The 115343-nt window shown below is 47.2% G+C and carries 96 protein-coding genes, 4 tRNA genes and 1 pseudogene (2 of these 101 running past the window's edge); 43 read left to right on the top strand and 58 right to left on the bottom strand.

The genetic code is table 11. From position 1 onward, the window contains the following. Together JXR92_RS10880 and JXR92_RS10875 are read right to left on the bottom strand one after the other, a co-directional pair. Positions 1-1797 carry the 5' portion of a TonB-dependent receptor gene (locus tag JXR92_RS10880; RefSeq protein WP_138345517.1) on the bottom strand. It extends 420 nt beyond the left edge of the window, so only the first 1797 of its 2217 coding nucleotides appear in the window; it begins with the start codon at positions 1795-1797; the stop codon falls past the left edge of the window. 83 nt (positions 1798-1880) lie between these two features. Next, entirely contained in the window at positions 1881-2279 is a 399-nt protein-coding gene (locus JXR92_RS10875) for a hypothetical protein (RefSeq protein WP_117951907.1), read from the bottom strand. 138 nt (positions 2280-2417) lie between these two features. Here JXR92_RS10875 and JXR92_RS10870 point away from each other — a divergent pair, with 138 nt between their 5' ends. The 9 genes from JXR92_RS10870 (at position 2418) to JXR92_RS10830 (ending at position 12825) form a co-directional block, all read left to right on the top strand. Next, on the top strand, positions 2418-3284 hold the full coding sequence (locus tag JXR92_RS10870; RefSeq protein ID WP_117600571.1) for a DUF3298 and DUF4163 domain-containing protein: 867 nt from the start codon (positions 2418-2420) through the stop codon (positions 3282-3284). Between the two features lie 37 nt (positions 3285-3321). Beyond that, on the top strand, positions 3322-3942 hold the full coding sequence (gene rsmG / locus JXR92_RS10865) for a 16S rRNA (guanine(527)-N(7))-methyltransferase RsmG (RefSeq protein WP_117600572.1): 621 nt from the start codon (positions 3322-3324) through the stop codon (positions 3940-3942). 35 nt (positions 3943-3977) lie between these two features. Continuing rightward, on the top strand, positions 3978-4616 hold the full coding sequence (locus JXR92_RS10860; protein ID WP_117600573.1) for an MBL fold metallo-hydrolase: 639 nt from the start codon (positions 3978-3980) through the stop codon (positions 4614-4616). A gap of 31 nt (positions 4617-4647) precedes the next feature. Then, positions 4648-7497 carry an aminomethyl-transferring glycine dehydrogenase gene (gene gcvP / locus JXR92_RS10855; protein ID WP_117951904.1) on the top strand — a complete coding sequence of 950 codons (2850 nt, stop codon included), beginning with the start codon at positions 4648-4650 and terminating at the stop codon, positions 7495-7497. Continuing rightward, the gene (trhA, locus tag JXR92_RS10850) at positions 7497-8159 is read left to right on the top strand and encodes a PAQR family membrane homeostasis protein TrhA (RefSeq protein ID WP_226791145.1); all 663 of its coding nucleotides are present in this window, start codon (positions 7497-7499) and stop codon (positions 8157-8159) included. Before gcvP ends, trhA begins: the two co-directional genes overlap by 1 nt. Before the next feature lie 117 nt (positions 8160-8276). After that, complete coding sequence (locus tag JXR92_RS10845) at positions 8277-9101, top strand: ATP-binding cassette domain-containing protein (protein ID WP_117951901.1); 825 nt, start codon at positions 8277-8279, stop codon at positions 9099-9101. Next, positions 9098-9892: a hypothetical protein gene (locus JXR92_RS10840; protein ID WP_117951898.1), complete on the top strand. Its 795-nt coding sequence runs from the start codon at positions 9098-9100 to the stop codon at positions 9890-9892. The genes JXR92_RS10845 and JXR92_RS10840 overlap by 4 nt, the downstream gene beginning before the upstream one ends. 3 nt (positions 9893-9895) lie before the next feature. Beyond that, the gene (locus JXR92_RS10835) at positions 9896-10264 is read left to right on the top strand and encodes a GntR family transcriptional regulator (RefSeq protein ID WP_009036896.1); all 369 of its coding nucleotides are present in this window, start codon (positions 9896-9898) and stop codon (positions 10262-10264) included. Between the two features lie 230 nt (positions 10265-10494). Continuing rightward, the gene (locus tag JXR92_RS10830; RefSeq protein WP_117951895.1) at positions 10495-12825 is read left to right on the top strand and encodes a TonB-dependent receptor; all 2331 of its coding nucleotides are present in this window, start codon (positions 10495-10497) and stop codon (positions 12823-12825) included. 111 nt (positions 12826-12936) lie between these two features. Here the strand turns inward: JXR92_RS10830 and JXR92_RS10825 are convergent, their stop codons facing one another. The 3 genes from JXR92_RS10825 to JXR92_RS10815 form a co-directional block, all read right to left on the bottom strand. Then, positions 12937-13500 carry a nitroreductase family protein gene (locus JXR92_RS10825; RefSeq protein ID WP_117951893.1) on the bottom strand — a complete coding sequence of 188 codons (564 nt, stop codon included), beginning with the start codon at positions 13498-13500 and terminating at the stop codon, positions 12937-12939. Between the two features lie 60 nt (positions 13501-13560). After that, a complete protein-coding gene (locus JXR92_RS10820; RefSeq protein ID WP_138345518.1) occupies positions 13561-14685 on the bottom strand; it encodes an HpaII family restriction endonuclease in 1125 nt (374 codons plus the stop codon). Positions 14686-14842: 157 nt separating this feature from the next. Continuing rightward, positions 14843-15439 (bottom strand): IMPACT family protein, encoded by a 597-nt coding sequence (locus JXR92_RS10815; protein ID WP_098032059.1) that lies wholly within the window; start codon positions 15437-15439, stop codon positions 14843-14845. 130 nt (positions 15440-15569) lie between these two features. Between JXR92_RS10815 and JXR92_RS10810 the strand changes: the two genes are divergently transcribed. After that, on the top strand, positions 15570-16721 hold the full coding sequence (locus tag JXR92_RS10810; RefSeq protein WP_138345520.1) for a glycerate kinase family protein: 1152 nt from the start codon (positions 15570-15572) through the stop codon (positions 16719-16721). On the opposite strand, the gene JXR92_RS10805 is transcribed toward JXR92_RS10810, so the two are convergent. The 12 genes from JXR92_RS10805 to ettA all read right to left on the bottom strand — a co-directional run bounded on the left by JXR92_RS10805 (position 16718) and on the right by ettA (position 33262). Further along, the gene (locus JXR92_RS10805; protein ID WP_117600579.1) at positions 16718-18058 is read right to left on the bottom strand and encodes an MATE family efflux transporter; all 1341 of its coding nucleotides are present in this window, start codon (positions 18056-18058) and stop codon (positions 16718-16720) included. The two genes, JXR92_RS10810 and JXR92_RS10805, sit on opposite strands and share 4 nt — an antisense overlap. Before the next feature lie 109 nt (positions 18059-18167). Further along, a complete protein-coding gene (locus JXR92_RS10800) occupies positions 18168-18350 on the bottom strand; it encodes a hypothetical protein (protein WP_005828120.1) in 183 nt (60 codons plus the stop codon). Between the two features lie 64 nt (positions 18351-18414). Next, positions 18415-18816: an FKBP-type peptidyl-prolyl cis-trans isomerase gene (locus JXR92_RS10795; protein ID WP_008663162.1), complete on the bottom strand. Its 402-nt coding sequence runs from the start codon at positions 18814-18816 to the stop codon at positions 18415-18417. Positions 18817-18834: 18 nt separating this feature from the next. After that, entirely contained in the window at positions 18835-19410 is a 576-nt protein-coding gene (locus JXR92_RS10790; protein ID WP_061412868.1) for a flavodoxin family protein, read from the bottom strand. A gap of 134 nt (positions 19411-19544) precedes the next feature. Continuing rightward, on the bottom strand, positions 19545-20792 hold the full coding sequence (locus tag JXR92_RS10785) for a DUF1015 domain-containing protein (RefSeq protein ID WP_117600580.1): 1248 nt from the start codon (positions 20790-20792) through the stop codon (positions 19545-19547). Between the two features lie 47 nt (positions 20793-20839). Further along, complete coding sequence (locus JXR92_RS10780; protein WP_117600581.1) at positions 20840-21763, bottom strand: NAD(P)-dependent oxidoreductase; 924 nt, start codon at positions 21761-21763, stop codon at positions 20840-20842. A gap of 110 nt (positions 21764-21873) precedes the next feature. Then, on the bottom strand, positions 21874-22941 hold the full coding sequence (serC, locus tag JXR92_RS10775; RefSeq protein ID WP_005828105.1) for a 3-phosphoserine/phosphohydroxythreonine transaminase: 1068 nt from the start codon (positions 22939-22941) through the stop codon (positions 21874-21876). 274 nt (positions 22942-23215) lie between these two features. Beyond that, entirely contained in the window at positions 23216-24553 is a 1338-nt protein-coding gene (locus JXR92_RS10770) for a DEAD/DEAH box helicase (protein ID WP_138345523.1), read from the bottom strand. A 147-nt stretch (positions 24554-24700) separates the two neighbouring features. Next, entirely contained in the window at positions 24701-25990 is a 1290-nt protein-coding gene (locus tag JXR92_RS10765) for a DNA/RNA non-specific endonuclease (protein WP_005828102.1), read from the bottom strand. Between the two features lie 97 nt (positions 25991-26087). Continuing rightward, positions 26088-28580 (bottom strand): choice-of-anchor J domain-containing protein, encoded by a 2493-nt coding sequence (locus JXR92_RS10760; protein ID WP_226791141.1) that lies wholly within the window; start codon positions 28578-28580, stop codon positions 26088-26090. A gap of 12 nt (positions 28581-28592) precedes the next feature. Beyond that, positions 28593-31340 (bottom strand): TonB-dependent receptor, encoded by a 2748-nt coding sequence (locus JXR92_RS10755; protein WP_005828100.1) that lies wholly within the window; start codon positions 31338-31340, stop codon positions 28593-28595. A 224-nt stretch (positions 31341-31564) separates the two neighbouring features. Then, positions 31565-33262 (bottom strand): energy-dependent translational throttle protein EttA, encoded by a 1698-nt coding sequence (gene ettA, locus JXR92_RS10750; protein WP_005828098.1) that lies wholly within the window; start codon positions 33260-33262, stop codon positions 31565-31567. Between the two features lie 139 nt (positions 33263-33401). Here ettA and JXR92_RS10745 point away from each other — a divergent pair. After that, positions 33402-33474, top strand: a tRNA-Lys gene (locus JXR92_RS10745). A 324-nt stretch (positions 33475-33798) separates the two neighbouring features. Here JXR92_RS10745 and JXR92_RS10740 read toward each other — a convergent pair. The 5 genes and pseudogenes from JXR92_RS10740 to JXR92_RS10720 all read right to left on the bottom strand — a co-directional run. Next, on the bottom strand, positions 33799-36003 hold the full coding sequence (locus tag JXR92_RS10740) for an alpha-galactosidase (RefSeq protein WP_138345525.1): 2205 nt from the start codon (positions 36001-36003) through the stop codon (positions 33799-33801). A gap of 100 nt (positions 36004-36103) precedes the next feature. Beyond that, on the bottom strand, positions 36104-36865 hold the full coding sequence (locus JXR92_RS10735; RefSeq protein WP_117600585.1) for an SDR family oxidoreductase: 762 nt from the start codon (positions 36863-36865) through the stop codon (positions 36104-36106). A 383-nt stretch (positions 36866-37248) separates the two neighbouring features. Continuing rightward, positions 37249-38379 (bottom strand): DUF4852 domain-containing protein, encoded by a 1131-nt coding sequence (locus tag JXR92_RS10730; RefSeq protein WP_226791139.1) that lies wholly within the window; start codon positions 38377-38379, stop codon positions 37249-37251. 99 nt (positions 38380-38478) lie between these two features. Next, entirely contained in the window at positions 38479-39369 is an 891-nt protein-coding gene (locus JXR92_RS10725; protein WP_117600587.1) for a DUF4377 domain-containing protein, read from the bottom strand. 274 nt (positions 39370-39643) lie between these two features. Next, positions 39644-39796: pseudogene (locus JXR92_RS10720) on the bottom strand (MobV family relaxase); the annotation flags it as partial. 343 nt (positions 39797-40139) lie between these two features. Here JXR92_RS10720 and JXR92_RS10715 point away from each other — a divergent pair. The 7 genes from JXR92_RS10715 (at position 40140) to mtgA (ending at position 47522) form a co-directional block, all read left to right on the top strand. Then, positions 40140-41525, top strand: coding sequence for an ABC transporter ATP-binding protein (locus JXR92_RS10715; protein ID WP_117600589.1), 1386 nt, complete (start codon positions 40140-40142; stop codon positions 41523-41525). A gap of 115 nt (positions 41526-41640) precedes the next feature. Next, the gene (locus JXR92_RS10710; protein ID WP_117964504.1) at positions 41641-42414 is read left to right on the top strand and encodes an ABC transporter permease; all 774 of its coding nucleotides are present in this window, start codon (positions 41641-41643) and stop codon (positions 42412-42414) included. Next, positions 42411-43202, top strand: coding sequence for an ABC transporter permease (locus JXR92_RS10705; protein WP_005828082.1), 792 nt, complete (start codon positions 42411-42413; stop codon positions 43200-43202). Before JXR92_RS10710 ends, JXR92_RS10705 begins: the two co-directional genes overlap by 4 nt. Before the next feature lie 44 nt (positions 43203-43246). Further along, complete coding sequence (locus tag JXR92_RS10700) at positions 43247-44584, top strand: ABC transporter substrate-binding protein (RefSeq protein ID WP_171030431.1); 1338 nt, start codon at positions 43247-43249, stop codon at positions 44582-44584. A gap of 32 nt (positions 44585-44616) precedes the next feature. Beyond that, the gene (locus JXR92_RS10695; RefSeq protein WP_117600593.1) at positions 44617-45945 is read left to right on the top strand and encodes an MATE family efflux transporter; all 1329 of its coding nucleotides are present in this window, start codon (positions 44617-44619) and stop codon (positions 45943-45945) included. Between the two features lie 100 nt (positions 45946-46045). Then, positions 46046-46720: an OmpA family protein gene (locus JXR92_RS10690; protein WP_117600594.1), complete on the top strand. Its 675-nt coding sequence runs from the start codon at positions 46046-46048 to the stop codon at positions 46718-46720. A 97-nt stretch (positions 46721-46817) separates the two neighbouring features. Then, on the top strand, positions 46818-47522 hold the full coding sequence (gene mtgA / locus JXR92_RS10685) for a monofunctional biosynthetic peptidoglycan transglycosylase (RefSeq protein ID WP_117600595.1): 705 nt from the start codon (positions 46818-46820) through the stop codon (positions 47520-47522). Positions 47523-47688: 166 nt separating this feature from the next. On the opposite strand, the gene JXR92_RS10680 is transcribed toward mtgA, so the two are convergent. The 3 genes from JXR92_RS10680 to JXR92_RS10670 form a co-directional block, all read right to left on the bottom strand. Continuing rightward, complete coding sequence (locus tag JXR92_RS10680; protein ID WP_117600596.1) at positions 47689-48837, bottom strand: cytochrome d ubiquinol oxidase subunit II; 1149 nt, start codon at positions 48835-48837, stop codon at positions 47689-47691. A gap of 32 nt (positions 48838-48869) precedes the next feature. After that, positions 48870-50432, bottom strand: a complete 1563-nt coding sequence (locus JXR92_RS10675; RefSeq protein WP_035449218.1) for a cytochrome ubiquinol oxidase subunit I — start codon at positions 50430-50432, stop codon at positions 48870-48872. 132 nt (positions 50433-50564) lie between these two features. Beyond that, complete coding sequence (locus JXR92_RS10670) at positions 50565-50786, bottom strand: DUF4492 domain-containing protein (RefSeq protein ID WP_117600597.1); 222 nt, start codon at positions 50784-50786, stop codon at positions 50565-50567. A 210-nt stretch (positions 50787-50996) separates the two neighbouring features. On the opposite strand from JXR92_RS10670, the gene JXR92_RS10665 reads away from it, so the two are divergent. From JXR92_RS10665 to JXR92_RS10640, 6 genes are all read left to right on the top strand, one after another. Further along, on the top strand, positions 50997-52397 hold the full coding sequence (locus tag JXR92_RS10665) for a TolC family protein (RefSeq protein WP_057088295.1): 1401 nt from the start codon (positions 50997-50999) through the stop codon (positions 52395-52397). A 14-nt stretch (positions 52398-52411) separates the two neighbouring features. Further along, a complete protein-coding gene (locus JXR92_RS10660) occupies positions 52412-53641 on the top strand; it encodes an efflux RND transporter periplasmic adaptor subunit (RefSeq protein WP_138345531.1) in 1230 nt (409 codons plus the stop codon). Between the two features lie 15 nt (positions 53642-53656). Next, on the top strand, positions 53657-54403 hold the full coding sequence (locus tag JXR92_RS10655) for an ABC transporter ATP-binding protein (RefSeq protein WP_005828066.1): 747 nt from the start codon (positions 53657-53659) through the stop codon (positions 54401-54403). Positions 54404-54456: 53 nt separating this feature from the next. Beyond that, positions 54457-55677: an ABC transporter permease gene (locus JXR92_RS10650; protein WP_138345533.1), complete on the top strand. Its 1221-nt coding sequence runs from the start codon at positions 54457-54459 to the stop codon at positions 55675-55677. Between the two features lie 268 nt (positions 55678-55945). Continuing rightward, positions 55946-57013, top strand: a complete 1068-nt coding sequence (locus JXR92_RS10645) for a sensor histidine kinase (RefSeq protein WP_138345535.1) — start codon at positions 55946-55948, stop codon at positions 57011-57013. Then, a complete protein-coding gene (locus tag JXR92_RS10640) occupies positions 57010-57711 on the top strand; it encodes a LytR/AlgR family response regulator transcription factor (protein ID WP_117600602.1) in 702 nt (233 codons plus the stop codon). Before JXR92_RS10645 ends, JXR92_RS10640 begins: the two co-directional genes overlap by 4 nt. A gap of 732 nt (positions 57712-58443) precedes the next feature. Here JXR92_RS10640 and JXR92_RS10635 read toward each other — a convergent pair. The 6 genes from JXR92_RS10635 to JXR92_RS10610 all read right to left on the bottom strand — a co-directional run bounded on the left by JXR92_RS10635 (position 58444) and on the right by JXR92_RS10610 (position 65096). Next, positions 58444-58686 carry a DUF6965 family protein gene (locus tag JXR92_RS10635; protein WP_117600657.1) on the bottom strand — a complete coding sequence of 81 codons (243 nt, stop codon included), beginning with the start codon at positions 58684-58686 and terminating at the stop codon, positions 58444-58446. A 19-nt stretch (positions 58687-58705) separates the two neighbouring features. Beyond that, positions 58706-58888: a hypothetical protein gene (locus tag JXR92_RS10630; protein ID WP_117600658.1), complete on the bottom strand. Its 183-nt coding sequence runs from the start codon at positions 58886-58888 to the stop codon at positions 58706-58708. A gap of 1181 nt (positions 58889-60069) precedes the next feature. Further along, a complete protein-coding gene (locus JXR92_RS10625) occupies positions 60070-60351 on the bottom strand; it encodes a hypothetical protein (protein ID WP_117966556.1) in 282 nt (93 codons plus the stop codon). 634 nt (positions 60352-60985) lie between these two features. After that, positions 60986-61312 (bottom strand): hypothetical protein, encoded by a 327-nt coding sequence (locus tag JXR92_RS10620; RefSeq protein WP_117600670.1) that lies wholly within the window; start codon positions 61310-61312, stop codon positions 60986-60988. Positions 61313-61977: 665 nt separating this feature from the next. After that, on the bottom strand, positions 61978-62115 hold the full coding sequence (locus tag JXR92_RS10615) for a hypothetical protein (protein ID WP_158562861.1): 138 nt from the start codon (positions 62113-62115) through the stop codon (positions 61978-61980). A 23-nt stretch (positions 62116-62138) separates the two neighbouring features. Continuing rightward, positions 62139-65096 carry an AsmA family protein gene (locus JXR92_RS10610; protein WP_117601497.1) on the bottom strand — a complete coding sequence of 986 codons (2958 nt, stop codon included), beginning with the start codon at positions 65094-65096 and terminating at the stop codon, positions 62139-62141. 1053 nt (positions 65097-66149) lie between these two features. On the opposite strand from JXR92_RS10610, the gene JXR92_RS10605 reads away from it, so the two are divergent. Then, entirely contained in the window at positions 66150-66401 is a 252-nt protein-coding gene (locus JXR92_RS10605) for a YtxH domain-containing protein (protein ID WP_117601500.1), read from the top strand. Next, positions 66398-66925 (top strand): hypothetical protein, encoded by a 528-nt coding sequence (locus JXR92_RS10600; protein ID WP_117601496.1) that lies wholly within the window; start codon positions 66398-66400, stop codon positions 66923-66925. Before JXR92_RS10605 ends, JXR92_RS10600 begins: the two co-directional genes overlap by 4 nt. A 107-nt stretch (positions 66926-67032) precedes the next feature. Here JXR92_RS10600 and JXR92_RS10595 read toward each other — a convergent pair whose 3' ends face one another. The 3 genes from JXR92_RS10595 to JXR92_RS10585 form a co-directional block, all read right to left on the bottom strand. After that, complete coding sequence (locus JXR92_RS10595; protein WP_117589281.1) at positions 67033-67548, bottom strand: porin family protein; 516 nt, start codon at positions 67546-67548, stop codon at positions 67033-67035. Between the two features lie 110 nt (positions 67549-67658). Beyond that, entirely contained in the window at positions 67659-68297 is a 639-nt protein-coding gene (locus tag JXR92_RS10590) for a porin family protein (protein ID WP_117601499.1), read from the bottom strand. Between the two features lie 313 nt (positions 68298-68610). After that, entirely contained in the window at positions 68611-69459 is an 849-nt protein-coding gene (locus tag JXR92_RS10585; RefSeq protein WP_117601494.1) for a mechanosensitive ion channel family protein, read from the bottom strand. A 437-nt stretch (positions 69460-69896) separates the two neighbouring features. Between JXR92_RS10585 and JXR92_RS10580 the strand changes: the two genes are divergently transcribed. The 3 genes from JXR92_RS10580 to JXR92_RS10570 all read left to right on the top strand — a co-directional run bounded on the left by JXR92_RS10580 (position 69897) and on the right by JXR92_RS10570 (position 72583). Further along, positions 69897-70583 (top strand): energy transducer TonB, encoded by a 687-nt coding sequence (locus JXR92_RS10580; RefSeq protein WP_138346234.1) that lies wholly within the window; start codon positions 69897-69899, stop codon positions 70581-70583. A gap of 212 nt (positions 70584-70795) precedes the next feature. Next, on the top strand, positions 70796-71440 hold the full coding sequence (gene pdxH / locus JXR92_RS10575) for a pyridoxamine 5'-phosphate oxidase (protein ID WP_117601492.1): 645 nt from the start codon (positions 70796-70798) through the stop codon (positions 71438-71440). 99 nt (positions 71441-71539) lie between these two features. Further along, positions 71540-72583, top strand: coding sequence for a DUF2776 family protein (locus JXR92_RS10570; RefSeq protein ID WP_138346233.1), 1044 nt, complete (start codon positions 71540-71542; stop codon positions 72581-72583). On the opposite strand, the gene pgl is transcribed toward JXR92_RS10570, so the two are convergent. Genes pgl through gnd form a run of 3 tightly spaced genes read right to left on the bottom strand, consistent with a single transcriptional unit; the run spans position 72576 to position 76277 of the window. After that, positions 72576-73292: a 6-phosphogluconolactonase gene (pgl, locus tag JXR92_RS10565; RefSeq protein WP_117966574.1), complete on the bottom strand. Its 717-nt coding sequence runs from the start codon at positions 73290-73292 to the stop codon at positions 72576-72578. The two genes, JXR92_RS10570 and pgl, sit on opposite strands and share 8 nt — an antisense overlap. Beyond that, a complete protein-coding gene (zwf, locus tag JXR92_RS10560; protein ID WP_138346235.1) occupies positions 73289-74785 on the bottom strand; it encodes a glucose-6-phosphate dehydrogenase in 1497 nt (498 codons plus the stop codon). Before zwf ends, pgl begins: the two co-directional genes overlap by 4 nt. Positions 74786-74801: 16 nt before the next feature. After that, the gene (gene gnd, locus JXR92_RS10555) at positions 74802-76277 is read right to left on the bottom strand and encodes a decarboxylating NADP(+)-dependent phosphogluconate dehydrogenase (RefSeq protein ID WP_138346232.1); all 1476 of its coding nucleotides are present in this window, start codon (positions 76275-76277) and stop codon (positions 74802-74804) included. Between the two features lie 128 nt (positions 76278-76405). Between gnd and JXR92_RS10550 the strand changes: the two genes are divergently transcribed. The 6 genes from JXR92_RS10550 (at position 76406) to JXR92_RS10525 (ending at position 85323) form a co-directional block, all read left to right on the top strand. Beyond that, the gene (locus JXR92_RS10550) at positions 76406-77566 is read left to right on the top strand and encodes a dicarboxylate/amino acid:cation symporter (protein WP_131226048.1); all 1161 of its coding nucleotides are present in this window, start codon (positions 76406-76408) and stop codon (positions 77564-77566) included. A gap of 74 nt (positions 77567-77640) precedes the next feature. Further along, entirely contained in the window at positions 77641-78717 is a 1077-nt protein-coding gene (gene gmd, locus JXR92_RS10545; protein WP_005828049.1) for a GDP-mannose 4,6-dehydratase, read from the top strand. A 26-nt stretch (positions 78718-78743) separates the two neighbouring features. Beyond that, on the top strand, positions 78744-79820 hold the full coding sequence (locus tag JXR92_RS10540; RefSeq protein WP_138346231.1) for a GDP-L-fucose synthase family protein: 1077 nt from the start codon (positions 78744-78746) through the stop codon (positions 79818-79820). 20 nt (positions 79821-79840) lie between these two features. Beyond that, entirely contained in the window at positions 79841-82255 is a 2415-nt protein-coding gene (locus JXR92_RS10535) for a TonB-dependent receptor (protein ID WP_138346230.1), read from the top strand. Between the two features lie 101 nt (positions 82256-82356). Then, a complete protein-coding gene (locus tag JXR92_RS10530; RefSeq protein ID WP_119961684.1) occupies positions 82357-84015 on the top strand; it encodes a long-chain fatty acid--CoA ligase in 1659 nt (552 codons plus the stop codon). A gap of 21 nt (positions 84016-84036) precedes the next feature. Continuing rightward, positions 84037-85323 (top strand): LA_2272 family surface repeat-containing protein, encoded by a 1287-nt coding sequence (locus JXR92_RS10525; protein ID WP_138346229.1) that lies wholly within the window; start codon positions 84037-84039, stop codon positions 85321-85323. A gap of 1 nt (position 85324) precedes the next feature. Here the strand turns inward: JXR92_RS10525 and JXR92_RS10520 are convergent, their stop codons facing one another. From JXR92_RS10520 to JXR92_RS10485, 9 genes are all read right to left on the bottom strand, one after another. After that, on the bottom strand, positions 85325-87313 hold the full coding sequence (locus JXR92_RS10520; RefSeq protein ID WP_206897461.1) for a fructose-1,6-bisphosphatase: 1989 nt from the start codon (positions 87311-87313) through the stop codon (positions 85325-85327). A gap of 55 nt (positions 87314-87368) precedes the next feature. Further along, on the bottom strand, positions 87369-89039 hold the full coding sequence (locus JXR92_RS10515) for a putative transporter (RefSeq protein WP_117966592.1): 1671 nt from the start codon (positions 89037-89039) through the stop codon (positions 87369-87371). A gap of 93 nt (positions 89040-89132) precedes the next feature. Beyond that, the gene (locus tag JXR92_RS10510) at positions 89133-90146 is read right to left on the bottom strand and encodes an inorganic phosphate transporter (RefSeq protein WP_117601485.1); all 1014 of its coding nucleotides are present in this window, start codon (positions 90144-90146) and stop codon (positions 89133-89135) included. Positions 90147-90158: 12 nt separating this feature from the next. After that, positions 90159-90806, bottom strand: coding sequence for a DUF47 domain-containing protein (locus JXR92_RS10505; protein WP_119961682.1), 648 nt, complete (start codon positions 90804-90806; stop codon positions 90159-90161). 42 nt (positions 90807-90848) lie between these two features. Continuing rightward, positions 90849-90977 (bottom strand): hypothetical protein, encoded by a 129-nt coding sequence (locus tag JXR92_RS17460; RefSeq protein ID WP_255425209.1) that lies wholly within the window; start codon positions 90975-90977, stop codon positions 90849-90851. Positions 90978-91112: 135 nt separating this feature from the next. Beyond that, complete coding sequence (locus JXR92_RS10500) at positions 91113-91526, bottom strand: hypothetical protein (RefSeq protein ID WP_131226036.1); 414 nt, start codon at positions 91524-91526, stop codon at positions 91113-91115. A 99-nt stretch (positions 91527-91625) separates the two neighbouring features. After that, positions 91626-91697, bottom strand: a tRNA-Glu gene (locus tag JXR92_RS10495). Between the two features lie 15 nt (positions 91698-91712). Beyond that, positions 91713-91785: transfer RNA gene (locus tag JXR92_RS10490), tRNA-Lys, on the bottom strand. Between the two features lie 3 nt (positions 91786-91788). Continuing rightward, positions 91789-91878 (bottom strand) — tRNA-Ser (locus JXR92_RS10485). Between the two features lie 227 nt (positions 91879-92105). Between JXR92_RS10485 and JXR92_RS10480 the strand changes: the two genes are divergently transcribed. The 4 genes from JXR92_RS10480 (at position 92106) to JXR92_RS10465 (ending at position 94950) form a co-directional block, all read left to right on the top strand. Then, on the top strand, positions 92106-93455 hold the full coding sequence (locus tag JXR92_RS10480) for an MATE family efflux transporter (protein ID WP_131226035.1): 1350 nt from the start codon (positions 92106-92108) through the stop codon (positions 93453-93455). A gap of 87 nt (positions 93456-93542) precedes the next feature. Further along, positions 93543-94127 carry a Crp/Fnr family transcriptional regulator gene (locus JXR92_RS10475; protein WP_117966598.1) on the top strand — a complete coding sequence of 195 codons (585 nt, stop codon included), beginning with the start codon at positions 93543-93545 and terminating at the stop codon, positions 94125-94127. A gap of 144 nt (positions 94128-94271) precedes the next feature. Next, positions 94272-94505, top strand: coding sequence for a phage integrase SAM-like domain-containing protein (locus JXR92_RS10470; protein ID WP_117601480.1), 234 nt, complete (start codon positions 94272-94274; stop codon positions 94503-94505). A gap of 22 nt (positions 94506-94527) precedes the next feature. Beyond that, positions 94528-94950, top strand: a complete 423-nt coding sequence (locus JXR92_RS10465) for a BT0820 family HAD-type phosphatase (protein ID WP_117601479.1) — start codon at positions 94528-94530, stop codon at positions 94948-94950. A gap of 187 nt (positions 94951-95137) precedes the next feature. On the opposite strand, the gene JXR92_RS10460 is transcribed toward JXR92_RS10465, so the two are convergent. The 6 genes from JXR92_RS10460 to JXR92_RS10435 form a co-directional block, all read right to left on the bottom strand. Beyond that, positions 95138-95899 carry a creatininase family protein gene (locus JXR92_RS10460; protein ID WP_117966601.1) on the bottom strand — a complete coding sequence of 254 codons (762 nt, stop codon included), beginning with the start codon at positions 95897-95899 and terminating at the stop codon, positions 95138-95140. A 62-nt stretch (positions 95900-95961) separates the two neighbouring features. Next, entirely contained in the window at positions 95962-96840 is an 879-nt protein-coding gene (locus tag JXR92_RS10455; protein WP_005827957.1) for a helix-turn-helix domain-containing protein, read from the bottom strand. Positions 96841-96914: 74 nt separating this feature from the next. Then, complete coding sequence (locus tag JXR92_RS10450; protein WP_138346227.1) at positions 96915-99239, bottom strand: TonB-dependent receptor; 2325 nt, start codon at positions 99237-99239, stop codon at positions 96915-96917. Between the two features lie 151 nt (positions 99240-99390). Beyond that, positions 99391-99729, bottom strand: coding sequence for a hypothetical protein (locus JXR92_RS10445; protein WP_034525598.1), 339 nt, complete (start codon positions 99727-99729; stop codon positions 99391-99393). 45 nt (positions 99730-99774) lie between these two features. After that, a complete protein-coding gene (locus JXR92_RS10440; RefSeq protein WP_138346217.1) occupies positions 99775-101520 on the bottom strand; it encodes a bifunctional metallophosphatase/5'-nucleotidase in 1746 nt (581 codons plus the stop codon). Positions 101521-101546: 26 nt separating this feature from the next. Beyond that, the gene (locus tag JXR92_RS10435; protein WP_117601476.1) at positions 101547-103457 is read right to left on the bottom strand and encodes a sensor histidine kinase; all 1911 of its coding nucleotides are present in this window, start codon (positions 103455-103457) and stop codon (positions 101547-101549) included. A 121-nt stretch (positions 103458-103578) separates the two neighbouring features. Between JXR92_RS10435 and JXR92_RS10430 the strand changes: the two genes are divergently transcribed. Further along, positions 103579-105714 (top strand): Tex family protein, encoded by a 2136-nt coding sequence (locus tag JXR92_RS10430; protein ID WP_117966607.1) that lies wholly within the window; start codon positions 103579-103581, stop codon positions 105712-105714. A gap of 39 nt (positions 105715-105753) precedes the next feature. Here the strand turns inward: JXR92_RS10430 and JXR92_RS10425 are convergent, their stop codons facing one another. Then, positions 105754-106650, bottom strand: coding sequence for a CPBP family intramembrane glutamic endopeptidase (locus tag JXR92_RS10425; protein WP_138346215.1), 897 nt, complete (start codon positions 106648-106650; stop codon positions 105754-105756). A 113-nt stretch (positions 106651-106763) separates the two neighbouring features. Here JXR92_RS10425 and JXR92_RS10420 point away from each other — a divergent pair, with 113 nt between their 5' ends. Further along, positions 106764-107816: a leucine-rich repeat domain-containing protein gene (locus tag JXR92_RS10420; protein WP_117601473.1), complete on the top strand. Its 1053-nt coding sequence runs from the start codon at positions 106764-106766 to the stop codon at positions 107814-107816. A 280-nt stretch (positions 107817-108096) separates the two neighbouring features. On the opposite strand, the gene JXR92_RS10415 is transcribed toward JXR92_RS10420, so the two are convergent. Beyond that, positions 108097-109716 (bottom strand): ABC-F family ATP-binding cassette domain-containing protein, encoded by a 1620-nt coding sequence (locus tag JXR92_RS10415; RefSeq protein ID WP_005827934.1) that lies wholly within the window; start codon positions 109714-109716, stop codon positions 108097-108099. Positions 109717-109937: 221 nt separating this feature from the next. Here JXR92_RS10415 and JXR92_RS10410 point away from each other — a divergent pair, with 221 nt between their 5' ends. Together JXR92_RS10410 and dnaJ are read left to right on the top strand one after the other, a co-directional pair. Beyond that, positions 109938-110570 (top strand): nucleotide exchange factor GrpE, encoded by a 633-nt coding sequence (locus JXR92_RS10410; protein ID WP_117601472.1) that lies wholly within the window; start codon positions 109938-109940, stop codon positions 110568-110570. Between the two features lie 11 nt (positions 110571-110581). Next, complete coding sequence (gene dnaJ / locus JXR92_RS10405; RefSeq protein ID WP_117966609.1) at positions 110582-111754, top strand: molecular chaperone DnaJ; 1173 nt, start codon at positions 110582-110584, stop codon at positions 111752-111754. 74 nt (positions 111755-111828) lie between these two features. On the opposite strand, the gene JXR92_RS10400 is transcribed toward dnaJ, so the two are convergent. The 4 genes in view from JXR92_RS10400 to JXR92_RS10385 are tightly spaced (at most 8 nt apart) and all read right to left on the bottom strand, a layout consistent with a single transcriptional unit that may run on beyond the window. Continuing rightward, positions 111829-112287, bottom strand: coding sequence for a WbuC family cupin fold metalloprotein (locus JXR92_RS10400; protein ID WP_034523374.1), 459 nt, complete (start codon positions 112285-112287; stop codon positions 111829-111831). Then, positions 112287-112634 (bottom strand): UpxY family transcription antiterminator, encoded by a 348-nt coding sequence (locus JXR92_RS10395; RefSeq protein ID WP_005836079.1) that lies wholly within the window; start codon positions 112632-112634, stop codon positions 112287-112289. The genes JXR92_RS10400 and JXR92_RS10395 overlap by 1 nt, the downstream gene beginning before the upstream one ends. Further along, positions 112613-113719, bottom strand: coding sequence for a Wzz/FepE/Etk N-terminal domain-containing protein (locus JXR92_RS10390; RefSeq protein ID WP_005836078.1), 1107 nt, complete (start codon positions 113717-113719; stop codon positions 112613-112615). The genes JXR92_RS10395 and JXR92_RS10390 overlap by 22 nt, the downstream gene beginning before the upstream one ends. Before the next feature lie 8 nt (positions 113720-113727). Next, a protein-coding gene (locus JXR92_RS10385) for an SLBB domain-containing protein (RefSeq protein WP_138346213.1) crosses the window boundary here: on the bottom strand, positions 113728-115343 show its 3' portion. 853 nt of this gene lie beyond the right edge of the window; only the last 1616 of its 2469 coding nucleotides appear in the window; its start codon lies off the right edge, out of view — the gene reads right to left on this strand; it ends in the stop codon at positions 113728-113730.

Here is a 115343-nt window from a genome sequence, read left to right as displayed (position 1 = left end):
GTAAGCCGCGGTAAAGGTGAAACCCGGGAAGAACGGATAGCTTGCCTCCACCTGCACTACCTGCGAATAGGAACGGCCGTGAAGGTTGTAAAACAGAACGGCATGTGGGTCCGTATCCATGTCTACCACCACCTGCTTGCTGAAATCCGTGTAATAGTATTCCGCATTCAGGTTCAAGGTTTTGCCGAACAAGGGAATATAGGCGGAAGTGCTTGCGCCATAGTTCCAGGCCTCATCCTGGTCAAGACGTTTGGCGATGTCTATCCGGCGGCTACTTGCCAGCAGGTAGTTATTCTCGGCCAGCACATGGTTCGTGCGGTATCCTTTTCCTGCCGAAAGACGGAAATGTACATACTCGTTGGGATTGTACTTCACATGGAAACGCGGGGTGACGAAATAGCCGTACTCGCTGCTATGGTCGCCGCGGATGCCACCCATCAGCACCAGTTTATCGTCCCAGTTGTAGGTGTACTGCACGTAGGCGCCGGGGACGGCTTCTTTGGTGAATTTCTTCGTCAAAGGCTGTGCGGCGTCATTGTCCAGGCGGTAGTGCTGGTCATAGGAGTCATAGTTGAAGCTCAGTCCGGCAGAAAGGCTTTGACGCTTGGTCAGTTCCGTCTCGAACAACAAGGAGGCATAAGCATTGTGCTGGTCTACGTCGTAGATTTTCCGTCCGTACAAGGCATCCTGCTTATGCAGGGAGCCGGAGAGGATCAATGCCAGGTTAGTGTTCTTCTCCTTGTTGAATATATAGGCGTTCTTGGTGAAAGCTTCGTAGCGGTCGGTGCCTATACTTATCTTATAAGGGTCTGTCAGAGGCATTTTGCCATGACCGACTTGTCCGCTGTTGCGGTCTTCCGTAAGCACTTTGATGCCTGCTTGGAAAACGTAGCGGTCGCCCATGTATGCCCAGCGGTTCCAGAGGTTGTACTGCTCCACGCGGGGGATGTCGGCAAAGCCGTCGTCGTTGCTGTCGTGAGCTTTGGTCTCATTCTCGTAATGTGCCAGCAAAGAGGTGCTCCAGCGTTTGGAGAGTTTCACCGTGGCATCGGCATTGGCTTCATAACGGTTGGTGCTGCTGGCAAAAAGGTTGGCCGAAAACCAGTCCGCTTCGGGCAACTGGGGTTTCTTGAATTCCACATTGATTTGTCCCGTGATGGCCTCATAGCCGTTCTTCACGGACGAACTGCCCTTGCTCACCTGAATGCTCTGCATCCACGGCCCAGGGACATAGCCCAAGCCGTAGGGGGCAGCAGAGCCGCGGTAGTTGGGGACATTCTCCGTCATCATCTGCACATACGTACCGGACAAGCCCAGAAGCTTGATTTGCTTGGCACCGGTGGCGGCGTCAGAGTAAGTGACGTCCACCGAAGGATTGGTCACAAAACTTTCTCCCAGGTTACAGCAGGCGGCACGGCTCAGCTCGGCGCTGCTTATCATATCTTCGTTCATCACACTGTTGCGCAACTTCATGGTGCCCAACTTACGGCTGACCACATTCACCTCGCTCAGTTCCACCCCTTCGCGCAAGACAATGTCGAGCGTCTCATTGCGGTTACTGACGTGTATCGTATCATTCTCAAAACCGATAAAGCTGACTACAAGCATATGCTTGTCATTGGGTTTGGACAAGGAGAAGGTACCGTCTGCCGAAGTGGTGGTTCCTTGAGTGGTTCCCTGCCAGAAGAGGTTGGCACCCGCAATCGGGTCGCCCAAATTATCCTTTACCATTCCCTTTACCTGCGCCTGCAAGGGGATGAAAGAGAACAGAAGGATGGCTATCAAACTATATTTCATTTCTGTTTTATACTTAAAGAAGTGATTAAAAAACAAACAATTCCCTCCGGACAATTCATGTCATTGCCCCGTATAAAACAACACTAAATGAGAAACGTGGAATAGAGCGCCAGATAATGACGCGAGCCGACGACATATGGCGGTGCCCCGAAATGCACTTCCGGAGTACAGGCCACTTGCGGCAAGGAGTAATCAAACAACGGCAGTTGCTCACAAAACAGTGTAAGGGATGGCACGAACGAAGCAGACTCGTGTGCATGTTTCACGAAATCCACCTTGTAGTAGACGGCTGTACAACCGGTATCCTTGCACGTTTTTTGTGAACCACGATGTGCATGATGGCATTTGGAACAGCCGGAGGTGCAACAACTTTGTGTCGTCTCGCATCCGGCACAGCAATACTGAACTACAGAAATCCCCACTCCGCTTATAATGATAAGAGAGGAAAAGAGTACAGCCAGTATGTAACGGAGTTCCTTCATAAGCGCTGCAAAGATAGAAAGTTTTAACCGTTTGCCGGAATTAATTTTTCCTTTTTTATGCCTGCAGTTCGTTAATAAGTTCTATATTTGTCGATAAAGTTTTTTGATTGATATGTTGATTTATAAACGAAACTCAATATGAAAAAGCAAACTGTCAGCCTACTTGTCCTTCTGCTTGCGGCAAGCGGCTTTTTCTTTTCCTGCGGTAACACCGTGAACAAAAACGCATACGCGTTGGAGTTCGACAGTATACAAGTAAACGAAACCGTACATCTCTTCGGAGACACAGCCAAGCCGGCCTGCAACCTCATCCTCAACGTTGCCTACGCCAGCCAGTCATCCGACGTAAGGCTGAAAGACAGTCTGAACACCTTCTTCCTATCTGCCTGCTTCGGCGACAAGTACATGGCGATGACACCCGAAGAAGCTGTCAAGAAATATACGGAGAAATATGTCGGCGACTACCGCAATGACCTGGAGCCGATGTACAAGAAAGACGAGGAGGACAAACAGGACGAGCAGAGCATAGGAGCCTGGTATTCCTATTATAAAGGAATCGAAAGCCATGTGCAGTTGTGCAATACCTTAATACTGACCTACCGTATAGATTACAACGAATATACCGGCGGCGCACACGGCATCTATATGTCCACCTTCCTCAACCTCGACCTAAAGACCCTAAGCCCCATCCACCTAGGCGACCTCTTTGAAGGCGACTATAAGGAAGCGCTGACCGACTTGCTTTGGAAACAGCTGATGGCAGACAACAACGTCAGCACCCGCCAAGAGCTGGAGGACATGGGCTACGCCACCACCGGTGACCTGGAGCCTATCGAGAATTTCTATCTGGACCCAACGGGAATCACCTTCTATTATAATGTATATGAAATTGCCCCATACGTAATGGGAGCAACCAAAATCACGTTGTCTTATGAGGACATAACCCATCTGATGAACAGCGAATTCGTCACCTTGAGCAATACGATAAAAGCAGGCGACCAATAGGAACCGTAATCAATTGTCTATCAACATAAAATTCACAATGGATTTAATACTCAAATATTTCCCGGACCTGACGGAAGAACAGAAACGGCAGTTTGCCGCCCTCTACGACCTCTACATGGACTGGAATTCTAAGATTAATGTCATTTCACGCAAAGATATAGAGAACTTGTACGAACACCATGTGCTGCATTCTCTGGGCATAGCCAAGGTAATCCGCTTCAGACCGGGGACACAGATTATGGACCTCGGCACGGGAGGAGGCTTTCCGGGAATCCCGCTTGCCATCCTTTTCCCCGAAGTGCAGTTCCATCTGGTGGACAGCATCGGAAAGAAAGTACGCGTAGCCTCCGAAATAGCCAACAGCATCGGGCTGAAAAACGCCACCTTCCGTCATGCCCGTGCAGAAGAGGAAAAAGGGAAGTTCGACTTTGTGGTGAGCCGTGCCGTGATGCCGCTGACAGACCTGCTGAAGATTATCCGTAAGAACATCTCCCCAAAACAGCAGAACGCATTGCCCAACGGACTGATTTGCCTCAAGGGGGGCGAATTGGGGAACGAAACCATGCCCGTCAAGAACAAGACCACGTTGTGGGACCTGAAGGAGTTCTTTGAAGAGGAGTTCTTCGAGACAAAAAAAGTAGTGTACGTAGGGTGTTGAGAGATAGTTGAGGTTTAGAAATCTAAATACATAATATGAAAATAAAGAGATTCGAATTTAATATGTTCCCGGAGAACTGTTATGTGCTTTGGGACGAAACCAATGAAGCGGTCGTCATTGACCCGGGCTGCTTTTATGAGGAAGAAAAGCAGGCCTTGAAAAACTTCATTACCAAGAATGGGCTGAATGTGAAACATCTGCTGAATACCCATCTGCATCTGGACCATATCTTCGGCAATCCTTTCATGCTGAAAGAGTTCGGTCTGAAGGCCGAAGCCAACCAGGCCGATGAGTTCTGGATTGACGAAGCGCCGAAACAAAGCCGCATGTTCGGCTTCCAGCTGCAGGAAGCCCCCGTGCCCCTGGGCACTTATCTGCACGACGGAGACATCATCACCTTCGGCAATACGAAACTGGAAGCCATCCATGTACCGGGACACTCGCCGGGCAGTCTGGTGTATTATTGCGCGGCAGACCACTGCATGTTCTCGGGGGATGTGTTGTTTCAAGGCAGCATCGGCCGTGCCGACCTCACCGGTGGCAACTTCGACGAACTGATAGAACATATTTGCAGCCGTCTGTTCATCCTGCCCAACGACACGATTGTCTATCCCGGACACGGAGCGCCGACTACCATAGGAATAGAGAAAGCGGAGAATCCGTTCTTCCGGTAAATATACAGCAAACTTTTAAATCATTACAGCCATGAAAAACGACCTATTGGCCTACCGCCACATCGGCATCAGCGAAAAAGACGAGGAGAAGATGCTCCAAAAAATAGGAGTGAAAAGCCTGGACGAGCTGATTGATAAAACCATTCCTGCCAACATCCGCTTGAAAGAACCGCTGGCTCTGCCCAAGACAATGACAGAGTACGAGTTCGGACAACATATTGCAGGGTTGGCTGCCAAAAACAAACTTTATACAACCTATATCGGTATGGGATGGTACAACACCATCACTCCTGCCGTTATCCAACGGAACGTATTCGAGAACCCCGTTTGGTACACTTCCTATACCCCCTATCAGACCGAAGTCTCACAAGGACGCCTGGAAGCCCTGATGAACTTCCAGACTGCCGTATGCGACCTCACCGGCATGCCCCTTGCCAACTGCTCCCTGCTGGACGAAGCGACTGCCGCAGCCGAAGCCGTGACGATGATGTATGCCCTGCGTCCGCGCGACATGCAGAAATCGGGCGCCAACGTGGTATTTGTAGACGAAGCCGTCTTCCCGCAGACACTGGCAGTAATGACTACCCGCGCCATTCCGCAAGGTATCGAGCTGCGTATAGGAAAATACCATGAAATGGAATTCACGCCGGACATCTTCGCCTGCGTACTGCAATATCCCAACGCCGCCGGCAACGTGGAAGATTATCGCGCCTTCGTGGAAAAAGCCCATGCAGCCAACTGCAAAGTGGCCGTTGCCGCCGACATTCTGAGCCTCGCCCTGCTCACCCCTCCGGGAGAATGGGGAGCTGACATCGTCTTCGGAACCACACAACGGCTCGGTACACCGATGTTCTACGGCGGGCCGTCGGCAGCCTACTTTGCCACCCGCGACGAGTACAAGCGCAATATGCCGGGACGCATCATCGGCTGGTCGAAAGACAAATACGGCAAGTTGTGCTACCGCATGGCGCTGCAAACCCGCGAGCAACACATCAAGCGTGAAAAGGCGACTTCCAACATCTGTACCGCGCAGGCACTGCTGGCTACAATGGCAGGCTTCTATGCCGTATATCATGGTCCGGAAGGCATCCGCACCATTGCAGAACGCATCCACAGCATTGCCGTATTTCTGGAAGAAAGTATCAACAGACTGGGGTACAAGCAGGTCAATGCACAATATTTCGACACGCTCCGCTTTGCACTGCCCGACACCATTTCGGCACAGCAGATACGTACCATCGCCTTGAGCAAGGAAGTGAACCTGCGTTATTTCAAGAATGGGGACGTAGGTATGAGCATCGATGAGACTACGGACATCACTGCCGTCAACGTACTGCTCTCCATCTTTGCCATTGCCGCCGGAAGGGATTGGGAAAAGGCAAGCGACGTACCCATGGCAAGCAGCATCAGCGCGGAGATGAAACGCCAAAGCGCCTATCTGACACACGAAGTATTCAACAAATACCATACGGAAACGGAGATGATGCGCTATATCAAGCGTCTCGACCGCAAGGACATCTCACTGGCACACTCCATGATTTCCCTCGGCTCGTGCACCATGAAGCTGAACGCTGCCGCAGAGATGCTTCCGCTCAGCCGCCCGGAATTCATGAACATGCATCCCCTGGTGCCCGAAGACCAGGCCGAAGGTTACCGCGAACTGATAAGCAACCTCAGTGAAGAACTGAAGATAATTACCGGCTTTGCCGGCGTCAGCCTGCAACCCAACTCCGGTGCGGCAGGCGAATATGCCGGACTCCGCGTCATCCGCGCCTATCTGGAAAGCATCGGGCAAGGACACCGCAATAAGGTGCTGATACCGGCATCCGCACACGGCACCAACCCGGCTTCTGCCATCCAGGCAGGCTTTACCACTGTGACCTGCGCCTGCGACGCACAAGGCAATGTGGATATGGCCGACTTGCGTGCCAAAGCGGAAGAAAACAAGGATGACCTCGCCGCCCTGATGATTACCTACCCTTCCACACACGGTATCTTTGAAACGGAAATTGTGGAAATCTGCCACATCATACATGCCTGCGGTGCGCAGGTATATATGGACGGCGCCAATATGAATGCCCAAGTAGGCTTGACGAATCCCGGCTTTATCGGTGCGGACGTCTGCCACTTGAATCTGCACAAAACGTTCGCCTCTCCTCACGGCGGCGGCGGACCGGGCGTAGGCCCCATCTGCGTGGCAGAGCATCTGGTTCCGTTCCTTCCGGGACACAAATTGTTCGGCAATGCAGCCAACCAGGTGTCCGGAGCTCCCTTCGGCAGCGCAGGTATCCTGCCCATCACTTACGGCTACATCCGCATGATGGGAACGGAAGGACTGACGCGTGCCACGAAGATAGCTATCCTCAGCGCCAACTACCTGGCAGCCAGCCTCAAGGATACGTACGGCATTGTTTATCGCGGTGCTACCGGCTTCGTAGGACACGAAATGATATTGGAATGCCGCAAGGTGCACGAAGAGACGGGCATCAGTGAAAACGACATCGCCAAACGTCTGATGGACTACGGCTATCATGCCCCCACCCTCTCCTTCCCGGTACACGGCACACTGATGATTGAACCGACGGAAAGCGAAAGCCTTGCCGAACTGGACAACTTTGTCCACGTGATGCTGACCATTTGGGACGAGATTCAAGAGGTAAAGAACGGCGAAGCCGACAAGACGGACAACGTGCTGGTGAATGCCCCACATCCCGAATACGAAGTGGTAGCCGACACGTGGGAGCACAGCTATACCCGCCAAAAGGCAGCCTACCCGATAGAAAGCGTGCGCGAAAACAAGTTCTGGGTGAACGTGGCACGTGTAGACAACACGTTGGGAGACCGTAAACTGTTGCCCACATGCTATGGATGCTTCGACTGATGAAAAGAAAGCGTAACGGACTATTTTATAGTAAAAAAGAAGAAACCATCAATTCCATCTCCCATGGCATCGGCATTGCCATGGGAGTAATTGTAAGTACACTATTCCTGATAAAATGCTACCAAGCACAGAATCTTTGGGCAGCATTCGGTGTATGGCTCTATCTGTTCGGTATGGGCGGCTCCTATCTTGCCTCCACACTCTACCACTCCCTGAAACATCATAATCCGTGGAAACGACGCTTGCGGCATTGGGACCATGCAGCCATCTATTGGCACATTGCAGGCAGTTATTCCCCCATCACACTCATTGCATTGAGAGAGGACGGCGGTTGGGGCTGGGGACTTTTCGGCTTCGTCTGGCTATGCGCCATCATCGGCACTGTTGTCAGCTTCCGCAAGATGGAGGAGCACAGTTACGTGGAAACAGTATGCTACATCCTGATGGGGCTGTCCGTACTGGTAGTATTCAAGCAGCTTTTCGCCCTCTCCCCCACAGCCTGCTACTGGATTATTGCCGAGGGGGTATGCTACATCACGGGAGCCGCCTTCTACTCCTTGCGCAAAGCACGGTACATGCATTCGGTTTTCCATTTCTTTGTATTGGGCGGTTCAGCCTGCCACATGGTGGCTGTATGGGACATACTGGTGAAGATGCTGTAAGCAAACGGCAAGCGCACAACCGCTAAAAGAAGTTAATAAGTATCTCTCCCCCTTGCTTTTCTCCATAACTTACCCTACGTTTGCAGTGTTGTACATCAGTACAACACTAATAAAACTATGATAACGATAGAGAATACGAGCTACGGTTACAAGTCCAATCCTTTTATTTTCAACAATATATCTTTGAAAATAGGAAATGGTATATATGGACTTCTGGGGGAAAACGGCGCAGGCAAAACAACGCTGATGCATCTCATCTGCGGACTACTCTTCCCCAAAAACGGAAAGTGCAGTATAGACGGAAGAAACACGGCGGAGAGACAGTCCGGGGCGCTAAACCGTTACTTCTTCCTGCCCGAAGAGATGCAGATGCCAACCGAGAGTATCGTCAGCTTCGCTGCACGCCATTCCGTATTCTATCCACATTTCAATCAAGAAGAATTCGAGCTGAACCTGGAAGAATTGAAAATCGACCGGAAACAAAAACTCTCTTCCATCTCCTACGGACAACAGAAGAAGGCAATGCTGGCATACGCCTTTGCCCTGCATACTCCATACACCCTACTCGACGAACCGACAAACGGGCTGGACATCACCTCTCGCCAAGCCTTGAAGCGTATCATCAGCCGCAGCATGGACGATGAAAGCACGCTACTCATCTCCACCCATCAGGCACACGACTTCGAGAACCTGCTGGACCACCTCATCATCCTTGGCAAAGGCGAAATATTACTGAACCGTTCGCTGGACGAAATCAGTAACCGGCTTCTCTTTGCCCGGACAGACATTCTGCCGGAAGAAAGAATTTACAGCGAAGAGAATCTATCGGGTTATTTCTCCATCATTCCCAACGAGGACGGAGAGGAGAACACACCGGACATCGAGCTGCTGTATAAAGCGGTGCTGCAACAACCGGAAAAGATAAAGAGCATGTTTCAATGAAAATCCATCATACAAACAGAACTATGAACGCAACTTTTAATCTGAAACGCTTCCTGCTACTGGAACAATATAAAAGGAATGAGACCGGCAGACACCTACTTTGGTCAGCAGCCGTCGTATCGTTCATCTGCATCCTGTGCATTCTCTACGACATAAACCGCGGTGGAAGTTACTACGGCAAACATACCTCTGCCACCGAATTCTCCCGCTACATACTATGGTTTATCCTCATGGCCCCCTGCCTGCTGGAAACAAATTTCAGCAAACGCAGCTCCACTCTCGATATACTGCTGCCGACATCGGCATTCGAGAAGTTCCTGCATATCTGGATAAAATACCTGCTGCTGCTTCCCCTATTCTGCAGTCTGCTGATAGCCTGCCTCAAAGGTCTGCTGTCCTTAAGCGGCAGCGAGTTCCTGCAGTATTTTGCAACGCACATCACGATGTTCCGGATACACAACACCCAGATACTGACCTATGTAATCCTGCATGCTTCCGCCTTCATCGGCTACTTCGCCTTCAGTCGGCAAGTCCTGCTGAAAAGTTTCACCATCTTTGTAGGCTCCATTGCCGTCTGCATAGGAATTGTAACTTTTGTGGCCTCCCTCATGCCCGAAGCCAGAGCGGACGGATACTGGATGGATAACATTGCCACATGGCCCCACACCAACTATCCGTTGTCGGCCGGTGCACAAGCCATCGTGACTTTCTGCAATTATGCGGCTCCCATCAGTGTGTTGCTCGGTTCATGGGTATCGAGCTACTTCCTGCTCAAAGAAAAACAACTGTAGCCTATGGACTTCAAGACCAACAAGCCGATATACCAGCAGATTGTAGACTTCTGTTTCAGCAAGATTCTCACCCGCGAATGGCGGGCGGAAGAGCGGGTGGTATCCGTGAGGGAGCTCTCCACACAACTGGCAGTGAACTCGCGCACCGTGCTGAAGGCCTATGAATACCTCCAGACGGAGGACATCATCTACCCGGAACGGGGAATGGGGTTCTACCTCTCCAAAGATGCGGTGAAGAAAGTGATGCGAATACAGAAGAAAGAGTTTTTTGACAACCAGCTTGCCGACATGTTCCGCAGCATGGAGCTACTCGGCATCAGTATAGAAGAAATAACAGAACGATATAACAAACTTAAAAAAGACGGTTCATGAAGAGATACGCAAAGACTGCATTATGGATTACCTTCGGACTCCTCTTCGGACTTACGATTGTCAAAGTTTCGACACTGATGTACGAGATTTATTCCTTCATGCATTCCTAACTTTCATCGGACAGACGAGGAAAGTATAAACAACTGATATACAAGCTTCAGCATCTTCCCTTAGCGGGAAGAGTGACTTTTACATCCCTATCCAACAGTAACAGACTAATACAAACGATTATGAAAACCAAACTTTTTTTACTATTGCTTGCCCTCTCCGTACTCCGTACGCAGGCACAGAGCCTCTCCATCAAAGGACGCGTCACGGACGCCTCGCAAGAAGCAGTTATAGCCGCCAATGTGTCATTATGGACCATAGACTCTACTTTGGTGACCGGAGTAACCTCGGATGCACAAGGCAAGTTCGCCCTCCATAAAATCAAGGCAGGCGATTACCGCCTTTCCATCTCCTTCATCGGCCTCCAAAGTGAAAACATACTGCTGAAACTGAATAAAAGCCTCGACCTGGGCGATGTACAGTTGCAGGAAGATGCCGTGAGCCTCGGTGAAGTGACGGTATCCGCTAGCAATGTGCTGCAGCGGGTAGACCGGCAAATCATCCTGCCTTCCGAAAGCCAGCTCAAACGCTCATTCGGTGCCTACGACCTGCTGAACAATCTCGGCATTGCCCGTCTGCAAGTGGACAATCTGAGCAACAGCATGAGCGTCAGCGGTGGTGGGGCCGTACAAACCCGTATCAACGGCATTAAAGTGACAGACAAGGAGATAGCGGCCGTCAGAGCCAAAGACGTACTGCGTGTGGAGTTCATCGAAGACCCCGGCAAGCAGTACGGAGACGATGAACTGGGCGCCGTAGTCAACATTATCCTGCGCCGCCGCGAAACGGGCGGTGTTGTGAACTTCCAACTCTCCGATTCGCCCCACACCCTATGGGGAGAGAATTTCCTGAGCGCGAAGTTCAATTACAAGAACTCCGAATGGGGCATCGACTACTTCAACAAGAACGGCAAGTATCACAGCCGCCTCGAATCCCACGAAACCTTCTATCTGGGCGACCGCACCATCGACCGCATCAAGGAAGGCATCGAAGACGAGTCGCCCTCTCTGAGCTTCATCAACAACCTGAATCTGACGTACAATCTGACGAAAGCGGACAAATATGTATTCAATGCCATCTTCCGTAACAACCTCAGCAATGCCCCCTACCAGAATGAACTGAACAAGATGTGGGCAGTGGGCAGCACGGAGTCCATCTATTCGTACGTCAACAACCACACATCCAGCTACTCTCCGGCACTCGACCTTTACTTCCAGCATACCCTGCCCCATCAGCAGAGCATCCAGATGAATGTGACGGGAACGCTCATCCATACCAAGAACAACCGGAAATACAAGGAGTACAAGGACGAGAACGCACCGCTGGCAGACATCCAGACATTAGTGGACGGCGACAAACGCTCCGTCATCGGCGAAGCCATTTATGAAAAGAACTTCAAGGAGGTGAAGCTGAGCGGCGGTGCCCGCCACTATCAGATGCGGACGGAGAATGAGTATAAAGGTTCCCATCCCACCACTTCGAAGATGGACCAGTCGCAGACATCCGCTTTCTTCGAGGTGCAAGGCAAGGTAAAGGACTTCAGCTATGCGGGCAGCGTAGGCATGACACGTGCCTGGTTCAAGGAGAGTGAGGAAGACCATGCTTACTATACCTTCACGCCCACCGTGCGGTTGAGCTATAATCTGAAGAAGGCGGGATTCCTGCGCTACCGATTCAACATCAGTCCTGCCATACCGTCACTCGGTTCGCTGACGGATGTGGAGCAGGCGATGGATACGATACAGATAGTCCGCGGCAACCCGTTGCTGAAAACGTATCAACAGTTCACGAACTCCTTGTCTTACAGCTATTCGAAGAAACAGTTCAACGCCAATCTGAGTGTGCGCCACCAGTATTATGACAATCCCATCATGGAAAGCATCTTCGTGGAGGACGGCAAACTGATACTGAAAGATGAAAACCAGCGGTCGTTCCAAAGCCTGAATGCGGAACTGATGGTCGGCATTAACGGCGCTACGCTGTTCGGGCTGAAGGATTTCCTGACGCTTTATGCTTCGGGAGGATATACGCGCAGTTGGTCGGAAGGCCTGAACTATAGCCATATGTACGATGAATTCTATTACAGCGTGATGGCGCAAGTGCAATATAAAGACTTCTCGCTGCTCGGGCAGTTCCGGAAAGTGCAGAACAATTTCTTCGGCGAAACCATCAAGAAGAACGAAAACCAGACGGCATTCATGGCAATGTACACCCGACGTAACCTTCAAGCAGGAATCGGTATTATGTTTCCTTTCACCAATAACTATAAGGTGGGAAAAGAAAGAATCAGTGAAGTGGCTCCTTTCCGTTCCGAAACATTCGTCAGGGAGACGGGACAGATGGTCGTACTGCGCATGGGCTATACATTCGAGTTCGGACGCAAGCACAAGGCAGGCAACAAGGGGCTGAACAACAGTGATACGGACAGCGGCATCATTAATATGCAGCGATAACCCATTTCCTCTATGAAGAGGAAGCCCAACGGAGAGTGACGGAATTATACGTTATTTTGCTTCATGTATGATTAATTACCTAACCGCCACCTCTCCTGCGGGTATCTCTGTTTAGCGGATGATGGTCACCGTACCTTCCTTCACCTTTTTCTCCTTCACCGGAGCATCGGCGGGAGCATATCCCAGGGCTGCGCAGCCATATACCTTATGGCTCTCGGGTACACCCAGCTTTGTCAAGAAAGCGCGGACATCGGGGTCGTCGCAGGTCTGCCCCAACTGGTTAATCCAGCAGGAACCGATGCCGAGGGACTTGGCTGCAAGGAAAATGTTCTCCAAGGCGCAGGCACAATCCATACCGGCCCACCACTTGTCCGGCTCATTGGAGACAATGACCAACGTGGGGGCATGATAGTAGCAACAATAAGTCTGGCTGTGTCCACGCTCCCGTGTATGGAGGTCGTCATTCTTGGCAAAGACACCTTTGATTTTATCGTTCAGCTCTTCCAGCACCTCCTTATTCTGGATGGCGGTAAAGTGCCACGTCTCCAAATGCATACCACTGGGAGCATAGGTAGCCGCCTCAAGGATAAGGTTCAAATCTTCTGCGGAAACTTGCTGTTCCGTATAGGCACGGACGCTGCGGCGTGCCTTGATGGTTTGTAATGTCTCGTTCATTTATTTATTTGAGAATTGATAGTTGATAATGCACATCAGTACGTGTTCAGTGGGGCTGTTTCACCGTTTCACCAGCCCAATCTTTACATTCAGCTTGAAGTACCAGACGCCGTTCTCGCGCTCCAAGAAGCCGTATTTATCTTTCTCTACGGCACCTTTCTCCAAACGCGTGTTCTGATAAAGGAAGTCTGCAAAGACTTGCGGACGGGATTTGTGGTAGCAGAGTATCTGCCCGTTGCCGTCCGTCAGGAAGATACCTTCGACGGCAGAGTCCGTACCGTTATAAATTTTGGCAGGACGCATGCCGAGGGCAAGCGCCAGCAAGAACTGCTTCATCTTGAACTCGTAGAAGCGGTGCTTGTTTATCAACTCGTCCTTTATCTTCAACGGATTCATCTCCTTGATGCGCTCCGTCAATTCGCTGATGCGGGTGATACCGTCCAAGTGCATCAAGCGCACCATCTCGGCAAGCATGCGAGGGAAGTGGAGGTCTATCATCAGCAAGTTGCAACGGAACACGCGGTCGGCAACGTCGGCATACTTCAGCACGCCACCCAGTCGCTCAATCATCATCATGCGTTCTGCCACTTCCGTAGGAGATTCCGGCAGGGCATTCACCTTGTTCACCATGGGCACGGCAAACTTGACACCGCTTTGCTCCAGCTTCAGATTCGCCGTGCGCCCTCCGTCCAGCAACGGATTCATCGGGGCGAGACGACAACGGACATTGAAGCCCGTCAGAGGTGCTTCGGGATGCCAGAAGGCAACGGAGAAGTCGGTACGGTCCTCCGTCTTTGCTTCCAGGTCGAAGATGTTGACAGCATCCAAAAAGGCTTCCAAACCTTCGGACACTTCCACTTCCTCGCCCGAAACGTTCTTCAACAGATGCAGAACCAACTCTGCCGCATCACCAAAGTCTTCGCGGGGGAAACACAGTTCCTCCTTCTCGCCCGGAACAAACGAACCGTCCTTCCCGGTAGTTCCGCTGACAATGCGCACTTCCTGCGCTTCGATATAGTAACGGCGCGTACCGTCATGCTCTTCCCTCTGTATCAAGGCAACGGGCCAGCGCAGAGTTTCGTCTTTTTCAGCTTTCGGTGTACCCAATGACACGGCTCCATCCGCCAGCAGGCGAAAGAAGGTGTAGAGCTCACCCAGTTCTCTTTTTGTTGCACTAAATGCCATAAATTTTCTTTTGTTTAAAGGAGGGAGTCAGCCTTTCATAAGGAGTGATGCCGTTTCCGCAAAGAAAACAGTCTGTTCCGAAGGACAAAACAACTTGTTCCGTTAAAGGAAACGAACAATTTCCCTATTAAAAGGGGCTCTTATCCCATTTGTTGTATTATTCAAACCTTAATGTTTCTACTTTCTCCAACCGTGCCCGCAACTTCGGCATCATGGACTGACGGATGCGGAGCGTCATACGGCAGTCCATATCATACGACTGTTCCAGAATTTCCGGCTCCTCCTCCTTCACCACCCGCATCACATCGTTCATGAAGGGGTATTCGAAGAGAAAAGTCACTGCCTCATCTACCGTCTTTTCAATGATGGTGGCAGCGGCAATGGCTTCGGCAGCGGCAGCCTTATAGGCTACAATCAGTCCGCTCGTACCCAATTTGATACCGCCGAAGTAGCGCACTACGATGACGAGAATATCCGTCAGTTCGTTGGAATTGATTTGTCCCAGAATCGGCTTGCCTGCCGTGCCCGAAGGCTCCCCGTTGTCGTTGGCACGGAAGTCCTTCCGCTCATGGCCCAGCATGTAGGCGTAGCACACGTGGCGGGCGTCGTAGTATTTCTTCTGGTAAGTTTCCAGATGCGCCTTCACCTCCTCTACTGTACGCACCGGCAGGGCGATGGCAATGAACTTGCTGCGCTTTTCAGTGTAAATGCCCTCGGAAAGGGCAACGATGGTTTTATACGTATCTTCGTTCATGCTGCAAAGATAATGCAAACTGAAGACAGAACTTTCATGCTTGCATGAAAAAGAAATGAAATTTTGTATATACCTTTGCAATTGTACAACTTGTCATCCGAAGCATGACGAAACTATAAAAAACGTATTTATGAAAAAGATAGTAATTGCCCTTGATTCCTTTAAAGGCTGCCTCACCTCGACAGAAGCAGGAGAAGCTGCCGCCCAAGGGGTACATGCCGCATGTCCCGAATGCCAGACCATCGTGCTCCCCGTGGCCGACGGTGGAGAAGGCATGCTCGACGTCCTACTTGCAGCCAGTAACGGAAAACGTATCACCGTCCGTGCCCACGACCCGTTGATGCAACCATGCGATGCCAGTTACGGCATCTCCGGAGACGGCAATACCGCATTCGTAGAAATGGCTGCCATCAGCGGCCTGCCACTGGTTCCTGCCGACAAAAGGAATCCGATGAAAACCACCACCTTCGGAACGGGCGAACTGATACACGATGCCTTGGAACGGGGATGCCTCCGTTTCGTCATCGGACTTGGAGGGAGCGCCACGAACGATGCCGGTCTGGGAATGCTGCAAGCATTGGGATTCCGTTTCTTCGATAAAGAAGGACACGAAGTGGGAAGCATGGAAAAAGGCATCGCCCTATGCGGTGCCCTTCTATCGGAAATCAGCTCCATAGACAGCTCTTCTGCCCATCCCGCACTGAAAAAGGCATGTTTCACGACGGCGTGTGATATACGCAATCCTTTCTTCGGTCCCAATGGAGCAGCCCACGTATTCGCTCCCCAAAAAGGAGCAGACGCGGATATGGTGAAGGAACTGGATATTGCCATGCAGCATCTTTCGGACGTCATATTCCACACTACCGGCAAAGACGTATCCTTGCATCCCGGTGCCGGTGCGGCAGGTGGTATGGGGGGCGGTCTCCACGCATTTCTGGATGCACAGTTGAAACCCGGCATAGAGCTTCTTTTGGAAACTCTGAACTTTGCAGAAAAGATTAAGGATGCCGACCTCATCATCACCGGAGAAGGGAAATCGGACCGGCAGACTCTCATGGGGAAAGTGCCTTCGGGCATCTTGCAGGAAGCAAGAAGGCAACATATTCCCGTCATCCTGCTGGCAGGAGCGATAGAGGATGCCGGGATACTGAATGCAGCCGGATTCCGGGGCGTATTCTCCATTACCCCCTCTCCCGTCTCTTTGGAGCAGGCCATGCAGCCTGAATTTGCTCAAGAAAATATCCGAAGGACAGTGGAGCAAATTTGCCGGATTTTCTTTTAACTCCCTCTAACTCTTTTAACATACCGATAGCACCAGATACCGACCACGTCGGCAATCAGCCAGCCGATGGGAATGGACCACCAGATGCCCGTCACCCCAATCTCAGGTATCGAAGCAAGCCAGTAAGAAAGAACGACACGGGTGCCCAGCGACAGCACGGTCAGCACAACAGACATGCCCGGCATACGGATGGCTCGGTAGTATCCGTACAGCAAAAACAAGATGCCGATGCCACAGTAGAAAGCACCTTCGATGCGTAGGTACGCCACTCCCACCGCAATAATCTCCGTTTCGTCCGGACGGACAAAGATAAGCATCAACGGTTTGGCAAAGATGAAAACCAATACGGACACAAGGAGCGAAAAAACAACAGTCGTGACAAATGCACTGCGAACACCCCGGTGGATACGGTCGTAACGTGCTGCCCCAAAGTTCTGTGCAATGAAGGTGGAAAAGGCGTTCCCAAATTCCTGCACGGGCATATAGGCGAAAGAGTCAATCTTCACAGCTGCCGCAAAAGCTGCCATTACCGCTGTTCCAAAGCTGTTGACAAGCCCCTGTACCATCAGGATTCCCAGATTCATCACCGACTGTTGGATGCAAGTCAGTGTAGAGAAGGAAGCTATTTCCTTCAAGCAAGTACGGTCAAAACATATGTCTTCATGATGCCATCGCAGTTCCGGACGCCTTCTGTAAGTATAAATGATGATGCCCAGAGCAGCTACTCCTTGAGCGAGGACAGTGGCCGAAGCCGCACCCTGAATCCCCCAATCCAGTTGTAGGATAAAAAACAAGTCGAGCGCTATATTCAGAACGACAGAAACTGCCAGAAACCAAAGCGGAGTGACAGAATCCCCTACTGCACGCAGCAGAGATGCGTAGAAGTTATAGATAAAGGTGAAAACTATACCGCAGAAGATTATCCACAAGTAGCTGCGCATCATGCCGTATATGTCTTGCGGAACCTGCAACAGCCGGAGAATAGGATTGAGCCAGATAAAAACGGCTACATTCAGTATCAGTGTCACGATACCTATCAGTACAAACGAACTGAATATGCTACGACGCAGTGCTACATAGTTTCCGGCGCCATAATGTAGGGAGAATACGGTACCACTGCCCATCGCCAGTCCCAGCAAAACGGATATCAGGAAAACCATCAATGTGTATGCCGAACCGACCGCCGCCAACGCCCCTGCACCAATGCATTGGCCTACAATGAGCGTATCTGCAATGTTGTAGCATTGCTGCAAAAAAGACCCTACCATCATGGGTAGGGTAAAATGTAATAAAGTACCGGTTATGCCTCCTTGTGTGAGGTCTCCTTTCCGTAGCATCCTGCTTTTGTTTTTAAGAGTTTCATTTCCGGGTACAAAGATACAAAACCCTCCAACAAATCATCTGGACTCGACGAAGAAAGAGGCATGTAATAAAAAAAGCAGAGGGTTAACCTCTGCTCTCCATACTGTTTTTGTCAGGATTCAGAATCTTTACGACCTGACGAACATCTCTCTTGTCTGCATTACCGTAAAGGCCAATCTGTTGTCCGGGTACTGTTCCCTTTTCATGTTCTGCCTGGGACAATGCTACTTTCGGGTCAATATGCCCTGCTTTCTTATCTATATTCATACCTATTGAGTTTTTCTAAATTCTTATATGAGAACAAGATAAAAAAGCAAATTGTTCAGCAGTGTCACGAGATATTTAGTAATTCCACTTCAAATATCAGTGTGGAATACGCCGGAATGGGTCCACTGGTACGTGTACCGTATCCCATGGTGTAAGGGATATATACAATCCAACGACTTCCGGGATGCATTCGTAGCAAGGCAATCTGCCAGCCCTCAATCACTTCATTCAGACGAAAAGCCTCCGGACAATTCCGTTTCCACGAATTATCGAACTCACGCCCATTGATAAGAGTGCCTTTATAATGCACAGATACTACACTGTTGAGACGTGGTGTCGGACCGTCTCTGCCTTCCTCCAATACCCGATAAAGTATGCCGCAAGGCAATTCCTTGATTCCTTCTGCCGTACGCAATTGCTCCAGAAACTGTTCGTTCTGCAATTTATATTCTTCTTTTCTACTCATATTGACTTTTTCAATACTTTACAATAATTTGTGCACTGCTTTCTTGCAGTTCCGCATATCCTTTTCCGTCAGCTCAGGATGCTTCTTAGTACCTCCCCTCTCAATGGTTTTCACAATCTTGAAACCACTCCATTTCAGAATCTCCCTGAAAGCTTTCACCACACCGTGCGTCTGATTATAGAGAATATTGAAAGGATAAGGGGTAGTACAAGTGCTTACCACAATCGCTTTCTTGCCCTTATGAAGCGGAAGGGGCATTCCCCAGGAGTTCTCTCCCATCATACCGTAAACCATACGGTCGAAAAGCACTTTCACTTCTCCCGGCATGTTTCCCCAATAGCAAGGGGCACCGATTATCACTGCATCGGCTTCTTTCATAGACTGCAACACTCTCTGTGCGCCATCCTCGGGCAAACAACACTTCAATGAACTGCGGCACTTCATGCAACCGATGCAGGGATGCACCTGCAACCGCGGAACGTCTATATAAACAGTCTCAGCTCCGCAACCTTCAAGTTCCCGCTTCATCAGCTCCAACATTTTCGATATGTTGCCATGACGGCGAGGACTGCCGTTAAGAATCAATACCTTCATTGTATACTCTCAATTTTTCGGCAAAGGTCGGCATTTTCTACATAATAACCTTACTTATTATTCTGTTTTAATCCGAAAAAAACAGGGATGTCTTTTAGTGGAAGACATCCCCGTTTCAGTTTATATCAATTCATTTAGTCCAGTTTATGAATCACCAGTCCCGAACGCAACTTCGGCTCAAACCAAGTTGTCTTGGGAGGCATGATGTTGCCCGTATCGGCAATATCCATCAGTTGCTTCATGGAAACGGGATAGAGGGCCAATGCCACTTTCATCTCACCGCTGTCCACCCGCTTCTTCAACTCTCCCAAACCACGGATGCCACCTACAAAGTCGATACGCTTATCGGAACGGAGGTCTTTGATGCCAAGCACTTCATCCAGTATCAGATTAGAGGAGATGGTTACATCCAGTACACCAATGGGGTCGTTATCATTATAAGTACCCGGTTTGGCAGTAAGGCTGTACCACTTTCCGTCCAGATAGAGGGAGAAGTTATGCAATCCGGACGGCTTATAGATGTCCTCACCTTTCTCCTCCACGATGAAATTCTTGCCCACAGCGGTCAGGAACTCTTCGGGAGTCATACCGTTCAAGTCCTTCACCACCCGGTTATAGTCAATAATAGTCAACTGGTTGGCAGGGAAGCACACGGCCATGAAGTAATTGTACTCTTCGTCACCACGGTGATTGGGGTTTTGCTTGGCTTTCTCCGCACCCACCAAAGCGGCAGCGGCACTGCGATGATGCCCATCGGCAATGTAGAGGGCGGGCATCTTGGCAAACTCCTTGGTTATGGCATCAATATCCTCCTGCTTGTCTATAATCCAGAAGGTATGACCGAAACCGTCACCCGGAGCGATAAAGTCGTATACCGGTTTCCCCGCTGTATAACGGGAAATGATGGCATCCAGCGCAGCGTTATCGGGATAGGCAAAGAATACGGGTTCAATATTGGCATTGTTCACGCGGACATGCTTCATACGGTCCTCCTCTTTGTCACGACGAGTCAACTCGTGCTTCTTGATAACACCGTTCATATAATCGGGAACATAGGCACCAACAACAAGACCGTACTGTGTCTTGCCGTTCATGGTCTGGGCATAGATGTAATAGTTTTCTTTATCATCCTGCACCAGCCAGCCTTTCTCTTGGAACATACGGAAGTTCTCTGCAGCTTTCCGATAAACACGTTCGTCATGTTCATCCGTACCGACGGGAAAATCTATTTCCGGCTTGATGATATGATATAGGGACTTCTCATTACCTTCCGCTTCTGCACGTGCTTCTGCAGAATTCAATACGTCGTAAGGACGGGACGCTACTTGTTCCACCAAATCCTGAGGGGGACGAATCCCCTTAAAGGGTTTAATTATAGCCATAAGAGAGTGTTTTATATGGATTATTGAGAATAGTCTTACTATTCATCTCATTTCTTATTTACGCGGAACTTCTCGCAACCGTCTTTCAGGAAGCCTACAATCTGCTTGGCAGCGGCAATACCTGCGTTGATATTGGCTTCGGCAGTCTGGGCCCCCATCTTTTTCGGTGTAGAGAAATAACGTCCGGCAAACTTGGCTGCAAATGTTTCATTGGCAGCAGGCATAATGTCGGTCATGTATTTCAAGTCGGTGCGCTCTTCCATCAGCTGGATAAGCTCGGCTTCATTGATGACTTCCTTACGGGCTGTGTTCACCAGCAGGCCACCTTTCGGCATTTTGTTCACCAATGCATAATTGATGGAATTCTTCGTTTCGGCAGTTGCAGGAATATGCAGGGAAACGACATCGCAAGTAGAGTAAAGCTCTTCGGCAGAACCCACAGCCTTCACTCCATCCTTCTCGATTACTTCTTTCGGGCAGAAAGCGTCGAACGCATAAATCTCCATACCGAAGCCTTTGGCAATACGGGCTACGTTGCGCCCCACGTTACCATAAGCGTGGATACCCAGTTTCTTGCCCATCAGTTCCGTACCGGAAGTACCGTTATACATATTACGGACAGCCATCACCATCAAGCCGAAAGCCAACTCGGCCACAGCATTGGAGTTCTGTCCCGGAGTATTCATTACACATACATTGTGGGCAGTAGCTGCTTCCAGGTCCACATTGTCATAACCGGCACCGGCACGCACCACAATCTTCAGTTCCTTGGCGGCATCCAGCACTTCAGCATCAATGATGTCACTGCGGATAATGATAGCGTTGGCATCTTTCACAGCCTCCAGCAGCTTGGCTTTTTCACCATATTTTTCCAGCAACACGAGTTCGTAACCTGCTGCTTCTATTTCTTTACGGATACCGTCTACTGCCACTTTGGCAAACGGTTTGTCTGTTGCAACTAATACTTTCATAATTTCATGATATTAAAAAGACTCACCACAGATGACACAGATTATCACAGAGTTTAATCATAAAAACAATCTGTGCAAATCTGCGTAATCTGTGGTGAAAAACAATATTATTAATGAAGTTTCTCAAATTCCTGCATGCAGTCAATCAAAGCCTGCACGCTTTCCTTTGGCATGGCATTATAGCAGGATGCACGGAATCCACCTACAGAACGGTGTCCCTTGATACCTACCATACCTCTTTCGGTAGCGAACTTCAAGAAGTCAGCTTCCAATTCCTTGTATTCGGGAGCCATCACAAAGCAGATGTTCATGCGTGAACGGTCTTCTTTGGCAGCCGTACCCACAAACATTTTGTTACGGTCAATTTCAGCATACAGCATATCGGCCTTTTCGATGGCACGGCGTTCCATTTCCTTCACGCCACCCTCTGCCTTAATCCAGCGCAATGTCTGCAGGGCTGCATAGATGGGGACAACGGGAGGAGTATTGAACATAGAGCCGCTATCCACATGCGTCTGATAGTTCAGCATGGTCGGGATATAGCGGGATACCTTACCCAGCGCGTCATTCTTCACGATGACGAATGTAACACCGGAAGGAGCCAGATTCTTCTGCGCACCACCATAGATACAGATATATTTGGATACGTCGATAGGACGGGAGAAAATATCAGAAGACATATCGGCCACCATCGGAACGTTTACGTCCAAATCCTCTTTCAGTTCCGTACCGTAGATTGTATTGTTGGTAGTGATGTGGAAATAGTCTGCATCAGCAGGCACTGTATAGTCCTTCGGAATATAAGTATAAGTAGATTCAGCGGAAGAAGCGACTTCAACTACTTCACCGAATGCCTTAGCTTCTTTCATGGCTTTTTTGGCCCATACACCCGTATTCAGGTAAGCAGCTTTCTTTTCAAGGAAGTTGAAGGGTACCATGCAGAATTCCAAACTGGCACCACCGCCCAAGAACAGTACCGAATATCCTTCGGGGATATTGAGCAATTCTTTGAATAATGCCACAGCTTCGTCCACAACGGGTTGGAAGTCTTTGGCACGGTGGCTGATTTCCATCAGTGAGAGGCCTGAGCCATTGAAATCAAGAATAGCCTGTGCCGTATTCTCAATCACCTCACGAGGAAGGATAGAAGGTCCTGCATTGAAATTATGCTTTTTCATTTGAAGTTTGTTTTGGTTATACAATTTCGTTCATTAATGTCTTTCGACTTTGCGAAATTACGGAAATATTTCTTCAAAACAAACCTTTCCTGATGAAATTCTATTTTTAAGCCGCATTTAGCTTACTTTTTAATGGTTTATACAAGATATATGCACCATTTTGTTATCTTTACTTATCAAGGATAATACTTTTAGAGAAACTAAAAGCAAGGCGGTTTCATTACTTCATATTCAAAAGAATAAGCGCAAATAAAATGAATATTTATAAGATAAATCACTTTGCTTCCTCGATAACAGTTTTCATTCCCTTGATTTTTTCACCGCGTACCAGCGTCAACAATTGTTTCATTTTACTGCGGCGCACGGCTACAAAGGCATAGTGTTCCTTTACATCCACCTGCCCGACGTCTTCACGTGCCATCCCTCCTTTTTTATACAAGAAGCCGACAATATCTATCTTGTTCAACTTATCCTTTTTCCCTTTACCTATATATAAGGTAGCCCATCGGGGCTTGGCCGGTTTGGGAAGCGTCTCCGGAAACTCGTACATTGCGATGTCTTCAGAAATGTACTCGGGTACCCGCTCCTCGACATGCAGAACAAGATATGCATTTCCCGATGCCTCCCAGCGGGCAGTACGTCCATTACGGTGTGTATAGGCTTCCTCGTTTACGGGAGGATGGTAATGCACCACATTCTCAATACCCGGAATATCCAGTCCGCGGGCGGCAAGGTCTGTAGATATCAGTACGGCGCAACTGCCATTGCGGAACTTGTAAAGCGCACGTTCGCGGTCGGGCTGCTCCATACCGCCATGGAACATGTCGCAAGGGAACTTCCTGGCTTGCAGGTACCCGGCAACACGCTCCACGCTTTCACGATAATTGCAGAATACCAAAGTGGAATGATAGCCGAGGGTACAAAGCAGGTTATAGAGGGTTTCCAGTTTGTCCTTCTCCGGAGAAACGACCTTATGCAGCCGCAGACGCGGAGCAAGGGCTTCCGGAGCAAGAAAATCAAGCTTCATGAGCCGGAAGCCGGAAGACGGGGAATCACCTCCTACTCCGGCAAATTGCGGTATTTCCTCTGCATCGGTGGCCGAGAGAAGCACACGCTTTTTCAGTGAGGGAAGCTGCCCGATAACCTCTGCCATCTCGTCATGGAAACCGAACTCAAGACACTTGTCGAATTCATCTATCACCAGAGTGACGACAGTGGCGGCATTGAAATTCTCTTTCCTCAAATGGTCGCTCATACGTCCCGGAGTACCGATAATGACGGCGGGATGAATGCCTTTCATTGTCCGGTGTTCTTCCATAGCAGGGCGTCCGCCATAGCAGCTCATAGCCTTGAAAGGAGTTCCCATAGACTTGAACACAGTTTCTATCTGCAAAGCCAATTCGCGTGAAGGTACTAGTACAAGAGCCTGCACACCTTGTATATCCGCTTTCAAGGTCTGTACCAGCGGAAGGAGAAAAGCCAGTGTCTTACCCGAACCGGTAGGCGAAAGAAGCACTAAATCTTGGGCTGATTGATAGGCTTCCTTAGCAGCCTCCTGCATCGGAGTAAGTTCTTGTATCTTCAAATTATGAAGTATATCCGAAAGTTCCATGAATATCTCTTTTTTTAATCAATATGCAAAGATACAGATAAGAAGTCAGTTTCCATCAAAACGAAAACAGCTTTTAAGAAAGCTACCTAAATCATGGCATGCCCGTCATACTAAAAGGGGAGACTCTCCTTATAGTTTCTGAAGCTTTTACCAAGCCCAATCGTCAGCACTATAAGTAGCTTCTACAGTCTTCTCTATCTCATTAGGCAGGTTACAGAAGAAGTCGATACCAGTTTCGTACTCCAAATTTTTAATAGAAACGGCATAAACCATAAATTCATCTTTTCCAGGTTTTTCTGGCAATAATTCAGAATGAGGGACTAAAAAAGCGATAGTATGATAAACCCCTGCCTTCTCGCTCAACAGAGCCATGTAATAATAGCTGGGGCAAATGAGTCCGCCAAGTGTCAGCCCGTCGGCATTGGTGGTGGGATAAAGCCCGTCATTGGCTTTCTTCACACCTGTGAAATTGGTAAGCAAACGGTCAGTAGTACCACCTTTCACGACATAAAGTTTGTCGTATGTGCCATTGATGGTGGAACGTCCCCAAGTCTGCACCTGCTTCTCAAGAGCCGCCCAATACTTTTGATTGAAACTCCCTATCTGTGGCGAGATATTACTGTAGTAGAAGGTCTGCTTATTGGCACTTTTACTGTACACACGGTCTTCGCTGGCACAAAGATGCCCCTTGTCGTACCCATCGCTCTTATGCATGGATTCAGTCACCTCCACGCTGTTGTCAATATTGGGGTCGTCTTGATTCCACTCGTTGGCACGCTTCACGTTGTCTTGCGCAGTAATCGGGTCGAAACTGAATGCCACCCAAGCCGAATGCTTCTTGGAAGCGATGTATTCCAAAGAGAAATTGAGTACCTGCCCGGCACCTTCCTCATCAGACACGCCTGCATAGTATTCAATATATTGATTGGTTGCATTGAGAGCTGGGATTTCAAGATTGTCTGCTTTATTGTTATCAGCAATATTGGCATTTTTCACATCTATATCCTCAGAAGCCACATACTCTATGCCCACTTCATTACCGTGAATATAGGCCACGCGGAGCTTGCCCATCTGATAATGATTGTAGCGGTTGAAACGCACCCAATAGCACGTAGAGGGTTTCACCTCAACGCTTTCGCTGAAAGCATCGGCAGACGGAACAACAGTAAGCCCTTCCAGCGACTCACTATTAACAGGAGCAAATGCGTAATTACGCCCGGTAAAAGCTTTGGACTGGATATAGAAAGGGGTGCCGATAGCCTTGGGCTTATACACGTTGAAACCATTGTCGCTCGACTCATAGCCCTTCATCACGTAAGTATCCGAACCTTGCTCGGTAGGTATTATCTCGGGAATGAGCGAAGCCTCTGAAGAATCATCACATCCAGCCAGCCAAATTCCGACCAGCAAAAGAAATAAGTAAGACAGTTTTTTCATCTATGTTTCTAAATTTGATTTTACGATACTAAGAATGCAAATGTGGTAATGGACTTTACTGTCCATTACCACATTGTCTATTGCACAACCTCAGGAATTATTCCTTCACCACAAAGTTACTCATGTAGAATGTAGGAGCAAATCCAGGGTCAGTATTACTTGCATAACGGAATGCCACATATACTTTCTTGCCCACATAGTCGGCCATGGAAGTACGCATTTCGATCTCTTTAGAGCTTGTAGGCCACTCGAACGACAACGGATCACTCCAAGCCGCTCCTTGCAATGCTGCAATCTTCTCTTCATCAGTAGCAGTAGAAGCCGCAGGGATATAATTTTCGGATACATGTACAGACACTGCATCCTCAATTTTGCCTCCATACAAATAGTCTGCCGAAGCAGTGAATACCATCTGTGGGGCAATAGCTTCGGTAAGGTCTACCTCACCGGTTACAAGCCATGCCTCCGTATCGCGGTTACGCTGATAATAACCGCTTGCCTTGATACGGGTATAACCTGCACCTGCACTCCATACATAATTCATGCCATCAAGCTTCACATTCACAATCTGAGCATCGTTATGAAGTTCACCAGCAAAGTCATTGCTATAATACTCTTTTGCTTCCATCCATTTGCCGTCAGTCTTCAGGAATGCCATTTCTGCAGTTTCCGTTTCGGTATTCTTCTTCGCCCATGCAGTGCCATCGAAGCCATATTCATCGGCCATCACATCATACTCCTTATTTCCGAAATAAACTACTGCCTTGACATCCCCGCTCTGTGCGTAAGGGAATGCATTCTTCAGATAAACGGGCAATACGGCATCAGCATCGCTCAAATAGTCCGAACCGGTAGAAACATAATCGGCAGGTTGCATCACACGGATACCGATACTTGCGCTTTCTTCGTAGGCAGTCCAAGCCGAACCGTCATACTGATAGAGAGCAGAAGCATTTGGCTTCACGTCTGATGCACGGGTAACGGCACGAGCAGGCATTTCAGCTTCTGATTCAGGAATCTCCTTATAAATATCCACACCCTCATAATACCCTGATACGGTACTTGTAAGTGACATGTTCTTAAACTCTACAGTAGGCGCACACTCTGTAGTACTCTTATAACGGAAAGCAATGGTTATCTTCTTGCCCTCGTAAGCACTCAGGTCAATATCACCGGAATTTACATAATTCCAATTCTTGCCTTCCGGCCATTGAGGTACATTCAGAGCCTTCCATTCAGCAGCAGCCACATCATCCACATAATCTTCCGAAGCCAGCAGTTCAATAAAATCAGCACGATTGTTACCATTCAAGAAATTAATGGCAATATCTACCTTAAGAAGAGGAGCCTTCGCTTTTGCTAAATCTATAATAGGAGAAACCACCCATGCTTCCGATTCAAAATCGCTATCTCCCACATGGGCACTACCCTTCCAACCATATTTGCCATCCACCTTCCATACATTGGACAACGTGCCGGTAAGTTTCACATTCTGAGTAGTGAAACCGCCCTCGTTTCCATTGAACGACTCATTCATATAAATGCCCAACGTAGCATTCGGATAAGAACCGTATGAATAAGAGTTTCCTTTTTCATAGAAATTCAGCTTGATGATTTTGTCCTTTTCCACATTTTTCACATCAAATGCCTTACGGTCATAGTTGTAAGCAAAGCTCCAATCCCCACCCTCGGGTATGGAAGTACCGATGTTGAAGCTGTTAAACGTACCACTCTGATAGATGAACTTGCCATCCGGGCGTTGCATAGTGAAACCTTTTTCCGTAGGAGTAAGTGTCATGATATGATTGGACACATCGCTGGTGATGAAACCATCCGCAATCTCTACCGGTTCACCCTCCATATAACCATACGTCTTATCCGGGTCTTTGAACTGACCGAAAGGAATCCAAGTATTGTCCTTCGTCGGAGCCACAATGACATAATTACCTCCTTCGGCATCAATAGAAGTTACTTTCTGGTATACCATTTTCACTGCACCGCCGCCTGTACTGGGCTCGGTCTCCGACCAAGCGTAATTCACTTGGCACACATCTCCCGTCTTCGGGTTCTTGATACCTTCCTTCAACAAAGCAGGAAGCTTCTTCAACGTAGAAGGGGTGAGATATTTCACTACCATGCTTTCCCCCCATACTGTAGCATAATTGTCAGAAGTAAGGTCGAAAGTCTGAGCTTCGTTTATCTTCGAGAGATATTCAGGTTGCTCCTTGCCGATATTGTACTGTACCAGCACCTTGGAACCATCTGACAGATATGCGTAGAGCGAATCGACAAATGCAGGCAGATAGTCTTCGGGAGCTACCATATCAGTAAACATCTTGGTTTTACCCAGCTGGTTCAATGCCGTAAGATAAGTCTGCCCCTCGGGATCCTTGGCGAGAGCTATCCCTTGGTTCTTCGGCATAGAAGCTATTTTGCCATAATGGGCATCAGCCAATACGAGGGTATCGGTACTGACATCCGTGATGGTTTCTTTTTCATCAAATCCGGGGAAATTATCCTCGTTATAATCGCAGGCCCCGAGTGCAAACAGCGAAGCCAATGCGGTTCCTAATAATATATGTTTTTTCATAAATATGTTCGCTTAGAAATTCAACTTCAATCTTACAGTATAAGTACGTCCCCAACCATAGATAACACGTGTGGCCGTCTCCCAGTCATGGTTACTTCCGTCGCGTGCATCGGCTATATACTCTTGGTTGAACAAGTTGTTCACATTGCCGCTCAGTGTAGCACGAATCTTACCGAAGTCAAAGGTATATCCTGCACTTACATCAAATGTGCTCCATGAAGGAATCTCCCAAGGTTTTTCCACCACGTAAGCCTCTTTTTGAGTGGCTTGGCTCGCATCAATGTCATAATCGGCATAATTGCGTGCAAAGAAGTTCCAGTCTGCATTAAGACGCAAGCCTTTCATTGGGCGGAATGTCACTCCCAAAGCAGCTGTAGTCTGAGCAGAACCGCCCACCTGTACATTATCCATTTCAATGGTATACTTGTACTGATCTACATTACTCATATCTGTCACCACTTCACCACGGCTATTCGCCATAATTTGGCCTTCAGTATTCATCATGAAGCCTTTCGCTGTCCCATTCCAGCGCCAGTCTCCCCAAGAGAACATACCGTTAACTTCCATCCAGCGGAAAGGCTTGGCAATAAAGTCAAGCTCTATACCCATGTGGTTAGCCTGCGCACCGGTCATGTTCATTGTCCAACGCTGAGAAGCCCCGTTTACGTCTTCATAGGATCCGGTATCATATAAAGCCTTGTCTTTCCACATAGTATAATAGGCGTTTACATTGGCTGAGAAATACTGGCTACGATATCCATAACCTAATTCGAAAGAGTAAACTTTCTCATTCTTAGCATCAGGATTACGCTCATGTGAACTCTGAGAATTGATGAAGGTATTATCAAAAATAGGAGCACGGCTGATAAATCCGGTATTGAAGAATACGTTATTGTAATCATCAAGGTTGTAATTCAAACCAGCTTTCACATTGCCTCCCAAATAATGCTTCTTCGAAGACAGCTGTTTGTCACCACTATAATAGAAACGGTCTTTACGCCAATAACTGGTATTTGTAAGACCACCTGAAACAAATGCACTCACTTTATCTTTATTATACTCCAATTGGGCAAAACCACCTTCGTACATCACAAAACCGTCGTAGTCACGACGAATCACATCTCCTACTCCCAACTTCTGGTTTACCCAGGAGGTGACTCCACCATTCACACTATTCTCAGCCAATACACTCTTACGGTTATAAGAGTCTACATAATACTGCCCTCCAAAAAGATCGGTAATGACATTCTTGTGCAAACCTTTATAATAGCGGAAGTCAATACCACCATAGAAATCAAAGTAATCACCAAACTTAGTGGTATAAGTAGAAATCAATCCTGTCCAGAAATGGTCGTTCGAGGCTTTGTTCATAATCATCAGCGAACCTTTATAACCGGGCATTCCACTCACATTCACCGGATTAGTATAGTTATCTGCATTAAGCTTATCCACAGCATCATAATCAAAAGTACCATCAGGACAACGGAACTGAGTGTTCACCGTACCATCACTGGCCGTACCGTACCAAGAGCTGGTGTACCCCGTTACCCCCGTACCACTATAGCCCGCACCAGTACCGATAGACATATAAGCTGCTGTACTGAGGCTTGACTTATGGTTGATTTGCCACAAATGATTAAGAGACATCTGGGGCTTATGGTATTCGTTACGTGAAGAGTTCATCACTTGTCCATTGCGATAACCGAAAGTAGAATTGTAACGATAGGGACTTTCCTCACCCATCCATTGTTTTACACGCTGATACTCCTTGATATTCAAACCATTTGCCATATTACGCTGATTATGCCACTGAGGTGCTCCAAAAGCTGTAAATGAAAGTTGATGGTTGTCATTGATACGTTTTGCAATACTCATGAACCAAGTGTAGGCCTCGGATTCCGTACCTTGAATATAACCGTCGCGTTTATCTCTGGCACCCAATAAAGTAAAGGCCCAACCATCTTTTGTCAGACCGGAAGAGACACTGAACATCACTTTACTGTAGCCGTCATTACCCATGCCGTAAGAGATGAAGCCGCCTTTCTTGGCATCAGTAGTCTTGGTTATAATGTTTTGTGAGCCACCTACTGAAGGAGTTGACACCTTGCTGGCACCAAGTCCACGTTGTACCTGAATACTGCTGGCCACATCAATCAAACCACCCCAGTTACTCATGTATACTTTCTGGTTTTCCATTCCGTTCATGGGTACACCGTTAATCATCATAGCCACATATTCTGACTTAAAACCACGAATCTTTATGTTGGAATCACCAAAGCCACCTCCCTCATTAGAAGCATAAACACCCGGAGTAGATTTCAAGATTTGCGGTAACTCCTGAGAACCTATCTTATCTTCAATAAATACGGGGTCGACAGTAGATACAGCAACCGGAGTCTTGCGTGCCACAGCAATAGACGATGTAATCACTACGTCCTTCAGCATCACAGCATCCGGTTCCATTGGAATAGCACCCAAATCCACAGAAGCGCCCTTCTGCGTGATCTTCTTCTTCTGGTCTTTATAACCCACGTACTTGAATAGTAATGTCGCATTCGAAGCAACGCTTTGCTTGAAATAGCCATCAATGTCGGTCACCGATCCTTGTGTAGTACCTTCCACCATGACGGCAGCACCCACTAACGGTTCACCTGTTTCTGAATCAACAAGCTGACCTCTCACTGTAGTCTGAGCAAATGCAGCGGCACTAAATACCGACAACACTGCAACCAACAGGAATTGAATTAGATGTTTTCTCATAATTCTGTTTTTTGTTAATAGATAGTGTTAATTAAACATTAATTTATGTTTTAAGTCGCAAATATAACTAATAAAAACGAGATTAATGTTATATTTATGTTACATTTTTTGAAGGTAGAAAGGCTTTTTTGAGATATTTTTAAACAAAAAAAGCCCTGCATTCTACAGCAGAGCTTTCGTATTGTCAACAAGTAAAAGAATATACTTTCAAATTCGCACCGAAATCAGTCATTCATAAGCTTTCTATAACGTACACGGGTGGGTTCTTCTTTCCCAAGACGTTTCTGTTTATTTTCCTCATATTCGGAATAAGAGCCCTCAAAGAAGAACACATTGGAGTCTCCTTCGAAAGCGAGGATATGCGTACAGATACGGTCGAGGAACCAACGGTCGTGACTGATGACCACGGCACATCCGGCAAAGTCTTCCAGACCTTCTTCGAGAGCACGGAGCGTGTTCACATCGATGTCGTTGGTGGGTTCGTCCAGCAACAGCACATTACCTTCTTCCTTCAGGCAGAGCGCCAGATGCAGACGGTTGCGCTCACCACCGGAAAGCACTCCGCAGAGCTTCTCCTGGTCGGCACCGGAAAAGTTGAAACGGGACAGATAGGCGCGTGCATTGATGTCGCGTCCACCCATGCGGATCAAATCGTTTCCGCCGGAAATGACCTGATACACGCTCTTGTTGGGGTCGATATCCTTATGCTGCTGGTCCACGTAGGCCACCTTTACGGTCTCCCCTACCTCAAACTCGCCTTTATCTGCCTTTTCCAGCCCCATGATAAGGCGGAAAAGCGTGGTCTTACCGGCACCGTTAGGGCCGATGATACCCACGATTCCGTTGGGCGGAAGCATGAAGTTGAGATCATCAAACAGCAGTTTGTCGCCAAACGCCTTTGCCACATGCTTGGCTTCAATCACTTTATTACCCAGACGGGGACCGTTCGGGATAAAGATTTCCAGCTTCTCTTCCTTCTCCTTCACGTCCTCATTCAGCAATTTGTCGTAGGAGTTCAGACGTGCCTTCCCCTTTGCCTGGCGGGCCTTGGGAGCCATGCGCACCCACTCCAACTCACGTTCCAGCGTCTTGCGGCGCTTGCTGGCAGTCTTTTCCTCCTGCTCCATACGCTTGGTCTTCTGTTCCAGCCAGCTGGAGTAGTTACCTTTCCAGGGAATACCTTCGCCACGGTCCAGCTCAAGAATCCAGCCGGCAACGTGGTCGAGGAAGTAGCGGTCGTGCGTTACGGCAATCACCGTACCCTCGTACTGCTGCAAGTGTTGTTCCAGCCAGTCAATGGATTCGGCATCGAGGTGATTGGTGGGCTCGTCGAGGAGAAGCACGTCGGGCTTCTGCAACAATAGGCGGCAAAGGGCCACACGGCGACGCTCACCACCGGAAAGATGTTCTACGGACTGATCTTCGGGCGGACAACGAAGGGCGTCCATGGCGCGCTCCAGCTTGCTGTCGAGGTTCCAGGCATCGGTCGCGTCGATGATGTCCTGCAATTCGGCCTGGCGGGAGAAAAGCTTGTCCATCTTGTCCTGATCCTCATAATATTCGGGCAAGCCGAACTTCTGGTTGATTTCCTCGTATTCTGCCAGCGCATCCACAATGGGTTGCACACCTTCCATAACAATTTCCTTCACGGTCTTGGTGGGATCGAGGTACGGTTCCTGAGCCAGATATCCCACAGAATATCCCGGCGAGAACACCACTTCGCCCTGATAGGACTTATCCAATCCGGCGATAATCTTCAGCAGGGTCGATTTACCCGAACCGTTCAGACCGATGATACCGATTTTTGCCCCGTAGAAGAACGAGAGGTAAATGTTCTTCAGTACCTGCTTGTTGTTCTGCTGAATGGTTTTATTCAGCCCAACCATAGAAAAGATAATCTTTTTATCGTCTACTGTTGCCATGTATTTAATGATTAACGTTCAGTGATTAATGATTAATATCAAGGGTTAATGGGGACAAAGATAAGAAAAAAGATGGTATTATTTTGCAAATTTCAAAAAAGTATCTATCTTTGCACCCGCTTAACAGCACTAAAGGATTGAATCGCTAGCTCAGCAGGTAGAGCACAACACTTTTAATGTTGGGGTCTTGGGTTCGAGCCCCAAGCGGTTCACAGAGAAAAAAGCCAGAAGGCTACAAACATAAAAAAGTCCTACAATATCAACGTATTGTAGGACTTTTTTATGTTTCCATCTTACCACGAAAAGAAAAGATTGGACATCCAAACAGTGGTACAATTGGTACAGTAGGTACAGCGTCTCTTCTGCTTCACACACATGCGCTTATGTACATTGCTTTATAACGCGTACATTATTTATATACATGCGTGTGTGAGGCAAAAGGACCGCTGTACCCACTGTACCAACTGTACCCATCAACCTCACCTTTACACTGCTCAAGTTCACCTTTACGCGACTAAACCTCACCTTTGTTCACGTCATTTCACCTCTTCCAGATAAAGCACACGGCTCGAATAGTCGTTCTGCTTGTGGTAGTCCACCCTATGGTTGTATGGAATCTCCAGCCCGTTTGCCATAAGGTAGGCACCACTGAAGACCTTTCCTTCGTAGTTCAAGGGAACATTATCTATGCGGTTCAGCTCATGTACTCGGTATTGCTTGTCGGCACAGAGACCGGCCATCTTCACACGCGGCAGATGCTGGTTACAGAAGTGTTCCGTCTTCCACCAATAGAAGACTGCCCTATCCTTCTCTGGAGCCACGTACATTAATGAAGCCACACCCTGCTTGTCATAAGGGGATATCAAGCGGTAGATATCTCCCAATTGTACCACGGGACGAATGGTCTTGTACTCGGCAATGGCATTCTTGCAAAGCGCCTTTTCCTCTTCCGTCATGTTCTTGGGTTGGATTTCCATACCCAGACGGCCACTCATAGCCACATCGATGCGGTACTTCAGAGGGATGGTACGGAATGTCTGATGGTTAGGGGCGGCACTAATGTGCGATGCCATGGCTATGGCGGGGAAGAAATAGGAAGTTCCCCACTGCATATAGACACGTTGCAGGGCATCGGTATTGTCGCTCACCCAGAACTCGTCGAAGTAAGGCAGCACTCCGTAGTTGGCACGGCCACCGCCACTGGCACATGCCTGGATGGTAAGGTCGGGGTATTTGGCACGGATGCGCTGGCACACCTTCTCAAAGCCGCGATGATACTCTATATACATGTGGCTCTGATTTTCTTTGGTCAGGTATTGGGAACCGTGGTTCATGACAGCCATATTGGCATCCCATTTGATATAGTCTATCTCAGGATAAGAAGTCATCAGATTGTCAACAACACCGAACACGAAGTCCTGTACGGCAGGATTGGCAAGGTCGAGCACCACCTGCGTACCGCCGCGTCCCAGTACGAGGTCGCGTTCGGGAGCTTTGAGCACCCAATCCGGATGTTGTTCGTAAAGTTCGCTAGTGGTGTTTGCCATCTCCGGCTCAATCCAGATACCGAACTTGATGCCGCGCTTTTTGGCATCACTCAACAGCCCTTTGACACCGTCCGGAAGCTTGTTCTTGTCCACCACCCAGTCGCCGAGTGATGAACTGTCGTTCTTACGGGGATATTTGTCGCCAAACCAGCCATCGTCCATCACGAACAATTCGCCGCCCATGGAGGCGATGTCCGCCATCATTTGGTCCATACCCTGCTGGTTGATGTCGAAATACACGCCTTCCCAACTGTTCAATAAAATCTTACGGGGAGTAGTGCCGTGTGCCAACTTGTGCAGACGCGCCCAGCGGTGGAAGTTACGGCTGCTGCCACTCAATCCCTCGTTACTATAAGTCAGGGCAAGTTCGGGAGTGCGGAAAAGCTCGTCCTTCTTCAAGGAATAAGCAGAGTTCTCTTCGTTGATTCCGGCAAAGAAATGGTGATATTCATCATCATGCGTCTCGATGCGGAGTTTGTAGTTACCACTGTAACAGAGGGCTGCGCCAATCACGTTACCCATGTTCTCCTGCGGACGGCCGTCAAGGGAGAACATCACTTCCGCATGGTCGGTATGAGAATTTCGCACACCGTCCTTATTCTTGATAACCTTCATGCCCGGAGTGAGAGGTTCCTGCGTCAAAAAGCCCTCATTGGCCCAGGAACCAGAGAGATGGGAGAGCCACACATCGCCGCGGCGAATGGGCAGATAGCCGGAGGCGAACTGATTGAGCACTACCGGCTTCTTCTCCTGATGAGAAATTTCAGTCCAAGATTCTATCACGTCGGCATCTTGCCAGGCTCGGTAGCAGACATTGACAAAAAAGGGATACACTTTGTCTTTCAGCGCCACGACAGTCGTCACGGCATTTCCTTCCTTCTCGGTAGTCACATTCAGCACTTCAAGCTGGAGGGTCATGTTACCGTCAGCATGCTTCACAGCGAGAGCCGTCTCCACGGGGGTATTCAATCCATATTCGGGATAGGCCGTGTGGCCTGCTTCTGCCGTGGCAATATTCAGCAAATCGGTTTCAGAAAGTCTGTTACCATAATACAAGTGTCTCAGTGTACCGCCTTCAGGAGCCGAAAGCACCAAAGAGGTTTTCGGAGTGGATACACATACGTTTTGAGCCAACAAACTGCCGGTCAGCAGCAGTGCTCCAAAAAGGAAATTTGTTCGTTTCTTAAAATTCATGCTTTTCTTGTTTAGATTCTATAATCATTTAGCTGTGGGCAAATGTAGACGTTTCCCCGAAGATAAAATAGTATCATTTTATCATATTCTTATACAAATTCTATTTCCGGCTGACAATTGTCCCGGTAGCCTGGTTGGCAGGCATCACCAGCACTTCCGCAATCTGGATATGCTCGGGGACGGCAGCGGCAAAATAAACCACTTCGGCTATATCGTCACCGGTCAGCGGGCGTATACCTTTATATACATTGTCAGCCGCCTCCCGGTCGCCACGGAAACGGATGACAGAGAAATTGGTTTCCACCAGTCCGGGCTTGACGTTCGTCACGCGTACCGGAGTATCCACCAAGTCGATGCGGAGTCCGTCGGAAAGGGCCTTGACGGCGGCTTTGCAGGCACAGTACACACTGCCGCCCGGATAAGCGTAGTCTCCGGCAATAGACCCCATGTTGATGACATGACCGCGTCCGCGCTCCACCATGCCGGGAACTACGAGGCGGGTCATAGCGAGAAGCGCTTTCACGTCTGTATCAATCACCACATCCCATTCGTCGAGATTACCCTCGTGCTCCTTGTCTACTCCGATGACGAGTCCGGCATTGTTAATCAGTATGTCTATCGCTTTCCACTCCACCGGAAGGGATTCGAGGGCGGCACAAGCAGCCTGCCTATCGCGGACATCAAAAGGAAGCAGATACACATCGGCTCCGAATTTTTCTTCCAATTCTTTCTTTACAGCATTCAGTTTCTCCACATTACGGCCATTGAGTATAAGCCGGTAACCGTTCATGGCAAACTTGCGAGCACAGCCTTCCCCTATTCCGGAGGAGGCTCCGGTGATGAGTACAATTTTCTTTTCCATCGTGTAATAGTTTTTTTATATCAATACTGTCAGCAAAGGTATTACTTATTATTTATTACAATCACATTTTTGAAAAGTCCTTTCTTCTTTTACAACCTCTTGCTTTATAAGTTTATCATCAATAAAAGTAAAAGCTGTTGTTATAATATACCATGTACCTTTGTTTAATTCTTCTTTATAGAAGAGTTTTTCTTTCTCTTGATTGTCTTGTATATAGGATATTTCCTTATTAAAAGGCTTTCCATATCTTTTTATGAAAAGATTTTATCTATACCAATTTTATATTTTCAGAGCTGAATTTACTTATTCGACTGGATGTATAACATGATGTCAGGGCGATTGTTACCAATGTAGTCAGAATGATATTTTTTAGTTTCATATTACTATTTATTGTTCTTTTCAGGTAACGTTTGTGTACCAAGATAATTGTATGTCACTTCTTGTATGTTATAAGGGAAGACATTATAATAACCGTCTGTTTGTACAATTTCCATGTTCAAAGCTTTTTGACCGTATGCTTTACGGAGTGTTGACCACTCGAAATCGAATGAGGTTCCGGGACGCATCACCATGGTACGTTTATCAGGAAGTGATACTGGCTGTTGGAGGATGCGCACATATACATATAGGGTAGCTGTTGGTGGCAAGGTCGCCGAGGTCATTTTACGCATGGTATAGATGCCTTGGGCAATGTTTTTTTTGCAAGGCAGGGTGGTAAATGACGGAGCGTTAGTGAAATGAAAGGCACAAGTTCCCCATAAGCAATAACCTTGTTGGGATAATTCTCTGTTCTGCTTGGTTTCCACATCGACACACGTTAAGCCCGAAATCGGAAAATGCTGTTGATTAATGTCATACATTTGGAGTTCCGAGAAACATTTGATGCGGAACACTTTATTGAAATCTGCCTTTGCTACAGCTTGTTCCAGTTCTTTCCGGTATGTTGTACGGAGTTCTTCCAGTACAAACGGGTCATTGGCTGCTTCTGCATATTGTTTGGGAGCACGGAGAGAGGCATAGGTTTCAACTGATGTTGTGTCGATAGGTTTGCCGTAAAGCTTATGTACGTAGGCGAACAAGATAGCTGGGGTAAGGTCAACAGCTCCATTCATAAGGGAAACATGATGTCCGGACATGATGTTTCCTTTGCTTAAAGCCATGTTTAGATATACGCCGATCTTGAAATCCCCTTGTTCGGCAAAGACTATTTGGGGCGTTTCCGGCTGTTGGTAAATGCCGAACTGTTGATAGAGTTCGGGCTGGTAAGTAGGTATGTCGGTAATGACGGCAGTCCGTCCGGTTGAGTTTTTCGGATCCAGACTGTCGAATTGATTATTAGCGTTTAGCTGCCTAATAAATAGATAGCCCGAAGGCAATGGTTCGCCAATACGGAGCGTGTCGCCTACTTTATAAGTACGACCGTCACAAGCATCAATGCTCTGTTGGGCTTGAAGGGGTTGGCATAACAAACAGACACTGCTTAACAATAAAGCGGTCAAATTCATTCTTTTCATACGTTTTTTTATGCTTAATTCTATAGTTCTCATATTAATAGATTCTTATAATAGTTGCAATGATAATTAGGATAATTGATGCTCGCTGAGGATTTTATGTTATTTAATAGAAACGGCATAAGAAACCACAACTGTTTTTACTCCGGCTTGCGGATATTTATTTTTGTAGTATTCAGAAAGGTCTTTATAAAGATAAGCTACATCGGGAGTTAAATCTACGTTTCTTGATTTAGCAGAACGACCCATAAACACATCAAATGAAAGATAATTCGTTTCATTTCCCTGTTCATCTGAAAAAGTCCATTTTCCATAACCAAACACATTTCCCTCTGGAGGAAGTAATTTGTAAGATTCTGGCATTTCTTCCGGAGCTTTGTTTTCGTTTTTTATAATACACGGTCCCAGTGTATTATTATCGTCTTTTATTGCAATACATCTTAGGAATTTGTCTTCGCTCCGCCAAAATATATAGTGAAAATCCAAAGGAATAAGAGATTCTTTTTCCAATTCTTCTTCAATAAGTTTTTGATTATTATCTGCATCTACTACATATTTGTATTTAGGAAGCTGTACATTCTCGTAGTATGATTTAGGGATAAAATGTAAAGGCAAATTTTCTGAATCTTTCCTATTTTTAGATATTATTTCAAGTAGTTCATATTCCGTCCATGCGGGATTTTCCATGCTATAATCCAAATAATTTGTTTCACTGATTTTTACCTTATATTCATATCCTTTCTCAAACTCAAATTTATCAATGACTCCAAGGCTCTCCCATTCTTGGGCATTTTCTTTCTTTACAGCATATACATCAGATAAATAATTAAATCCGTCTGACCAACAAACACCGGGTATCTTCTTTGATGCAATGGTTAGAGAATATTCCTTGTAGTCTGTCACTTTCTCACCCTCTTCATCTTTGTTATCACAGCCTATAAAGCCGAATATACAGAGGAATAATATCAGTATTTCTAATTTTTGTGTTTTCATATCTGTCAAATTTTACGATTCTGTATTTACTTTTATTTGCTCTATCCTTATTTTGTGTGCAAATATATAAAAAGTGCCATTCATAAGGCATTATGAACAGCACTTTTTATTGTTTTCCAGCAAGATAAAACGGTTATATCTTCATTCCCCTGCCTTTCCTTTGCGGCTGTATAGGTCGGTGTATGCTCTGCCGTAGCTTGTCGAATTGCTCTTTGAACCACTCGACAATGGGCTTTCGGTCAATGGCAAGAACCAGTCTCGTCCCGTCCGTGGGGTCTTTCACCCCGTCGGGGTATTCGATGAGACTGCGGTTTAGGTGGGTACATGTGGGGTCGGCGTTCTTCGGAATGATGAAACGCTCGATATGTGCGGTCGTTCCGCTGTCGCTGCCGTGCGCCTTTTCCATGTGTAAAACTACGAAACCCATATATCCTTCCTTTCTTTTTTGGCTTGTGAAACAATAAATCTAACTATCTTTGAGGGCGGCGAAATACCGTCCTCGACGGGGTGTGCAGAGGGGCTTGCCCCTTGCCCTATTGGAGAATTTTCAGCGATACGGAGTATTGCGGCTCGGAAGTAACAAACGATATATCAGCTGATTATCTACACTTTACCAAAAATTACTTTTTCGCTATGTGTTTATTTTAACTTCATAGGGATAATGAATTTTAGAGTAAAGCGAAAATTCCCGATAAATTATGTAACTTTGCACTCGCTTTTTTGAAAGCCCGAAATTCGTTTAATTCGTTTGGATAAAGTAAAAGACGCTTATGCAAAAGTCCGATTGCATCATCGGTGTGGAACATGTATCGAAATTCTTCGGAGACAAGGCCGTGCTGAATGATGTGAATTTGTCTGTCCGTAAGGGCGAGTTTGTAACAATACTAGGACCGTCCGGCTGCGGAAAGACAACACTGTTACGCCTCATTGCAGGCTTTCAGACAGCCTCGGAAGGAGTGATAACCATTGCCGGAAAGGACATCACACAGACACCGCCGCACAAGCGTCCGGTGAACACCGTGTTCCAGAAGTACGCCCTCTTCCCCCACCTCAACGTATTCAACAACATAGCCTTCGGGCTGAAGCTGAAGAAGCTGCCCGGTGCCACTATCGAGAAGAAAGTGAAACAAGCCCTGCGCATGGTGGGCATGACAGACTATGAGGACCGCGACGTGGACTCCCTCTCCGGCGGACAGCAACAGCGCGTAGCCATCGCCCGAGCTATCGTCAACGAACCCGAAGTGCTGCTGCTGGACGAGCCTCTCGCTGCCTTGGACCTCAAAATGCGCAAAGACATGCAGATGGAACTGAAGGAAATGCACCAGAAGCTGGGTATCACCTTCGTATACGTGACCCACGACCAGGAAGAGGCACTCACCCTGAGCGACACCATCGTTGTGATGAGCGAAGGACGCATCCAGCAGATAGGTGTGCCTACGGACATCTACAACGAGCCCATCAACTCCTTTGTAGCCGACTTCATCGGCGAAAGCAACATTTTGAACGGAGTCATGATAAAAGATAAGGCCGTTACCTTCTGCGGGCACGAATTTGAATGCGTGGACACAGGATTTGGTGAACAGATGCAGGTGGACGTAGTAATTCGCCCCGAAGACATCTACATCTTCGATGTATCCGACGCCGCACAGCTGACGGGCACCGTAACCAGCTGTATCTTCAAAGGCGTACACTATGAAATGCTGGTGCAAACGCGCGAAGGCTACGAGCTGATGGTGCAGGACTACCATGCCTTCGAGGCAGGACGCGAAGTCGGTCTGCTGGTAAAACCCTTCGACATCCATGTGATGAAGAAAGAACGCACCTGCAACACCTTCGAAGGAAAACTGGTGGACAAAACGCACGTAGAATTCCTGGGCTGTAACTTCGAATGCCTGCCCGTGCAAGGCATCGAACCGGGCAGCAGCGTGCAAGTGGAAGTGGACTTCCAGGACGTCATCCTCGAAGACAACGAAGAGGACGGCCGTCTGACGGGTGAAGTGAAATTCATCCTCTACAAAGGAAACCATTACCACCTGACCGTGTTTACAGACTGGGACGAAGACATCTTTGTCGACACCAACGACGTGTGGGACGACGGCGACCGTGTAGGTATCATCATCGCACCCGAAAACGTGAGAATAAGGAATAAAGAATAGGGATTAGGGATTAAGGGTTAGCTATTATAAATTCTTTATCCTCCACCCTTAATCCCTAATCCCTAATCCTTAATCCCTAATCCCTTAATCCTTAATAAAGATGATAACTTTCTTTATGCGTCGGCGCAACTGGACGGTACCCTACGCGCTATTTCTGCTTGTATTTGTTATAGTACCGCTGCTGCTCATCGTGCTCTACGCCTTTACGGACGACGGAGGAGCGTTCACGCTTGCCAACTTCCGCAAGTTCATGATGCACCCCGAAGCGATGAACACGTTTGTCTACTCCATCGGAATAGCCGTTATCACTACGCTGGTCTGCCTGCTGCTAGGCTATCCGGCGGCGTATATCCTGAGTCAGAAGCAATTCAACACCTCGCGCACCATGGTGGTGCTGTTCATCCTGCCCATGTGGGTGAACATCTTGATACGTACGCTTGCCACAGTAGCACTGTTCGACTTCCTGAACCTGCCGCTGGGTGAAGGCGCACTTGTGTTCGGTATGGTCTACAACTTCCTGCCGTTCATGATATACCCCATTTACAACACCCTTCAGAAGATGGACCACAATTTGATTGAGGCTGCGCAAGACTTGGGAGCCTCCCCCACGCACGTATTCGGCAAGGTGATTCTACCGCTGTCCATGCCGGGTGTGATGAGTGGTATAGTAATGGTGTTTATGCCTACGGTGTCCACCTTCGCCATCGCCGAGCTGCTGACGATGAACAACATCAAGCTTTTCGGTACCACGGTACAAGAGAATATCTACAATGGAATGTGGAACTACGGTGCCGCCCTCTCGCTCATCATGCTGCTGCTGATAGGCATCACCGTCCTCTTCACCAACGAGGAAGACGGCGCATCGAATGAAAGCGGAGGTGTGATATGATGACACGAATCTTGACCCGCGGCTACTTGTGGCTGCTGTTGGCGTTGCTCTATTCGCCTATCCTGATAATCATGATATTCTCCTTCACCGAAGCAAAGGTGCTGGGCAACTGGACGGGGTTCTCCACCAAGCTGTACAGCTCGCTGTTCACGGGCGGGATGCACCACTCGTTGATGAACGCTATCTGGAACACATTCGCCATTGCCCTGCTTGCCGCCACCGCCAGCACGGCACTGGGCAGCATTGCAGCCATCGGCATCTTCAACCTGCGCTCGCGCACACGGCAGGTAATGAACTTCGCCAATGCCATCCCGATGATGAATGCAGACATTATCACCGGTGTGTCGCTGTTCCTGCTGTTCGTCAGCTTCGGCATATCGCAAGGATTTACCACAGTGGTACTGGCACACATCACCTTCTGCACACCCTACGTGGTGCTCAGCGTAATGCCCCGGCTCAAGAAGATGAACCAGAATGTCTACGAGGCGGCACTCGACCTGGGCGCCACACCGTTCCAAGCACTGCGCAAGGTTATTCTTCCGGAGATATTTCCGGGTATGATAAGCGGCTTCATCCTTGCCTTCACGCTCTCCATCGACGACTTTGCCGTGACCATCTTCACCATCGGCAACCAGGGGCTGGAAACGCTCTCCACCTACATCTACGCCGATGCGCGCAAGGGTGGACTGACGCCGGAACTGCGGCCACTCTCCACCATCATCTTCGTGACGGTGCTGGTGTTGCTGATTGTAATCAACAAGCGGGCCGAACGGACAAAAAACGATTGATGTGAGTGATGAGTTATAAGTTATCAATTGTCAAAAACAAGATGATGAAAAGGATAATAAACATACTGATTCTACTGTGCTGTATCGCATCCCTCTCCTCTTGTGGAAACTCTACAGAAGAGCGCAGCCGTGTACTGAAGATATACAACTGGGCAGACTACATCGATGAAGATGTGCTTGCCGAATTTCCCGACTGGTACAAGCAGCAGACGGGCGAAGACCTCCGTATCATCTACCAGGTGTTCGATATCAACGAAATCATGCTCACCAAAATTGAGCGCGGGCACGAGGACTTCGACGTCGTATGCCCCTCGGAGTACATCATCGAACGTATGCTTCGCAAAGACCTCCTGCTACCCATCGACCGCAACTTCGGCCGCACACCGGACTACATCCCCAACGTGTCGCCCTACATCCGCCACGAGCTGAACAAGACCTCGCAACCTGAACGCCAGACCGAGGACTATGCCGTGCCCTATATGTGGGGCACCGCCGGCATCCTCTTCAACAAGAAGTTCATTACTCCCGAAGAGGCGGGCACGTGGAATATCCTCTGGACTCCCAAAAACCGTAGCAAGATACTGATGAAGGACAGCTACCGCGACGCCTACGGCACTGCCATCATTTACGCCCATGCCCGGGAACTTGCCGACAGCACCGTCACCGTAGAGCAACTGATGAACGACAACTCCCCGCAGGCCATCGCCCTTGCCGAGAAATACCTCAAGGAGATGAAACCCAACATCGCCGGCTGGGAAGCCGACTTCGGCAAGGAAATGATGACCAAGAACAAGGCGTGGATCAACTTCACCTGGAGCGGCGACGCCGTCTGGGCCATCGAGGAGGCCGATGCCGTGGGTGTGGAACTGGACTACACCGTCCCCCGCGAAGGCAGCAACATCTGGTATGACGGCTGGGTAATCCCCCGCTACGCCCGCAACGTGAAGGCAGCAAGCTATTTCATCAACTACCTCTGCCAGCCCTCCGTGGCGCTGCGCAACATGGATGCCATCGGTTACGTCAGCGCCGTCGCCACACCGGAAATCATGGAGGCGAAGACCGACACCACGCTTGACGTGCATTCCGACCTCAGCTACTTCTTCGGTCCCTTGTCCGGAGCCGACAGCCTACAGATAGACCCGGTCCAGTACCCCGACCGCCGCGTAGTGGAGCGCTGCGCCATGATACGCGACTTCGGCGACCGCACGGAACTGGTGCTCGAAATGTGGAGCCGCGTGAAAGGTGACAATCTCAATACGGGCATCGTACTGCTCATCTTCGCCGTCTTCGGTCTGCTCTTCATCTGGCTGGTATATACCAAGATACGAAAGTACAAGCAGAAACGCCGCCACCGCCTCCGCAGAAAGCGAAAAAGGAGATGATTAATACATTGTTTATCTAAAAAAACGTCAACGTGCAAGGAACTAAGAATTTGACACAAGGCCCCATCAACCGCCAGCTATTCACGCTGGCAATGCCCATCATGGCCACCTCATTCATCCAAATGGCCTACAGCCTGACAGACATGGCATGGGTAGGACGTCTGGGCAGTGAGTCCGTGGCTGCAGTAGGTGCGGTAGGCATACTGACGTGGATGTCCGGTTCCATCGCCTTGTTGAACAAGGTAGGTGCCGAAGTCAGCGTAGGCCAGTCCATCGGTGCACGCAGCGAAGAGGATGCACGCAGTTTTGCTTCACACAACATTACAATTGCCCTGCTCATCTCCGTCTGCTGGGGAGGACTGCTGTTTCTTTTCGCCCGCCCCATCCTGAACATCTTCGAACTGAAACAGCATATCACAGACGCCGCCGTGACCTATCTGCGCATCGTGTCGACGGGACTGCCGTTCGTCTTTCTCTCCGCTGCCTTCACGGGCATCTACAACGCGGCAGGACGTAGCAAGATTCCGTTCTACATCAGCGGAACGGGACTGGTTATGAATATCCTCCTCGACCCTCTTTTCATCTTCGGCTTTGGCTGGGGGACGGTAGGGGCTGCACTTGCCACCTGGCTGTCCGAAGCCATGGTCTTCGGCATCTTCGTCTACAAACTCCGGGGGAAAAGCGCTGTACTCGGCGGATTCTCCTTCCTCGTCCGTCTGAAGAAGAAGTACACCCGGCGTATCTTCAAGCTCGGCCTGCCCGTGGCCACACTGAACACACTCTTTGCTTTCGTCAACATGTTCCTCTCGCGCACCGCTTCGGAGCAGGGAGGGCACATCGGACTGATGGCATTCACTACCGGAGGACAAATCGAGGCCATCACCTGGAACACTTCACAAGGATTCTCTACAGGACTGAGTACATTCATTGCACAGAACTATGCTGCCGGACAAAAGTCGCGCGTGAAGCAGGCATGGCACACCACCCTATGGATGACGGGCGTATTCGGAAGTCTCTGCTCACTGCTCTTTATCTTCTTTGGCAGTGAAGTGTTCTCTATCTTCGTGCCCGAAGCCGAAGCCTACCGTGTGGGAGGTGACTTTCTCCGCATCGACGGTTATTCACAAATGTTCATGATGATGGAAATCACCATGCAAGGTGTGTTCTACGGACTGGGACGAACGGTACCGCCTGCTATTGTCAGTATCGGATGCAACTATATGCGCATTCCGGTAGCATTGCTACTGGTACATATGGGTATGGGAGTGGACGCCATCTGGTGGGCAGTGAGTGGAACCACCATTGCCAAAGGTCTGATACTGACAGCCTGGTTCATATCCATCAAAAGGAAAATTCTCTAAAAAAGAACAGAACTGACGAACTTTAGGAAGAGAAATATGGTTATATATACATAAATTTGCAACATTAAAGATAAGATCAACTTTTAAAGAAAAAAGAGTTATGAAGAAAATGAAATTTACAGTATTGTTTTTATGCAGTGCATTGCTGCTGGGCAGTTGCGGCACCATGAACAACAAGGCAAAAGGTGGAATAATCGGTGGTGGTTCCGGCGCAGCGGCAGGTGCCATTATCGGCGGACTGATAGGTAAAGGCAAGGGGGCAGCCATTGGCGCGGCAGTAGGCGCGGCAGTAGGTACAGGTGCCGGTGTTGCCATCGGACACAAAATGGACAAGAAGGCTGCCGAAGCTGCCAAGATTGAAGGTGCCCAAGTGGAGCAGGTAACGGATGCCAACGGCTTGCCGGCTGTCAAAGTATCCTTTGCGGCAGGTATTCTGTTCGGCTTCAACTCCGCAGCACTGAGCAACGAGGCAAAGGCCTCCCTGCGCGAACTTGCACAGATTCTGAAGGAAGACCCGACAACGGACATTGCCATCATCGGCCATACCGACAAGGTGGGTACCTACGAAGCCAACATGAAGGTTTCCAAGAACCGCGCCTATGCTGTAGAAAACTATTTGCAGGATTGCGGTGTATCTCCTGCCCAGTTCAAGAAAGTGGAAGGCGTGGGATACAACGAATACGATGAAAGTCTGTCTGCCGACCAGAACCGACGCGTAGAGGTATATATGTATGCCAGCGAACAGATGATTAAGAATGCGGAGGCGAATAATTAATGTGCTAATGTGATCAATGTGCCAATGTGCTAATTGGCATATTGACACATTAATCACATTGACATATTAGTACATTAATCACACTGGCACTCTCTCCATGAAACTCCCGAAACCTTTGCGGTTCCTCCGCAACATCATATTATTCTTCTTTATTTCCACTATCCTGGCGGTAGTGGTTTATCGTTTTGTACCCGTCTACATCACGCCATTGATGGTTATCCGCAGCGTGCAGCAAGTCTTCAAGGGCGAAAGTCCCCGTTGGCACCATACTTGGGTATCTTCCGACAAGATATCCCCTCACCTGCCGATGGCCGTCATTGCTTCGGAAGACAACCGGTTTGCCACACACAACGGGTTCGATTTCATTGAGATACAGAAAGCGATAAAGGAGAATGAAACAAGAAAACGGAAACGGGGCGCCAGTACTATCAGCCAGCAGACGGCAAAGAATGTATTCCTATGGCCCCAATCTTCCTGGGTACGCAAAGGACTGGAAGCCTACTTCACCGTACTGATAGAATTCTTCTGGTCCAAAGAACGTATCATGGAGGTCTATCTCAACTCCATCGAAATGGGGAAAGGCATCTATGGCGCACAAGCCGCCGCCAAATACAAGTTCAAGACTACAGCAGCCAAACTCTCTGCCGGACAATGTGCACTGATAGCAGCCACACTACCCAACCCCATACGCTTCGACTCAGCACACCCCTCCCCTTACATAAAGAAAAGGCAAGGACAGATTCTACGATTGATGAAACTGATACCCAAATTCCAGCTAAATGAGAAACAGACAAAAGAATAAAAAGAGGACGTGCCCAAAGTACATGAGCACTTTCATAATGTTATAAATTAGGCGCGGATTACGCAGAATAACACGGATTCAGTTTATTGAATCCGTGTTATTCTGCGTAATCCGCGCCTAAAAAAAAGCGTTCAAAGGGGGTTGATACATCCCCTTTAATTTTTAATTAATACGCATGGCCTCCCTCTCCCATCTCCTTCGCATCAATCTTACGATTATCAATGCTGCGCCATGCATAGAAGATATAGGCAAGAACGAAAGGAACAAGGATAGAGACATAAGCCATAACCTTCAGTGTGAACTGGCTCGAACAACTGTTTGCCAACGTCAGCGAGCTTTGTAAGTCGTGGGTGGAAGGATAATAGGCTGTATTGTTATAGCCTGCCACAAGCAGCAATGCCAATACCGCAAGCACCGTCCCTGCACCGGCAAACCAGATTCCCTTGTCGAACGTCGGCTTCCACAGCGTACGGATGATGCCCCAAAGCACAGCCACCACACCAATCAGGAATACAAACAGCACTACCGGCATCTGCAAGAAGTTCGTCAGATACTTGTAAGGTTCCATGAACACCTCTCCCGTTTCCGGACGGACAGCGTAGCCGTCGGCCACCAGTGTACGGATGACGAAGGCCAGGAAGAACACCAGAAACAATGCCGTATTTCCCCAGAGTGCCCGGCGGCAGCGTCTCACCAAGTCGTCCTCATTGATGTTATTAATAAAATAGAGCGCCCCCAAGATGCGCGCCAGGAAGAACACAGCCAGCCCGAGCACCACATTCCACGGATTGAGCAGCGCATCCAGCCCGTGTCCTGCATTGGCCCACTGACTGATGACCGGCATCACCGTATCTGCCATATTCCCTTTATTGATGTAAAATTCGGACCCCGTGAAGAACGTGGCCACTGCCCCACCCAGCAATACCGGACCTACCACTCCGTTTATCACCAGGAACGTGCGATACGTTGTCTTGCCCAGCAGATTTCCCGCCTTCGACTGGAACTCGTAGCTGACAGCCTGCAACACAAAGCTGAACAGAATAATCATCCACAACCAATAGGCTCCTCCGAAACTCGTACTATAGAACAACGGAAACGAAGCAAAGAACGCGCCTCCAAACGTGACGAGCGTTGTAAACGTAAACTCCCATTTCCGTCCCGTAGAATTAATCATCATCTTCTTTTGCTCCTCCGTCTTCCCCAGACAGAACAGAAGCGAATTACCTCCCTGCACAAACAGCAGGAATACCAGCAGTGCTCCCAGCAAGGAGACTACGAACCACCAATAGTGTTGAAGAAAAATATAGGTATTCATTGTGAATTATGAATTATAAGTTATGAGTTATGTTATGAATTATGCGTTTCTGTTTCCGGGCCTTTGCGAATGGCCTTCAGCATAATTCCCACCTCGGCAATCAGCATGACAGTGAAAAGTACCAGAAAGATAAAGAACGTGGTCTGCACGGAACCGACATCCAACTTGGAAATGGCGGCACTTGTGGGCAGCATGTCTTGGATGGCCCACGGCTGGCGACCACATTCGGCAACCACCCATCCGGCTTGTCCGGCCAGATAGCCCAGCGGAATGGTGAGCATGGCCACCCAATGCATCCACGGCATCCGCGACAAGTCTTTCTTATAGGCCAGGAACAGCACCACGATAAAGAAGAGGATGAAATATCCACCCAACATCACCATCACACGGAACATGTAGAACGTAAGAGGCACATTCGGCACCAATTCGTTCACATCCTTGATATAACCGTAACCGAAATAGGCTACATTATCTTTCAACACTTTGGCAGCCACCTCTGCATCTGCCTCATTGCCCGCAGCCTTGGCTGCACGATAGGCGGCAAACGCACTGATGGCCGTTTTCCCTTTTTCTATTTTCTCTTCTGCCGAAAGCGCCACAGTACCGTCCTTCAACGGGTATCCGCCTTTCAGCAGGTCATTGATGCCGGGAACAAAGGCATCCGTCTTCCGTTCGGCAAGCAACGACAACATCTTAGGGATTTCCACACGGAAAAGGAATGGGTCTACTCCGTCTTGCGGCGTCTGCTTGGCAGGATTCAGCAGCCCGAACGCTACCAATCCGGCACCTTGCCGCCCTTCATAATAACCTTCCATAGCAGCCAACTTCATCGGCTGCTTTTGCGCCACTTGATAGCCGGAGCCATCGCCCGTCCAGGCAGACAGCACGGCGGCACACAGACCTACCCATGCGGCAATCTTTACACTTGCCAGCGCAAATTTCTTCTCGCGCTTCTTCCACAGATACCAGCAGCTCACCCCCACTACAAACACGGCAGCCAGTACCCAGCCGGACAGCACACTGTGGAAGAACTTGTTGACAGCCATCGGCGAAGTGGCCACAGCCCAGAAGTCCACCATCTCGTTGCGTGCCGTATCGGGATTGAACTCCATGCCTACGGGATTCTGCATCCACGCATTGGCAACCAGAATCCACCAGGCGGAAATCGTGGCGCCCAGCCCCGTAAGCCAGGTAGATGCCAGGTGGAAACGCTTACTCACCTTATCCCAGCCGAAGAACATGACGGCGATAAACGTTGCTTCCATAAAGAAAGCCAAAATACCCTCGATGGCAAGCGGTGCACCAAAGATATCGCCCACAAACCAACTGTAATTACTCCAGTTCGTACCGAATTCAAATTCCAGAATGATACCGGTTGCTACACCAATGGCAAAGTTGATACCGAAAATCTTCATCCAGAATTTAGCAGTACGTTTCCAAAATTCGTCACCCGTACGGTAGTACGCCGTTTCCATGATGCCCATAATTACCGCCAGTCCAAGTGTCAGCGGCACAAAAATCCAGTGATAGATGGCGGTCAAGGCAAATTGGGCTCTCGACCAGTCAATCAGAGAAGTGTCAATGTGTCCAAGCATAAGAATCAAGTTATGAGTTATAAGTTATGAGTTATTGAGTTACTAAGTTATTGGGTTGTCAAGTAAGAACACAGAGACACGGAGAATTTATAAAGGCAAGGACATAAACTCTGTGGCTCTGTGTCTCCGTATTTAGTCACCCAGGCTCCGGTGGATAAGTTCATTACTAACATAGCCTTCTTTGTCGTCACCCACCACGGGAGTATTCAGAAACCGTGGGAAGAAGAAAAGACGGAGAATAAAAAACATGATGAATAACTTCACAAGGATGATAAGCCACAAAGTACGCCCTAACGTCATACTTCGAAAACCTTCCAGATAAAAACGCCAAATGTTTACCGCAGTTCGTTTCATGCTGATAAAATTATAATGATTACAAATATAAAATACTTTTATATAAAGAACAAATAAAAAGGTGAAAAGTTGAACAGAAAAAAGACTTCTCCCATTCATCGGTACAAAAAAGATTTTAGGCGAGGAAAATTCACTCTACGTCTATCACTTTTGCAATCCTTTCTCCACCCTACTACATTTGCAAATGTAAAACCATAGAATAACGAAGATATGACGAACGTAAAAAGATTGACAGTGATAGCGCTATGTATGGCAAGCTGTATGGGAGTGGCCGCCCAAAACGGCACTTCCACGCAGATACCCGGCAGTTCCGAGCAGCCAGCCGACAGCCTGCCCGCCCAATGGGACTTGCAAGCGTGCATCGACTATGCCTTGCAGCAAAACATCACCATCCGCAAGAACCGCCTCAGTGCGGAAAGTGCCCAGGTAGATGTAAAGACCGCCCGAGCCGCTCTCTTCCCCAGCCTTTCGGCCAGTGTGAGCCAGCGTGTCGTGAATCGCCCGAAGAGCGAGACAAACACCATCATCGACGGCGACAACATCACCAGTAGCCAGAGCAAGACTTCCTACAACGGCAGCTACGGCATCGATGCCAACTGGACCCTCTACAACGGCGGGAAACGCCTCAACACCATCAAACAACAGCAACTGAACAACCGCATTGCCGAACTTAGCGTAGCACAGAGCGAGAACAGCATCGAAGAAAGTATCGCACAAACCTACGTACAGATACTCTACGCCGCCGAAGCCGTGAAAGTGAACGAATCGACCCTGGAAGTGAGCCAAGCCGAATGCGAACGCGCCCGCCAGCTTCTCGAAGCAGGAAGCATAGCCAAAAGCGACCTGGCACAACTGGAAGCGCAGGTAAGCACCGACAAGTACCAACTGGTGACCGCACAAGCCACCCTGCAAGACTACAAACTACAACTGAAACAACTCCTGGAACTGGACGGCGAATCCGAGATGAACCTCTACATCCCCACACTCGGCACGGAAAACGTACTGGCACCCCTGCCCACCAAAACGGACGTTTACCGTTCTGCCCTCGTGCTCCGTCCGGAAATAGAAGCCGGCAAACTGAATATACAGACATCCGACCTCGACATCAAAATTGCCCGCGCTGGCTATCTGCCTACGCTGAGCCTCAGCGCCGGCATCGGAACCAGCCATGCCAACGGCAATGACTTCACCTTCAGCGAGCAAGTCAAACAGAACTGGAACAACTCGCTGGGCTTCACCGTAAGCGTGCCCATCTTCAGCAACCGGCAGACCAAGAGTGCCGTAGAGAAAGCCAAGATTCAGAAGCAGACCAGCGAACTGGACCTGCTGGACGACCAAAAAACGCTGTACAAGACCATCGAAACCCTCTGGCTCGATGCCAACAGCGCCCAGCAGCGCTACGCCGCCGCCACAGAGAAACTGAAAAGTACGCAGACCAGCTATGAACTGATTCAAGAGCAGTTCAACCTGGGCATGAAGAATACCGTAGAACTGCTGACTGAGAAAAGCAATCTGCTCAGCGCACAGCAGGAGACACTGCAAGCCAAATACATGGCCATACTGAATATGCAGCTACTGAAGTTTTATCAAGGAGAAAAAATCGAATTATAATACCTTATATATATATGAACAAAAAAAGAATCATCCTCATTGCCGTAGCTGCCGTAATCATAGTGGGCGGCGGCGTATGGCTCTTCGGTGGTGCCAAGGCCAAGCACAAGGTGACCTACGCCACAGCAACCATCCATAAAGGCGAGATTTCCGAATCCGTAACCGCCACGGGGACCATCGAACCGGTGACGGAAGTGGAAGTGGGTACCCAGGTGAGCGGTATCATCGACAAGATTCATGTAGACTACAATTCCGTAGTAACCAAAGGCCAACTCATTGCCGAGATGGATCGCGTGACACTGCAAAGCGAACTCGCTTCGCAACGCGCCGCCTACAACGGTGCAAAGGCCGAATACGAGTACCAGAAAAAACTCTACGAGCGCAACAAGACGCTGAACGAAAAGCAGCTCATCGCCGCCACGGACTATGAGCAGTCCGTCTATAACTACGAGAAGGCCAAGAGCAACTACGAAAGCAGCCAGGCATCACTGGCAAAGGCTGAACGCAACCTCTCCTACGCCACCATCACCTCTCCCATCGACGGTGTAGTCATCAGCCGCGACGTGGAAGCAGGACAGACCGTGGCTTCCGGCTTCGAGACACCGACACTGTTCACCATCGCTGCCGACCTGACGCAGATGCAGGTTGTGGCCGACGTGGACGAAGCAGACATAGGCGGTGTGGAAGAGGGACAGCGCGCCACGTTTACCGTAGACGCCTACCCGAATGACGTGTTCGAAGGAGTGGTCACACAAATTCGTCTGGGAGATGCCAGCTCAAGCAGCACGTCGAGCACCAGCACCAGCACGGTTGTGACCTACGAAGTAGTCATCTCCGCCCACAACCCGGACCTGAAACTGAAACCACGCCTGACAGCCAACGTCACCATCTTCACCCTCGACCGCAAAGACGTACTGTGCGCTCCTGCCCGTGCCCTGCGCTTCAACCCCGAAAAACCGCTTATCGGCGACAATGATATCGTGAAGGATTGCGAAGGGGAACATAAACTCTGGACCCGCGAAGGCAACACCTTTACCGCCCATCCGGTGAAGATAGGTATCTCCAACGGAGCCAACACGGAAATTATCAGCGGCATTAACGAAGGTACCGTAGTGGTGACCGAAGCCAACATCGGCAGCATGCCCGGCAGCGGCACTCCGGACATGAGCCAGGAAGCTCCCGGCGGTGAGAAGAGTCCGTTCATGCCTGGCCCTCCGGGAAGTAAGAAGAAGAGCGGAAAATAATACAAAAAAAGAATTATGAATAAAGCAGTCATTGAACTTCAAAATATCAAACGCAACTTCCAGGTGGGGGACGAAACCGTGCATGCCCTGCGCGGCGTCTCGTTCACCATCCGTGAAGGCGAGTTTGTCACCATCATGGGTACATCGGGCTCCGGAAAGTCGACTTTGCTGAATACCCTCGGCTGCCTGGACACGCCCACCAGCGGCGAATACCTGCTGGACGGTATCTCCGTACGCACCATGAGCAAGCCTCAACGCGCCGTACTACGCAACCGTAAAATCGGCTTCGTATTCCAGAGTTACAACCTGCTGCCCAAAACCACTGCCGTGGAAAATGTGGAGCTACCGCTGATGTATAACTCCTCCGTCTCGGCTTCCGAAAGGCGGAGACGTGCCATCGAAGCCCTGCAAGCCGTGGGGCTGGGCGACCGACTGGAACATAAATCCAATCAAATGTCCGGTGGCCAGATGCAACGCGTAGCCATCGCCCGTGCCTTGGTGAACAATCCCGCCGTTATCCTGGCAGACGAAGCTACGGGTAACCTGGACACCCGTACTTCTTTCGAGATTCTGGTACTGTTCCAAAAGCTGCATGCCGAAGGACGCACCATCATCTTCGTCACCCACAACCCCGAAATAGCCCAGTACAGCAGCCGCAACATCGTGCTGCGCGACGGACAAATCAAGGACGATACCATCAACACCCAAATCCAGAATGCAGCCGAAGCCCTGGCAGCATTGCCTAAGCAGGAGGAGGAATGAGGGATAAGGGATTAAGGATTAGGGATTAATTTTAAACTTTCCATTAAAACGATATGAACGGAACAAACCTTTTCAAAATAGCCTTGCGAGCCTTGAACAACAACAAGCTGCGCGCATTCCTCACCATGCTGGGCATCATCATCGGCGTGGCGTCCGTCATCACGATGCTTGCCATCGGACAAGGTTCGAAGAAAAGCATCCAGGCGCAAATCTCCGAGATGGGCTCCAACATGATTATGATTCACCCCGGTGCCGACATGCGCGGCGGTGTCCGCCAAGACCCCAGCGCCATGCAGACCTTGAAGCTGACCGACTACGAAGCCCTGCGAAACGAAACCAACTTTCTGGCTGCCGTCAGCCCCAATGTCTCCTCCAGCGGGCAGCTCATCGCGGGCAACAACAACTACCCCTCCTCCGTGAGCGGCGTGGGCACGGACTATCTCGAAATCCGGCAGCTCAGCGTGGAGAACGGCGAGATGTTTACCGAAGCCGACATACAGACCTCCGCCAAGGTGTGTGTCATCGGAAAGACCATCCAAGACAACCTTTTCCCCGGTGGAGAAGACCCCGTAGGACGTATCATACGTTTCAACCAAATTCCTTTCCGCGTGGTGGGCGTACTGAAATCTAAAGGCTACAACTCCATGGGCATGGACCAGGATGACGTCGTACTTGCCCCTTACAGCACCGTGATGAAACGCCTGCTGGCACAGACCTACCTTAGCGGCATCTTCGCCTCCGCCCTCACCGAGGACATGACGGACAATGCCACCGACGAAATCACCGAGATACTGCGCCGCAACCACAAGCTGAAGGAGAGTGACGATGACGACTTCACTATCCGCAGCCAGCAGGAGCTCAGCACCATGCTGAACTCCACTACCGACCTGATGACCACGCTGCTTGCCTGCATCGCCGGCATATCGCTCGTAGTGGGCGGCATCGGCATTATGAACATCATGTACGTATCGGTGACGGAGCGTACACGCGAAATCGGTCTGCGCATGAGTGTAGGCGCACGCGGTGTCGACATCTTGAGCCAGTTCCTTATCGAAGCCATCCTTATCAGCATCACCGGAGGCATCATCGGCGTCATCATAGGATGCGGAGCCAGCTGGATAGTGAAGAGCGTTGCCCACTGGCCCATCTTCATCCAGCCGTGGAGCGTATTCCTCTCCTTCGCCGTATGTACCGTCACCGGAGTGTTCTTCGGTTGGTATCCCGCCAAGAAAGCTGCCGACCTCGACCCGATAGAGGCCATACGCTACGAATAACCTATCTCTCTCTTGCCAGAAGTTATCAAAACACGTCCTAAGTATTAAAGAAAAACTTTCTAAGTATTAAGAAAAAACTTTCTGCCAATAAAGAGAAAAGTTATGCCGAATTAAGGATAATGTCTATCCCAAGCTTTGGGATAGACATCCGCAAGCTTGGGATACATATCCGCAACCTGGAAACGCTTATCCGCAACCTGCGAACAGAGATTTGCTTCGCAGGCGGTGGATATTTCCAATATCCATCTAAAATCCGTATCTTTGTATTATGATGAAACAACAGCTCCCTAACCCACGCCACCGCGGCATCGAAATCCTGATACACATCATCGTCTGGGGTATCGTCATCGGTTTCCCCTTTCTGATGATGACACGCAGTGGCTTCAACATCAGCCTTGCGGACTATCTGCGCCACGGTAGCAGCAGTACCCTCTCGTTCTTCCTTGTATTCTACATCAACTACTGTCTCCTCATTCCCCGCTACTTGTTCGAAGGACGCATCCGGCAGTACCTCCTGCTGAACACACTGCTCATCATCTGCATTACCACCGGCGCCCACCTTTGGCAAGAATACACATTCCAGAACCATCTGCGCGGCGATGATGACGGTCAGCACATGGGTCCTCCCAAATGGATATTCATCTTGCGCGATGTATCGACCATGATTCTCACCGCCGGCCTCAGCGCTGCCATCAAGCTGAGCCGCCGCTGGGCGCAGATGGACGCCGCCCGCCGCGAAGCCGAGAAAAGCCGCACGGAAGCCGAGTTGAAGAACCTGCGCAACCAGCTCAACCCGCATTTTCTGCTCAATACGCTGAACAACATCTACGCCCTCATCGCCTTTGACACTGACAAGGCACAGACTGCCGTGCAGGAACTGAGCCGGTTGCTACGCCATGTGCTGTATGACAATCAGCAGAACTTCGTTACCCTAGACAAGGAGATGGACTTCATCCGCAACTACATCGAACTGATGCGCATCCGCCTCTCCGCCAACGTCCGTGTGGAAACGAAGATAGACGTCCGACCGGACAGCCGTACCGAAATAGCTCCGCTCATCTTTATTTCCCTCATAGAGAATGCTTTCAAACATGGCATCTCTCCCACCGAGCCCAGCTTTATCCGCATCCATTTCAGTGAAAGCCCCGGAGAGATATACTGTGAAATAACCAACAGTTACCATCCCAAAAGCATGGCGGACAAAAGCGGAAGCGGCATCGGTCTGGAGCAAGTGCGCAAACGCCTGGAGCTGACCTATCCCGGTCATTATGACTGGAAGCAAGGAGTGAGCGAAAACATGAAAGAGTATAAATCTGTTTTAATCATAAAGATATGAATCTGAAGTGTGCCATTGTAGACGACGAGCCCCTTGCTTTGGGGCTTCTGGAAAGCTACGTCAACAAAACCCCGTTTCTGGAGTTGGCCGGTAAATACTCCAGTGCCGTGCAAGCCATCAAGGAGTTGCCCGAAAAGCACATCGACCTGCTTTTCCTCGACATCCAGATGCCCGAACTGAACGGACTCGAATTTTCAAAGATGGTCGATTTCAATACCCGCATAGTCTTCACCACCGCCTTCGACCAATACGCCATAGACGGTTACAAAGTCAATGCGCTGGACTACTTGCTGAAACCCATCTCCTACATCGACTTTCTGCAGGCTGCCAACAAGGCTGTACAATGGTTCGAACTGCTGCAACAGCCAAAGGAAGAAATTCAGAGTATTTTCGTAAAGAGCGAGTATAAGCTGGTACAAATCGAACTAAGTAAAATTCTGTACATAGAGGGGCTGAAAGACTATCTTAAAATCTACGAGGAAGATTCCCCCAAGCCCATCTTGTCTTTAATGAGCATGAAGGCTATGGAGGAACTCCTGCCCACCTCGCGTTTCATGCGCGTTCACCGTTCCTACATTGTCCAAAAGGATAAAATACGTATTATAGACCGTGGTCGCATCGTATTCGGAAAGAATTACATCCCGATAAGCGACAGCTACAAACAAGCTTTTCAAGAATTTTTAGACCAAAGAAGCTAAAAAAATCGACCAATCCGTCGATAAAATCGGAAAAGCCGTCGATTTATTATAGAATCCTTTTGCAGATTAAAATATGTTTTTTTATCTTTGCGCTGAACAGATAGGAGTTGTGAAACTCCCCCAATAGAATAGTTTAGTTAAGTCTAGTTTAGTTTTTGTGTGAAGCACTTCCTCCGTAAGCGAACGTTGGAAGTGCTTTTTTAGGTGCAACAAGTACTTACGAAAAACAAGCAAATTAAAAATAGTTTCACTTTTGGGGCTAAATAATTGCCGAAAAATTGCAAAAACAAAAATAAATCAGAAAAGCTATATAGACCTGCATCAAAAACATTTGTAAAGTATGAGGGCGATTTGCAGAAGTGGAATTAGACCATTCGAGCGTACCTGGGATTTTTATATCAATTACCCAATATCAGCTCCCAGTTATCCATAATGGCCATCTCTCAATGTAGCACATCAGGCTGATAAATTGTATAATTTATTCAAAAGCAATAAAATCTATGCACAGCTCTACCTTCCTTAAATATTATTTGTAGACTTTTATATATTTTGTCCTGTTTTATAAAAAAACATGTCATACTTTTGCATATATAAATGTTCTCCTGAACATTTTACATTTTTATTCTTTTGTGTCTGTGAAGACACAAAAAATGTTTGTTTTGTTTGTATCATCCTCTCTTTTAGCGAAAAGAGAGGATGACTTTTATTATACTTAAGATATGAAAAGAGCGACTATTTAGCCGCTCCTTCTATTATTTCCTTCAACCGACACAATCTATCAATGGCCGGATTATAGAATGCATCCGGATAATGTTGCTTAATATCGCAGATATTCGCATTAACATACAGAGAGGTGTCAAAGATATGTTCCGCCTCACTTAGCATCACCTTTTTGGGTAATTGGGCTGTTTGTGCCCATTCAATTATTACCTTGACGGATTCCTCGTCGTATGCATATTTACTCTCTTCTGCCATAATTGCTTTATCTAATCATTTATAATTGAAAATACGTATCGTTCGCCATATCAACGGCATCCTCCAGACTACCGCCGTTCTCCTCCACAAATGCGACTATGGTATCCAAGAGCTCATCAAAGGAAGGCATGCTCTCATTCGTTGTCTTTTGAATATAGTCTTCCTTTGTAAAAGCTATATTCTCTATCAATTCAGTTTTCATTGAAATAAGCAGATATAATTACACAAAGGTAAGGAGATTCGGAATATAAAAAAATATCAGTGTGATTTCCATAGTAAAAAAACAGAGGACTTGACTATAAATTCAGAACACTCATCCTTTAAAAAGATAAAAGCAGGCATTATATTTGTACACATGAAGCCGTGAGGCTTATGATTCTTGTTTAGCTGTATAAAGCCTTCCCTCCTCAATCTAAAGAAGAGAAGGCTTTCATTATGAAACAAAAAGCCTCGACATAAGCCGAGGCACACTATACAATAAAAAAATACCGCATTTGTCATAAACTTGTTAAATGCCCAATTCCAAATGGATATAGCTTCATAGCGACAACCGGTTATTCCCCTGCTTGGATAACTCAAATTATGAGTACAATGGGAGGAAACGGAGGTATAAGAACTTTCGTGCGTTTACTTGGAGCGAATGGGAGTCAGTAGCTCTTACTTAAAACTGTGGAGTTATTCTACAATACTGTGGAATGCGCCACGATATTCCACAAGGAAGTAAAAAAGAGTTTGCTTTATATTGCTGAAAATGAATGCAACATTGTTACATTGCCATTTTGGCATCAATTTTGTACTATGGTTTATGTCCTAAAATTTATCAGTAACTTATAGTTGTTATGGTTAGACAATAGGTATTAGTTTCATTAAGGTTTAAAGTTATTTTGTTCATATTGATTTTCATTCGGAAACTCTCTTTGTTTAGTATTGCATCCCGGTCTGTGAAGTATCGGGATGTTTTTACCTTGGAGGATTGCGGTTTTCGACTAAATACTATAACTTTGTATAGTTAGCCGATATAATACTATTTTATTCTTTGGAATAATGAAAGTATTCTCAGCCTGTGAGGGTCGGATGCTTTTGGTGGGTAATGCCGCCAATTATTCCAGTTAAGTGTTTAGGTTTTATGTTGTCTGCCCCATGAACGGACAGCATTGACAAAAAGTATTTTACCCGTTCTATCCGTGACGGCTTGGACGGGTTACAAGAGAATTCAAACAAGCCATTGACTTTCTATTTCTCAGCATGTCTTGTATGAGATTTGTTTCTTTGAAACAAAAGCGGTGAAAGTAAAACCGCACTCTCTATCCCACTGTAAACCAAAGAAATTATAAACAAATACATGCAGAAAGCTACGGGGATTTTTCAATGAAAAGAAGCAATTCATCCAACTGTCTTTTCCACAATTTCCATCACTACATGGCTTGACTCCAACCAGAACCAATACCACAACCAAAGCATAACTCCACCCAACCAAACAAAAGCCACATCAATATAATACAAATTTAATATCCTGCTAACCAATACACATAAGAGTTCTCCGCAAAGCACATAGGCAGCAACCATAGTAACAAACTGGTCATTGGCAACAGTTATCAAAACCAGAATGCCTATAACGGGAAGAAGGGAAATACAATCAATTAGAAGTCGTTGTTTGTCATTCATAACATAATAGAGATTAGAATACAAATATAAACATTATTTATATAAGACACCCCTCTATAACAGAAATATCTGACAAATAAGAAACAAACTATTATTACAATTATAAACCCAAAGAGTGACTATTCAGTCGCCTTTTCCATAAACAGTCAACAAATATCCACTAATCATCAGTAAAACATATATCTACTATCGCACGTTTAACAACGCTCTCTTATCTCCGACAAAACCTCAGCCACACAAAAGCTGAGGTCCAGCATGTTCCTTTCAATATATACAATCAATTAAAGCACACAATAATGGCTGAAAGTAACCAAGATAAGCATCCAACTTTCCCTCAAACATCTTCTCTAACATATCTGACTTGCAAATATTTATGACAATAGCCTGCCTTCCTACTCAGTCTTAAACTGGCTTAAAACTCTTTACTCAATAGTTCTGCAGAAACAGCTTTGTGTTCTTTAACCCAGTATCCATCGTTTTTTCAATTATAAAGGTAAAAAACAACTCGGATATCTTATATCCGAGTTATCATTTACACAATCTTATGAATGGTACCGATTTTTCATATCAATTACTTATTGACATTCATTTCCATCAATTATGTAATTTTCCCCAATAGGGAAAAAGAAAATTGTCATTCAACAGATTCACCTTTTTCGTTCAGAAGAACCGTTACCTCTTCAGCGGACTGGTCATCTTTAGTAAGAACCAATACGACTTTATAAACCTTGCCGATTTCTTTCTCTGCAACAAACACTTCTTTTATTGTAGCCCTCTCATAGTCCTTTGCCAATGTGTTTACTACAGCCTGGGGAAGATCTTTCACTTCGATTTTTGTAAATTCATCTTGGGGATCTTGCAAAGCCTGAATTACAGACTGTACTTCTGATGTAACGTGAGCGAATGCTACTGAACTACCTAATCCCACAACCACTGCTAATGCTACTAATACTTTTTTCATAATCGTAATTTTTAAATGGATATTAATTTTATGCCTTTCATTACAGTAATTATAGAACAAAACAAATGCCAAAACAGAAATGAGAATATAATAACCTATTAAATAGGGTTTTAATAAAGAAGCAAGGAATTATCATGTGTAGAAATGTGTAGAACAGAATACCACATAAGGGGAATAATACCACAGTAGAATAGCTTTAATTTCCTGAAATGAGAGATGACATTAAAAGTTACATAAACCTTGGATAACAATAAAGTCCGTACTTGGGAAAGTCTGGACTAAGGAAAAGGAACTTTCTTATGCCTTATTCCCTCCATAAGACTGAACAAAATTACAAAAAAGAGACAATAAGATACATAAAACGGACATTAAAACAATTTTTCTATGCCTATATTTGAGAAAAAGAAAAAAGAGAGCTACTTTAGCCTAAAATTTCATATCAAAGCACCTTTATCTGTAGCAGTTTCAAAAAAACGCATTTTTTTAAGCTTTGTATGTTTCGTTTAAGGCCACCTTCCTTTTGAGCGCAAGAGGAAGGTGTTTTTTTCAATCCCTTTCCACGTATCATTACCCATCTTGCGATTCTTTGTCACTACGCTTCTTCTTCTCTCACTGTTTCAGCTCCAACTCCATTTTTAAATCCAGATTAGTTTTTTCAACATCAATTATTCATCCTGCGCCTTACGAAGCCGTTCAAGCTGTTTCACAAATCGCCATTTCTTCTCTGAAACCCACTTCTGAATGAACATGTTGCACTCCCGCCTTGAACTCCTCGCCATCCACATCAATGATATTACCGCCATATCCACTTGATAATTTGTCTATGTTATCTTTTCATTATTTTCTTGAAATCAATTTCAATTTGTCGTCCCATGTTTACTATAGCACTATCCACCTTATGTATTTCTGCCGGTGTAACAGCGTCCTTGTATCTGGCTTTGCCCAACTTGAATTTCATGTCGTCCAAAGTCCCCGATATGTTCAAACCTAATTTGAACGGTACCGGTGATTTCAAGATGGAAATATGATAGTCAAAGTTCATATCCAATCCTTGCGTACCCCCTACCGCCGCTTTGTAACGGTCCATCGAAACTTCAAAAGGATAGATTGTCACTTTACCGTCTCTGATACTAATATTTGCTGAAATACTATCGATTAAATTCTTCTTTTTGTTCTTGAAAAAGAATTTCTTTGAGATTTCAGCGAAAGTCTCACCGTCCATCAGTACAAGACTGTCCCCTTTTACATGAATGGCCGAGCGCAAGGTCGGTATCTTGATGTTAAGGTTGGAATCTAATGCCGCAGCTGCCGCCATATTGAAATCCACAGTTCCTTCGAATGAACGTAACATGGGCACGATTGTATCCAAAGAGGGTGCAAGGTCGACCAACTTTCCTATGTTAATGTTATGCAAGCGGAAATCAAAACCCGCAAATCCTTGTTCCGGACGTTTTGCCTGATAAACAAGCGTAGTGTTCATTTCCGAACCCATACCCTTCATGCTAAGCTCCTTCAGGTACACAGATTGGTTACGAATATCTACGGCCCCGTGGACATCATTGAAGATCACTTTTTCATAAAATACTTGTCGGAAATGGGTTTGCAATTCAAAGTCTAACTTCGGTGGTATGACAAACAATTTGAGATTCGTAGAAATTGTATCTGTTTCTGCCATAATTGTATCCGAGGGAAAGGATATTGAATGTATCAGCTGGTTGCAGTCTAAATGCTCCGACGAAACATTCAGCTTGGCACGTAAAACTTTGTGATGTTTCGCAGCTCCATACAAATCATGGATTACCCCACTTGCCGTAATGTCAGATCTACCTATACGCATGGTAGCGTTACGTAAGGTGACAGTACGGTTTCCCACTGTTACAGCGGTTTTTTGCATATGTATGGGAAGTGCACATTCCGGAATACAGACAGCCATATGATTAAACCCCACGATGCCATCGGGCATCCACAATGAATCACGTATTTTTTCTGCGGTGATTCCTATACCTGCTTTGTTCATTCCAGCTTTGACTCCTCCCATGCGACAAAACAAGGTGTCTGTCTCCATAACAAGTTCTATTTGGGGCTTGCTTGGATTATGTTCCCCCGGCTGTACTTTCAATGTAGCAGAGGATTTTCCGCAAAACAAACCAAGAGAATCCCCTAAAGCAACTTTTAGCTTGTGCATTTCCATTTTACATTCTACCTGAGCCATTCGGGTTGTGTCTTTGGAAGGAATGGTCCTGACGGTAGCCACAAGACTTTTCATATCAGAGTCTAATTGAGGAGAACGGAGAATCATATCCTTGATTTGGGCATGCCCCCCTAACCATTCATTGCCGGCAAAGGCCAAAGATGCGTTACTTATGAACTCAAAATTCCTCTGAGTATCACGTAGCATGAATTTATCAGTCTTGAGTTTTCCTTCAGCCGTGATACGTCCCCAATCCCGCTTCTTTATAGAGGACATACGGCAGCGTACTCCCAAATCGGTTTCCATTTCCCCTTCCATACTGATGCTTTCTTGTAATGGAAAAGCATGCTTCAGCGCATTCAGGTCTATGGTTGATTCAGCATGGAAAGTGATATCGGGATCAGCCAACAGATTCTCTACTTTCATATCAGCCTGTATGCTGGTATTTGCCCCTTTAAAATGGAATGCCTTCAGATTCAGATAGGAGGGGCTATCGTGCATCAGATCTATTTGAGCAAAAAAATCGGCTTCTAATTTGTCTATGCCATAAGGCAATCCGGCATACCGGGCAGAGGCATCCTTAATTTTGATGTCCAATGTGGCCAATGGTAATTTTTGTTTTCCATAGGTTCCTTTCAGCTCTCCTTTGAAAGCAACCTCTCCTTTGACAGATACCTCTTTCTTTTGCAGAATACTTTCTGGAATCATGTGCAATACGGTTTCCAACGAAGGAGCGTGCAACCCATATTGCAGGTCTAAATCAAGGGTTTGGGCTATTGCATCATGACGCAATGTTCCCTTTACCCCTAATTTAGTACCGTTTATATTGATTAGAGCGTCACGCAGAAGGAGAGTGCGATGAACGGCATCCAGTTCAATGTCAGTCCTCAGATGAATGCCGACACGATTAGTTATCAGTTGCCCATTTTGCCAGAAAAGGACATTCTTGTTCTTGAAATCCAAAGCCAATACAGAATGTTCCTTTTTCATGTTTGCCTTCAAGTCCAGATTCATGTCCCATAGATTGGCAAAGATATGTGTGTCTCGGTCATCCATGGTTACCGTAGCATGTTTTATGGCAACCTGTTCGACATTAAGTTCATTCACATGCCTGGCCGTATCTGTTGATGATGAAGCTATATTTGTCGTGTCGGGGAACAAAATGTCCCAATTTGCAGCTCCAGTCCCGTCCTTGTATGCATAGATATTGGCACTGTCTAAGGCAAGCTGATGGATATTTACCTTTTGCTGTTGCAAATAATCCATTACATCAATTACCAATACGGCTTTCTTGAAAGACAATAATGTGTCAGTCCTTTGCCACATGGTGTCACGGATAACCTTTGAAACCAATGTTCCGTCTTTCAGTTTCAATCCGAGCCGTGGAAAGGTGGAAAAGAAAGTAAGTTCTACATCTTTTATATCCAATTTTGCATTCAAATTCTGATTGGCAGTTTTCAATACCACCGGAGTTAACTTTTCAGAAGTAAACACAAAATTCAGAGCAATTGCAATTACTATAAAGGCGGCTATAATCAGCCCTCCTGATATAATGCCGGATATTTTTAAAATTTTTCTAGTTTGTTTTTCCATATCTTGATAAAAAGACACTTGCAAATCTACATATAAAGCATCGATAAATCAGCAGCCGACAATGTCTAAAAGCAAATAAAAAGAGTTTATGATTTTTTTTTCGGAATTAATGAACAGTACTGCATACTTCTCAGAGTAGATAAACACAGATTGATTTTTTATATCTTGCCTCATTAGAAATATAAAGCCTTTAAATAAAGTGTATCCAATCCTCATAGACTAAGCCTGCTTTCATTATTCCCCCAAAGAATAATGAAAGCAGTATTGACTAACTATACAAGATTGCAGCATTCAGTCGAAAACTGTAATCCTCCAAAATGAAAAACATCCCGATGCTTCACAGACCGGGATGCAATACTAAACAAAGAGAGTTTCCGAATGAAAATCAATATGAACAAAATAGCTTTAAACCTTAATGCAACTAATACCTATTGTCTAACCATAACAACTATAAGTTACTGATAAATTTTAGGACATAAATCATAGTACAAAATTGATGCCAAAATATCAGCGCATCGACGTTATTCTCATTTTCAACAACATAAAACAATTTAATTTTTTACTCCAGTGTGGAATTGTGCGGAATATTCCACAATATTGCAGAATCGCTCTACAGTGCCGCAATTGAGAAAGCAATACCTTAACGTATCTGGAGCTTAAATTTAACATTTGCACTATTAAATCGTTAACGAATATATTTACCAGCTAAACCTTGTTATAAGATGGCAATGAAAAGGTTGAAAATTTGCACAGTCCTTGCAAATCCGTACATTTGCAATGTGTTTTTCATAGTATTAGATATAAGGTTAAACTAAGATTGGCTGTCTGGGATAGATAGCCTTTTTTGTATATATTCACAAACAACATTTCAAAGTCAGGTTTATCTCTAATTCATCCGATGATTTGAAAAGACTTCCAGTATAGGATGCATTAACAAACAAGATATTTTACCCCAACATTATGTTCAAAAGCTTTTCCCTAATTTGCTAAAAACAATATTTATTTCTACATTTGGATTTTAACCAATTATATAGTATCACTAAATATAAGGATATGAAAAAGTTATTATTTGTCATGTTGGCATGTACAGCTACACTTGTCTTTGCATCATGCAGAGAGAAAAAGGCTAAAGACAAAGTTAAAGAGCATCTGGAAAATGTAAAGGAATCCGTCGAAGAAAACCTTGAAAAGACACAGAAACAGATTGAAGAAAGGACAGATGATGTAAAGAAGGCTCTGAATGAAGCTGGAGATGAAATTGAAAAAGCAAAAGACAAGAACCCATTTAACTTAGAAACATTATGAAAAAAATTAATTTACTACTGCTTTTCCTCCTATTAGCCTGCACCTTGTCTGCCCAGGATGGTATTTCCATCTTTATTGGCAGAGCCAACCGCTACGCAGCCGTGGAGCTTTCTGATTATAAGAAACGGCTATGTCTGGAATACAACATTTCAAGCCGTTCCTTGGACGATTACTACAAACGCTGTGGAAAAGACTGGGGAAATGTGGGGATTGCACTTGAGGTAGCCAGAACTTCCGGAAAAAAGATGCATGATGTATGCGATTATTACAACCGGTATCAACGTTACGGATGGAACCGTATTCTTGTGGAGATTGGCATAAATCCGGGAAGTGTATATTATACCCCTTTCTATGACAGAGTCCATCACCATAGTGACTGCTGGCATGAATACTATAATTCATACTGTGAGCGCCATGATAAATTTCACCATAAGAAACACAAATATAAAAAACCGAAGAGACACCACAAGAAGCACTATCGATATTACGATGATGATGACGATGATGATGATGATGACGATTGATTTGGCTTTGAAATCCAAGCATTGAAACACTAAAAAAGAGGGGATAAGCATTAAACTATGCCTATCCCCTCTTTTATATCAATGAGATTTCTGTTCCGATATTTTCTTCAAAATCTGTACGCAGCCCCGATGTTGATGACACCCTGATCAAAATCACTGACCAACTGGTACTTAAATTCAAGATTCATGGCCCAATTACGGCTCAATGCAAATTCGGCTCCAACTCCCAAGTTTACACCGAAACGACATTCATTATGATTCCCATCGCCATCCACATGAACATGATCCCCATCCCAGTCAACATCATACATATCAAACATCCAGTTGGACAAAGTCAACCCAAACAGTGGATAAAGCTTGACATTGCTAGCTACCGGACACAGATAATGAAAATTCACGTTCACATCCAGCATGCTTACATTGTCATTTTCAAAAAAATAATTAAGAGAGGGCTCGATACGTATAGGATTGGTTATATTATACTGATACTTGATTCCCAATCCGATACTTTCAATTTCTGTACCATAACCAAGACCGAAACCTATGGCTTGTTTCCCTTTCTGCGCATAAGCACCTACTGACAACAAAAAAAGAGTTCCTAATAAAATGAATAATTTTTTCATACTACACCGTTTTATTTTAAAACAGATAAAATAATTTATAGATTGTCTACAATAAAAAAGTTAAACTATTAATAAAAATATACTCAATCAAGGGATCGTAAGGGAACTATTTAAAATTTATACCCCAGAGTAATACCGATATTCGCATTGTGCGGAGCATCCCCATCCATAATCTTGCAGAAGCCAAGCTGTGTGTCAACCCCCACAAGAATTCGGCCAAACTCTACCCCAAGACCGATGTTCCAACCGGCATCGAACCTATTGTAATTCAAGCCGTCATCACTGAATGTATCGACTTTCTCATCTCCATTGATATTGATACCTCCAACAGATGCCTTGCCATCGAACTTGGCTTTACCACCTACCCCACAGGCAAGATACGGCCCTGTCGCAATGACCAGGTTAGTATTGTCTGCAATATTGAAACGGAATTGTACATTGATGGGCAATTCCAAATAAAGCTGGTTGATCTTCACATCTGCATCCGCATCTACGACGCTACCGCTATATCCACTTGAATATTTCGCACCTTTCTGTGAGAAGAATAGCGAGGGCTGTAAGGAAACAAGGTCGCTGAATTGGTATTCCATTCCCACTCCAATGCGTGCTCCTGGTTTAAATTTGGAATGGTCAGAGTTTTCACCGATGTAACTGCTGAGATTAAGACCGGCCTTTACATTGAAAGACAATTGCGCAAATCCCATCGTGCAGAACAGCGCAAATAGAACAGTCAAGAAACTTTTTTTCATCATAATTACAAATTAAAAAAATATTAGGTTGTTATTCTTGTCAAAACCTTCTACCGCTTTTTTGTCATAAACACCACTAACAGCTATAAAAGCTGAAACAGTTAAAATAATCTTTTTATATCATATCCTAATTAAGAAATACTTGCAAATCTATATATAAAGCTTCAATAAATTAGCAACCGATAATGTTTAAAAGCAAACAAAAGGAGTTTATGATTTCTTTTTCGGAATTAATGAACAGTATAGCATACTTTTCAGAGCAAACATAAAGCTTCAAATTCTTGATAAATGGAAACTGTTATAGATAATAAGCTCAATCTTTTGCGTGATGTAGAGTGAGCTGCGGGAAGGGAAATCCTATTCCTTCTTCATTAAATGTAGTATAAACTATTTCATTGATATCATACAGCACATTCCAGTAGTCCACACTTTTTACCCAGACACGGACTGTAATATCGATGCTGCTTGCACTCAATGAACCTAAGACAATAAGGGGAGCCGGTGTATCCAATATACGGCTGTCTGCATTGATTATGCGCTGTAAAACGGCTCTGACTCTCTTTACATCCTCACCGTATTCAACACCGAATACCCATTCAACACGACGCTTGTCCTGCTTACTGTAATTAGTGACGGCATTACCACTGAGACTTCCATTAGGTACATAAATCATGCGGTTATCAAGAGTGGAAAGTATAGTGTGAAATATCTGTATTTCCTTTATCGTACCACTTACTCCCGGACCGTCTATGTAGTCACCTACTTTAAACGGTTTGAAAATAAGTATAATCAGTCCACCGGCAAAATTTGAGAGATTACCGGACAGCGCCATACCCACAGCTACACCGGCAGATGCGAGTAACGCCGCAAAACTGGTGGTCTCCACACCGAGTTTGCCGATTATGGCAAAAGCAAGAATCATGTTCAGCAGTATCTTTATCAGACTCTTCAAAAAGGTCTGTACACTGGTTTCAATCTTCCGTTTTTCAAGTATCCTGGCTACTAATGCACTTATCTGTTTGATGATGAAACGCCCGATTACATAGATTAAAATAGCGATTAATATATCCTTACCGGCATCCATACCAAAATCCACCAATTTTTCCAATGCCTGTTCAAGTTTACCTCCAGCGGCAGACGTGTTCAATAAAAACAAAATCATTTCCGTATAAATAAAATAAGATTATAAAATAGGGTTAAATTCAGCGTACAAAGATAGTCAAATTCAAATGGCTATCATATATAATCTATATTTATTGCCAGCATCTGATTCCAACCAACATACTAAAGAATTGATACAAAAGCTATAACCGCATTTCAATACTATAAATACAATTTGTTTTTGTGTGAAGCCTTTCTCCATAAGCGAACATTGGAAGCGCTTTTTTGCACCTCAACACTATTTAATTCATAAGCGGAAAAATTATCAAAGCAAATTTAAAAAACTATATATAACCATATATCAAACAACAACATAACATTCATTTTCTTATCTTTAATGCAGAAACAAGTGGGCACGCATGTTTTATGATTTTACTAATCACATCTGTATAATATTAGTTTCGCGACAACCATTATACAGTAATAATCTTATAAATTATGGAAATCAAGAAAACATCCAAAGCAAGCCTGGAAAACAAGAAGTCAAATTGGCTACTTGTAGGTTATGTAATTGTGCTGGTCTTCATGTTCGTTGCATTTGAATGGTCGAAGCGTGATGTTATGATTGACATGAGCGGTGCTATTACCGAGAACGTATTTGAGCAGGAAATTGAAATTCCTATCACGGAGCAACCCGAATTAGCAGCTCCGCCACCCACTCAAGCTCCTGCAATTGCCGAGGTATTGACAATTGTGGATGATAATGACAATGTGAAAGAAACAGCCATTGCCTCTTCCGAAGAAATCGGTGAAGCTGTAATCATCAAACCCATATCTCCAACCGTAGATGAAGAGATTCCGGTAGAGGACGAGATTTTTGAAGTTGTAGAGAAGAATCCTGAGTTTTCTTATAATGGCATGAGTCTGATGCAATATCTGGGTAAGAGCATAAAATACCCGACTATTGCACAAGAAACCGGAACCCAAGGGCGCGTAATAGTACAATTCGTTGTCAACAAAGACGGCAGCATCGTAGATGTAAAAGTAGTAAGAGGCGTAGATCCCTACCTGGATAAAGAAGCTATCCGTGTGATTTCCACCATGCCCAAATGGAAACCCGGTGAGCAACGAGGCAAACCGGTCCGTTGTAAATTCACAGTTCCCGTAATGTTTAAATTGCAATAGCAGACATGCCAGTGTCCACTTCCCACTTGTCTCCATAAAGTAATCTCCAATATCCGGCATCCCGATAGCCACCACAATCGGGATGCCATTTTTTTAAGTATCAACACAACCATTTCCTTCTTCCATATTTTCTTTCCGCAGAGAAACAAAAACATTCAGCCCTCTCAGACTGTTACATAGAAAAACATCATTCTTGATAAAACCACACGATAATGAAATCACAACTCTTTGACATCAGAAGAGAATATAAGAAAGGCAGACTGACGCCGGGTAACCTCAACGACAATCCCCTTGAGCAATTCGACCATTGGCTGAACGATGCTATCCATAGTGATGAGTACGAGCCCACCGCCATGACGGTAGCTACAGCCTCGACAGACGGGCATCCCTCTACACGCACAGTGTTGCTGAAAGGGGTGGAAAATGGCCGGTTCATCTTCTTCACCAACTACGAAAGCAGGAAAGGCCGGCAACTGACTGCAAATCCGTATATATCCTTATCTTTCGTATGGCACAAACTGGAAAGGCAAATACACATTGAAGGAAAAGCTGAAAGATGCGCTCCTGCCGATTCTGACACCTATTTTGCAAGCAGACCTTACAAAAGTAAAATCGGGGCGAGGATTTCACCCCAAAGTCACGTCATTGGCAGCCGTATGGAGATAATGCGCGCGTTCGTCCGCGAAGCGGCAACATGGGTAGGGCAAAGTATCAAACGTCCCGACAACTGGGGAGGTTTTGCCGTCACCCCTTTCCGTTTTGAATTCTGGCAAGGACGGGAAAGCAGGCTACACGACCGTTTCCTCTATTCCCAACAAGCGGATGGCAGCTGGAAAAAGGAGAGGCTGGCTCCCTAAATACGGACAGACAAGCACTTCTCATCACAAATAAATCTTAAAAGGAGGAACAAAGCCGCAGAAACGCTGTTTGAAGGGGAAACTCTAAAAACAACAGTTATGAATTACGGTATCAGTATTCTTTTCAGGGCCATACCCTTGTTGATGGCCCTTTTCTGTTTCGGCTACGGAGCCTTTGTGCTCCACGAAGGAGTGGACTCGGCAAAATTTGTGGCCGGTCCGGTAGTATTTTCCTTAGGGATGATTTGCATTGCCTTGTTCGCCACAGCGGCAACAATCATTAGACAAATTATTCATACCTACAATCCGATAGCCAGATACGCACTTCCGGTTATCGGTTACCTGGCAGCCATACTCACAGTAATCTATGGTTGGAATTATATGCACGAAGCTGCCACGGCAAGCAATTTCGTAGCAGGACACGTGATTTGCGGAGTCGGTTTCATCACAGCTTGTGTAGCTACCACAGCCACAGCCTCCACCCGCTTCACCCTCATTCCCGCCAACTCGGAACGTACCGACCAGCTACAACCTGCCGATGCATTCAATTCCTCCCAGGGATATATCCTAATAGCAGTTGCCACCCTTATGGCAGTAATGGCATGGATATGGGCCTTCTGGCTATTGTCAAAAAGCAGCGGGCACAATGCATATTATGTAGCAGGCCATGTCATGGCAGGACTTGCTTGTATCTGTTCCAGCCTGGTGGCGCTGGTTGCAACCATCGTCCGCCAGATACGCAACAACTATACAAAGGCTGAGCGGAAACGGTGGCCAGCCCTTGTTTTGATAATGGGCAGCATCAGCATTCTCTGGGGACTTCTGGTCTTAGCCAACAGCAATCCGGCACTCTCCTCCACAGGATATATTATGATAGGTCTGGGACTGGTATGCTACAGCATTTCCAGCAAAGTCATCCTGCTTGCCGCCATCTGGCGGAACACTTTCAAGCTGGCCAACCGCATCCCGCTGATTCCGGTCTTCACAGCCCTGGCTTGTCTGTTTCTCTCCGCCTTTCTGTTTGAGATGGCAAACCTGCACAATGCCTATTTTGTACCTGCACGTGTACTGGCTGGTTTGGGAGGCATCTGCTTTACATTATTCTCCATCGTAAGCATTCTGGAGAGCGGCACATCTAAGTAAACATTTTCCCGCCATTGGCCTGAGCATCGAGGAACAATTCCACACGCTCGGCATGGTGGGCCACATAAGCTGCCGGACCGGTATCCCCGGAATCAAGAATATCGCGGACCACATCCGCCTTATTCTTGCCGGTAACAAAGAAAATAAGATTCTTCGCAGCAAACAAAAGGCAGCCGGTCATGGCTATGCGTTTCTGCCCATTATAGGGATTGACACTCACCTCATAAGGATGAAAGGAAGAAAGCAGATACTCCTGCCCCGGAAAGATAGAGGAGGTATGCCCGTCGTCTCCAGCACCGAGCAAAACGACATCGAAGGCCGGGAAGCCACCCCAAAGCGGAACCGTGCGGCAAACCAGCGTCGAATAGTTCTTTGCTTCAATCTCCGGGCGGTTCACTCCATAAATAGGGTAAACGTATTCATCGGGCATGCCTACTTCATCCAACAGCAAACGGCGCATGGTACCATAATTGCTCTCATAATCCTCTGCCGGCACACACCGTTCGTCCACCCAATAAATCCGCATCCGCATCCAAGGAGTCACCTCCTTGTATTCGTTAGCCCAAATGTCAAACATCAGCGAAGGAGTACTTCCCCCACTGAATGCAAAATAAAAGGTCTTTTCCGGTTCACGCTCCATCATCGCAATCAAATGTTCAATCAACGCATGCGCCGTAGCTGTAGCCGAATGGTAAACATAACTTTTCATAACTCGCAATATTCATCTGTATTAGTCAAATTCTTACACGGATTGGTCCACTCAGCACCATGTTCGTGCATCATTGCTTCACTTTCCAAAGGTCCCCACGTACCTACGGGATACCCATATAAAGGAGCATCCGTATGCTCTTTCCAATAACGCAACACGGGATCGAAAAAGCGCCATGAAGCCTCTACCGCGTCACTGCGGGTAAAGAGTGTAGGATCACCTTGTATGCAGTCCTCTATCAGACGGGCATAGGCATCGCCGGTAGGCAACCCGCCCAACTGGTCATAACTGAAGTCCATCATCACCTGCTTCACGTCAAATCCCGGTCCGGGAGTCTTCATGCCGAATTTCAGCACAATGCCTTCATTGGGTTGCAGGCGGAGAATCAGCTTATTCGCGCGGGGACAATGTCCACCCTCGCAACGGAACATCTGATGGGGCGTCTCACGGAAATGTACAACAATCTCAGTCACCTTTGTCGGCATTTGTTTGCCGGTACGGATATAGAAAGGAACACCCTTCCACCGCCAGTTGTTAATACCGATTTTCATGGCAATATACGTTTCGGTACGCGAATTAGGTGCCACGTTCTTCTCTTCCCTATACCCGGCTTTCGAGCCCGAAGCCGTATATTGTCCGCGGACAATGTGTTCCTCCAAATCCTCCTCTTTCAAGGGGGCCAATGACTCATAGACCTTCACCACCTCGTTGCGGAAATTATCGGCATTGAAAACGGCAGGCGGTTCCAATGCAGTGAGCGCCACAAGCTGTATGAGGTGGTTTTGTACCATATCGCGCAGGGCTCCGGCACCTTCATAGAATCCGCCACGTCCTTCGATACCCAAATTCTCTACGGCTGTAATCTCCACATAGTCTATATAATTACGGTTCCATAGCGGTTCGAAGATTCCGTTGGCAAAACGGAAGGCGAGAATGTTCTGCGCCGTTTCCTTACCCAGAAAATGGTCGATGCGATAAATCTGATGCTCCTTGAAAACGGAAGCATAAATGCTATTCAGCTTTCTGGCCGACTCCAAATCGTAACCGAACGGCTTTTCAACGATGATACGCGTATCAGGACGGTTCAGACCGGCCGCCTTCAAGTGCAAGGGAATGACACCGTACAAGGAAGGTGGAGTAGCCAGATAGAACAGCAGGTTGTCCGGTTTCTTCTCACCGGTAAACTCTTGTAAACGTCCGTCCAGCAGATGATAGCCTTCAACCTCGGCAGGGTCCAAAGTCTGGTAATGCAGATGGCTGCAAAAATCCTTCATTTTATCTTCCACCTGCTCTTTGGAAGCTACAAACTTACCCAATTCACCCATTATATATTCTTGGTAACGGGCATCCGTATACTCGGTGCGTCCTATCCCCAGAATGGAGAATCCTTCCGGCAACCGCCCGCCACTATATAAAGTATAGAGCGCCGGCATCAGTTTGCGCTTCGTCAAGTCACCCGAAGCACCGAATATAACAATCACTAATTTCTTCATCATCTTCTCCCCTTTCTCACACATTGTATGTACCCGATTTCGTATCTCCTCCGTGTCCCGTCCAATTTTCATGGAAAAACTGTCCACGCAACTCGTCTGTCCTTTCAAAGGTATGCGCACCAAAATAGTCACGTTGCGCCTGAATCATATTGGCAGGCAACTTGGCAGACACCAGCGAATAGAAATAATTCAAGGCGGACGAGAATGCAGGTACCGGAAGTTCCTCTTTCATGGATTGTGCCACCAGATGTTTCCAGCCGGAAAGCAGCAGCTGCATTTCATTTTTGAAATAAGGTGCCAACAGCAGATGTTTGGGCTTGTCTTTAGCCTCGAAAGCCGTAGCTATGTCGTTCAGGAAAATACTACGGATGATGCAGCCACCCCGCCACATGCGGGCGATGGATGCCAAATCGAGGTTCCAGGCAAAAGCGTCGGATGCACGCTGCAACACAGCAAATCCCTGAGCATATGACACCAATTTGGAAGCATAGAGTGCGGAATAGATATCCTTCACCATCTCCGACTTGTTGTACACTGCCTGCGAGCGTCGGCATACAAATTGCTTGGAAGCCGTTTCACGCAAGCCCTTCTGTGCCGACAAACTACGTTCGAACACAGCCGTAGCAATCAACCCCAGCGGCATGCCCAGCTCCATCGCATTGATAACGGACCACTTGCCCGTACCTTTCTGTCCGGCAGTATCCAATATCTTATCTATCAGGTAACCTTCTGATTTGTCCTTATGACGCAGTATGTTGACGGTAATTTCAATGAGATAGCTACGCAACTTGCCCTCATTCCAATCAGCAAAGATTTCCGCCATCTGTCCATTGTCCAGACCCAGCAGATTCTTCATCACCCAATAAGCTTCGGCAATAAGCTGCATATCTCCATATTCGATACCGTTATGTATCATCTTGACGAAATGACCGGAACCGGCAGGACCAATCCACTGGCAGCACGGAGTACCGTCAGATGCTTTTGCCGCAATACTCTGCAGGATAGGCTTCACCTCAGGCCAGGCACTTTCAGAGCCTCCGGGCATGATAGACGCGCCGTTCAGTGCTCCTTCCTCTCCACCGGAAACTCCGGCTCCCACAAAACGGAAGCCTTTCTTTTCGGCCAATGCCACACGCCGGTTGGTGTCCTCATAATTGGAATTGCCACCGTCAATCAGGATATCCCCTTCGGACAAATGGGGAAACAGCTGTTCCATCAGCTCATCCACCGCACTGCCAGCACGAACCATCATCATTATTTTGCGGGGTATGGCAATGGAAATTACAAATTCGGCTATATCTGTATAGCCTTCAATTTTTTTCCCTTTGGCGCGGCCGTTCACAAAACGTTCCACCACCCCTTCTTCCACTCCCGGAACCGTACGATTATATACCGAAACATTCCATCCCTTATCTGCCATATTGAGGGCCAAATTCTCGCCCATAACTGCCAGACCGATAAGTCCAATGTCTGTTTTATTTAAATTCTTCATATTCATGTAAATTTTGTCTTTATATGGAAACAAAATGCTAACAGCATTTGTTCGTATGAATTACGAAAATAAAATAGTACTTTTGTCAGCGAAAGCCTATTTTTCAACCAGAAAGAAAACCAATGCTCATGAAGAACTTCCACATCGGATTATTGCCACGCATCATCATTGCCATTATCTTAGGTATACTTTTCGGAAATTTCCTACCGGCTTCGCTGGTACGGCTGTTCGTAACCTTCAATGCCATTTTCAGTGAATTCCTGAACTTCTCCATCCCCCTCATCATTGTGGGACTGGTCACGATTGCCATTGCTGACATCGGCAAAGGAGCCGGACGGATGCTGGTCGTTACGGCACTCATTGCTTACGGAGCTACTCTATTCTCCGGTTTTCTCTCCTACTTCACCGGTATGGCGGTATTTCCTTCCCTCATAGAAACCGGGGTACCGTTAGAAAAAGTCAGTGAATCTCAAGGCATTCTTCCCTATTTTTCCGTGGGCATCCCGCCCTTGATGAATGTTATGACCGCACTCGTACTTGCCTTCACACTGGGGCTGGGTCTGGCTCATCTGAAAAGTGAGGTACTGAAAAATGCGGCACGCGATTTTCAAGAGATTGTCATCCGCATGATCAGTGCAGTGATATTGCCGCTGCTTCCCATCTATATTTTCGGCATTTTCCTCAACATGACGCACAGTGGACAAGTATTCGGCATCTTGATGGTCTTTATTAAGATTATCGGTGTAATCTTCCTGCTTCACATCTTTCTCCTGGTATTCCAATACAGCATTGCGGCACTGTTTGTCCGCAAGAACCCTCTCAAACTACTGGGACGGATGATACCTGCCTACTTCACGGCTTTGGGCACTCAATCCAGTGCCGCCACTATCCCCGTAACATTGGAGCAGAGTCGGAAGAACGGCGTCTCTGCCGATATTGCCGGATTCGTCATCCCACTTTGCGCCACCATCCATCTGTCGGGCAGCACATTGAAGATTGTGGCATGCGCCCTGGCACTGATGATAATGCAAGGCATGCCCCATGATTTCCCTCTATTTGCAGGATTCATCTTCATGCTGGGCATCACTATGGTGGCCGCTCCCGGGGTACCGGGAGGCGCCATCATGGCATCACTGGGCATCCTGCAATCCATGCTGGGCTTCGACGAGTCGGCACAAGCGCTGATGATCGCACTATACATAGCGATGGACAGCTTCGGCACTGCCTGCAATGTGACGGGCGACGGGGCAATCGCACTGATTATCGACAAAGTGATGGGAAAGAAATAGTTTATATTTTGCCATCTCGTGGAAAATAACGAATATTGCAGTCCGAAAAGACATAATAACAAAAAGCATACATTATGAAGAAAGCCCTTATCTCCGGCATTACCGGGCAGGACGGCTCGTTCCTTGCCGAATTCCTCCTGCAGAAAGGATATGAAGTGCACGGTATCCTGCGTCGCTCTTCCTCTTTCAACACCGGCCGCATCGAACACCTCTACTTCGATGAGTGGGTACGCGACATGAAACAGAAACGTACCATTAACCTGCACTATGGAGACATGACAGACTCCAGCTCTCTCATCCGTATCATCCAGAGTGTGCAGCCGGACGAAATATATAACCTTGCCGCCCAAAGCCATGTCAAAGTATCCTTCGACGTGCCCGAATATACCGCCGAAACCGATGCCGTAGGCACCCTGCGCATGCTCGAAGCCGTACGCATTCTCGGTATGGAAAAGAAGACACGCATTTACCAGGCCTCCACTTCCGAGCTTTTCGGAAAAGTACAGGAAGTGCCGCAAAGCGAGACAACCCCGTTCTATCCCCGCAGTCCTTATGGCGTAGCCAAACAATATGGCTTTTGGATTACAAAGAACTACCGCGAAAGCTATGGCATGTTTGCTGTAAACGGCATACTCTTCAACCACGAGAGCGAACGCCGAGGTGAAACCTTCGTGACAAGAAAAATCACACTGGCGGCTGCCCGCATCGCCCAAGGCTTCCAGGACAAGCTGTATCTGGGCAATCTGGATGCCCGGCGCGACTGGGGATATGCCAAAGACTACATCGAGTGCATGTGGCTCATCCTGCAGCACGACACCCCCGAAGACTTCGTCATTGCCACCGGAGAAATGCATACCGTACGCGAATTTGCGACACTGGCATTCCGGGAGGTAGGCATCACTCTGCGCTGGGAAGGCCAGGGAGTGGATGAGAAGGGTATCGACACACAGACCGGAAAAGTCCTCGTGGAAGTCGACCCCAAATATTTCCGGCCTGCCGAAGTGGAACAATTGCTGGGCGACCCCACCAAAGCAAAAACACTGCTGGGATGGAATCCGAGGCAGACCAGTTTTGAAGAGTTGGTACGCATCATGGCAGAGCACGACATGAAATTTGTGAAGAAACTGTATTTAAGAAGCAAAGAGCTTTGAATGAACTATTAAACTTTCAGACAATAATGTTAGACAAAAATGCCAAAATATATGTAGCAGGCCACCGGGGACTGGTAGGTTCTGCCATCTGGAAAAATCTTCAGGAGAAAGGATACACCAATCTCATCGGCAAGACCCACAAAGAACTCGATCTGCTCGACGGAGTTGCTGTACGCCGCTTCTTCGATGAGGAGCAGCCCGAATATGTATTCCTTGCCGCCGCCTTTGTGGGTGGCATTATGGCCAACAGTATCTACCGTGCCGATTTCATCTACAAGAACCTGCAGATACAGCAGAACGTCATCGGTGAAAGCTTCCGCCACGGAGTGAAAAAACTTCTCTTTCTTGGCAGTACTTGCATTTATCCCCGTAATGCCGAACAGCCGATGCAAGAAGACGCACTCCTCACTTCTCCGCTGGAATACACGAACGAGCCCTATGCCATCGCCAAAATAGCTGGACTGAAAATGTGCGAAAGCTTCAATCTTCAATATGGTACGAACTACATTGCCGTGATGCCCACCAACCTTTACGGCCCCAACGACAACTTCGACCTGGAACGCAGCCACGTGCTCCCCGCCATGATACGCAAGATACACCTTGCCCACTGCCTGAAACAAGGCGACTGGAATGCCGTACGCCACGACATGAACCTGCGTCCGGTAGAAGGCATCAACGGCGACAGCAGCAAAGAGGACATTCTGAATATCCTCCGGAAATACGGCATCAGCGAAGAAGAAGTGAGATTATGGGGTACCGGCACCCCCTTGCGCGAATTCCTCTGGAGCGAGGAGATGGCAGATGCCAGCGTCTTCGTCATGGAACACGTCGACTTCAAAGATACCTTCAAGCCGGACGACAAGGAAATCCGCAACTGCCACATCAATATCGGTACGGGCAAGGAAATCACTATCCGCCAGTTGGCAGAACTGATTGTCAACACCGTAGGTTATCAAGGCCGGCTGACCTTCGACACTTCCAAACCCGACGGCACCATGCGCAAACTGACCGATCCCGGCAAGTTACATGCATTGGGATGGCATCATAAGATTGATATCGAGGAAGGTGTGCAACGCATGTACCGATGGTACTTGGGAAAGTAATTAGTGACGTCTGATTAGCCATGAATGTCATGCGGCACAAGGTGGGAGCTATATTGTTTATATTGCTGATACTTTTATCAGGTATCAGCCCAACCGTACATGCCATGATGGTTCCCGTGACCTATTCCGTTCGCGGCAAAGTCATCGACAGACAGTCCAGACAACCCGTGGCCTACGCCAACGTTTTCGTTGCCGGTATCCCCGGGAAAGGGGCTTCCACCGATTCACTCGGCACATTCAAGATAGAGCAGGTGCCTCCAGGCATTTATAGCCTTGAGGCATCCTGCATAGGATACCAGACTGTTTCCACCCCCGAATATATCGTTTCAGCCTCAACTCCGTTCATTGAGATAGAGATGGAAGAGGATGCCAATCTGCTGAACACAGTAGTGGTGATGCCTTCCCCCTTCCGGCGAAGTATCGAAAGCCCGGTCAGCATGCGTATCATCGGCCTGCAGGAAATAGAGAAAAGTCCCGGAGCCAACCGGGATGTCTCGCGCATCGTACGCTCCTATCCCGGTGTCTCTTTCTCTCCCATCGGCTATCGAAACGACTTGATTGTTCGGGGCGGTTCTCCTTCCGAAAACCGCTTTTATATGGATGGCATCGAAATTCCCAACATCAACCACTTTGCCACTCAAGGTGCATCCGGAGGACCGGTAAGCATTGTCAATGCCGACCTGATACGCGAGATTACATTTTATACGGGCGCCTTCCCCGCCAACCGCTCCGGAGCCTTGAGTTCCGTCCTCGACTTCCGCCTCAAGGACGGCAATCCGGACAAGCAGGCGTTCAAAGCCACCATCGGTGCATCAGAAGTCTCGCTCAGCGGAGCAGGACACCTGGGACAACGCACCACTTATCTGTTCTCTGCACGCCAGTCCTACCTGCAACTTTTGTTCAAGGCTTTGGGACTGCCCTTCCTGCCCAATTTCATTGACGGACAATTCAAAACAAAAACCCGTTTCAACAAGCACAGCGAGCTGACCCTGCTTGGTCTCGTAGGCATTGACAAGATGAAACTGAATACCGATGAAAAAGGAGAAGATGCCGAATATCTGCTCAGCTATCTCCCCACCATCCATCAGGAAACATTCACTCTCGGAGCCTCTTACAGACACTACAATGGAAGACACGTGCAATCCCTTATACTGAGCCATAACTACCTGAACAACCGCAATCTGAAATACCGCAACAACGATGACTCTTCCGAAGACAACCTGACCCTGCGCCTACGCTCCACAGAGCAAAAGACCACCCTGCGTTTTGAAAACCAGACGCGCTTGGGAGCATGGACCCTAAAAGAAGGAGCAGAACTGAACAACTCCATCTATACAAACCACAGCCGGCAAAGACTATACGGCAGTCATTCGGGTACGCTTTCCATCTACGAAACCTCACTCAACATCTTCGGCTGGGGTGCTTTCTTCTCTTCCGACTATACCACCGCCGACAAGCGTCTCGCCCTTTCCGCCGGTATCCGTATGGACGGCAACACTTACAACCGAAAGATGCGGCAGCTATGGAAACAGTTCTCCCCACGCCTCTCTGCATCCTACAAACTCTCGGAACAATGGACCCTGAGCGGAAGTACCGGCCTCTACCACCAATTGCCTCCCTACACCGCTTTGGGATATAAAGACAATGAAGAGCAATATCTCAACAAAGGCCTGAAGTACATGCAGGTCTTTGAAAGTAGCCTCGGTCTGGACTGGCACCTGCAAGACCGGTTCATGGTTTCTGCAGAAGGTTTCTTCAAGCGTTACAGCCGTATGCCACTTTCCCTTCAAGACAACATTCCGTTGGCATGCAAAGGAAACGATTACGGTGTCACCGGCAATGAAGCACTCGTCCCTACAGCCAGCGGCAGGGCCTACGGACTGGAAACCATGTTCCGCTGGCAGGCATCCGGCAAGTTCAATCTCGTATCCTCCTTCACCTTATACCGCAGCGAATACCGCAACCGTTCAAATGAAGACTTCATTCCATCTGCCTGGGACAACCGTTTCATACTCAACATGAGCGGTACATACAACCTGCCCCGGCGCTGGAGCATAGGAGGCAAGCTAAGCTATATAGGCGGCAGCCCCTACACTCCCTATGATGAAGACAAATCATCACTCGTAGAAGCATGGGATGCCAAAGGACAGCCCTACTACGACTATGCGTACTATAATACCGGGCGGCTGCCCAACTTTGCCCAGTTAGACTTGCGTGTGGACAAGTCCTTCTACTTCCATCACTGCATGATAGGAATCTACCTGGACATACAGAATATCACCGGCAACAAACTGAAACAGCCGGATGTGATAATGAGTACGGGCATCATCGAAAATCCGTCCGCTCCTGTTGCCGAACAGCGCTATAAAATGAAATACCTCAAGCAGGAAAGCGGCACTATCCTGCCTACTTTAGGTATAACTGTCGAGTTTTAGCAAATAGCCGCCATAAAAACTATTTTCCTTATAAAAGTTTGCTTTCTATATATAAACCCTTATATTTGCACAATTTTCAATCAAATGTGCAATTAAATATCATGGAACAAAGTTTTATCGCCTATATAGAGAATAGCATAAAGGAAAATTGGGATTTAGACGCTCTGACCGACTACAAGGGAGCAACCCTACAATATAAGGACGTAGCCCGCAAAATAGAAAAGTTGCATATCATTTTCGAGGCAAGCGGCATCAAGAAAGGCGATAAGATTGCCGTCTGTGGCCGCAACAGTTCCCACTGGGGCGTAACATTCCTCGCGACATTGACCTACGGTGCGGTAATCGTCCCCATCCTTCACGAGTTCAAGGCAGACAATGTACACAACATCGTGAACCATTCCGAAGCCAAACTGCTTTTCGTAGGCGACCAGGTTTGGGAAAACCTCAACGAAAGTGCCATGCCGCTGCTGGAGGGCATCATGATGATGGCAGACTTCTACATTCTTGTCTCCCGCAGCGAAAAGTTGGACTATGCCCGCGAACATCTCAACGAAATGTTCGGTAAGAAATACCCCAAGAACTTCCGCAAGGAACATGTCAGTTATCACAAAGACCAGCCCGACGAACTGGCGGTCATCAACTATACATCCGGCACCACCAGTTACTCCAAAGGAGTGATGCTGCCCTACCGCAGCCTTTGGTCAAACACCACTTTTGCTTTCGAAGTATTGCCGCTGAAAGCCGGTGACAAGATTGTCTCCATGCTGCCAATGGCACATATGTACGGACTTGCATTCGAGTTTCTGTATGAATTCGCCGTAGGTTGCCACATATTCTTCCTCACTCGCATGCCCAGCCCCAAAATCATTTTCCAGGCTTTCACCGAAGTGAAGCCTAACCTGATTGTGGCTGTTCCGCTCATTATCGAAAAGATTATAAAGAAGAGTGTACTGCCCAAGCTGGAAACTCCCGCCATGAAGCTGTTGCTGAAAGTACCCATCATTAACGACAAGATAAAAGCGACCGTACGCGACCAGATGATTCAAGCCTTTGGCGGAAACTTTACAGAAATCATTGTAGGAGGAGCTGCCTTCAACCAGGAAGTGGAGCAGTTCTTAAAGATGATAGATTTCCCCTATACGGTAGGCTATGGAATGACGGAATGCGGCCCCATTATCTGTTACGAGGATTGGACCCGCTTCAAACCCGGTTCTTGCGGAAAGGCCGCACCGCGTATGGAGGTGAAAATCCTATCATCCGATCCCGAAAACATTCCGGGAGAGATTGTCTGCCGTGGTCCCAATGTCATGCTGGGTTACTACAAGAACGACGAAGCCACCGTGCAGGTACTCGACAAAGACGGCTGGCTGCACACCGGAGACCTTGCCCTGATGGATGCCGAAGGCAACATTAGCATCAAGGGACGCAGCAAGAACATGCTCCTCGGCCCGAGCGGTCAGAATATCTACCCGGAAGAGATAGAAGACAAACTGAACAATATGCCGTACGTAGCCGAAAGCATCATCGTGCAGCAGAACGAGAAACTGGTAGGTCTGGTTTATCCCGACTTCGATGATGCCTTTGCCCATGGGCTGAACAATGACGACATCGAACGCGTCATGGAGGAAAACCGTGTGGCACTGAATGCAGAACTGCCCGCATACAGCCAGATATTCAAAATGAAAATCTATCCTGAAGAATTTGAAAAAACGCCGAAGAAATCTATCAAGCGCTTCTTGTATCAGGAGGCCAAAGGATAAAGCCAATAGGGTTCAACCAATATGAAACAACTCCTTTTATTCTTCTTTACATCCCTGCTCATTGCAGGGACAACTCTTGCCCAAGAACATAATCCGGGCAGCGTACAGCCGGACACGATTCAGAAATCCTCCGAAAATACTTTCCGGAAACAACACTCTCCACGAACAGACCATGGCCCGGTAGGTATCAATATCTCCTTATGGAAAAACATCTCCACACAGCGGACTGACACCGTAGGAAGCACCTGCTTCAATCTGGGTGTGTTCTCCTCCATGAACCGTCTGAATGGTCTCGGCATGAATATTCTTGGCAGTGTAACCGGCAGGGATGTGAACGGTGTACAGATGGCAGGTCTGTCAAATATGGTGGGGGGAAGCATGCGAGGCGTGCAGATAGCAGGAATTACCAACATCAATGGTAACAACCTTATCGGAGTATCCGTTTCGGGACTGGTAGGTATCAACGGAAATCATGCGCAAGGCATCATTATTTCCGGTCTGGCAAACATCAGTGGGGACTATAATCGTGGCGCCTCCATAGGCGGCTTGTTGAATATCAGCGGAGAAGGTGCTTCCGGCATACACTTTGCCGGACTCGCCAATATTTCCGGTGGAAATTTCAAAGGATTTTCAGGAGCCGGCCTGCTAAGCGTAATCGGTGAAGACTTGAATGGCATGCAGATGTCTGCCCTTGCCAACATCACTGCCGGAGATATGACCGGTGTTCAGGTTTCCGGCCTGGGCAATGTGGTGGGTGGTACAGCCCGAGGATTACAAATAGGTGCTGCCAATATGGCTATACGCGCCAAAGGGCTTCAAATAGGTCTATTCAACTACTACAAAGAAAAATTAGACGGCTTCCAGTTGGGATTAGTCAATGCCAATCCCCAAACAAAAGTTCAACTGATGTTTTTCGGTGGTAATGCCACCAAGCTGAATGTAGGTGCCCGTTTCAAGAACCGGCTCTTCTATACCATCCTCGGCGGCGGTACCCAGTATCTGGATTTCGGCGATAAGTTTTCCGCTTCCCTCTTCTACCGTGCCGGTCTTGAATTACCGCTCTACAAACAGCTGTTCATCAGCGGAGATCTGGGATACCAACATATAGAAACCTTCAAGAACAAGGACTACGGCATTCCGGCACGTCTCTATGCCCTCCAGGCACGTGTCAATCTGGAATACCACCTGACCGAGCGCTTTGGCATATTCCTCACCGGCGGTTATGGCGGCAGCCGCTACTACACCCAAGGGAAAACCTATGACAAAGGAATCATTGTAGAGGGCGGGGTGACGATACTGAAATTATAAATTATTGTTTCTCCTTAATCAGCCCCGTCCTATACGCCACCAGCAGTTTCATCAAATCCTGAATCTGCGTAACGAGTTCACTTCCTTTATCCGTATCCTTCACCATCATACGCTGCGAATTGAATTCGACAACCAGGGTTGTAGACTTGATGTCTTGCCCTTCTTCAATGGCTTTCTGACGGCTCTGGAACGGCTCATGCTGCACCAACTGCAAGCCGTGGGAATGATATACCAGCGTATATCCCGCAATTCCCGTTTCCGGCTGATAGGCTTTTGAAAAACCACCGTCAATCACCAGCAGCTTACCATCCGCTTTGATGGGTTTCTCACCTTTAATGGTCTTTACCGGTACATGTCCGTTGATGATATGCGAATGTGGCCCCGGCTTCACGCCGAACTCTTCAAGAATGCGGTCACACACCTCAGCCTCGTTGCGCAAAGCATAGTAATGCCCTTTCGTCTCCTTATGCAATGTTTTGTCGGCCACAAAATAGCGTTCAAAGGTAGCCATCTTGTCTTTATCGAAGGAAGGGGCATCCGGTCCGCACCACATGTACCAGACATAATCCAGTGCAAACTGTTTCTCGTCCGAACCGTCCTCGTCAAAGTAAGCGGTACGTATCAGCTGGTCGGTCTTTTTCAGCAACTTACGTCCCCAGTATTCCTTTTGGCCGATGCGGACATGTTTAAAACTGCCGTCCGCATTCAGAGGCACGGAAGCATGATAAAGCAGGTTACTGTTGCACACCAGATACATGCCGCCATACGTAAACAAGCAGCGCATGTGCTTCTTCATCTTCTCGCTGTTCATGAAAGAAGAATGAATCCGGTGCATCAGTTCGCGCTCTTCGTCCGACAGACGATACGGGTCCGCCGGGTCTACGGTGGGGAAATTCACATCGCGCAACGGATATTCCTTGCCTTCGTATACAAACACACCACGCTCGAAATCCACCAGATGCAGCAGTTTCCGGTTCTCCATACCGAACTCAGGACGACGGCTGATGATTTCCGCTTCCAGTTTCAACTGGATAACCGTAATCGCCTTATGCATCTGTGTAATCAGCCGCAAGGTCTTCTCATTGTATTCCGCATCGGCAAAGTTCATTTTCGGTGCAAAGATGGTGCAAGGGTCATCCGCATAGGTATCCATGGCAAACGTTGCAAGCGGCAACAGATTGATGCCATAACCATCCTCCAGCGTTGCTAAATTAGCATAGCGCATCGACATACGGATTACGTTGGCTATACAAGCATCATTACCCGATGCGGCACCCATCCACAGAATATCGTGGTTACCCCATTGGATGTCGAAATTATGATAATCACAGAGAGTATCCATGATAATATGCGCACCCGGTCCGCGGTCGTATATATCGCCCACGATATGCAGCGAGTCGATGGTCAAGCGCTGGATAAGGTTGCACATCGCCACAATAAAATCATCCGCACGCTTCGTAGAGATAATGGTACTGATTATGACATTGATATAGGCATGTTTGTTAGGTTCGATGCTCGATTCGTGCAACAGCTCTTGAATGATATACGAGAACTCTGCTGGAAGTGCCTTGCGTACTTTCGAACGGGTATATTTGGACGAAACGTTCTGGCATACTTTTACCAACTGGTTCAGTGTTATCAAATACCAGTCATCCAGGTCCGTTTCCTGCTCCTTGATAAGTTGCAGCTTCTCTTCCGGATAATAAATTAACGTACAGATTTCCTTCTTCTCACTTTCGCGCAGTGTATGCCCGAATATTTCGTTCACCTTACGTTTCACTACCCCCGATGCATTCTTCAGCACATGCTGAAAAGCCTCATACTCGCCATGAATATCCGTCAGAAAATGCTCTGTACCTTTCGGCAGATTCAGAATGGCCTCCAGATTGATGATTTCTGTACTGGCATCAGCAATGGTAGGAAAACTGCGTGATAATAATTGCAAATAACGCAAGTCATTGACAATACTTTCCGGAGTTATATTTCCCATAGTTATTTAATTGAATAATTGATAGTTGATAATTAATAGTGCCCTCCATTCCCCATTATCCATTAATGAAGAACATGAGCAGCACTTGGGCTATGATTACCCGTAGAAACATACACAGCGGATAGACCGTAGCGTACGCTACAGACGGATTGTCTCCCGGGATGGTGTCGTTGGCGTAGTTCAGCGCCATGGGGTTTGCCATGCTTCCGCACAGCATACCTGCCATTGTTCCGAAATCTATCTTCAGCCACTTGAAGGTAACGATACCCATAATCAATACCGGAACCACAGTCAGCGCAAAACCTATGGCAATCCATAACAGTCCTTCCGGCCGGAATACCGTATCGAAGAAATGGGCACCTGCATCCAGTCCCAGGCAAGCCAGATAAAGAGACAACCCCAATGCGCGGAGCATCAGGTTCGCACTGCGCGTAGTATAAGTCACCATGTGCATCCTCGGACCGAATGTCCCGATAAGAATACCTACGATGATAGGACCTCCTGCCAATCCGAGCCGTACGGGAGCGCTGATGCCGGGAATGGAAATAGGAATCGCTCCCAAAGCCAGACCGATGACAATGCCGATAAATACCGCCACCAGGTTCGGTTCCTTCAGGCTTTTCACTGCATTGCCCAGCACCTTCTCCACATTTTGTATGGCAGCGGCTTCGCCCACTACGGTCAGGCGGTCACCCAATTGCAAGGTCAGTTCCGCTGTGGCCAACAACTGCACGCCACTGCGATAAACCCGGCTGATATTGATACCGTAATGATTACGCAGATGGAGAGAGCCCAGCTTCTTGCCGTTCAGCTCCGGACGTGTCACCACGATACGTTGCGAAATCAGCTGGCTGTCAATGGCATTCCAGTCTATATCTTCCTTGTTCCAGTCGGTATGCTCCTGCTCGCCGAAGAGCACGGTCAGTGCCGGTGTATTTTTCTCCGAGGTAATCACCAGCAGGCGGTCACCTTCCTTTATAATCTTTTCCGAAGTAGGAATACTCACATTCCCATCCCGCCACAAGCGGGAAATCACAAACTTCGGATAGCTGTTCAGCCCGCCTATTTCCTTGATACTCTTGTTGAAGATGGCAGGATTGTGCACCTGGAACGCAACAATATAAGGCTTGTTCACATCATCCTTCTCTTTCAATTCCAGGTCTTCCTTATGCGCCAGCGTCTTACGGATGAACAGTACGGCCAGAATGACCCCTACCACCCCCAGCGGATATGCCACCGCACACCCCAAAGCAGGTGTACTGGTCTCCAATCCCATCTGTTTCAATGTCTGCTGTGCCGCACCGAGTGCCGGTGTATTTGTCGTGGCACCGCAAAGTATGCCCACCATATCCGGCAGGGATACTCCCAATCCATAGCTGCCCACTACAGTCAGCAGGGTGCCGATGAGCACTACACCCGTGGCGAGCATATTCAGCTGTACCCCTCCTTTACGGAAAGAACTGAAAAAGCCCGGTCCCACCTGCAAGCCCAAAGCATACACAAATATCACCAGCCCGAAGCTTTCCGCATAATTCAGCATCTGCGGGTCTATGGACAACCCGAAATGCCCGGCAATGATGCCGGCAAAGAATACAAACGTCACTCCCAATGAAATGCCGCAAACATGTATCTTTCCCAATCCCAATCCGATAGCGGAAATCAACGAGAGTACCACAACCGCCTGCAAGGCGGAGTGTTCAACGAATAAACTATATAGCCAGTCCAATGTGCATTCTATTTTACAGTTTCAAGCTGCAAAGATAGTGCAAACCTAATGCAAAATAAAACGAACCCGTCTATTTTTTATGCGGCAGCACTTCTAAAAAAGAGATACGATACAATAAATCCCTGCTGCCAGCAAAGCACTGACGGGGATAGTCAGCACCCAGGCGGTCATCAGACTCTTCGTAACTCCCCAGCGTACGGCCGAAAGCCGCTTCGTGGCCCCTACCCCGATAATGGCTCCCGTAATGGTGTGTGTCGTACTCACCGGAATCTTCAGATACTCCGTCAGATAGAGTGTAAACGCACCGGCAGTTTCCGCAACCACCCCTTCCAGCGGCGTCACCTTCGTAATTTTGGTTCCCATGGTCTTCACAATCTTCCACCCACCGGACATGGTACCGAGTGAAATGGCCGTAAAACAAGAGAATGCCACCCAGTCCGGCAGGTCATCAATACTGTTTATCCCCATTCCCAATCCTTCCGAATGCCCGGCTATCATGGCCGCAGCAATGATACCCATCACCTTCTGTGAATCATTCAGACCGTGCCCGATGCTGAACAAAGCCGAAGACACCAGCTGCAGTTTCTTGAACCACAACTCGGCCGTATGAGGATGCGCCCTGCGGCAAATATACAAGACCAACAACGTAAAACCGAATGCCACCACCATACCAATCAAGGGAGCCAGAAAAATGAATGCCGCAATCTTCAGAATGATACTCAGCTGGATGGCCTCAAAACCGTGTGCCATGATGGCAGCTCCGGCAAAACCTCCGATAAGCGTGTGCGAAGAAGAGGAAGGAATCCCCTTCCACCAAGTAAACAGATTCCAGGCAATGGCTGCAATCACACCGGCCAGAATGATAGGCAAAGTAATGTAAGGCTCCATCACCGTTTTCGATACGGTGTTGGCAATGCCGAAACCGCCGATGACACACTTGGCGATAAAAAAGGCCACAAAATTGAAGAAAGCCGCCCATATCACCGCCTGAAACGGTGTAAGCACTTTGGTAGACACAATGGTGGCAATAGAATTGGCCGCATCATGAAAACCGTTGATATAATCGAATATCAGAGCCAGCACAATGATAATCACTAATAGTTCCATACATCCGTCCGTTTATGCGTATTTCACAATCAGGCTCCTCAAAATCTTGCCCACGTGTTCGGCTGCATCCGTCGTTTTCTCCAGCTCATACATAATCTCCTTGATTTTGATGAGTTCAATGCAGTCCTTCTCTTCTTCAAAAAGCCTGGTGATGAAGAATTCATAGACATCATCCGCCCGGTTTTCTATGTCATGCATTTGGTTGCAGTATGCGCGCAGCTTATCCGGACTCTTGCGGAATGCTTCCAGTTCATCCATGGCCTGGTCAATGAGGGCCGCTTCCTGTTGGACCATATGTCCCAGCTCTTTCCCCTTGTCCGAAATAGGATGCGGATTATAGATAGTGATACGCTTGGCACAGCTGTTTATTCCATCAATCACATCATCCATGCCCGAAGCCAGGTCGTGGATATCCTCCCGGTCAAAAGGAGTAATGAAAGTAGTGCCCAGTTCATCCAGAATCAGATTGGTCAGCTTATCGCCCTCGCGCTCCAAATCTTTGATTCGTTTATAATCTTCCGCCCTCTTCTCAGGCGAGTCATGGCCCAATATTTCTATCAACAGAGCCGACGAGGACAATAAAATCTCAGACAATTGCTTCAGCAAAGGAAAGAATTTCGGTTCTTTCGGTGTGAACCGGCTAAAAAAAGAATTCTTCATAACGGATAAAAATGTACTAAGTATATTAATTTATTTTTGTTTTCATTGTTTCAGTCTTGCACGCAGCACTTCTACCACGGCCGGCAGTATGGAAATCATAATAATGACCACAATCAGCAGAAACAATATGACATACGCCCACATATGATATTCCTGCACTATATCAATCATATACTGATCAATATGGAGAATAAAATCCAATAGAAATTCCATTATATATTGATTATCAGTACTTAAAAATAGAGAAAAACTCGGCATGGGGAGACGGGAAATCTCTCCGGCTCCCGAAAGAGAGGGGGAAAAGCACTAAATAAGAATACGCCTCAGCGTATATACATAATATCTATATGAAATCTTATGAGGATGGAAAGTAAAAGGGAAAGAAGTTGTCTTTTCTTCCGGAAGCAGAGTTTTCAGGGTTCTCGCGACCTTGACAGCAATGAAGTCAGGATTAAGCCTCAATAATTTCGAGCAAGAGACATGCCGCAATGAGAAGGTATTTCCTATGCAACCGGCATCTGCCAGGCAATTGTAATTCGCGTCCTCCCCTTTTCCCTGGCATTGTCTGCCATCTGCCCCCGACAAGTTGTACCGGGTTCCGGAGAAATAATGCACATCCGCGGTAGGGAGTGTCTTACATCCCTCCATATCATCAGAAACGGAAGTGAACTTCGATATGAGGAACAACCCTAACAAGATATAGAATATACATTTCGCCATAGCGGGTGCAAATATAGAAACTATTTTCGGATTACAACAGAAAAATAAAAAACAAAAAGCGGTCAACCGTTTCATCAGTCAACCGCTTTCTTGTTTTTGTAGTGGGTACGAGAATCGAACTCGTATACCATGCGTGAGAGGCATGTATCCTAACCGTTAGATGAACCCACCCTCGCATTTGTCTTGTACACCCTCAGGGATTCGAACCCTGGACCCACTGATTAAGAGTCAGTTGCTCTACCAACTGAGCTAAGAGTGCATCTGGCGGAAGCTGGGGGATTCGAACCCCCGGTACGGTTACCCGTACGTCAGTTTAGCAAACTGGTGGTTTCAGCCACTCACCCAAACTTCCTTTTTATAACCAGCATTCTTTTCAAATGCGGTGCAAATGTAGGGCAAACTTTTGGACTGTGCAAATCTTTCCTACATATTTTTTTCACCGTTTTCATGCAATTTGAGATAACACGTTAACACTCAAACCCTAAAACAAGAAAAAAAATTTGATACATATCAAACCGTCCTTTTCAACCTTTCCTTATCTTTGCGCGATTTTTAAAGTATAGTGCACATACACGGACAATGATACAACAAGAAAGCCTGAAAAAGCGGCTTGCCAAGCTGGCCGCCCCCATCTTTATAGAGACACTTCTCATCATGATGCTCGGTGCGGTGGACACCATCATGCTGAGCCGCCACTCGGACAACAGTGTTGCCGCCGTAGGGGTAGTCAACCAGATTATCATGCTCACTTTCCTCGTTTTCGAAGTCATCAATCTCGGAACGTCCGTTCTGTGTTCCCAGTATCTCGGTGCGAAACTACACAAGAAAGTAGTGCAAGTGGTCGGCGTATCCATCCTCGTCAACCTGGCGGTAGGTATCACGGTCAGCCTGGTACTGTTCTCCTGCGCCCGTCCCATCCTCCGGCTGATGGGCCTCACCGCCGAATTGATGCAGGACGGCACGGACTATATGCGTATCGTAGGCGCTTTCGCCTTCTTCCAGGCATTATCCCTCACTCTCTCCGCCTCCCTGCGCAGCGCCAACAAAGCCATCTACCCGATGATGGTCACCGTTGTGGTCAACATCCTCAACATCATCGGCAACTACTCCCTCATCTTCGGCCGCTTCGGCTTTCCGGAACTGGGCGTAGAAGGCGCTGCCATCTCTACAGCCTTCAGCCGGGGCGTCTCCATGATTATCCTGTTCGTCATACTGTTCCGCAAGCACATCCACCGTTTCCCAGTGGCATACTTCCGCCCTTTCCCATGGATAGAACTAAAGAATCTGATGAAGGTAGGCCTGCCCTCCGCCGGCGAACAATTGTCGTACAGCTCGTCGCAAGTCGTCATCACCTACTTCATCAACATGCTGGGAGTAGAAGCGCTCGCCACCCGTACCTATTGTGTCAACATCATCATGTTCGCTTATCTGTTCAGCATCTCCATGGCCCAGGGCGGCGCCATCTGTATCGGGCATCTGATAGGCGAGAAGAAACCTCACGCAGCCTTCCTTATGGGGAAATACGTCATGAAGAAATCCGTCATGATAACCGTCATGCTGTCCTGCATCCTCGCCCTTTCGGGACATGCCATCTTTGGCTGGCTCACTTCCAATCCCGACATCATACGCATGGGGGCCACCATCCTTATTATAGATATCCTCCTCGAAATTGGACGCCCCATCAACATTTTCGCCACCAACGCCCTTCGTGCGGCAGGCGACGTCAACTATCCTTTCTATGTAGGCCTGGTAGTGCAGTGGAGCGTGGCTGTAGGAGCGGGCTACCTTTTCGGAATCCCCCTCGGATGGGGCATCTGCGGCATGTGGGTAGCCTTCCTATTGGACGAGAATATCCGTGGATTCATTTTCGTCCGCCGTTGGTATGGCATGAAATGGGTAAACAAAAGCTTCATCCGAAATTGTTTTTAATTCCAAAAGTCCTATCTTTGCTCCCCGAAAGCAGAAGCGGACCGAACTTTACCGGTCTTGCTTACCGAACAAATAAATCATGGTCTTATGGATGCATTATTGAAAGAAACCGTAGACGCCACTGTCAATTCCCGTTATCCGAGTATGGCTCCCGAAGGAAGAAAGCTGATAGAGAAAATCCTCATCCGCAAGGAAGTCGAGAAAGGCGCATTGTTACTCAATGAAGGGCAGGTAAGCCATAATATCGTACTTGTAGGAAAAGGTATGCTGCGCCAATTCTATTATAAGAATGGCAAAGACGTCACCGAGCACTTTTCCTATGAAGGCTGCATCATCATCTGCATCGAAAGTACTCTGAAGCAGGAACCCACCCATCTCATGATTGAGGCGCTTGAGCCGAGCGTCGTATATCTGTTGCCGTACAACAAGCTGTTGACGCTCACCGAAATTTCATGGGAAATAAATATGTTCTACCGAAAGATTCTGGAATATTCCCTGATTGTCTCACAAATAAAGGCTGATTCCTGGCGATTTGAGACTGCACGCGAACGCTACACCCAACTCATGGAACAACAGCCCGAGGTCATCAAGCGGGCTCCTTTGTCGCATATTGCGTCCTATCTGCTGATGACCCCCGAAACACTGAGCCGGGTACGTTCGGGCATACTGTAACCCTCCTCCTGTCTGCCCGAAGGCCACATATCTGAGTTTTATACGAAAACCCCTCTTTTCTTCCTGAAGAAAAGTTCCACCGGGACGAAATCTTTTCAGTCCCGGAAGCGTTTATATGCAATTCTAAAACTTAAAATTCAGATTATGACTTCTATATATACATTTACAAGTTCACTGATACGAAGCATAAGGCAAACCGGACGCTATAGCACCTCCGGCATATACACCAGTACACTGAACAGTTTTCTCCGCTTCACCGGCAACCGTTCCATCACCTTTGAAGAGCTTACCCCCAACCTCATCAAGCAATACGAAGACCGGTTGCTCGGCGAAGGGCGGCGCCACAGGCGGTCAAGGATAATTTTCTCCACAGTCTGAAACCAATAAAAGCTATTCATTTATGACCATAGCCGTTGATTTTGACGGTACCATTGTAGAACACCGCTACCCCCGGATAGGAGAAGAAATTCCCTTTGCCACCGCTACGCTGAAGATGCTGATAAACGAGCGTCACCGGCTGATTTTATGGTCGGTACGTGAAGGGAAGCTCCTGGAGGAAGCTGTGGAATGGTGCAGGGAACGGGGTGTGGAATTCTATGCCGTCAACCGGGACTATCCGGAAGAAGACATCGCACACACCGGTTTTTCACGCAAAGTAAAAGCCGATCTCTTTATCGATGACCGCAACCTGGGCGGACTGCCTGACTGGGGAAGCATTTACCGCATGATACATGACCGACTGACCTACGAAGAACTGTTTCGCGAAAACAGTGAACCGGTCCGGCAGAAAAAGAAAGGCTTTTGGGCACGTTTGAAAAAATAATATCCAAAGGAGATTTTTGACTTATGTCAATTCATAACCCGTAAAAACCTTCTAATTTTGTACTCGAAATAGAGAAAGATTAGTTTTTGTAAGAGTAAAGAGATTAGTTTTTAGGGTGCACTTAAAAAATAGGCAATATCCACAACGGTTATTGCCTATTTTTATATATAGCCGGAAGCCAAGTATATCAATACAAACTTCCCTGACCGACTTCCTTAAAGAGCTTCGCCAACTTCTCCACCACCGGCTTCATATAACGTTCTCCTTTCTCGGCAGAAGCTTTTTTGGGGTTCCCTACCCCGCTGTCGACTGTAGCCTTATCCCAATGGCGGGGAGCCCAGCCAACCTTTTCATTCAAGGAAGGAATGGCAAACGGGTGGGATTCTCCGTCACCGGCCTCAGCCAGATTCACCAGCTCGGGATGGTAATGCATCATGACGGAAGTCTCAGACTCGCCGGCATGGTCGTCGACAGCAGCCTCAAAGTAGTCTTTGGGAGAGACGATGCTGAACCAGTCGGCAGCGATAATCAGAAAATCGGGATATACAAACGCCAGGTCACGAATCATTCCCTTGAAGTTGTTGCCGCCATGACCGCTGAGAATAATCAGCTTGCGCATGCCTTGTGCATAGAGGGAGGCAACTATGTCTTCCAAAATGGCCTGCTGGGTGGAGTAGCGCGTATGAATGCAGAACGGAAGTTCGCGCTGCCCCGGATTGTGTGCACCGAAAGGTACGGGAGGCATCACCATGCAGCGTACACCGGAATTCTGCAAAGCCAGCGCAGCCGCGTCTACAGCAATGTCATGCGGCAAAATACAATCAGTGAGATAAGGCAGATGCAGATTATGGGGCTCCGTAGCTCCCCACGGCAAGATGACAACGTCATACTTCACTCCTTTCACCTTTCCATAGCAGGAAACAGTAAGGTCAATTTCTCTTTTTTCCATGATAGTTTATTTTGGGGGTAAATCTTTACCGCAAAAATAAACATTATTCCGTCACATTGAACCTATTGCCGGCGATATTCTTTAGGTGACATGCCAGTGTGATGCTTGAAATACTTACCAAAGAAGGACTGGTTGGCAAAATGCAGCTCGTCCGCAATTTCCTGAATGCTCATTTCGGAAGACTTCAACAAGGCTTTGGCTTCCAAAACTACGAGACTGTCAATCCATTCGCCTGCCGTCTTTCCGCTGATTTCTTTCACTACGGTGGAGAGGTGCTTGGCGGTGAGAAACATCTTATCGGCATAATAGGACACACTTCGCTCTTCTTTATAGGACTCTGAAACGGCACGGATAAAGCGCTCGAACAAGTCTTCCTTCCTGCTTTTGGGAATGCGTTCCTGAACGACATGTCCTTGATAAATGTTATATATCTCATAAAAAAGGGCCAACAGCAGCCCCTGAGTGATTTCCTTACGAAAAGGGTTGTCTTTCAGCTTCACCTTGCTCCAAAGAAAAGAGTGATACTCCTGAAATGATTGGGATTCCTCCGGAGTGATGTGGACAAAAGGCCGTTCCTTAATCATAAAGAACATAGGGAAAAGCTGCTGCATGGTAGGTATCACCATATCCATAAAGTCCTTTGAAACAGCAATGAAAAGTCCGGAAAAATCTTCGGAGCGTTCCCGTTGCAGAACAATCTGGTCGGGAAGAATAATGCCCAACATACCTTCCCGCATTTCACATTGCTGCAGGTTGAGTTCCAGTTTGCACCACCCTTTCAAACAGACAGTCAGGCAAGCAGCATTCAAACGGGTGGGATAAGAGCTCAAAGGCATATCCTTGATGTCATTAAAAATAGCAAAATCATTGCCGATGAAATCAATCATCGGCAAATGATGTATCTGGGAAATGTCTACATTCCGTATTCTCTTAGTATCCATGTTTTTTGTGCTTTGGCGACAAATGTAGGACTATTTTGCGGAATTTAGCTCTAAAAATTCTTAAATGGAAACTTTTAGTTCATTATCTTGAAACCGATAAAAAAGGTTCTCGGCTGCGTCGGTCCGTAGAAATAACCCGCATCGCGGAATTCCCCTTTATCCAGGTCTTTCTGGAAACAGTTAAAGATATTCTGTACACCCGTATTCAACTGAAGCTTGATATGGTCGTGAAGCACAAACGTATAGTTCAACTTCACATTCAGATCCAGAAATTGGGGAGTATGCTCCATGCGGTCTGAAGTGATATTACAGAAGGCACCCTCGGGAGCATCTTCCGGTGCGTAGTGCGGAACAATCATCTTTCCCGTATAAGTGCCGGAAAGAGAGAAATCAAAATTCTTTACCGGTGCGGAAGAGAAAGTGAAGTACCCGTAATAATCCGGTGTACGGGGCATGCGCTTAGTGGTAAGGTCTTTTCCGTCCACCTTTGTCCAAGCTTCCTCATGGGTATAGCGGCTGCGCTGTGCCGTAAATCCGAGTTGGAACTGCGCCTCCTTACCATGGGCAATCCTCGCATCCAGATTGGCACCATATACACGTGCACCGTTTCCGTTGCGGCGCTCCTTAATAACATCCCCTACTTCGTTCTTGCCGATATCTTCGAGCACAAAGACATGGCGCAGGTCTGTATAGAAACCTTCCACCAGAATGTTTGCCTGCCAGTGCCCCAAATGGGCAGTCCAGTCTACCGAACCGCTGTAACTGTTGGAACGCTCTTCACGCAGATTGTCGGACAGTTTGATTTGGACACCCTTACCGCCTACTGCCGTTACGTGCAAGTCCTCATCGTATGCCTGCGGAGCACGGAAACCGGTAGAATAAGTCAAGCGTGCCTGAAAATCATCTGTCGGCTTGTAGAGCAGGTTGACGCGAGGACTGAAAATAAGCTTGTCAATCAGGTTGTGCTTGTCCAGACGGGCGCCGACCAACATGGTCAGTACATTCATTTTCCACTCATTCTGCACGAAAGCACTGGCAATGCGGACATCCTGCTCCATGTCACGATGATAGCCGGTCATAATGTCATGCAGGGAGTTGTTCTGATATTCCAGTCCGCCGGTGAAGGTAGCGGGAGCAAAGAAACAGTTGTCCATATTGCCTACATACATGCCACCGGCAACCCAAGTCAAGTCTTTCGTCTTGCCGTAGGCATTCATGTCCTTTTGGGCACCATAGTAACTGTTGCGATCGGTGTGCTGGATGGAGGTGTAAGCTGAAATCTTATGCTTGTACTCTTTCCAGAATAAATCGTAGCTCACGCCTCCGCTATTGATGATATGCTTGGTCTGCTCGGTAATGTCCGTCTCATGCGGCTGCAAATCAAATTTATTACCTCCGCGACGAAGTTCGTTAGTAGTATGGTATTCCAGATTGATGCGGCTGAAATGCGTAGGACGGTAATAGGCACGGAAACCGAAGGTATTCATGTTCAGCTTGCCCAGCTCGGAAAAGCCATCGCCATCGCGGTCGTAGGGGTTACGGTTGCGGTAACTCTCATAAAGGGCAATGCCGTAGGAGTTATCTTTGGCAACCAGCGATACATTGCCACCCATATATTGCTCCCAGGACTTGCCGTCCATATTGGAGAACATACTCGATACCTGGAAGGAATTGTTGATGGGATCTTTGGTTATGATGTTGATGGTGCCTCCCACAGCATTAGCTCCAAACAAGGCAGAGCCTCCGCCACGCACCACTTCTACCCGTTCAATCATGTTCACGGGGATTTGCTCCAATCCGTACACACCGCTCAATGCACTGATGATGGGACGGCTGTTTATCAATATCTGCGAATACGGACCTTCCAAGCCATTGATGCGCACCTGGGGGAAACCACAGTTCTGGCAGTTGTTCTCCACACGCAAGCCCGACTGGTAGTTCAGTGTCTTGGCAAGGTCGGTGGAGTTGACCATCTCGAACAATTTGGTACTCATCACATTCACGACTACCGGAGCTGCCTTGCGGCTTACCTCGTTGCGGTTGGCAGATACCACCACTTCATCGGTCATAAAACTCTCCTCTTCCATCGGGAAATGTATGACGGCAGTAAAGTCCTTGCTCACCGTCACTTCCTTCTCTTGGGTCTTATAGCCCACGGCAGACACACGGAGCTTGTATTTTCCCGCCGGAAGCTTGCGGAACTCAAATTGTCCTTCTTCATTGGAAACCGTTCCCTGACCGCTGCCGATAATCAAAACCGTGGCATACGGTATATTTTCCTCCGTACCTTTCACTATCACATGGCCGGAAATCATATTGCCTTCCTTTATAGGATTTACGGCAAAAGCTACGCTGGCACTTACCACTGCAAGTACCAACGCCAAAATGTATTGTTTCATCAAATTAGCGCTCTAAATAAAAAAATAATTCAAGTCTGAAAAAAGATAATAATCCGACATACCGCACTTCTTTCACTGAAATACCGGACATTCGAGACTAAAACACCTGGTATCTACATGCAAAAAATCCAGGCGTTTTTAAACCTAATGACTATGAAAAAAGAGCGGGAGGAGCGCGAAGGGAAAGAGTACGTATAACTTCCCCCTTTACAGTAGGCGTTGCCGGTTTGGCTCTGAGCATGGACAGCAAAGGACGCATCGGGTGCTGAACCTCATACACATCCACCCCGGAAGAGTGGAATACCGACAGATGCCCGATAACCAGAAGGGAAGTCTGAGAGTGAGAGTGTGTGCCATGAAAAGGGTGCGAGTGCGTTATCATCACCCCATTCACATAATGGACGTGAGTGAACGCAGTGATACTTGCCTGGTACATGATAAACAGTACCAGCAAGCTCAATGCACCTATAATTTTTTTCTTCTGCTTCACGTCCAAAAACTTATACTATAGATTTTGAGCCGCAAAGATAGTGAATTATTCTTTAACTTTGCCAAACAAGAACTCATAATCACGCTTGGAAGCCGGAGCCGCCCACTCTTCGGGAATAAACTTCCACTGATTCAGCGCACGCGGTTCAATCACCTTCTTCTGCTCAATGTACTGCATCAGATAATAGCGTAAGTCCTTATCCGTAGAGTGGATGATGCGCTCCTTCAATTCATCCTGCGAGATGCCGGCCCCCTTTGTCAGCAATTCGCCGCCACCGTTTCCGCGATAAGAATTCACCGCTACCTTATACATTTTATCCATATCGAACGGAGTACCGTCTGCCATACTGAGAATGGCTACCTTCTCGCCATCCGGCTTGGTCACATCCACCGTGTAGATAATACCCGCCGCAGAATCGAAGTTGAAGCTGAAATTCTTGAATGAGGCCCTATCCGTAGCACCTTCGCGGCGCTTCTCACGGAAGAGAAGGATATGGTCGTCCGGAGACTTCATCCGATTGGTCCACAAATCATACGACATCTCCAAGGCATCGCGTATCTCCTTTCCCGTCAGACGCATGGTGTAAAGCATATTTTCATACTTATACAGATTGAACATATCGTTCACAAAAATGTCTCCTTTACGGATTTCCGTATCATAGGACAAAGGAGCCGCAAAAGAAATATCCGCTCCGCTGATTGCCAACTGCAACTCATGAATAAGGTCTATAAAAGCGGAAGAACCGAAATAGGCAGGACGTGTGGAGATGGCCTCGGTAAAAGAACCTATTTTCTTGGAAACAAAATTCTGCACAGCTGCATATTCGGGGGCAAAGCGCTGCATGAACTCTTCGCTGACACCGTAGTCTTTCGTATCGGACAGTATGCCGTCTATCTTCTTGCCAACAACCTTGCCGTCACGCAATTTCAAGGTTATATCCACATTACTTACAACGACACCGTTGCTGGCAGGGTCCATCACCAGTACCGAGTCACCAACTATGTTGCACACCCTCTTGCATTCGCGAGCATGGTCATGGCCCATCAGGACAATATCGAATCCCGGCACATTGCATGCCACTTCCACCGAAGCGTTTTCGCGATACTTGCCTCCCATCAGCTGGGCATCCTGACCGGCATGGAACATACCGATAACCAAATCCGGCTTTTCCTGCTCACGGATAATCTTCATCCATTTGCGGGCAGTCTCCTCCATATCGTCGAAACGCAACCCTTTCCACAGATTCTCTGAAAGCCATACGGGAATGGCAGGAGTTATCATACCGAGAACCACAATTTTCACTCCGTCACGTTCCAGCACCTCATAGGGTTTGAAATGGGTTTCTCCGGTAGCAATATCCACAATATTGGCACCCAATATCGGAAAACGGCAATCACCTGCCCAACGGTCGAAAACGGCACGACCGGTCTCTACATCATGGTTACCCATATTACCGGCATCATACCCCATGAAATTCATCATCTCTGCAGTCAGATGGGGAGCAACAGTATCTATGTAATTATAGTAGTAGGCAGTGGGCTGTCCCTGCAGAATGTCGCCATTGTCCAAGAGAATCAGGTTTTCGCCATAAGTCTCACGCTCTTTTTGCACCAAAGCATGCACGCGTGCCAGACTGCCGGTTGCCTCCCGGCGGCGTATAAAGTCGTAGGGATAGTAGTTTCCGTGTATATCACTGGTCTGTACGACTTTCAGTTTCACCTCTCTTTCCTGCGCAGGCAGTATGCTTGTCAGGACAAAAATCCAGATAAAAAAACAACTAAATCTTTTCATTATATTTCCTTATTTCTTGTCAGTCCTTATAAATTCATGGGATGGGTAAATACAAACCGCGCTCCATCCGTATAGGCAGGATCTATCCAAATTTCACCGCCCCACTTCTCAACGGTCAGCTTACAGATGGACAAGCCCAAGCCGGTTCCCTGCACATATTCGTTCAGCTTCTCGAAACGTTCGAACACCCGTTTCTGTTTGTCCAAAGGAATGCCGCAACCGGTGTCAGTCACCGAAAATACTGCTACATTCCCTGCTGTATCCAGTTCCAGCTTCAAGGTTATCGTACCTTCCTTTGTAAACTTGTCCGCATTGGAAAGCAGATTTATCACAACCTGCTGTAAACGCTGCACGTCCGTCCGCATCTCCACCACCTCACGTTCACACTCAAATAGGAATTGATTGGTCGACCTACGTGCCTGGGCCACGGAAGCTACTACCTGCTGGCATATCTGCACTACATTGCAGCTCTCCAAAGAAAGGATGACGCGGTCGGCCTCCAAACGGGACACATCCAATATGTCATTAATCAGCCGAAGCAGCAAATCAGAGTTGGTCCTGATAATTTCAAAATAGCCACGCTGTTCTTCTTCCGAGGCTCCTCCGGCAGACAGCACGTCCGAGAAGCCCACAATCGCATTCAATGGCGTACGGATTTCGTGGCTCATATTGGCAAGGAAAGCACTCTTCAGGCGGCTGGATTCTTCAGCACGGTCCTTTGCCTCTCGCAAAGCACCTTCGGATACCTCCAGTTCATCCTTCAACTTCTTTGTATGATAATAAAAATAAAGGGAAACGAACAAACCGCCCAACAGCACCAATAGCACAGCACAGACAGACCAGATATGATACTTGTACTGTTCATAGAAAGAAGGGGTTACATTCAGCATCTTTACCGGTTCCGGAAGGTTGGCAATATTCAGTTCCTTTTCCTTCACGAGCTTGCCGTCCAGTATGGTCTCATTCGGAATGACTTCCATATGAGTATTCCCATCCTGCGGGTCAGTCAGCAGACGATAAGATTGCCTTGCCATCTCCTTGCCCAAAGCACGGTAGGCAGGAACGATGCCTGCCACAGCCCAGTATCCCAAACCTGCAGAACTCAAAGAGAATGTGGGCAAGGCTGGAGCAGCTTCCATCATGGCATAAGTAGCATTACGCATAAAATAACCATCATTCATATCCACGCGCCACGTCCCCATTAATACTGCCGTATGTTCCGGCAGTTCATGTAACCTATCACAAATAGTATATATTGTATTGACACGTCCGTCAAGCAGTATCAGATCCAATTCGGGAAATTTCTTCATTTCCTTCACTACATAGGCTTGCATAGCAACACCACCATAACTGTTGTCTGATATAAAAGCGATATTCTCGGTGTCAGGATACATCTGCTTTACCATGTTAATATTCGCCTCCACATCATACTCATAAACGAAACCGGCCTTGATAGGCGAATCCGGAAAATCCGTGAAAAAATCTACGGATTCAGGCATCCAAGTTTTCAAATCGATGGTATCTCCCGGCAACAATATGGCGTTCCGGCTGGATAGCGCACTCACTACTGGAGTATTGCCGCGTACAGAGTCTTCCAAAGAAAGGTAGGCAGCCCAAGCTTCCTGCCCAATAAGAACAATCAATGCCGGACTTTTATCATTCTGGTATTTGGATAATAGCCCTGCCATTCTCTTTTCCCAAAAAGGAGCTTCGGAAAAACTTTTGCAATTCATGTTTTCCAATGCAACGGTATTTGTCCCTCCTAAACGTTGGAATTCCTCCATAAAGTCAGAGATATTGCTGGAAGTCCGACCGGCATCCGGATTATAGGAGCTGATAATCAATACCGGATGCTCTCCCGTAATTGAGAAAACAGGCAAAAGGCAGCAGAAAAGCGCTACCACGCATGGTAATATTGTACGATATATGTGTTTCAATTGATTGATTCGTTTAATTGCTCCATAGCTTTGACAAATATAGATAAAAGTTGGAACCTAAAGAAAAAACAACAATTGTTTTTTTGTACTTTTACCCCCTATTTATAAAATGAGATACAAAATGATACAAGATTTTCATCGAATGATATCTGCCGTTCTCGGCATATCAGAAAAACAAATAAGCCAGACCCTCGGCTTGCTGGAAAACGGAGCGACAATCCCTTTCATCAGCCGCTACCGAAAGGAAGTGACGGGAGGACTGGACGAAGTGCAGATTGAATCCATAAAGACCCACTACGAAAAGCTGAGCGAAACCGCCAAACGTAAAGAAACCATCCTCAGCACCATTCAAGAACAAGGCAAACTGACCGCCGAACTTCAGAAGCGTATCGAGGAGACCTGGGAGAACACCCTACTGGAGGATATCTACCTTCCCTACAAACCCAAACGGAAAACACGTGCCGAAGCAGCCCGCCAAAAAGGACTGGAACCCCTCGCCACCCTGCTGATGCTGCAACGTGAGCCCCATCCGGAGGAACGCGCCGCCGGTTATGTGAAAGGAGACGTGAAGAACGTGGAAGATGCACTGAAAGGTGCCCGTGACATCATAGCCGAGCATGTAAGTGAAGATGAACGGGCTAGAAACAGCGTCCGGAGTTCCTTTGTCCGCCAAGGCACACTGACCGCCAAGGTGGTGAAAGGCAAAGAAGAAGAAGCGGCCAAATATCGCGACTATTTCGACTACTCCGAATCCTTGCGGCGATGCAGTTCCCACCGTCTGCTCGCCATCCGGCGCGCTGAAGCGGAAGGTTTGCTGAAAGTCAGCATCAGCCCCAATGACGAAGAGTGTGCGGAGCGCCTAGAACGGCAGTTCGTACGGAGCAACAACGCCTGTGGACAGCAAGTAGCAGAAGCTGTGCAAGATGCTTACAAACGCCTGTTAAAACCGTCCATAGAAACGGAATTCGCGACCCAAAGCAAGGAGCGCGCCGACGAGGAAGCCATCAAAGTGTTTGCGGAAAATCTTCGTCAATTGCTACTGGCCTCACCATTGGGGCAAAAGCGTGTGATGGGTATAGACCCCGGATTTCGTACTGGTTGTAAAGTTGTGTGCCTCGATGCACAAGGAAATCTACTCCATAATGAGAACATCTACCCCCACCCTCCAGTCAGCAAGCAGAAGGAGGCATTCGCCAAACTGCAAATGATGATGGAGTCCTATAAAATAGATGCCGTAGCCATAGGTAACGGAACTGCCAGCCGCGAGACGGAAGAGTTCTTGAAGCATCAGCGCTTCAACCGCGATGTGCAGATATTTATCGTCAGCGAGCAGGGAGCTTCCATCTATTCGGCCTCTAAAATTGCACGGGACGAGTTTCCCGACTACGACGTCACCGTGCGTGGTGCCGTGTCCATAGGCAGACGACTGATGGACCCACTGGCAGAGTTGGTAAAGATTGACCCGAAATCTATTGGTGTGGGGCAATACCAGCATGACGTGGACCAGACAAAACTGAAAAAGTCGCTGGACCAAACTGTAGAGAACTGCGTAAACCTGGTAGGTGTCAACCTAAACACCGCAAGCAGCCACCTGCTGACCTATATCTCGGGATTGGGTCCTCAACTGGCACAGAACATTGTGAACTATCGCGCCGAAAACGGTGCCTTCACCTCCCGTAAAGAATTGATGAAAGTGCCGCGCATGGGCGCCAAGGCATTTGAGCAATGTGCCGGCTTCCTACGCATTCCGCAGGCAAAGAACCCGCTGGACAACACTGCCGTGCACCCGGAAAGCTATTGCATCGTAGAACAGATGGCAAAGGACTTGGATTGCAGCGTAGCCGAACTGATAGCCAGCCGGGAGCTGCGTCTGAAGATTAATCCGGAACGCTACCTCTCCCCCACCGTGGGCATGCCGACACTGAAAGACATCCTGCAAGAGCTGGACAAGCCCGGACGTGACCCGCGCGGACCGATAAAGATATTTGAATTTGATAAGAACGTGCGCACCATCAACGACCTGCGCGAAGGCATGGAACTGCCCGGCATCGTAGGAAACATCACCAACTTCGGCGCATTTGTCGATATAGGCATCAAGGAAAACGGACTGGTACACCTCTCCCAACTCGCCGACAGATTCATATCAGACCCTAATGAAGTAGTGTCCATTCACCAGCATATACGCGTAAAGGTACTCAGCATAGATATGGACCGGAAACGCATACAGCTGACAATGAAAGGAGTGGAACAGAATTAGGGATTAAGGATTAGGGATTAATGGTTAATGGTTTCCGTATTAATCCTTAATCTCTAATCCCTTATAATAGTGTCTTAAGATAATTACTGTACCAAGCACTAAAAGTAGTGAACACAGAATGGAGCCTTCGAACCCGAAGGTTCCTCCATTTATTAAATTTTCTTCCGGAAAGTGAAGAATCAGCAGATTCTCATTGCTGAATTCATTTCCACTGACTTTATATCCCAAAACGGAACCTTGAATCCAGTTCCAGAACCAATGCAAGGCAATGGGGAAACAGAGGTTACGCGTATATATATAGGAAGCCCCCAAGAAACAACCTGCCACCATGATATTCAGAAACGGGACAAAGGCAAAGTTAGGATTGAAAAGGTGCATCAACGAAAATAACACCGCAGAAATAAACAATGCCACAAACTTATTGATGCCTCCATCCAGCATACGCCCTAAAATAAAACCGCGTCCGATAACTTCTTCCGTAACCGCCACAAAAAAATAAAGCAAAAGACTGACCAGCAGAGATATGGGAGAAAACAAGAACCCTACCACCTCCACTGCCCCTAACAGCAAAGACAAGCCAAAACCGACTACATACAAGAACACGACAAACAAAGCTCCTCTCAGCAGGCTCCTGCCCCATCCCTTCAAAGACAAGCCCAAACCCGAAAAAGGAAGCTTCCTAAAGCCCAACACCATACAAGCGGCAATCAGCCCACTGACCAGCATCAAGACTTCATTCAGCATCTGAAAGTAAATGTTTGTTTCACCAACTTCCGTCTTCAACTCCGGAAAAACTAATGCAAAAGGTATGGCAAACAAAAACAGAAAAATCATTGAAAGTACAGCAAACAGTACTATATCAACGAATGCCAACCAAATACTTTTTGCTTTACTTGCTGTAACAAGCCCTTCCTTTACCGTCTCTTCTGTCTCCATTTGTATCTCAATATTGATTAATATCCGACAAAAATAATAATAAAAAGAAAAAACCTCATGTATTCCTGCCGTTTTCTTCCTATATTTGAAAAATCAATCTAGAATCAATAAACATGAAACTAAGAAAAATACTTTTAGCCATTGCCGGACTGGCGTTAATGCTGAATGCCTCGGCACAAAAATCCAAAAGATACTACGTAGCCAAACCCGGTACCTTGGTGGAGCTGATGACTGAAGCGGAAGCTAATGAAATTACCCAACTAACCCTGCAGGGCAAACTGAATGCCATAGACTTCAGGCATCTAAGAGATGAATTCAAGAATCTGCAGCAGTTGGACATCTCGAACGCATCTATCAGCACGTATGCAGGCAAGAACGGAACTTATCCAAACCGTTTTTACGTATATCCTGCCAATTGCATTCCGGCATATGCCTTCTGCAAGCAAATGGACGACAGTACCTTCATTGGCAAGGAGACACTGACTAGGGTTATCCTTTCCGACAAGACCAAGAACATCGAAGATGCTGCCTTTAAGGGATGCAAAAATCTCAAGATATGCCAGATACGGAAGAAAACGGCTCCCAATCTGTTGTCCGAAGCATTGGCTGATAGCGTTACAGCCATATTTGTTCCATTGGGATGCAGTGACTCCTACCGTACCAAAAAGAAATGGGAGACCTTTGCATTCATTGAAGGAGAACCACTGACAGTAAATGTGCAGATTGGTAAAATGGGCAGCCTTGCCAGCGAACTGCTAAGAGCCGGATTTCAGCCCAAAGACGTTAACTTTCTGACCGTTGAAGGTAAAATGGACGAAGCCGACTTCACATTGATACGCGACTATATGCCCAATCTGGTTTCCATCGACATGACCAACAGTAATGCCACTGCAATTCCCGACTATACTTTCACCCAAAAGAAGTATCTGCTGAACGTACGGCTCCCGCAAGAGCTTAGAAGCATCGGACAGCGTGCATTCAGTGGCTGCGGTCGTTTGTGCGGCACGCTGGTGCTTCCTGCTAGTGTAACCGCCATTGAGTACGGAGCATTTATGGGATGCGACAACCTGCGCTATGTGCTTGCCACGGGGAATAAGATTACCACGCTGGGCGACAACCTTTTCGGCGAAAGCCAAGGCAAAATTATATATAAGGAGAAACAATAACCCAGACTATTCCCCGCCTTAATAAGAACAAAGAGACTCTTTTAATAGCAAAAGAAGGTGTGTCAGAATGATAGCTAAAAATCATTCTAACACACCTTCTTCTTTTTTTCAATATCGCACAAGCCTTTATTAAACAAAAAAGATATGAAAGAAGAATCGTTCCATCATGGCAGAAATATTGTTCCACCGTGGTGAAAAAATCGTTCCACCATGGTGGAACGATTTTTTCCTCATGATGGAACGATTTAAAATATGCTTATTTAGTCCTTAGCTTCCGTTATCACTTTGTTGCGTACATACGTGCACGCAACTCCTTGATGTGGTCTGAAGTGATGTATTCGTCATACTCCATCATCTTGTCGATAATACCGTTCGGAGTCAATTCGATGATACGGTTGGCAACCGTCTGAATGAACTCGTGGTCGTGGGATGAGAAAAGGATATTGCCCTTATAGGTCTTTAGATTATTGTTGAATGCCTGGATAGACTCCAAGTCGAGGTGATTGGTAGGTGTATCCAGAATCAAGCAATTGGCATTGCGCAGCTGCATACGTGCAATCATGCAACGCATCTTCTCACCTCCCGACAATACGCTTGCTTTCTTCAGCACCTCCTCACCGGAGAACAGCATACGTCCCAGAAAACTCTTCATGTAGACTTCATTGCCTTCGCCGAACTGGCTCAACCAGTCCACCAGATTCAGGTCTGTATTAAAGAATGCAGTATTGTCCAGCGGCAGGTAAGCGGTGGTGATAGTCACACCCCAGTTGAAGGTACCCGCATCCGGTTTCATATTCTCGTTGATAATCTCGAACAGGGCGGTCATGGCACGCGGGTCGTGCGAAAGGAATACAATCTTGTCTCCCTTCTCTACATTGAAGTTGACGTCGCGGAACAGCACCGTACCATCTTCCAGCGTTTTCGTCAAACCGGAAACTTCCAGAATCTGATTACCCGGTTCGCGTTCGGGCGTAAAGATAATGCCCGGATACTTACGTGATGACGGCTTGATTTCTTCTACATTCAGTTTCTCCAACATCTTCTTGCGGCTGGTAGTCTGCTTGCTCTTTGCCACATTGGCACTGAATCGGCGGATAAACTCTTCCAGCTCTTTCTTCTTCTCCTCGGCCTTTGCCTTCTGGTTCTGCTGCTGACGGAGCGCCAGCTGGCTGGACTCGTACCAGAAGCTATAGTTACCGGCAAAGAGGTTAATCTTTCCGTAGTCGATGTCCACCGTATGCGTACAAACGGAGTCGAGGAAGTGACGGTCGTGGCTTACCACCAGCACCGTATGCTCAAAGTTGGAGAGGTACTCTTCCAGCCAAGTCACGGTCTCCATATCCAAGTCATTGGTAGGCTCGTCCAGCAGCAAGTTATCAGGATTTCCATAGAGAGCTTGCGCCAGCATGACACGCACCTTTTCCTTGTTGTTCAACTCACCCATCAACAGATAATGCTTGTCCTCCTTGATACCCAAACCACTCAACAAGGCGGCAGCATCGCTTTCGGCATTCCAGCCGTCCAGCTCGGCAAATTTCTCTTCCAATTCGGAAACCTTCAGTCCATCCTCGTCTGTGAAATCCTCTTTGGCATACAGCACTTCACGCTGCTTCATGATGTCCCACAACACCGTGTGTCCCATCATCACCGTGTCCATTACCGTAAAAGCATCCCACTTAAAGTGGTCCTGGCTCAAAACGGAAAGACGCTCTCCCGGAGCCAGCATGATGGAACCCGTCGTAGGGTCCAGCTCCCCGGAAATCGTTTTCAGGAAAGTAGATTTTCCGGCACCGTTGGCACCGATGATACCGTAACAGTTACCACTTGTAAACTTCAGGTTTACGTCATTGAACAACACTCTTTTACCAAACTGTACTGAGACATTAGAGACTGTAATCATCTTTATATTTACGATTTATTTATTTACAATTTACTATTTAATACCTATTAGTCTGCGAATTGCGAGTGCAAAGATAGTTATTTTTCCATGAATAGACACAGAGAAGCGCTGTCAATCTGACATAAAAGTATTACCTTTGCAGCGTTTTCGGCAAAAACATCCGTTTTGGCAAAGTTTTTGCTGGAGCACTGATATCGTATTAACTTAAACCCTTAACAGCAATGAAAGCAAAATCATTTTACAAGAATAATAAGCATAACAATATGAATCCGAAAGAAAAAGAAAACAACCAGGAAGAGGAGCTGAAAACTCAAGCTACTCCTAACGAATGTGACGAAGAAACCGTAGGACAAGAAGTTTCACAAGAAAACGAAGCTCCCCTAACAGAAGAAGAAAAGCTCGCCCAGGAACTGGAAAAGGCCAATGAACAGATTGAAGAGCAGAAAGACAAATATCTGCGCTTGTCTGCCGAGTTTGACAATTACCGCAAACGTACCATGAAGGAGAAGGCAGAACTCATCCTGAACGGTGGTGAAAAGAGTATCAGCAGTATCCTACCCATTGTGGATGACTTTGAACGCGCCCTCAAAAACATGGAGACAGCTACCGATGTAGCTGCCGTAAAAGAAGGCGTTGAACTTATCTACAACAAATTCATGTCTGTATTGGGACAAAACGGCGTTAAGGTGATAGAGACAAAGGAACAACCGCTCGACACAGACTATCACGAAGCCATCGCCGTGATTCCGGCACCCAATGAAGCACTGAAAGGCAAAATTCTGGACTGCGTACAAACCGGTTACATCCTAAACGACAAAGTGATCCGTCATGCCAAAGTGGTAGTCGGAGAATAACATAAAACTGTATGGAAAAAAGAGATTACTACGAAGTATTGGAAGTCGAAAAGACAGCAACGGTAGAAGAAATAAAGAAAGCCTATCGCAAAAAAGCCATCCAATATCATCCGGACAAGAATCCGGGCGACAAAACAGCCGAAGAGAAATTCAAGGAAGCGGCAGAGGCATACGACGTACTAAGCAATCCGGACAAGCGTGCCCGCTACGATCAGTTTGGCCATGCCGGACTGGGTGGTGCCGCCGGTAATGGTGGTCCGTTCGGCGGCTTCAGTGGAGGCATGTCCATGGACGACATCTTCTCCATGTTCGGTGATATCTTTGGTGGACACAGTGGAGGAGGTTTTGGCGGTTTTGGAGGTTTCGGCGGAAGTGGCGGCACACAACAACGCCGTTACCGTGGTTCGGACTTGCGCGTCAAGGTAAAACTGAACCTCAAGGAGATCTCTACCGGTGTGGAAAAGAAATTCAAGCTGAAGAAATACGTGCCTTGTACCCACTGTCATGGCACGGGAGCCGAAGGCGACGGCGGCGCCGAAACCTGCCCGACCTGTAACGGTAGCGGCACGGTAATCCGTAACCAGCAAACCATACTCGGCACCATGCAAACAAGAACCACTTGCCCAACTTGTGGCGGTGAAGGCAAAATCATCAAAAACAAGTGTAAGGAATGTGCCGGTGAAGGTATTGTATACGGTGAAGAAGTAGTAACCGTAAAAATCCCGAAAGGTGTCGCAGAAGGTATGCAGCTCTCTATGGGAGGAAAAGGAAATGCAGGCAAGCACAACGGTATGCCGGGAGACCTGCTGATTCTTGTAGAAGAAGAACAAGACCCGAACCTGATACGCGACGAAAATGACTTGATTTACAACCTGCTCCTCAGCTTCCCGACAGCAGCCTTGGGTGGTGCAGTAGAAATTCCCACGATTGATGGAAAGGTGAAAGTAAAAATTGACTCAGGTACGCAACCGGGAAAAGTACTCCGCCTGCGCGGCAAAGGTTTGCCCAACGTGAATGGATACGGCACGGGAGATTTGCTAGTAAATGTCAGCGTATATGTACCCGAAACGCTGAGCAAGGATGAGAAGAAAACATTGGAGGAAATGGAAGAATCTGATAACTTCAAGCCAAACACTTCGATTAAGGAGAAAATATTCAAGAAGTTCAAGAGCCTGTTTGACTAATAACATGGTACATAAAGAAGCCTCCCGATATTTTATTGTATATCGGGAGGCTTCTTTGTTTTATCAAAAAAATATTAAAGTTCCAACATCCGCTTCATAAAAGCCTTTATTCCCTCCACATCAGAAGTCTGAGGAGCCCATGAAGCCAAATCCTCTGAGGGTAGAGGCTGATATGGGCCTTTTTTAATTTCAAAAATAACGGTGCCTGACTCCAAGGCAATAATACTATGCCACGTATTAGAAGGAATCTCCAGACCATATTTACCTTCCGAAGGATTGAGGCATACCTTATCTGTTACATTACCGGCATCATCATAAAAAAATGCCAGCAGACTTCCACGCAAAACCAGATAAGTTTCTTCCTTATCTGTATGACGGTGAGGAGGAAGATAAGTTCCTGGTTCCAAAGCATTCAGCAACCGATGAATAGGGGCATCCATAGACGCATGAAAATTATAATTCATACGTAAACGGGAATTCTCCTTGGCTTGTGAAGTAACGGTATCCAGCAGCTCTTCTGTTATCAGCTTCATCATAACCTCAGCAATTGAGCAAACTTGGCAGGAAGTTCTGCTTTACCCGCTTCAATAGACAAACTTTTTCCTTCTTTATCTAGTAATATAGCAGCCTTCTGCGAGGAAGCCAATGAGGCAACTTCCGCCACATTACCAGCAACAAACAAGCATCCGGAAAAAAGAGGGGTAATCACCTTCCGGGTATGCCCTTTCCATTTTACAAACACAGCCTGCATCGGGCAATATGTAGTATATCCCGCAGCATTCAAACGCTGCATCAACTTATGTTCAGACTTAGGTGCTGTGTACAATGCATGCCAGCACATCATATCATTATCCGTCATCATATTGTTTGCTTTTTCCATCCCTTTAATAAATCTTTTACAAATAATATCCATCCCACACTGCCGACACCTGCCAAGAACATGAAGCCGATCAAAATCATCAATTTATTGGGCTTTGCAGGCTTCAAAGGTACCGTAGCCGGCTGGACAACCGTATATACCGGTGTAATCTCCTGCACCTTAGCTCTTGCCATCTGCAATTGTTGAGACACTTGTGTATATACTTGATAGGCTAAATTCATTTCATTCTGTAAACGCTCTTGCTCTGCGCGATAACTCAGTAATATTATATTCTGGTTTGCATCTACAAAATTTGCGTATTTCTTCTGGGCATCCTCATAACTGGCCTTTGCTTCTCCATAAAGTTTTTCGGTAAATGCCAAATCATGACGAGCCTTATTAGTCCGATAATCTGTGATGTAGTTCTGCAGGCAATGCATCACGGTATCCGTCAGCGAAGCAGATATCAAAGGATCCTGCATAGTAACAGACAAGGTTGTCACACCTGTCTTTTTGTCTACGGAAACAGAGATACGTTTACTTAAAGCATCTGCAATGGCAGACTCATCTCTAGTAAGACGAAAAGGATCCAGCTTTGCGTCCCCCTCTTCCGGTTCATCCTTAAACAAAGACAATGTCCATCCTAACACTTTAAAAGGAGCGGAGAAAATTGCACTCCACCAAGGAGAACGCTGTTCTTCTTTCAAATAAGCATATAAAGTCGTGTCTACTTTTGCTTTCTGATCCTTGACTTTAACATCGAACAGTTCAATCAGAAAAGGAGTAGAACTTACAATATCAGGATAAAGTTCGGGTGACAAAGCATCCTCACCAGAAGAAGTGCCCAAATTGATACCCGCCATGGCTGCAAGGGCTCCCATACTTCCACCACCAGATTTGCCACCACTCTCCGGAGCCAATGTCACACTTGTAGAGTACTCCTTAGGAATACTAAATGCAACAACCAGTCCTACAAGAGCAGCGATACCACACGCCTTAAAAACCAATTTGCGACTAGCCCATACTTTCTGGGCCAGTTCTATCAAATCTATTTCTTGTTCCTCAGGTTGTGGAGAGGTTATGTTTTGTATTCTTTCTTCGCTCATAATTCAAATTACTTAAAGAGATTAACCATAGTCGCAATCATCGCTGCAATAGAAGCTGTCGTACTTCCCATTCCCAGAATTTCAGCAGTAGTCATCTTCTTTTTCTGTTCTTTACTTGGAACAATTATTTCACAACCAGGTTCAATGGCTTTCTTGTTCCCTGCTTTTAAACGAGAAACTGTACCATTCATGTATATTACATAGACCTTACGTTTCTTGGCATCATTACCAAAACCACCAGCTTGATTGATGTAATATTTCAAGCTTTCACCCTTTTTATATAAAACTGTATTCGGATACATTACAGCACCGTTGATTTTCACTGTACTTACGTACTCCGGAACAAATAACACATCTCCCTCACGAAGCACCATATCAGCATCTGAACCGGGATTCTTCAAAGCCTCTCCCAGATTTATACCTACAGAATAGGTATCAGACAAATCCAATTTTTTTACAGATATGGAATCTCCACCTCCCGCTTGCGCCATACGCAGGGCATCTTCTTTACGGCGAAATTCTTCTTCGGTCATCCTACGAATAAGACGCGCTCCTTTTACATAAGCATCGGGAGTCACTCCACCAGCCTTAGCTATCAAGTCACTCAAACGTTCATTTTTTTTCGATAGTGCATAATTACCGCTAAAAAGAACTTCTCCTCCCACCATAACATTCTGTTGTTTAAAATAAGACGGACTCTTACGAATATAAACTTCATCAAAAGGTTCAAGATGGAAATCCTGGCTTCCTTCTCCCACCAATAAGCCATCTTTCAAATCAAAAGAGAAATTCTGGCCTACTGTAGTACTGAAAGATGTACTCTTCGTATCTTTCATACGCCGTGCCACTTCAACTTTCGTCGTAGCCGCTGCCTCCAACAAGCCACCAGCCTGCAACACCAAATCCTCTACTGTCATTTTATCAGAATAGAGATATGTACCCGGATTGGCAACTTCACCATGGATGGTAAGTGTAGCTTCTTCCTTCAAATCATGAATACTTGGGATATATAAAATATCATTCTTCTGCAAAGGAATATCTGCAGCCGTCCCGTTCAGCAAACCTTTCACATCTACTTGTATAATCTCATGCGACAAGTCTTCAAGCTCACGATCGATTATAGCACGGTTTAAGAATGCATCTCCGCGAAGTCCTTCTGCTTTCTTAATCAGCTGTTTCACTGTATTCATCGTACCGTCCAACTGATACAAGCCTTCACGATATACAGCACCGCGGACTTCCACACGATTCTCAAAACGTTGTAAAACGGAATCAACCGTTATCTTATCACCGTCATCTACGCGGAATACAGAATAATCCATCTCATCCACATTATAAATTTGATGCTCACGTCCACTTTTACGGATTATACGTAATGCTTTTTTATAAGCATCACCCGTAAAACCACCTGAATACTTCAATAATGTGCCTACGGTTTCAGTGGGTTTCATTTCATAAAACATCGGACGTTTTACCTTACCCAATATCTGTACCAATGACTGGTAAGGATCCACAAGAATTACATCACCATCCTGCAGACGGATGTCATCCTTCATTTTTCCTTTCATAAGTAAATCGTAAACATCCAAATCTGCTATTGTATTTCCATTGCGAATCACTTTAA

It is taken from the genome of Bacteroides parvus (assembly GCF_017309675.2).
GTDB classification, from domain to species: domain Bacteria; phylum Bacteroidota; class Bacteroidia; order Bacteroidales; family Bacteroidaceae; genus Bacteroides; species Bacteroides uniformis.
This window is presented reverse-complemented; position numbering and strand designations above follow the sequence as displayed.

What these genes read in the sequence shown, in the direction of transcription:
- JXR92_RS10875 (WP_117951907.1), bottom strand. Translation starts at nt 2,279, where the DNA reads ATGAAGGAACTCCGTTACATACTGGCTGTACTCTTTTCCTCTCTTATC.
- JXR92_RS10870 (WP_117600571.1), top strand. Translation starts at nt 2,418, where the DNA reads ATGAAAAAGCAAACTGTCAGCCTACTTGTCCTTCTGCTTGCGGCAAGC.
- rsmG (WP_117600572.1), top strand. Translation starts at nt 3,322, where the DNA reads ATGGATTTAATACTCAAATATTTCCCGGACCTGACGGAAGAACAGAAA.
- JXR92_RS10860 (WP_117600573.1), top strand. Translation starts at nt 3,978, where the DNA reads ATGAAAATAAAGAGATTCGAATTTAATATGTTCCCGGAGAACTGTTAT.
- gcvP (WP_117951904.1), top strand. Translation starts at nt 4,648, where the DNA reads ATGAAAAACGACCTATTGGCCTACCGCCACATCGGCATCAGCGAAAAA.
- trhA (WP_226791145.1), top strand. Translation starts at nt 7,497, where the DNA reads ATGAAAAGAAAGCGTAACGGACTATTTTATAGTAAAAAAGAAGAAACC.
- JXR92_RS10845 (WP_117951901.1), top strand. Translation starts at nt 8,277, where the DNA reads ATGATAACGATAGAGAATACGAGCTACGGTTACAAGTCCAATCCTTTT.
- JXR92_RS10840 (WP_117951898.1), top strand. Translation starts at nt 9,098, where the DNA reads ATGAAAATCCATCATACAAACAGAACTATGAACGCAACTTTTAATCTG.
- JXR92_RS10835 (WP_009036896.1), top strand. Translation starts at nt 9,896, where the DNA reads ATGGACTTCAAGACCAACAAGCCGATATACCAGCAGATTGTAGACTTC.
- JXR92_RS10830 (WP_117951895.1), top strand. Translation starts at nt 10,495, where the DNA reads ATGAAAACCAAACTTTTTTTACTATTGCTTGCCCTCTCCGTACTCCGT.
- JXR92_RS10825 (WP_117951893.1), bottom strand. Translation starts at nt 13,500, where the DNA reads ATGAACGAGACATTACAAACCATCAAGGCACGCCGCAGCGTCCGTGCC.
- JXR92_RS10820 (WP_138345518.1), bottom strand. Translation starts at nt 14,685, where the DNA reads ATGGCATTTAGTGCAACAAAAAGAGAACTGGGTGAGCTCTACACCTTC.
- JXR92_RS10815 (WP_098032059.1), bottom strand. Translation starts at nt 15,439, where the DNA reads ATGAACGAAGATACGTATAAAACCATCGTTGCCCTTTCCGAGGGCATT.
- JXR92_RS10810 (WP_138345520.1), top strand. Translation starts at nt 15,570, where the DNA reads ATGAAAAAGATAGTAATTGCCCTTGATTCCTTTAAAGGCTGCCTCACC.
- JXR92_RS10805 (WP_117600579.1), bottom strand. Translation starts at nt 18,058, where the DNA reads ATGCTACGGAAAGGAGACCTCACACAAGGAGGCATAACCGGTACTTTA.
- JXR92_RS10800 (WP_005828120.1), bottom strand. Translation starts at nt 18,350, where the DNA reads ATGAATATAGATAAGAAAGCAGGGCATATTGACCCGAAAGTAGCATTG.
- JXR92_RS10795 (WP_008663162.1), bottom strand. Translation starts at nt 18,816, where the DNA reads ATGAGTAGAAAAGAAGAATATAAATTGCAGAACGAACAGTTTCTGGAG.
- JXR92_RS10790 (WP_061412868.1), bottom strand. Translation starts at nt 19,410, where the DNA reads ATGAAGGTATTGATTCTTAACGGCAGTCCTCGCCGTCATGGCAACATA.
- JXR92_RS10785 (WP_117600580.1), bottom strand. Translation starts at nt 20,792, where the DNA reads ATGGCTATAATTAAACCCTTTAAGGGGATTCGTCCCCCTCAGGATTTG.
- JXR92_RS10780 (WP_117600581.1), bottom strand. Translation starts at nt 21,763, where the DNA reads ATGAAAGTATTAGTTGCAACAGACAAACCGTTTGCCAAAGTGGCAGTA.
- serC (WP_005828105.1), bottom strand. Translation starts at nt 22,941, where the DNA reads ATGAAAAAGCATAATTTCAATGCAGGACCTTCTATCCTTCCTCGTGAG.
- JXR92_RS10770 (WP_138345523.1), bottom strand. Translation starts at nt 24,553, where the DNA reads ATGGAACTTTCGGATATACTTCATAATTTGAAGATACAAGAACTTACT.
- JXR92_RS10765 (WP_005828102.1), bottom strand. Translation starts at nt 25,990, where the DNA reads ATGAAAAAACTGTCTTACTTATTTCTTTTGCTGGTCGGAATTTGGCTG.
- JXR92_RS10760 (WP_226791141.1), bottom strand. Translation starts at nt 28,580, where the DNA reads ATGAAAAAACATATATTATTAGGAACCGCATTGGCTTCGCTGTTTGCA.
- JXR92_RS10755 (WP_005828100.1), bottom strand. Translation starts at nt 31,340, where the DNA reads ATGAGAAAACATCTAATTCAATTCCTGTTGGTTGCAGTGTTGTCGGTA.
- ettA (WP_005828098.1), bottom strand. Translation starts at nt 33,262, where the DNA reads ATGGCAACAGTAGACGATAAAAAGATTATCTTTTCTATGGTTGGGCTG.
- JXR92_RS10740 (WP_138345525.1), bottom strand. Translation starts at nt 36,003, where the DNA reads ATGAATTTTAAGAAACGAACAAATTTCCTTTTTGGAGCACTGCTGCTG.
- JXR92_RS10735 (WP_117600585.1), bottom strand. Translation starts at nt 36,865, where the DNA reads ATGGAAAAGAAAATTGTACTCATCACCGGAGCCTCCTCCGGAATAGGG.
- JXR92_RS10730 (WP_226791139.1), bottom strand. Translation starts at nt 38,379, where the DNA reads ATGAAAAGAATGAATTTGACCGCTTTATTGTTAAGCAGTGTCTGTTTG.
- JXR92_RS10725 (WP_117600587.1), bottom strand. Translation starts at nt 39,369, where the DNA reads ATGAAAACACAAAAATTAGAAATACTGATATTATTCCTCTGTATATTC.
- JXR92_RS10715 (WP_117600589.1), top strand. Translation starts at nt 40,140, where the DNA reads ATGCAAAAGTCCGATTGCATCATCGGTGTGGAACATGTATCGAAATTC.
- JXR92_RS10710 (WP_117964504.1), top strand. Translation starts at nt 41,641, where the DNA reads ATGCGTCGGCGCAACTGGACGGTACCCTACGCGCTATTTCTGCTTGTA.
- JXR92_RS10705 (WP_005828082.1), top strand. Translation starts at nt 42,411, where the DNA reads ATGATGACACGAATCTTGACCCGCGGCTACTTGTGGCTGCTGTTGGCG.
- JXR92_RS10700 (WP_171030431.1), top strand. Translation starts at nt 43,247, where the DNA reads ATGAAAAGGATAATAAACATACTGATTCTACTGTGCTGTATCGCATCC.
- JXR92_RS10690 (WP_117600594.1), top strand. Translation starts at nt 46,046, where the DNA reads ATGAAGAAAATGAAATTTACAGTATTGTTTTTATGCAGTGCATTGCTG.
- mtgA (WP_117600595.1), top strand. Translation starts at nt 46,818, where the DNA reads ATGAAACTCCCGAAACCTTTGCGGTTCCTCCGCAACATCATATTATTC.
- JXR92_RS10680 (WP_117600596.1), bottom strand. Translation starts at nt 48,837, where the DNA reads ATGAATACCTATATTTTTCTTCAACACTATTGGTGGTTCGTAGTCTCC.
- JXR92_RS10675 (WP_035449218.1), bottom strand. Translation starts at nt 50,432, where the DNA reads ATGCTTGGACACATTGACACTTCTCTGATTGACTGGTCGAGAGCCCAA.
- JXR92_RS10670 (WP_117600597.1), bottom strand. Translation starts at nt 50,786, where the DNA reads ATGAAACGAACTGCGGTAAACATTTGGCGTTTTTATCTGGAAGGTTTT.
- JXR92_RS10665 (WP_057088295.1), top strand. Translation starts at nt 50,997, where the DNA reads ATGACGAACGTAAAAAGATTGACAGTGATAGCGCTATGTATGGCAAGC.
- JXR92_RS10660 (WP_138345531.1), top strand. Translation starts at nt 52,412, where the DNA reads ATGAACAAAAAAAGAATCATCCTCATTGCCGTAGCTGCCGTAATCATA.
- JXR92_RS10655 (WP_005828066.1), top strand. Translation starts at nt 53,657, where the DNA reads ATGAATAAAGCAGTCATTGAACTTCAAAATATCAAACGCAACTTCCAG.
- JXR92_RS10650 (WP_138345533.1), top strand. Translation starts at nt 54,457, where the DNA reads ATGAACGGAACAAACCTTTTCAAAATAGCCTTGCGAGCCTTGAACAAC.
- JXR92_RS10645 (WP_138345535.1), top strand. Translation starts at nt 55,946, where the DNA reads ATGATGAAACAACAGCTCCCTAACCCACGCCACCGCGGCATCGAAATC.
- JXR92_RS10640 (WP_117600602.1), top strand. Translation starts at nt 57,010, where the DNA reads ATGAATCTGAAGTGTGCCATTGTAGACGACGAGCCCCTTGCTTTGGGG.
- JXR92_RS10635 (WP_117600657.1), bottom strand. Translation starts at nt 58,686, where the DNA reads ATGGCAGAAGAGAGTAAATATGCATACGACGAGGAATCCGTCAAGGTA.
- JXR92_RS10630 (WP_117600658.1), bottom strand. Translation starts at nt 58,888, where the DNA reads ATGAAAACTGAATTGATAGAGAATATAGCTTTTACAAAGGAAGACTAT.
- JXR92_RS10625 (WP_117966556.1), bottom strand. Translation starts at nt 60,351, where the DNA reads ATGAATGACAAACAACGACTTCTAATTGATTGTATTTCCCTTCTTCCC.
- JXR92_RS10620 (WP_117600670.1), bottom strand. Translation starts at nt 61,312, where the DNA reads ATGAAAAAAGTATTAGTAGCATTAGCAGTGGTTGTGGGATTAGGTAGT.
- JXR92_RS10615 (WP_158562861.1), bottom strand. Translation starts at nt 62,115, where the DNA reads ATGGCGGTAATATCATTGATGTGGATGGCGAGGAGTTCAAGGCGGGAG.
- JXR92_RS10610 (WP_117601497.1), bottom strand. Translation starts at nt 65,096, where the DNA reads ATGGAAAAACAAACTAGAAAAATTTTAAAAATATCCGGCATTATATCA.
- JXR92_RS10605 (WP_117601500.1), top strand. Translation starts at nt 66,150, where the DNA reads ATGAAAAAGTTATTATTTGTCATGTTGGCATGTACAGCTACACTTGTC.
- JXR92_RS10600 (WP_117601496.1), top strand. Translation starts at nt 66,398, where the DNA reads ATGAAAAAAATTAATTTACTACTGCTTTTCCTCCTATTAGCCTGCACC.
- JXR92_RS10595 (WP_117589281.1), bottom strand. Translation starts at nt 67,548, where the DNA reads ATGAAAAAATTATTCATTTTATTAGGAACTCTTTTTTTGTTGTCAGTA.
- JXR92_RS10590 (WP_117601499.1), bottom strand. Translation starts at nt 68,297, where the DNA reads ATGAAAAAAAGTTTCTTGACTGTTCTATTTGCGCTGTTCTGCACGATG.
- JXR92_RS10585 (WP_117601494.1), bottom strand. Translation starts at nt 69,459, where the DNA reads ATGATTTTGTTTTTATTGAACACGTCTGCCGCTGGAGGTAAACTTGAA.
- JXR92_RS10580 (WP_138346234.1), top strand. Translation starts at nt 69,897, where the DNA reads ATGGAAATCAAGAAAACATCCAAAGCAAGCCTGGAAAACAAGAAGTCA.
- pdxH (WP_117601492.1), top strand. Translation starts at nt 70,796, where the DNA reads ATGAAATCACAACTCTTTGACATCAGAAGAGAATATAAGAAAGGCAGA.
- JXR92_RS10570 (WP_138346233.1), top strand. Translation starts at nt 71,540, where the DNA reads ATGAATTACGGTATCAGTATTCTTTTCAGGGCCATACCCTTGTTGATG.
- pgl (WP_117966574.1), bottom strand. Translation starts at nt 73,292, where the DNA reads ATGAAAAGTTATGTTTACCATTCGGCTACAGCTACGGCGCATGCGTTG.
- zwf (WP_138346235.1), bottom strand. Translation starts at nt 74,785, where the DNA reads ATGAAGAAATTAGTGATTGTTATATTCGGTGCTTCGGGTGACTTGACG.
- gnd (WP_138346232.1), bottom strand. Translation starts at nt 76,277, where the DNA reads ATGAAGAATTTAAATAAAACAGACATTGGACTTATCGGTCTGGCAGTT.
- JXR92_RS10550 (WP_131226048.1), top strand. Translation starts at nt 76,406, where the DNA reads ATGAAGAACTTCCACATCGGATTATTGCCACGCATCATCATTGCCATT.
- gmd (WP_005828049.1), top strand. Translation starts at nt 77,641, where the DNA reads ATGAAGAAAGCCCTTATCTCCGGCATTACCGGGCAGGACGGCTCGTTC.
- JXR92_RS10540 (WP_138346231.1), top strand. Translation starts at nt 78,744, where the DNA reads ATGTTAGACAAAAATGCCAAAATATATGTAGCAGGCCACCGGGGACTG.
- JXR92_RS10535 (WP_138346230.1), top strand. Translation starts at nt 79,841, where the DNA reads ATGAATGTCATGCGGCACAAGGTGGGAGCTATATTGTTTATATTGCTG.
- JXR92_RS10530 (WP_119961684.1), top strand. Translation starts at nt 82,357, where the DNA reads ATGGAACAAAGTTTTATCGCCTATATAGAGAATAGCATAAAGGAAAAT.
- JXR92_RS10525 (WP_138346229.1), top strand. Translation starts at nt 84,037, where the DNA reads ATGAAACAACTCCTTTTATTCTTCTTTACATCCCTGCTCATTGCAGGG.
- JXR92_RS10520 (WP_206897461.1), bottom strand. Translation starts at nt 87,313, where the DNA reads ATGGGAAATATAACTCCGGAAAGTATTGTCAATGACTTGCGTTATTTG.
- JXR92_RS10510 (WP_117601485.1), bottom strand. Translation starts at nt 90,146, where the DNA reads ATGGAACTATTAGTGATTATCATTGTGCTGGCTCTGATATTCGATTAT.
- JXR92_RS10505 (WP_119961682.1), bottom strand. Translation starts at nt 90,806, where the DNA reads ATGAAGAATTCTTTTTTTAGCCGGTTCACACCGAAAGAACCGAAATTC.
- JXR92_RS17460 (WP_255425209.1), bottom strand. Translation starts at nt 90,977, where the DNA reads ATGATTGATATAGTGCAGGAATATCATATGTGGGCGTATGTCATATTG.
- JXR92_RS10500 (WP_131226036.1), bottom strand. Translation starts at nt 91,526, where the DNA reads ATGGCGAAATGTATATTCTATATCTTGTTAGGGTTGTTCCTCATATCG.
- JXR92_RS10480 (WP_131226035.1), top strand. Translation starts at nt 92,106, where the DNA reads ATGATACAACAAGAAAGCCTGAAAAAGCGGCTTGCCAAGCTGGCCGCC.
- JXR92_RS10475 (WP_117966598.1), top strand. Translation starts at nt 93,543, where the DNA reads ATGGATGCATTATTGAAAGAAACCGTAGACGCCACTGTCAATTCCCGT.
- JXR92_RS10470 (WP_117601480.1), top strand. Translation starts at nt 94,272, where the DNA reads ATGACTTCTATATATACATTTACAAGTTCACTGATACGAAGCATAAGG.
- JXR92_RS10465 (WP_117601479.1), top strand. Translation starts at nt 94,528, where the DNA reads ATGACCATAGCCGTTGATTTTGACGGTACCATTGTAGAACACCGCTAC.
- JXR92_RS10460 (WP_117966601.1), bottom strand. Translation starts at nt 95,899, where the DNA reads ATGGAAAAAAGAGAAATTGACCTTACTGTTTCCTGCTATGGAAAGGTG.
- JXR92_RS10455 (WP_005827957.1), bottom strand. Translation starts at nt 96,840, where the DNA reads ATGGATACTAAGAGAATACGGAATGTAGACATTTCCCAGATACATCAT.
- JXR92_RS10450 (WP_138346227.1), bottom strand. Translation starts at nt 99,239, where the DNA reads ATGAAACAATACATTTTGGCGTTGGTACTTGCAGTGGTAAGTGCCAGC.
- JXR92_RS10440 (WP_138346217.1), bottom strand. Translation starts at nt 101,520, where the DNA reads ATGAAAAGATTTAGTTGTTTTTTTATCTGGATTTTTGTCCTGACAAGC.
- JXR92_RS10430 (WP_117966607.1), top strand. Translation starts at nt 103,579, where the DNA reads ATGATACAAGATTTTCATCGAATGATATCTGCCGTTCTCGGCATATCA.
- JXR92_RS10425 (WP_138346215.1), bottom strand. Translation starts at nt 106,650, where the DNA reads ATGGAGACAGAAGAGACGGTAAAGGAAGGGCTTGTTACAGCAAGTAAA.
- JXR92_RS10420 (WP_117601473.1), top strand. Translation starts at nt 106,764, where the DNA reads ATGAAACTAAGAAAAATACTTTTAGCCATTGCCGGACTGGCGTTAATG.
- JXR92_RS10415 (WP_005827934.1), bottom strand. Translation starts at nt 109,716, where the DNA reads ATGATTACAGTCTCTAATGTCTCAGTACAGTTTGGTAAAAGAGTGTTG.
- JXR92_RS10410 (WP_117601472.1), top strand. Translation starts at nt 109,938, where the DNA reads ATGAAAGCAAAATCATTTTACAAGAATAATAAGCATAACAATATGAAT.
- dnaJ (WP_117966609.1), top strand. Translation starts at nt 110,582, where the DNA reads ATGGAAAAAAGAGATTACTACGAAGTATTGGAAGTCGAAAAGACAGCA.
- JXR92_RS10400 (WP_034523374.1), bottom strand. Translation starts at nt 112,287, where the DNA reads ATGAAGCTGATAACAGAAGAGCTGCTGGATACCGTTACTTCACAAGCC.
- JXR92_RS10395 (WP_005836079.1), bottom strand. Translation starts at nt 112,634, where the DNA reads ATGGAAAAAGCAAACAATATGATGACGGATAATGATATGATGTGCTGG.
- JXR92_RS10390 (WP_005836078.1), bottom strand. Translation starts at nt 113,719, where the DNA reads ATGAGCGAAGAAAGAATACAAAACATAACCTCTCCACAACCTGAGGAA.